Origin of the sequence: Bacillus sp. LNXM12-1 (genome assembly GCF_003004375.1) — a bacterium.
In the GTDB taxonomy this organism is placed as follows: domain Bacteria; phylum Bacillota; class Bacilli; order Bacillales; family Bacillaceae; genus Bacillus.
The window spans coordinates 115343-230685 of the sequence record NZ_PVWX01000001.1; the positions used below are offsets into that span (position 1 = coordinate 115343).

115 protein-coding genes and 1 riboswitch (2 of these 116 running past the window's edge) are annotated in these 115343 nt (G+C 42.5%); of the genes, 110 read left to right on the forward strand and 5 right to left on the reverse strand.

Features of this window, described 5'->3' with window-relative positions:
- Positions 1 to 473, forward strand: partial view of a 16S rRNA (guanine(966)-N(2))-methyltransferase RsmD gene (gene rsmD, locus C6Y07_RS00615; protein ID WP_258182064.1) — the 3' portion only. Its footprint begins 115 nt before the window's first position; 473 of the gene's 588 nt are visible here — the last part of the coding sequence; its start codon lies off the left edge, out of view; the stop codon is at positions 471 to 473.
- A 3-nt stretch (positions 474 to 476) separates the two neighbouring features.
- The gene (gene coaD, locus C6Y07_RS00620; RefSeq protein WP_060596183.1) at positions 477 to 959 is read left to right on the forward strand and encodes a pantetheine-phosphate adenylyltransferase; all 483 of its coding nucleotides are present in this window, start codon (positions 477 to 479) and stop codon (positions 957 to 959) included.
- Positions 960 to 977: 18 nt separating this feature from the next.
- Here the strand turns inward: coaD and ylbJ are convergent, their stop codons facing one another.
- The gene (gene ylbJ / locus C6Y07_RS00625; protein ID WP_060596184.1) at positions 978 to 2186 is read right to left on the reverse strand and encodes a sporulation integral membrane protein YlbJ; all 1209 of its coding nucleotides are present in this window, start codon (positions 2184 to 2186) and stop codon (positions 978 to 980) included.
- Between the two features lie 158 nt (positions 2187 to 2344).
- Between ylbJ and C6Y07_RS00630 the strand changes: the two genes are divergently transcribed.
- Positions 2345 to 3124, forward strand: a complete 780-nt coding sequence (locus C6Y07_RS00630; protein WP_106156131.1) for a patatin-like phospholipase family protein — start codon at positions 2345 to 2347, stop codon at positions 3122 to 3124.
- 4 nt (positions 3125 to 3128) lie between these two features.
- Positions 3129 to 4157 carry a SepM family pheromone-processing serine protease gene (locus C6Y07_RS00635; protein WP_066030950.1) on the forward strand — a complete coding sequence of 343 codons (1029 nt, stop codon included), beginning with the start codon at positions 3129 to 3131 and terminating at the stop codon, positions 4155 to 4157.
- Between the two features lie 38 nt (positions 4158 to 4195).
- Here the strand turns inward: C6Y07_RS00635 and C6Y07_RS00640 are convergent, their stop codons facing one another.
- The gene (locus C6Y07_RS00640) at positions 4196 to 5440 is read right to left on the reverse strand and encodes a nucleotidyltransferase (protein WP_060596400.1); all 1245 of its coding nucleotides are present in this window, start codon (positions 5438 to 5440) and stop codon (positions 4196 to 4198) included.
- 206 nt (positions 5441 to 5646) lie between these two features.
- Here C6Y07_RS00640 and C6Y07_RS00645 point away from each other — a divergent pair, with 206 nt between their 5' ends.
- The 3 genes from C6Y07_RS00645 to gerR all read left to right on the forward strand — a co-directional run bounded on the left by C6Y07_RS00645 (position 5647) and on the right by gerR (position 7043).
- Positions 5647 to 6165, forward strand: coding sequence for a YceD family protein (locus C6Y07_RS00645; protein ID WP_034662575.1), 519 nt, complete (start codon positions 5647 to 5649; stop codon positions 6163 to 6165).
- Positions 6166 to 6191: 26 nt separating this feature from the next.
- Entirely contained in the window at positions 6192 to 6365 is a 174-nt protein-coding gene (gene rpmF, locus C6Y07_RS00650; RefSeq protein ID WP_008354700.1) for a 50S ribosomal protein L32, read from the forward strand.
- 138 nt (positions 6366 to 6503) lie between these two features.
- Positions 6504 to 7043, forward strand: a complete 540-nt coding sequence (gerR, locus tag C6Y07_RS00655) for a sporulation-specific transcriptional regulator GerR (RefSeq protein WP_060596186.1) — start codon at positions 6504 to 6506, stop codon at positions 7041 to 7043.
- A 46-nt stretch (positions 7044 to 7089) separates the two neighbouring features.
- On the opposite strand, the gene C6Y07_RS00660 is transcribed toward gerR, so the two are convergent.
- Positions 7090 to 7569, reverse strand: coding sequence for an N-acetyltransferase (locus C6Y07_RS00660; RefSeq protein WP_003211702.1), 480 nt, complete (start codon positions 7567 to 7569; stop codon positions 7090 to 7092).
- Between the two features lie 210 nt (positions 7570 to 7779).
- On the opposite strand from C6Y07_RS00660, the gene C6Y07_RS00665 reads away from it, so the two are divergent.
- The 59 genes from C6Y07_RS00665 to C6Y07_RS00960 all read left to right on the forward strand — a co-directional run bounded on the left by C6Y07_RS00665 (position 7780) and on the right by C6Y07_RS00960 (position 69547).
- The gene (locus C6Y07_RS00665; RefSeq protein ID WP_060596187.1) at positions 7780 to 8679 is read left to right on the forward strand and encodes a 2-dehydropantoate 2-reductase; all 900 of its coding nucleotides are present in this window, start codon (positions 7780 to 7782) and stop codon (positions 8677 to 8679) included.
- A 65-nt stretch (positions 8680 to 8744) separates the two neighbouring features.
- The gene (gene bshC, locus C6Y07_RS00670; protein ID WP_060596188.1) at positions 8745 to 10364 is read left to right on the forward strand and encodes a bacillithiol biosynthesis cysteine-adding enzyme BshC; all 1620 of its coding nucleotides are present in this window, start codon (positions 8745 to 8747) and stop codon (positions 10362 to 10364) included.
- 128 nt (positions 10365 to 10492) lie between these two features.
- The gene (gene mraZ / locus C6Y07_RS00675) at positions 10493 to 10924 is read left to right on the forward strand and encodes a division/cell wall cluster transcriptional repressor MraZ (RefSeq protein WP_060596189.1); all 432 of its coding nucleotides are present in this window, start codon (positions 10493 to 10495) and stop codon (positions 10922 to 10924) included.
- Positions 10925 to 10990: 66 nt separating this feature from the next.
- Positions 10991 to 11923 carry a 16S rRNA (cytosine(1402)-N(4))-methyltransferase RsmH gene (gene rsmH / locus C6Y07_RS00680; protein ID WP_034662564.1) on the forward strand — a complete coding sequence of 311 codons (933 nt, stop codon included), beginning with the start codon at positions 10991 to 10993 and terminating at the stop codon, positions 11921 to 11923.
- A gap of 37 nt (positions 11924 to 11960) precedes the next feature.
- Positions 11961 to 12308, forward strand: a complete 348-nt coding sequence (ftsL, locus tag C6Y07_RS00685; protein WP_012009864.1) for a cell division protein FtsL — start codon at positions 11961 to 11963, stop codon at positions 12306 to 12308.
- 7 nt (positions 12309 to 12315) lie between these two features.
- Positions 12316 to 14466: a penicillin-binding protein gene (locus tag C6Y07_RS00690; RefSeq protein WP_223254134.1), complete on the forward strand. Its 2151-nt coding sequence runs from the start codon at positions 12316 to 12318 to the stop codon at positions 14464 to 14466.
- Between the two features lie 125 nt (positions 14467 to 14591).
- Positions 14592 to 16511, forward strand: coding sequence for a stage V sporulation protein D (locus C6Y07_RS00700; RefSeq protein WP_106036772.1), 1920 nt, complete (start codon positions 14592 to 14594; stop codon positions 16509 to 16511).
- Positions 16512 to 16723: 212 nt separating this feature from the next.
- The gene (locus C6Y07_RS00705; RefSeq protein WP_106156484.1) at positions 16724 to 18199 is read left to right on the forward strand and encodes a UDP-N-acetylmuramoyl-L-alanyl-D-glutamate--2,6-diaminopimelate ligase; all 1476 of its coding nucleotides are present in this window, start codon (positions 16724 to 16726) and stop codon (positions 18197 to 18199) included.
- 135 nt (positions 18200 to 18334) lie between these two features.
- Positions 18335 to 19309, forward strand: coding sequence for a phospho-N-acetylmuramoyl-pentapeptide-transferase (gene mraY / locus C6Y07_RS00710; protein ID WP_003211854.1), 975 nt, complete (start codon positions 18335 to 18337; stop codon positions 19307 to 19309).
- A 9-nt stretch (positions 19310 to 19318) separates the two neighbouring features.
- A complete protein-coding gene (gene murD / locus C6Y07_RS00715) occupies positions 19319 to 20665 on the forward strand; it encodes a UDP-N-acetylmuramoyl-L-alanine--D-glutamate ligase (protein WP_374955731.1) in 1347 nt (448 codons plus the stop codon).
- A gap of 59 nt (positions 20666 to 20724) precedes the next feature.
- Complete coding sequence (gene spoVE, locus C6Y07_RS00720; protein ID WP_003212197.1) at positions 20725 to 21825, forward strand: stage V sporulation protein E; 1101 nt, start codon at positions 20725 to 20727, stop codon at positions 21823 to 21825.
- Positions 21826 to 22022: 197 nt separating this feature from the next.
- Positions 22023 to 23117, forward strand: a complete 1095-nt coding sequence (gene murG / locus C6Y07_RS00725) for an undecaprenyldiphospho-muramoylpentapeptide beta-N-acetylglucosaminyltransferase (protein WP_066030946.1) — start codon at positions 22023 to 22025, stop codon at positions 23115 to 23117.
- Positions 23118 to 23148: 31 nt separating this feature from the next.
- Positions 23149 to 24060 (forward strand): UDP-N-acetylmuramate dehydrogenase, encoded by a 912-nt coding sequence (gene murB, locus C6Y07_RS00730; RefSeq protein ID WP_034662552.1) that lies wholly within the window; start codon positions 23149 to 23151, stop codon positions 24058 to 24060.
- A 127-nt stretch (positions 24061 to 24187) separates the two neighbouring features.
- A complete protein-coding gene (locus C6Y07_RS00735) occupies positions 24188 to 24967 on the forward strand; it encodes a cell division protein FtsQ/DivIB (protein ID WP_060596191.1) in 780 nt (259 codons plus the stop codon).
- Positions 24964 to 25653, forward strand: coding sequence for a DUF881 domain-containing protein (locus C6Y07_RS00740; protein ID WP_106036774.1), 690 nt, complete (start codon positions 24964 to 24966; stop codon positions 25651 to 25653). The genes C6Y07_RS00735 and C6Y07_RS00740 overlap by 4 nt, the downstream gene beginning before the upstream one ends.
- Before the next feature lie 20 nt (positions 25654 to 25673).
- Positions 25674 to 26399: a DUF881 domain-containing protein gene (locus C6Y07_RS00745; protein ID WP_066030945.1), complete on the forward strand. Its 726-nt coding sequence runs from the start codon at positions 25674 to 25676 to the stop codon at positions 26397 to 26399.
- The gene (locus C6Y07_RS00750) at positions 26399 to 26767 is read left to right on the forward strand and encodes a small basic family protein (RefSeq protein ID WP_003210988.1); all 369 of its coding nucleotides are present in this window, start codon (positions 26399 to 26401) and stop codon (positions 26765 to 26767) included. Before C6Y07_RS00745 ends, C6Y07_RS00750 begins: the two co-directional genes overlap by 1 nt.
- Before the next feature lie 159 nt (positions 26768 to 26926).
- Positions 26927 to 28249: a cell division protein FtsA gene (ftsA, locus tag C6Y07_RS00755; RefSeq protein ID WP_034662541.1), complete on the forward strand. Its 1323-nt coding sequence runs from the start codon at positions 26927 to 26929 to the stop codon at positions 28247 to 28249.
- A 33-nt stretch (positions 28250 to 28282) separates the two neighbouring features.
- Positions 28283 to 29428 (forward strand): cell division protein FtsZ, encoded by a 1146-nt coding sequence (ftsZ, locus tag C6Y07_RS00760; RefSeq protein WP_024424252.1) that lies wholly within the window; start codon positions 28283 to 28285, stop codon positions 29426 to 29428.
- 292 nt (positions 29429 to 29720) lie between these two features.
- Positions 29721 to 33227 (forward strand): S8 family peptidase, encoded by a 3507-nt coding sequence (locus C6Y07_RS00765; protein ID WP_106156135.1) that lies wholly within the window; start codon positions 29721 to 29723, stop codon positions 33225 to 33227.
- Between the two features lie 248 nt (positions 33228 to 33475).
- The gene (spoIIGA, locus tag C6Y07_RS00770; RefSeq protein ID WP_060596194.1) at positions 33476 to 34405 is read left to right on the forward strand and encodes a sigma-E processing peptidase SpoIIGA; all 930 of its coding nucleotides are present in this window, start codon (positions 33476 to 33478) and stop codon (positions 34403 to 34405) included.
- 58 nt (positions 34406 to 34463) lie between these two features.
- Positions 34464 to 35183, forward strand: coding sequence for an RNA polymerase sporulation sigma factor SigE (gene sigE / locus C6Y07_RS00775; protein ID WP_007499746.1), 720 nt, complete (start codon positions 34464 to 34466; stop codon positions 35181 to 35183).
- 142 nt (positions 35184 to 35325) lie between these two features.
- Entirely contained in the window at positions 35326 to 36105 is a 780-nt protein-coding gene (gene sigG, locus C6Y07_RS00780) for an RNA polymerase sporulation sigma factor SigG (protein WP_003211879.1), read from the forward strand.
- Between the two features lie 151 nt (positions 36106 to 36256).
- Positions 36257 to 37195, forward strand: a complete 939-nt coding sequence (locus C6Y07_RS00785) for a sugar-binding transcriptional regulator (RefSeq protein ID WP_060596195.1) — start codon at positions 36257 to 36259, stop codon at positions 37193 to 37195.
- Between the two features lie 445 nt (positions 37196 to 37640).
- Positions 37641 to 38885, forward strand: coding sequence for an NAD(P)H-dependent oxidoreductase (locus C6Y07_RS00790; RefSeq protein ID WP_034662533.1), 1245 nt, complete (start codon positions 37641 to 37643; stop codon positions 38883 to 38885).
- A gap of 12 nt (positions 38886 to 38897) precedes the next feature.
- Positions 38898 to 39329: a transcriptional regulator GutM gene (locus C6Y07_RS00795; RefSeq protein WP_034662530.1), complete on the forward strand. Its 432-nt coding sequence runs from the start codon at positions 38898 to 38900 to the stop codon at positions 39327 to 39329.
- An 18-nt stretch (positions 39330 to 39347) separates the two neighbouring features.
- Positions 39348 to 39878: a PTS glucitol/sorbitol transporter subunit IIC gene (gene srlA / locus C6Y07_RS00800; RefSeq protein ID WP_003210918.1), complete on the forward strand. Its 531-nt coding sequence runs from the start codon at positions 39348 to 39350 to the stop codon at positions 39876 to 39878.
- 13 nt (positions 39879 to 39891) lie between these two features.
- On the forward strand, positions 39892 to 40902 hold the full coding sequence (gene srlE, locus C6Y07_RS00805) for a PTS glucitol/sorbitol transporter subunit IIB (RefSeq protein WP_060596196.1): 1011 nt from the start codon (positions 39892 to 39894) through the stop codon (positions 40900 to 40902).
- A 26-nt stretch (positions 40903 to 40928) separates the two neighbouring features.
- The gene (locus tag C6Y07_RS00810; RefSeq protein ID WP_106033186.1) at positions 40929 to 41285 is read left to right on the forward strand and encodes a PTS glucitol/sorbitol transporter subunit IIA; all 357 of its coding nucleotides are present in this window, start codon (positions 40929 to 40931) and stop codon (positions 41283 to 41285) included.
- Between the two features lie 127 nt (positions 41286 to 41412).
- Positions 41413 to 42192 carry an ABC transporter ATP-binding protein gene (locus tag C6Y07_RS00815; protein ID WP_106036777.1) on the forward strand — a complete coding sequence of 260 codons (780 nt, stop codon included), beginning with the start codon at positions 41413 to 41415 and terminating at the stop codon, positions 42190 to 42192.
- Between the two features lie 79 nt (positions 42193 to 42271).
- On the forward strand, positions 42272 to 42508 hold the full coding sequence (locus tag C6Y07_RS00820) for a YlmC/YmxH family sporulation protein (RefSeq protein WP_008344958.1): 237 nt from the start codon (positions 42272 to 42274) through the stop codon (positions 42506 to 42508).
- 237 nt (positions 42509 to 42745) lie between these two features.
- The gene (gene pgeF / locus C6Y07_RS00825) at positions 42746 to 43585 is read left to right on the forward strand and encodes a peptidoglycan editing factor PgeF (RefSeq protein WP_080869533.1); all 840 of its coding nucleotides are present in this window, start codon (positions 42746 to 42748) and stop codon (positions 43583 to 43585) included.
- A gap of 6 nt (positions 43586 to 43591) precedes the next feature.
- Positions 43592 to 44281 (forward strand): YggS family pyridoxal phosphate-dependent enzyme, encoded by a 690-nt coding sequence (locus tag C6Y07_RS00830; protein ID WP_066031761.1) that lies wholly within the window; start codon positions 43592 to 43594, stop codon positions 44279 to 44281.
- 1 nt (position 44282) lies between these two features.
- The gene (locus C6Y07_RS00835) at positions 44283 to 44741 is read left to right on the forward strand and encodes a cell division protein SepF (RefSeq protein ID WP_034662521.1); all 459 of its coding nucleotides are present in this window, start codon (positions 44283 to 44285) and stop codon (positions 44739 to 44741) included.
- Between the two features lie 6 nt (positions 44742 to 44747).
- Entirely contained in the window at positions 44748 to 45029 is a 282-nt protein-coding gene (locus C6Y07_RS00840) for a YggT family protein (RefSeq protein ID WP_060596198.1), read from the forward strand.
- A 53-nt stretch (positions 45030 to 45082) separates the two neighbouring features.
- Positions 45083 to 45859, forward strand: coding sequence for a YlmH family RNA-binding protein (locus C6Y07_RS00845; RefSeq protein WP_034662515.1), 777 nt, complete (start codon positions 45083 to 45085; stop codon positions 45857 to 45859).
- Between the two features lie 26 nt (positions 45860 to 45885).
- The gene (locus C6Y07_RS00850) at positions 45886 to 46380 is read left to right on the forward strand and encodes a DivIVA domain-containing protein (RefSeq protein ID WP_003211323.1); all 495 of its coding nucleotides are present in this window, start codon (positions 45886 to 45888) and stop codon (positions 46378 to 46380) included.
- 355 nt (positions 46381 to 46735) lie between these two features.
- On the forward strand, positions 46736 to 49501 hold the full coding sequence (gene ileS / locus C6Y07_RS00855) for an isoleucine--tRNA ligase (protein WP_060596200.1): 2766 nt from the start codon (positions 46736 to 46738) through the stop codon (positions 49499 to 49501).
- 160 nt (positions 49502 to 49661) lie between these two features.
- Positions 49662 to 50036 carry a TraR/DksA family transcriptional regulator gene (locus tag C6Y07_RS00860; RefSeq protein ID WP_066030940.1) on the forward strand — a complete coding sequence of 125 codons (375 nt, stop codon included), beginning with the start codon at positions 49662 to 49664 and terminating at the stop codon, positions 50034 to 50036.
- A gap of 94 nt (positions 50037 to 50130) precedes the next feature.
- Positions 50131 to 50598 carry a signal peptidase II gene (gene lspA, locus C6Y07_RS00865; RefSeq protein WP_012009890.1) on the forward strand — a complete coding sequence of 156 codons (468 nt, stop codon included), beginning with the start codon at positions 50131 to 50133 and terminating at the stop codon, positions 50596 to 50598.
- Positions 50595 to 51509 (forward strand): RluA family pseudouridine synthase, encoded by a 915-nt coding sequence (locus tag C6Y07_RS00870; protein WP_066030939.1) that lies wholly within the window; start codon positions 50595 to 50597, stop codon positions 51507 to 51509. The genes lspA and C6Y07_RS00870 overlap by 4 nt, the downstream gene beginning before the upstream one ends.
- A gap of 170 nt (positions 51510 to 51679) precedes the next feature.
- The gene (pyrR, locus tag C6Y07_RS00875; RefSeq protein ID WP_024424234.1) at positions 51680 to 52222 is read left to right on the forward strand and encodes a bifunctional pyr operon transcriptional regulator/uracil phosphoribosyltransferase PyrR; all 543 of its coding nucleotides are present in this window, start codon (positions 51680 to 51682) and stop codon (positions 52220 to 52222) included.
- A 155-nt stretch (positions 52223 to 52377) separates the two neighbouring features.
- Positions 52378 to 53706, forward strand: a complete 1329-nt coding sequence (locus C6Y07_RS00880) for a solute carrier family 23 protein (protein ID WP_060596204.1) — start codon at positions 52378 to 52380, stop codon at positions 53704 to 53706.
- Positions 53707 to 53836: 130 nt separating this feature from the next.
- Positions 53837 to 54760 carry an aspartate carbamoyltransferase catalytic subunit gene (locus tag C6Y07_RS00885; protein WP_106072246.1) on the forward strand — a complete coding sequence of 308 codons (924 nt, stop codon included), beginning with the start codon at positions 53837 to 53839 and terminating at the stop codon, positions 54758 to 54760.
- Positions 54744 to 56030, forward strand: a complete 1287-nt coding sequence (locus C6Y07_RS00890) for a dihydroorotase (protein ID WP_060596206.1) — start codon at positions 54744 to 54746, stop codon at positions 56028 to 56030. The genes C6Y07_RS00885 and C6Y07_RS00890 overlap by 17 nt, the downstream gene beginning before the upstream one ends.
- A complete protein-coding gene (locus C6Y07_RS00895; protein WP_034662495.1) occupies positions 56027 to 57121 on the forward strand; it encodes a carbamoyl phosphate synthase small subunit in 1095 nt (364 codons plus the stop codon). Before C6Y07_RS00890 ends, C6Y07_RS00895 begins: the two co-directional genes overlap by 4 nt.
- A complete protein-coding gene (carB, locus tag C6Y07_RS00900; RefSeq protein WP_066030936.1) occupies positions 57106 to 60321 on the forward strand; it encodes a carbamoyl-phosphate synthase (glutamine-hydrolyzing) large subunit in 3216 nt (1071 codons plus the stop codon). Before C6Y07_RS00895 ends, carB begins: the two co-directional genes overlap by 16 nt.
- On the forward strand, positions 60318 to 61094 hold the full coding sequence (locus C6Y07_RS00905; protein WP_060596209.1) for a dihydroorotate dehydrogenase electron transfer subunit: 777 nt from the start codon (positions 60318 to 60320) through the stop codon (positions 61092 to 61094). Before carB ends, C6Y07_RS00905 begins: the two co-directional genes overlap by 4 nt.
- Positions 61088 to 62020, forward strand: coding sequence for a dihydroorotate dehydrogenase (locus C6Y07_RS00910; protein WP_060596210.1), 933 nt, complete (start codon positions 61088 to 61090; stop codon positions 62018 to 62020). Before C6Y07_RS00905 ends, C6Y07_RS00910 begins: the two co-directional genes overlap by 7 nt.
- Complete coding sequence (pyrF, locus tag C6Y07_RS00915; RefSeq protein WP_066030934.1) at positions 61992 to 62696, forward strand: orotidine-5'-phosphate decarboxylase; 705 nt, start codon at positions 61992 to 61994, stop codon at positions 62694 to 62696. The genes C6Y07_RS00910 and pyrF overlap by 29 nt, the downstream gene beginning before the upstream one ends.
- Before the next feature lie 7 nt (positions 62697 to 62703).
- Positions 62704 to 63342, forward strand: coding sequence for an orotate phosphoribosyltransferase (pyrE, locus tag C6Y07_RS00920; RefSeq protein WP_106072245.1), 639 nt, complete (start codon positions 62704 to 62706; stop codon positions 63340 to 63342).
- 139 nt (positions 63343 to 63481) lie between these two features.
- Positions 63482 to 63584: riboswitch (SAM riboswitch) on the forward strand.
- Between the two features lie 157 nt (positions 63585 to 63741).
- Positions 63742 to 63801: a DUF2292 domain-containing protein gene (locus tag C6Y07_RS19170; RefSeq protein WP_262982267.1), complete on the forward strand. Its 60-nt coding sequence runs from the start codon at positions 63742 to 63744 to the stop codon at positions 63799 to 63801.
- 36 nt (positions 63802 to 63837) lie between these two features.
- On the forward strand, positions 63838 to 64539 hold the full coding sequence (locus C6Y07_RS00930) for a phosphoadenylyl-sulfate reductase (RefSeq protein WP_034662479.1): 702 nt from the start codon (positions 63838 to 63840) through the stop codon (positions 64537 to 64539).
- A 13-nt stretch (positions 64540 to 64552) separates the two neighbouring features.
- The gene (gene cysP, locus C6Y07_RS00935; RefSeq protein ID WP_066030931.1) at positions 64553 to 65617 is read left to right on the forward strand and encodes a sulfate permease; all 1065 of its coding nucleotides are present in this window, start codon (positions 64553 to 64555) and stop codon (positions 65615 to 65617) included.
- Between the two features lie 57 nt (positions 65618 to 65674).
- Positions 65675 to 66811 (forward strand): sulfate adenylyltransferase, encoded by a 1137-nt coding sequence (sat, locus tag C6Y07_RS00940; protein ID WP_066030930.1) that lies wholly within the window; start codon positions 65675 to 65677, stop codon positions 66809 to 66811.
- A 14-nt stretch (positions 66812 to 66825) separates the two neighbouring features.
- Positions 66826 to 67419, forward strand: coding sequence for an adenylyl-sulfate kinase (cysC, locus tag C6Y07_RS00945; RefSeq protein ID WP_034662471.1), 594 nt, complete (start codon positions 66826 to 66828; stop codon positions 67417 to 67419).
- 29 nt (positions 67420 to 67448) lie between these two features.
- Positions 67449 to 68204, forward strand: coding sequence for a uroporphyrinogen-III C-methyltransferase (gene cobA, locus C6Y07_RS00950; RefSeq protein WP_034662468.1), 756 nt, complete (start codon positions 67449 to 67451; stop codon positions 68202 to 68204).
- Positions 68205 to 68277: 73 nt separating this feature from the next.
- Positions 68278 to 69063: a sirohydrochlorin chelatase gene (locus C6Y07_RS00955; RefSeq protein WP_106030823.1), complete on the forward strand. Its 786-nt coding sequence runs from the start codon at positions 68278 to 68280 to the stop codon at positions 69061 to 69063.
- Positions 69044 to 69547 (forward strand): precorrin-2 dehydrogenase/sirohydrochlorin ferrochelatase family protein, encoded by a 504-nt coding sequence (locus C6Y07_RS00960; protein WP_060596216.1) that lies wholly within the window; start codon positions 69044 to 69046, stop codon positions 69545 to 69547. The genes C6Y07_RS00955 and C6Y07_RS00960 overlap by 20 nt, the downstream gene beginning before the upstream one ends.
- A gap of 30 nt (positions 69548 to 69577) precedes the next feature.
- Here the strand turns inward: C6Y07_RS00960 and C6Y07_RS00965 are convergent, their stop codons facing one another.
- Positions 69578 to 71287 carry an Rqc2 family fibronectin-binding protein gene (locus C6Y07_RS00965; protein WP_106072244.1) on the reverse strand — a complete coding sequence of 570 codons (1710 nt, stop codon included), beginning with the start codon at positions 71285 to 71287 and terminating at the stop codon, positions 69578 to 69580.
- A 164-nt stretch (positions 71288 to 71451) separates the two neighbouring features.
- Here C6Y07_RS00965 and C6Y07_RS00970 point away from each other — a divergent pair, with 164 nt between their 5' ends.
- From C6Y07_RS00970 to spoVM, 17 genes are all read left to right on the forward strand, one after another.
- Entirely contained in the window at positions 71452 to 74127 is a 2676-nt protein-coding gene (locus C6Y07_RS00970; RefSeq protein ID WP_106047779.1) for a calcium-translocating P-type ATPase, SERCA-type, read from the forward strand.
- Positions 74128 to 74210: 83 nt separating this feature from the next.
- Positions 74211 to 75086, forward strand: a complete 876-nt coding sequence (locus C6Y07_RS00975) for a YicC/YloC family endoribonuclease (protein ID WP_106156137.1) — start codon at positions 74211 to 74213, stop codon at positions 75084 to 75086.
- A gap of 76 nt (positions 75087 to 75162) precedes the next feature.
- Positions 75163 to 75432 carry an extracellular matrix/biofilm regulator RemA gene (remA, locus tag C6Y07_RS00980; protein WP_008344898.1) on the forward strand — a complete coding sequence of 90 codons (270 nt, stop codon included), beginning with the start codon at positions 75163 to 75165 and terminating at the stop codon, positions 75430 to 75432.
- A 9-nt stretch (positions 75433 to 75441) separates the two neighbouring features.
- Positions 75442 to 76056: a guanylate kinase gene (gene gmk / locus C6Y07_RS00985; protein ID WP_003212381.1), complete on the forward strand. Its 615-nt coding sequence runs from the start codon at positions 75442 to 75444 to the stop codon at positions 76054 to 76056.
- Between the two features lie 3 nt (positions 76057 to 76059).
- Positions 76060 to 76263 (forward strand): DNA-directed RNA polymerase subunit omega, encoded by a 204-nt coding sequence (rpoZ, locus tag C6Y07_RS00990; RefSeq protein ID WP_003211647.1) that lies wholly within the window; start codon positions 76060 to 76062, stop codon positions 76261 to 76263.
- 117 nt (positions 76264 to 76380) lie between these two features.
- Positions 76381 to 77598, forward strand: a complete 1218-nt coding sequence (gene coaBC / locus C6Y07_RS00995) for a bifunctional phosphopantothenoylcysteine decarboxylase/phosphopantothenate--cysteine ligase CoaBC (RefSeq protein ID WP_060596219.1) — start codon at positions 76381 to 76383, stop codon at positions 77596 to 77598.
- Positions 77595 to 80003, forward strand: coding sequence for a primosomal protein N' (gene priA / locus C6Y07_RS01000; protein ID WP_060596220.1), 2409 nt, complete (start codon positions 77595 to 77597; stop codon positions 80001 to 80003). Before coaBC ends, priA begins: the two co-directional genes overlap by 4 nt.
- A 15-nt stretch (positions 80004 to 80018) precedes the next feature.
- On the forward strand, positions 80019 to 80501 hold the full coding sequence (gene def / locus C6Y07_RS01005) for a peptide deformylase (RefSeq protein WP_034662448.1): 483 nt from the start codon (positions 80019 to 80021) through the stop codon (positions 80499 to 80501).
- Positions 80502 to 80506: 5 nt separating this feature from the next.
- Positions 80507 to 81460: a methionyl-tRNA formyltransferase gene (fmt, locus tag C6Y07_RS01010; RefSeq protein WP_060596221.1), complete on the forward strand. Its 954-nt coding sequence runs from the start codon at positions 80507 to 80509 to the stop codon at positions 81458 to 81460.
- On the forward strand, positions 81447 to 82790 hold the full coding sequence (gene rsmB / locus C6Y07_RS01015; RefSeq protein WP_060596222.1) for a 16S rRNA (cytosine(967)-C(5))-methyltransferase RsmB: 1344 nt from the start codon (positions 81447 to 81449) through the stop codon (positions 82788 to 82790). Before fmt ends, rsmB begins: the two co-directional genes overlap by 14 nt.
- A gap of 3 nt (positions 82791 to 82793) precedes the next feature.
- Positions 82794 to 83876 carry a dual-specificity RNA methyltransferase RlmN gene (gene rlmN / locus C6Y07_RS01020; RefSeq protein ID WP_034662441.1) on the forward strand — a complete coding sequence of 361 codons (1083 nt, stop codon included), beginning with the start codon at positions 82794 to 82796 and terminating at the stop codon, positions 83874 to 83876.
- Between the two features lie 3 nt (positions 83877 to 83879).
- Positions 83880 to 84650, forward strand: coding sequence for a Stp1/IreP family PP2C-type Ser/Thr phosphatase (locus tag C6Y07_RS01025; RefSeq protein WP_034662439.1), 771 nt, complete (start codon positions 83880 to 83882; stop codon positions 84648 to 84650).
- Positions 84644 to 86599 carry a Stk1 family PASTA domain-containing Ser/Thr kinase gene (gene pknB / locus C6Y07_RS01030; RefSeq protein WP_106156139.1) on the forward strand — a complete coding sequence of 652 codons (1956 nt, stop codon included), beginning with the start codon at positions 84644 to 84646 and terminating at the stop codon, positions 86597 to 86599. Before C6Y07_RS01025 ends, pknB begins: the two co-directional genes overlap by 7 nt.
- 12 nt (positions 86600 to 86611) lie before the next feature.
- A complete protein-coding gene (rsgA, locus tag C6Y07_RS01035) occupies positions 86612 to 87508 on the forward strand; it encodes a ribosome small subunit-dependent GTPase A (RefSeq protein ID WP_106156141.1) in 897 nt (298 codons plus the stop codon).
- Between the two features lie 3 nt (positions 87509 to 87511).
- Entirely contained in the window at positions 87512 to 88162 is a 651-nt protein-coding gene (gene rpe, locus C6Y07_RS01040) for a ribulose-phosphate 3-epimerase (RefSeq protein WP_106038753.1), read from the forward strand.
- Positions 88163 to 88222: 60 nt separating this feature from the next.
- Positions 88223 to 88867: a thiamine diphosphokinase gene (locus C6Y07_RS01045; protein WP_106047784.1), complete on the forward strand. Its 645-nt coding sequence runs from the start codon at positions 88223 to 88225 to the stop codon at positions 88865 to 88867.
- A 71-nt stretch (positions 88868 to 88938) separates the two neighbouring features.
- Entirely contained in the window at positions 88939 to 89019 is an 81-nt protein-coding gene (gene spoVM / locus C6Y07_RS01050) for a stage V sporulation protein SpoVM (protein ID WP_008354550.1), read from the forward strand.
- Between the two features lie 69 nt (positions 89020 to 89088).
- Here spoVM and rpmB read toward each other — a convergent pair whose 3' ends face one another.
- Positions 89089 to 89277, reverse strand: a complete 189-nt coding sequence (gene rpmB / locus C6Y07_RS01055; protein ID WP_003212514.1) for a 50S ribosomal protein L28 — start codon at positions 89275 to 89277, stop codon at positions 89089 to 89091.
- A 271-nt stretch (positions 89278 to 89548) separates the two neighbouring features.
- Here rpmB and C6Y07_RS01060 point away from each other — a divergent pair, with 271 nt between their 5' ends.
- From C6Y07_RS01060 to sucD, 27 genes are all read left to right on the forward strand, one after another.
- Positions 89549 to 89911 (forward strand): Asp23/Gls24 family envelope stress response protein, encoded by a 363-nt coding sequence (locus C6Y07_RS01060; protein ID WP_003211680.1) that lies wholly within the window; start codon positions 89549 to 89551, stop codon positions 89909 to 89911.
- 15 nt (positions 89912 to 89926) lie between these two features.
- Entirely contained in the window at positions 89927 to 91600 is a 1674-nt protein-coding gene (locus C6Y07_RS01065; RefSeq protein ID WP_060596227.1) for a DAK2 domain-containing protein, read from the forward strand.
- Positions 91601 to 91749: 149 nt separating this feature from the next.
- Entirely contained in the window at positions 91750 to 92412 is a 663-nt protein-coding gene (sdaAB, locus tag C6Y07_RS01070) for an L-serine ammonia-lyase, iron-sulfur-dependent subunit beta (RefSeq protein WP_034662425.1), read from the forward strand.
- Between the two features lie 20 nt (positions 92413 to 92432).
- On the forward strand, positions 92433 to 93335 hold the full coding sequence (gene sdaAA, locus C6Y07_RS01075; protein WP_034663849.1) for an L-serine ammonia-lyase, iron-sulfur-dependent, subunit alpha: 903 nt from the start codon (positions 92433 to 92435) through the stop codon (positions 93333 to 93335).
- A complete protein-coding gene (gene recG / locus C6Y07_RS01080; RefSeq protein ID WP_106156143.1) occupies positions 93313 to 95361 on the forward strand; it encodes an ATP-dependent DNA helicase RecG in 2049 nt (682 codons plus the stop codon). Before sdaAA ends, recG begins: the two co-directional genes overlap by 23 nt.
- A gap of 112 nt (positions 95362 to 95473) precedes the next feature.
- The gene (gene fapR, locus C6Y07_RS01085; RefSeq protein ID WP_024424199.1) at positions 95474 to 96040 is read left to right on the forward strand and encodes a transcription factor FapR; all 567 of its coding nucleotides are present in this window, start codon (positions 95474 to 95476) and stop codon (positions 96038 to 96040) included.
- A 15-nt stretch (positions 96041 to 96055) separates the two neighbouring features.
- Positions 96056 to 97054, forward strand: a complete 999-nt coding sequence (plsX, locus tag C6Y07_RS01090) for a phosphate acyltransferase PlsX (RefSeq protein WP_106047786.1) — start codon at positions 96056 to 96058, stop codon at positions 97052 to 97054.
- A gap of 15 nt (positions 97055 to 97069) precedes the next feature.
- A complete protein-coding gene (fabD, locus tag C6Y07_RS01095; protein ID WP_106156145.1) occupies positions 97070 to 98014 on the forward strand; it encodes an ACP S-malonyltransferase in 945 nt (314 codons plus the stop codon).
- Positions 98014 to 98757 carry a 3-oxoacyl-[acyl-carrier-protein] reductase gene (gene fabG / locus C6Y07_RS01100; RefSeq protein WP_106047789.1) on the forward strand — a complete coding sequence of 248 codons (744 nt, stop codon included), beginning with the start codon at positions 98014 to 98016 and terminating at the stop codon, positions 98755 to 98757. The genes fabD and fabG overlap by 1 nt, the downstream gene beginning before the upstream one ends.
- A gap of 81 nt (positions 98758 to 98838) precedes the next feature.
- Positions 98839 to 99072, forward strand: a complete 234-nt coding sequence (gene acpP, locus C6Y07_RS01105; RefSeq protein ID WP_003212028.1) for an acyl carrier protein — start codon at positions 98839 to 98841, stop codon at positions 99070 to 99072.
- A gap of 184 nt (positions 99073 to 99256) precedes the next feature.
- Entirely contained in the window at positions 99257 to 100000 is a 744-nt protein-coding gene (gene rnc, locus C6Y07_RS01110) for a ribonuclease III (RefSeq protein WP_060596236.1), read from the forward strand.
- A 105-nt stretch (positions 100001 to 100105) separates the two neighbouring features.
- The gene (gene smc / locus C6Y07_RS01115) at positions 100106 to 103666 is read left to right on the forward strand and encodes a chromosome segregation protein SMC (protein ID WP_060596237.1); all 3561 of its coding nucleotides are present in this window, start codon (positions 100106 to 100108) and stop codon (positions 103664 to 103666) included.
- A gap of 22 nt (positions 103667 to 103688) precedes the next feature.
- Complete coding sequence (ftsY, locus tag C6Y07_RS01120; protein WP_034662411.1) at positions 103689 to 104675, forward strand: signal recognition particle-docking protein FtsY; 987 nt, start codon at positions 103689 to 103691, stop codon at positions 104673 to 104675.
- Between the two features lie 141 nt (positions 104676 to 104816).
- Entirely contained in the window at positions 104817 to 105149 is a 333-nt protein-coding gene (locus C6Y07_RS01125; protein ID WP_012009935.1) for a putative DNA-binding protein, read from the forward strand.
- A gap of 13 nt (positions 105150 to 105162) precedes the next feature.
- Entirely contained in the window at positions 105163 to 106503 is a 1341-nt protein-coding gene (gene ffh, locus C6Y07_RS01130) for a signal recognition particle protein (protein ID WP_060596240.1), read from the forward strand.
- Positions 106504 to 106608: 105 nt separating this feature from the next.
- Entirely contained in the window at positions 106609 to 106881 is a 273-nt protein-coding gene (gene rpsP, locus C6Y07_RS01135; protein WP_003212139.1) for a 30S ribosomal protein S16, read from the forward strand.
- On the forward strand, positions 106881 to 107126 hold the full coding sequence (locus C6Y07_RS01140) for a KH domain-containing protein (RefSeq protein WP_012009937.1): 246 nt from the start codon (positions 106881 to 106883) through the stop codon (positions 107124 to 107126). The genes rpsP and C6Y07_RS01140 overlap by 1 nt, the downstream gene beginning before the upstream one ends.
- Before the next feature lie 103 nt (positions 107127 to 107229).
- Positions 107230 to 107616, forward strand: a complete 387-nt coding sequence (locus C6Y07_RS01145) for a YlqD family protein (protein ID WP_050945054.1) — start codon at positions 107230 to 107232, stop codon at positions 107614 to 107616.
- An 8-nt stretch (positions 107617 to 107624) separates the two neighbouring features.
- A complete protein-coding gene (gene rimM / locus C6Y07_RS01150; RefSeq protein ID WP_060596242.1) occupies positions 107625 to 108149 on the forward strand; it encodes a ribosome maturation factor RimM in 525 nt (174 codons plus the stop codon).
- Positions 108146 to 108880, forward strand: a complete 735-nt coding sequence (gene trmD, locus C6Y07_RS01155; protein WP_012009939.1) for a tRNA (guanosine(37)-N1)-methyltransferase TrmD — start codon at positions 108146 to 108148, stop codon at positions 108878 to 108880. Before rimM ends, trmD begins: the two co-directional genes overlap by 4 nt.
- Before the next feature lie 137 nt (positions 108881 to 109017).
- Positions 109018 to 109365, forward strand: coding sequence for a 50S ribosomal protein L19 (gene rplS / locus C6Y07_RS01160; RefSeq protein WP_003212364.1), 348 nt, complete (start codon positions 109018 to 109020; stop codon positions 109363 to 109365).
- A gap of 88 nt (positions 109366 to 109453) precedes the next feature.
- Positions 109454 to 110302 carry a ribosome biogenesis GTPase YlqF gene (gene ylqF, locus C6Y07_RS01165; RefSeq protein WP_060596244.1) on the forward strand — a complete coding sequence of 283 codons (849 nt, stop codon included), beginning with the start codon at positions 109454 to 109456 and terminating at the stop codon, positions 110300 to 110302.
- Positions 110303 to 110378: 76 nt separating this feature from the next.
- Positions 110379 to 111143, forward strand: coding sequence for a ribonuclease HII (locus C6Y07_RS01170; protein WP_060596246.1), 765 nt, complete (start codon positions 110379 to 110381; stop codon positions 111141 to 111143).
- A 27-nt stretch (positions 111144 to 111170) separates the two neighbouring features.
- Positions 111171 to 112907, forward strand: a complete 1737-nt coding sequence (locus tag C6Y07_RS01175; protein WP_060596248.1) for a hypothetical protein — start codon at positions 111171 to 111173, stop codon at positions 112905 to 112907.
- Positions 112904 to 113179, forward strand: coding sequence for a FlhB-like flagellar biosynthesis protein (locus C6Y07_RS01180; RefSeq protein WP_003211418.1), 276 nt, complete (start codon positions 112904 to 112906; stop codon positions 113177 to 113179). Before C6Y07_RS01175 ends, C6Y07_RS01180 begins: the two co-directional genes overlap by 4 nt.
- Before the next feature lie 176 nt (positions 113180 to 113355).
- Positions 113356 to 114516, forward strand: a complete 1161-nt coding sequence (gene sucC, locus C6Y07_RS01185) for an ADP-forming succinate--CoA ligase subunit beta (RefSeq protein ID WP_012009945.1) — start codon at positions 113356 to 113358, stop codon at positions 114514 to 114516.
- Positions 114517 to 114538: 22 nt separating this feature from the next.
- A protein-coding gene (sucD, locus tag C6Y07_RS01190) for a succinate--CoA ligase subunit alpha (protein ID WP_003212080.1) crosses the window boundary here: on the forward strand, positions 114539 to 115343 show its 5' portion. The gene runs 98 nt beyond the window's last position; only the first 805 of its 903 coding nucleotides appear in the window; its start codon is at positions 114539 to 114541; its stop codon lies beyond the right edge, outside the window.

Sequence of the window (115343 nt, forward strand, 5' to 3'; positions counted from 1 at the left end):
AAGAATCTATATTTAATATGATCGGCCCGTATTTTGATGGCGGATGGGCCCTTGATTTATTTGCGGGAAGCGGTGGTTTAGGAATTGAAGCGCTTTCCAGAGGATTCGATCATTGCATTTTCGTTGATCGAGATATGAAGGCAATTCAGACGATTAAAGGAAACCTCAACCAATTGTCGCTGCTCGATCAAAGTGAAGTGTTTCGAAACGAGGCAAAGCGTGCACTCTCAGCCGTTGTGAAACGAGAGGAATCCTTTCAAGCGATCTTTCTTGATCCGCCTTATAAAGATCAACAGCTGAAAGCACTTCTTGAAATGATTGACGAGCATGCCTTATTAACAGATGACGGCGTGATCGTGTGTGAGCATGATAAGGACGTCACACTGCCAGAGGAAGCTGGACAGCTTTACATATCAAGACAGGAACTGTACGGGTTGACTGGTATTACGATCTATAGAAAGCGGGGAAATTAAAGCATGGGAAACATAGCCGTTTGTCCGGGTAGCTTTGATCCAGTCACATTGGGCCATTTGGATATCATCAAAAGAGGTGCAAAGATCTTTGATGAAGTGTATGTATGTGTACTAAATAACTCATCCAAACAACCGTTATTTACCGTTGAAGAACGGTGTGAGCTCATTCGCCAGGCGACGAAGGATCTGCCAAATATCAAAGTTGAATCCTTTCACGGTCTGCTTATTGATTATGCGAAACAAAAAGAAGCCAAAGTCATTTTACGCGGATTAAGAGCTGTGACGGACTTTGAATATGAAATGCAAGGCACATCAATGAATAAAGTGTTAAACGATGAAATTGAAACGTTTTTCATGATGACCAACAATCAATATTCCTTCTTAAGTTCCAGCATTGTCAAAGAAGTAGCGAAATATCATGGATTAGTCAAAGATCTTGTCCCAAAAGAGGTAGAAGCAGCGCTGAAAGAAAAATTTAAAGGATGAGTGCACCGCACCGTGCACTCATCCTTTTTTTAATTTCTGATAGTATAGCGCGATATACAAGATCAAGCTGCATAGCGTGATCAATGGGCCAGCTGTCACAAGCTGATTCCAAAGCACACTGCTGTACACGACGACCTGCTGGCTTGCTTCAAAGGCACCTGCTGGGAGAGCCATGTCAGATCGAGAGACATAAAGAGGCTTGAACAATAAAAAGGCAAAAACAGCTGCATAAATTCCGTGAAGCAAACGAGCGAAGAAAAACGGTTTAAAGCGTATATCTGTTGCCGCCAGAATGCCAGCGACCTGAGCTTGAACAGAAAACCCGCTGAATCCTAATATAAAGCTGACGACAATCGTTTTAGCAAGAAGGGTGACTTCCTGTGACCCTGTCAGCTGACTTCCTAATGTGATTTCAAATAAACCGGCAATCATCGCAAGATCTAATTCTGGCGGAAGATGCATCGTTTGCAGCATATATCCGATCCCTATGGATAAGAGGTCCGTCACATGAACAACTGACAGCATTTTACTAAATACAGAAAATAAGATAATAAAGCCGCCAATCATAAAGAGAGTTTGGACTGATGACATCACCGCATCACTTAAAATTTGGCCGAGCGGTCTTTTCTCTGCGAGTCTTGCTGTATGAAGAGCGCTGAATGCCTCTTGAAACGGTGGGAATAAAAATCGCTTACGGCTTCTCAGATGTGCATCATGCCGCGCTTTATATCCCCGCATCGTCACACCAACAGCGAGATTCCCTAAATAATGTGCGCATGCCAAAACAATCCCTAAAGCTGGATGATGAAAAAAACCAACAGCCACCGCACCGAAAATAAACAATGGATTCGATGAATTTGTAAAAGAAACGAGGCGCTCTGCTTCGATTTGTGTCAGTTGTCCTTCCTGCCTGAGTCTTGTGGTTAATTTCGCACCAGAAGGGAAGCCTGATGCCATTCCCATTGCTAGGACAAATCCCCCTACACCAGGCACTCGAAAGATGGGGCGCATAAATGGCTCTAATAATACCCCGACAAATCTGACAATCCCGAAACTAATTAATAGCTCGGACAAAATAAAAAAAGGAAGCAATGATGGAAATACTACCTCCCACCACATTGCAAGTCCATTTTTAGACGCTTGCAAAGAGGCTTGTGGATGTGTAATCACAGTGGCTGTTAAAAAGATAAAAAAAGCAGCGATGAACAGAGTGTTCCATTTTTTCATGGAGATTTCGCCCCTTGCTGTTATGATCTATTGGCGAGCTCGTGATCAAAAAAGAAAGACACTAGCCGAGCCTGTCTTCTATTACTATACGAGCAGAAGGGGCATGTTTAGACCAATAGATTCGTATATATGCATAGAAAAGAGGAGGGTGGATTTTCATGAGGCGACCAGTCATTGGACTTGCGTTAGGCTCCGGGGGTGCGAGGGGAATGGCGCATATCGGAGTTTTATCTAGTCTTGAGAAACAAGGAATTCAGGTAGATATGATCGCTGGCAGCAGTATTGGCGCACTTGTTGGGAGCTTTTATGCGGCAGGACAAGACGTAGAAAAAATGAAAAAACTTGCACTTGTCTTCAGAAGAAAGTATTATGCTGACTATACACTGCCAAAAATCGGTCTTTTAAAAGGGAATCGAATGTTGCAGCTGATTCACACGTTTACATATGGGAAGAAATTTGAAGAATTAAGAATGCCCCTTGCGGTGGTTGCCTGTGACCTCGAGACAGGGGAGAAGGTCGTGTTTAAAAAAGGGTCTGTTTCACAAGCAGTCAGAGCAAGCATCAGCATTCCGGGCGTGTTTGTTCCTCATGAAATGGGAGGCAGACAGCTAGTCGATGGAGCGGTTGTTGACCGCATTCCTGTGTCTGTTTTAAAAGAAATGGGCGCGGACCTCATTATCGCCTCTGATGTATCAAGGGTGAAAAAAACAGAAAAGGCGACGAGATTATCGGATGTGATTATGCAGAGTTTGGACATCCTTCAAAATGAATTGGTCCGTCATCAAACCATTCACGCTGATGTCATGATCCGGCCGAGGCTTGAAGCATTTAGCTCGAGTGCATTTACACAGGTACAGGAGATGATTGAAGCAGGTGAGCTCGCCGCAGATCAACTAACAGGTAAACTGAAAGATGTCATTGATAAATGGGAGTGTTAATCGAATGAAAAAATTGAATATTCGCTGGCTCAGCTTTTTTGTCGTTATCCTTGTATTATTTGGCTTAACCTTTGTCAAACTGCCATATTACGTGACAAAGCCGGGTGATGCAACCGAGATTGCTCCCCACATTCAAGTAGACGGCGGATATGACGAGAAGGGCAGCTTCTCACTTATGACGATAAAAGTAGGTCCAGCCAATCCGTATACGTATTTGCTTGCGAAAATGAATAAATATGACGAGATCGTCCCGGAAGAAAATATTAAAGCGGACGGGGAGTCGGATGAAGATTATATGAAAAGGCAGCTTCAGCTGATGAAAAGCTCTCAAGAAAATGCCATGATTGCAGCGTATACAAAAGCAGGCAAAAAAGTAGATTATACGTTTAACGGGGTATATGCTAGCTACGTGATGAAAGGAATGCCTGCTTACGGCAAAATTGAAGTGGGCGACCGAATCAAAAGCGTTGATGGCAAGACCTATGATTCTGCTGATAAAATGGTTTCGTATATCAGCAGCAAAAAAGCAGGTACATCTGTCCGTTTTGTCCTTGAACGAAATGGCAAAGACATCACGGAGAAAGTGACGTTAAAACCATTTAAAGAAGAGCCGAATCGAGTTGGAATCGGTGTATCATTATTTACAGATCGAAATGTGAAAGTCTCGCCTTCCATTAAGGTGGATATTGAAAATATCGGCGGCCCATCAGCAGGTCTCATGATGTCACTTGAAATTTATAACCAGCTCACAAAAGAAGACGAAACACATGGCTATGCGATTGCGGGAACGGGGACGATTGACGCCGATGGAACGGTCGGTCCAATTGGCGGAATCGATCAAAAGGTCGTGGCGGCAGATAAAGCCGGAAAAGATATATTCTTTGCACCAAACGATAAAGGTGATTCAAATTCAGACTACCGACATGCTGTCAAAACAGCGAAAGATATTAAAAGTGATATGAAAATTGTGCCTGTAGATACGATGCAAGATGCCCTGAACTATTTAAACAAATTAAAAGAGAAAGCATCTTAATCAAAGAAGAGCAGCCTTCATCAAGGCTGCTCTTTTTGTTAAGACTGGAAGAGACCAGTCTCTTCATCATATCGGATCGGTGAGGTTTTAAACTCCGCTTCCGTTAAGTCCGTTTGCATTGGCTCACTAACGGGCAGGCTGAAGACGCGGGACGCGCGAATATCAAGATCAAGTGCGGGATGTGAAAAGGCAGACAGCTTGCTTATGAGCGGCACGTCCAATTCTTTTTTCACAAGAGATAAGTATTGCTGCCCTTTCTTTGACATACCAAGTAAACGAATGTAAGGCGCTTCTCTCTCTTTCAGCAGCTCATGCATGGCACTCTTTTTCACCCTCATTAAGAGATGTGTATTCATCCGCTGCAGCCTTGTCCACGTATATCGTTTTGTTTTCACAAGAGATAGATATTCCTCGTAGGAGGACGCATGTGAAATCGCCTTTTGCATGCGGTGTTCGATGCCTTCTTCGATTTCATAGATGCCTTCTAGTTCTGCTGTATCCATTGTGTGAAAGACTTGTTTTAAGAAGCTAAAGTAGGCTTCTTGCGTATGTAAAAGACCATAAGAAGAATGATAGTCATGTAATTGCTTGAGCGTAGCTTCTGGGAGATATGGGGCGACTGTTTCAAATGTGCCGTGATCTTTTAAGGCTTTTCGTATACTTGTTGCGCTTGCGATTTTCTGATTTTTAGGAAGTTCTTCATCATGATAACCAGATGAAATCCTTTGAGAGGTAAAGGGCTGCATGTGAGGGGATCTCTCCAAGATGGCTTTGACATAATGGAAACCTAAAATGTTATTTGGCTTGGACAGATCCAGTAAGTGCTTAGGATCAATCACCTCTTGAAACGCAGCTGCTGCAGCTGCTGGATAACTAAGGCCTTCTTTCACCTTTTCTTTTGTGAAAAGGTCAATTTCTCCTTTTTTCTCAAGCCAAGCATGAGCCGTTCGCTCAAATGCTTTAATGTCACCATCCTCGCTGCCGAAAAAAAGGGAGCGGCATTTTAAAGCATCTAGAATCGCCACAGCACCGTTTGCAAAGGTTTCTGCCTTTTGCACTGCGTATATGTATGGAAGCTCACACACAATGTCTACACCGTTTTGCAGCGCCATTTTTGTCCGCGCCCATTTTGAGACGATGGCAGGCTCACCACGCTGGAGGAAGGAACCGCTCATGACGGCAATGGCAACATCTGAGGAGGTATGTGTTTTCGCCTGACGAACATGATAGGCATGTCCATAATGAAATGGATTATACTCGACAACGACTCCTGTTGCTTTCAATAGATGTTCCGCCTTTCTTGCTATGGTTAAATGGTCTATGCTAAAGTAGCATAAGGGAAAAATGAAGCCCATTTTTTTCAGTGTAGGCATTCCGCGAACTGATGTCAAACAACCCTCTGACATCACAAAGGACTGTAAAGAAAAAATATTGACAAATAACATGATGAAAGCTATAATCATGTTTGTTGCTCTTAGAGGTGATACAATTGAAATGGACAGTTTATCAGTTACATCAAAAAGCTAAAAACAGCTTCGATTTTCATGAGACGGTTGACTTAAATGAACTTACTAGCCTTCATTCAGATATACGTCGCATTTCACCGGTAGAGGTGAAAGGGACTGGAGTGATCGAATCAAAGCAAGTCGCATTTGATTTAACCATCACAGGTGAAATGACATTGCCTTGTTCAAGAACGCTTGTTGATGTAAATTATCCATTTGCGATTTCAACGAAAGAACTATTTGTACTTCATAAGACAGACGATATAGAAGATGAAGACGTTTCTATTGTAGAAGACGACATCATCGACTTAACGCCTATAGTCAAGGAAGAAATTCTTCTTGAAGTGCCGATGCAAATCTTTTGCGACCAAACGGATGTAAAAGGTGCTGCACCACAAGAAGGGAATGACTGGGCGGTCATTTCGGAAGATGCACATCAAAACCGAATTGATCCGCGTCTGGAAGGCTTGAAGAAGCTCTTAGAAGAAAATAATGAATCTTAACTTAACTCTTTAAGGAGGTGGGAATAATGGCTGTACCTTTTAGAAGAACTTCTAAAATGAAAAAAAGATTGCGTCGTACGCATTTCAAACTACAAGTACCTGGTATGGTAGCTTGCCCAGAATGCGGTGAAATGAAAATTTCTCATCGTGTCTGCAAATCTTGCGGAACATACAAAGGCAAAGACGTAAAAAGTAACTAATGCTTGATAAAAAAACGTGAGGGAATCTTCCCTTGCGTTTTTTTATTTGTCTATTTTTTAGGTTTCTCTCCTGCAAATAGTCTATCTACTCTAGTAGGCGCATATGATGTGGTATTCAGATTCAGGGGGGATGATCAATTGACGATTACAAGGCAGGACGCATGGACACAAGATGAAGATTTACTTTTAGCAGAAGTCGTCTTAAGGCACATTCGAGATGGAGGAACGCAGCTTTCCGCATTTGAGGAAGTCGGGAAAGCATTGTCAAGAACAGCTGCAGCATGTGGTTTCAGGTGGAACTCATACGTTAGAAAACAATATCAGGCAGGCATAGAGCTGGCGAAAAAACAGCGGAAAGAACTGCGTAAAAAAATCGGTATTCATTCCTCTGGTTTACCACAGCATGCGTTAACCATAGAAGAGAAGACATCTTCAATTCAGGCTGAATTGACCCTTCGAGAAGTGATTCAGTTTTTAGAGCAGCTTGAAAAAGAACCTGATGGACCTGCTCATTTACGCGAGGAACTGGCAGATGCACAGCATCAATTGAAGTCACTTACAGAAGAAAATGAACACTTAAAGCGGCAATTAAAAATGACAGAAGAAGATTACCGGGCACTCATAGGTATTGTTGAAAGAGTCAAACAGAATATCAGCTTAAAAGAATATGCTAAATAAAGAGACGCCCCTCACAGAGAAAGGAGGGGCGTTTTGTGATCAGTCTTTAAGCGGATTCACCTGTATTTTTTTGAATATGAGCGGGCTCCCAGATGAGTGGATTTTCACCCTTATCGCGCTCCATATCATATTTTACTGCTTCAAAGCCCATTTTATCCCAAAAACCGGCTGATTTGACGCGCGGATTGGTCCGAATTGGCAATCCGAACGATTTGGCGAATTCAACAAGTGCTTCGCCGTACCCTTTGCGCTGATACCCAGGAAGCACTTCCAGCTTCCACAGCTCTAAATAATCATGATTGTGGTTAAAATACGTTGTCGTTGAGCCGTCCACTTGATAAAGGCTCATACGTGCCACTAGCTTATCTCCAAAATAAATTCCGTAAAATGGAGAGTTGCTGTCATTTTCAATCATATTGCTTTCAAGGTCTTCAAGCATGGATAGCTCTTGTATGCCGTATTCCTTAAATTGTTTAAATTCCTCTAAAGTTTTGTAATTAATTAGAAGTCGTTTTACTTGTGCCATATGATCTTCCCCCTTACACACATAATGTCGACAGTGATGTCATTGAAGGCGTTTTCATCCCATCCGCCTCGAAAAGTTTTTACACTTATTATTATAGTTTTTAAATTAAAAAAATTCAATCATAGCGCGCCATCTGCTTTTTGCATCACGACATGAACCTGTTACAATAATTGATATAATGAAGTAAACAGAAAAAGGGAAGTGCGGCAGTTGAACATTGGAATCATTGGCGGCGGTGCGATTGGTCTGCTTTGTGCTAGTTATTTATCACAGCATCATGACATCACGGTCTTTACAAGAAGAAAAGAGCAGGCAGAAGAGATTCGAGCATCAGGCATTCAGCGAACAGTAAAAGGAGAAACATGTCAGGCGGCTGTTCATGCACAGACAGGAATAACAGGAGTATTTGATTTGCTCATCGTGACGGTGAAATATCATCATTTGCAAGATGTGCTCGATGAATTATCGACATTACCTCGTCAGCGTATCTTATTTTTACAGAACGGAATGGCTCACTTATTAGATTTGGAGAATTGGAAAACGGCACATTCATTATATATAGGTGTGGTAGAACACGGGGCTATGAAGATGTCAGATCATGCAGTGAACCATACAGGTATTGGTGTCATCAAGTGGGGGGCATTTCAGCATGAGGAAGCAGCTGATATAAAAAATGCATTGAATGAGACATCATCTCATTTTCAGATGATCTATACGGATGAATGGAAAAAGGTGCTGGAGGAAAAACTGCTTGTCAATGTCTGTATTAATCCGCTGACGGCTTTGCTGCATGTGAGAAACGGGGAATTGATCGCAAACCCCTCATATGAATACATGATGAAATGTGCATTTGATGAAGCGGTATCCATCTTGGGATTGTCTGAAAAAGAGCGGCTCTGGCCTTATGTCATCTCTGTTTGTGAGAAAACGGCTGCGAATCAGTCGTCTATGCTTCAAGATATTGTGAAAGGCCGCCAAACCGAAAGAAAAGCCATCGTTGGCTATCTTTTAAAAAAGGCTCAAGTTCAAGGTGTTGCGGCGCCACATCTCACTTTCTTTTATCGAAGCTTGGAAGTATTGGAAAAAAAGCAAACAAAATCTTTTGAGTGAGATCATTTACATGCTATACTTTTTTCGGGAAACTAACTATTTATTGAAGAAAGGAAGTTCTAAACATGCAATTGACTGAACTTTCCATCCGAAGTCAGAATTTATTCATACGTGATTATATAGAAGAAAAAAAAGAGATGACGACTTTTTTTGATTATGATATACATTCTGAGCACACATGGAAAAAGAGATACGACGATCTCATGGAAATGAGCTTCCCGCGCGAGGCTTTAGCGGATTATATGAGCGCATACCATGCAAAGTTTGAATCGGCAGCGATGCGTCAGAACATTGAAAAGATCCGTGATGAACGGAGTGTCATGGTGGTTGGAGGACAGCAGGCTGGTCTATTAACAGGACCGCTTTATACCATACATAAAATCATATCCATCATTCAGTTTGCAAAAGAAAAAGAATCAGAGCTTGGAGTCCCAGTGATTCCGGTCTTTTGGGTAGCCGGTGAGGATCATGACGTAGATGAAATTAATTTTGTGTACACGTCTGGCGAAAAAGAACCAGTGAAACAAAAGCTGCCATTACATAACGTCAAAAAAGCGGCTGCGAAAAGAATCCCGCTTGATCAAGAAAAAACCGAGAAATGGCTCCGTGATGTGTTTTCAACATATGAAGAATCTGCGTACACCAATGACTTGCTCGATCAGCTTCTTCGATGTTTACGCAAATCACAAACCTTTACTGATTTCTTTGAATGGATTGTAAGTGACCTCTTTGAAGAAGATGGACTGCTTTTATTTAATTCAGGTGACTTAGGTGTCAAACCACTTGAGCGTGCGTTATTCAAGCACATTGTTGAGACAAATGATGCAGTCACTGCTCGCTTAAAAGACACGCAGGCCGCCATGAAACGAGCAGGATATCAGCCGATCATTGAAGCTGGTGACAGTCAGGCAAACCTATTTTACGAATATGATGAGGAACGTTTCCTAATTGAGAAAGAGAACGGCCGGTTTTCTATATCAGAAGTGGGGCTTACATGGACAAAGGAAGAGCTTCTGCAGGAAGTTGAGGAGCACCCAGAACGGTTTAGCAACAATGTGGTGACGCGTCCCTTGATGCAGGAAAGCCTTCTCCCAACACTTGCTTTTATGGCAGGACACGGTGAGGTTAACTATTGGGGAGAACTGAAAGGAATCTTTGAGCATTTTAAATTAAAAATGGCGCCTGTTCTTCCAAGACTGCATGTGACCATTCTTGAAAGGCACATCGACAAGAAACTGCCGGTTAGAGAACTGTCGGTAGAAGAAGTGCTGACAAGCGGAGTGAATGAAAAGAAAGAATCGCACTTTGAACAAAGTCTTCCAGACAGCTTTGTTCAAGCAGTTCAACAGGCCAAACGTGAATTAGCGAATGCTCATGGTGTGATGAGACAAGAAGCACTGGAGATTGAACCAAACTTCGAGCAGCTGCTAGATAAAAATGCCAAATTTATCGAAGACCAGCTTCAATTTGTTTATCAAAAGGTGGCGCAGCGTGTGGAAGAGAAGGAAGGATATATCCTTCGGGACTTTGAACGGATTGAAAATAGTTTAAAACCACTGGACGCCCCGCAAGAAAGAATTTGGAATATCATGTATTTTTTAAACAAATATGGACCAGAATTCTTCAAAACGTTCAAAAATCTGCCATTTTCATTTCAAAACAAGCAACAAATTGTCAAACTTTGAAATAAAGTTTTAATGAACCCTGACTAGTTCAGGGTTTTTTTTTATGTAGAAACAGTGTAGAATAAGTTTTGTGGAGAGAAGTGGTGGATAGTGGAGAGTAAGGGTGAGAAAGTGGGGCTCTGATTATCATGTTCATGGGTGAATACCAGCATACGATTGATTCAAAAGGGCGCATGATCATCCCTGCTAAATTTAGAGACGGTCTCGGAGAACAGTTTGTGCTGACGAGAGGGCTTGATCAATGTTTATTTGGCTACCCTATGAGTGAGTGGAAACTAATCGAAGAGAAACTCAAAGCACTACCGCTAACGAAAAAAGATGCACGTGCGTTTACCCGGTTCTTCTTCTCTGGCGCAGTCGAATGCGATCTGGACAAGCAGGGGCGTATAAACATCGCATCAAACCTACTCCAATATGCAAAACTCGAAAAAGAATGTGTGGTCATCGGCGTTTCAAATCGAATTGAGTTGTGGAGTAAGTCGATCTGGGAACAATATACAGAAGAGCAAGAAGATTCTTTTGCTGAAATTGCTGAAAACATGATTGGATTTGATATATAATAATCCCTTGTGCAGCAAGCTTTCTACACATTCATTTCTATTTGAAAAAGGTGGGACCATAACATCATGTTTCAACATGAGACAGTATTATTAAAAGAAACAGTTGACGGTTTAAACGTAAAAGAAGACGGTACATATGTGGACTGCACGCTGGGCGGAGCAGGTCATAGCTCATATTTACTATCTCAATTATCAGAAAAAGGAACATTGATTGGATTTGACCAAGACGATGCTGCACTGGATCATGCACGAGAGAAGCTCGCGGATGCTAAAGCGAACATTCTTTTCATAAAAAGCAACTTCCGATATTTAAAAGAACGTCTGAATGAACAAGGTATTACAAGCGTAGACGGTGTGATTTTTGATCTTGGGGTTTCATCTCCTCAGCTCGACACACCAGAGAGAGGCTTTAGTTATCACCATGATGCACCTCTTGACATGCGAATGGATCAATCAGCCGCATTGTCGGCAAAAAAAGTGGTGAATGAATGGCCATTTGAAGATCTAGTTCGGATTTTCTACAAATATGGGGAAGAAAAATTCAGCAAGCAAATCGCACGCAAAATTGAAGAAGCAAGAAAAAAAGCGCCAATTGAAACAACGGGTGAGCTTGTCGACATTATCAAAGAAGGAATTCCGGCACCTGCAAGACGAACTGGCGGACATCCAGCGAAAAGAGTGTTTCAAGCGATTCGAATTGCCGTAAATGATGAATTGAAAGTATTTGAAGAAGCACTAGAACAAGCAATAGAGTTACTCAATCCGAAGGGGAGAATTTCTGTCATTACATTCCATTCACTTGAAGACCGGATTTGTAAAAGTACATTTAGAGAAATGTCTTCTCTTCCAGAACTTCCGCACGGACTACCAGTGATTCCAGAAGGACTTGAACCAAAGCTGAAGCTGATCACGAGAAAACCGATCGTTGCATCAGAACAAGAGCTGGAACATAACAACCGTGCCCGTTCAGCGAAGCTCCGAATTGCAGAAAAAAAGTAAAACGACACCATAGATGATGATAAAAAGGAGGTTTCTTATGAGTAATTTGGCTTATCAAAGAGAAGTGAAGCAACATCAAACAGAGCAGCAAGGCCAATCGGTTGTCATTAAAAGAAGAGGTTCTATCACACTTGGTGAAAAAATCTTACTTGTCATGTTTGTCATGGCTCTTATGTGCAGCTCCATTCTCATCATTTCTAAAGCCTTTGCTGTCTATCACGCCAATATTGAAGTGCAGAAATTAGAACAGCAAGTATCTTTAGAATCGAAGAAGATCACTGAGCTTCAAAAGGAAAAAGACTTGCTGAGTGAACCAGAAAGAATCATCGAAGCCGCGAAAAAAGCAGGCTTAAGCATATCGAAAGATGTTAAGAAGGTCGATTAACATGGCGATGCCTAAAAAGAATAAAATGATGAACAGAGGCGCGGCAATTGCAAGTATTTGCTTCGCCCTGTTTTTCTTTATCATCCTAGCACGTTTTATCTATATTCAGATTACAGGAACGGTTGATGGACAAGTGTTAGCCGCCAAGGCTAATGAACAATATCAATCGAAGAAAACACTTGAAGCCAAAAGAGGGTCTATTTTAGACCGGAATGGAAATGTGATTGCTGAGGATACATCTGTGTATAAGCTCATTGCGGTCATGAGCAAGAAAATGACAGTGGACCCTAAGCATCCAATGCATGTCGTCGATAAAGAAAAGACGGCAAAAGAGCTCTCAAAAGTCATCGACATGAGTGAAAATGAAATTTTAAAGCGTCTCAATACAAAAGATGCATTCCAAGTTGAGTTTGGTAAAGCGGGGAAAGATATTAGTTTTTCAACGAAGGAAAAAATTGAAAAGCTAAAGCTTCCAGGGGTCGCATTTGAAAAAGACACGAAGCGATATTATCCAAACGGCATGTTTGCTTCTAACCTGATCGGTTATGCCAGATTAGATGAGGCGACAAAGGACATGTCAGGTGCAATGGGACTTGAGAAGGCACTGAACAAATATTTAAAAGAGAAAGACGGCTATGTGACATATAACAGTGACAGAAGCGGATGGGCCTTGCCGAATAGTAAAGAAGACATTGTTGCCCCGAAAGACGGGAAAAACGTCACGCTGACCATCGATCAGAAAATTCAAGCGTTTCTTGAAGAAAGTATGACGCAGGTTGCCAAAAAGTATAAGCCGAAGAAAATCATTGCCACAGTCGTTGATCCGAAAACTGGAAAGGTTCTCGCGATGGGGCAGCGGCCAAGCTTTAATTTAAATGAACTAGACATTACGAATTATAACAATGATGTCATTTCATATGCGTTTGAACCAGGTTCAACGATGAAGATCTTTACCCTCGCTGCGGCGATCCAAGAAGGGGTCTACCAAGGCAGTGACAAATATCAATCTGGTACTTATAAAGTAGGCGGCGGCCTTGTGAGAGACCACAACAACGGAAATGGCTGGGGGAAAATTGACTTTCATCAAGGGGTTCTTCGCTCATCAAACGTGGCCTTTGCAAAGCTGGCGAAAGAAAAACTAGGCTTCACACGATACGAACAATATTTGCAGAAGTTCCATTTCTATGACAAAACGGGGATTGACTTGCCGAACGAAGCGTCTAGCAAAATCAATTATAGATACGAATATGACAAAGCATCGACGGCTTATGGTCAAGCGTCAGCCATCACACCGATTCAACAAATCGAAGCAGCCACAGCGATAGCAAACGGCGGAATAATGATGAAGCCATATGTCATTGACCATATTACAGACCCGAATACAAACAAAACGATTTTGCAGCACGAACCAACAGCAGCAGGAAAACCGATTTCATCTGATACAGCGAAGCAAGTTCGCGACATTTTAGGTGAGGTTGTTTCCTCAAAAATTGGAACAGGTCAGCCTTACCAAATCAAAGGCTTCGACGTTGCTGGAAAAACAGGAACGGGACAAATTGGCGGTGCCGGCGGTTACCTCCAAGGAAGAAACGATTACGTCTTTTCATTTATGGGAATGGCGCCAAAAGATGATCCGAAGCTGCTTGTTTATGTAGCTGTACAGCAGCCGCAGCTGTCTGAAACAGAAACAGGGTCTGCCCCGGTTTCTCAAATCTTTAACCCTGTGATGAAAAATAGTCTGCTATATTTAAATATTGCACCAACAAAAACAGACGATAAAAAATCAGGCGCAGAAAAAGTGAAACAAGAAACGATGCCTTCATTCCTGGATTTAGAAGTGAAGCAGGCGGAAACAGAAGCCAAAAATAAACACTTAGCGCCTGTTGTCATTGGAGACGGCCTCTCCATTAAACGCCAGTGGCCGAGTGCGGGCTCTGAATTCTCTGAAAGCCAGAAAGTCTTCTTGAAAACAGCAGGGAAAACCATTAAGATGCCTGATATGACAGGCTGGTCCAGAAGGGAAGTCCTTCAATATGCTTCGATTTCCGGTGTGCATATAGAAACAAATGGACAAGGATATGCTGTAAAACAAAGTGTCAAAAGTGGAGCGGAGATTTCAGACAAAGTCGTCACTGTGACATTTAAAAGCCCAAATTAACTTTAAACCTAGCAAACCGCTTGCTAGGTTTTTTCTTTTGCTCCAGCTGAATATCACGTAGCGTTCTACAAAAGGACGGGCCTGCATATGATGAAAACAAGCCATATGTAAGGAGTGAACCGGGCGTGCGAGTGTCAAGTGTAACAGTGAGAAAACGATTGCTTTTCGTGCTGCTGTTTGGGGTGATCATTTTTTTCATCATAGATACTAGATTAGGATATGTGCAGTTTATTATGGGCGAGAAGCTGACAAGCTTAGCAAAAGATTCATGGAGCCGAAACCTTCCATTCGAACCGGAACGGGGAGATATTTTGGACCGGAATGGAGTAGAGCTTGCGACGAACAAAAGTGCCCCATCTATATTGGTCGTCCCTCGGCAAATTAAAGATCCTGCAGAAACAAGCAAGAAATTGGCAGCAGTACTGAATATGTCTGAAGAGAAAGCGTACAAGCATGTCACGAAGAAAACATCAATTGAACGAATTTCTCCTGAGGGCAGAAAGGTATCTCATGAAAAAGCAAAAGAAGTAAGAGAGCTTGATTTAGAAGGCGTGTATGTAGCAGAAGACAGCATCAGACATTATCCGTTTGGCAGCTTTCTTTCACATGTACTGGGCTTTGCTGGAATCGATAATCAAGGTTTACTTGGACTGGAAGCCTACTATGACGATGATCTAAAAGGCGAAAAAGGTTCTGTGAAGTTTTATTCCGATGCAAAAGGGCAGAAAATGCCAGATGAAGCAGACGATTATACACCGCCTAAAGATGGTCTTGATATGAAATTAACAGTCGATTCAAAAGTACAAACCATCATAGAACGGGAATTAGACAATGCGCAGGCAAAGTATAATCCAGATGGTATGATTGCGATTGCGATGAATCCGAAAAATGGTGAAGTGCTGGGAATGTCAAGCAGACCAGATTTTGATCCAGCTGACTATCAATCAGTTGACCCAAAAGTGTTTAACCGAAATCTTCCGGTGTGGAGCACATATGAGCCGGGTTCGACGTTTAAAATTATTACACTTGCAGCAGCATTAGAAGAAAAGAAAGTAAATTTAAAGCGCGATTCATTTTTTGACAGCGGATCTGTGACAGTTGATGGTGCAAGACTTAGGTGCTGGAAAAAAGGCGGGCACGGATCACAGTCATTCTTGGAAGTGGTTCAAAATTCCTGTAACCCCGGCTTTGTAGAGCTAGGAGACCGTCTTGGGAAAGATAAATTATTTTCCTATATTAAAAATTTCGGATTTGGTCAAAAAACAGGAATCGACCTTCAAGGGGAAGGGCGGGGGATTTTGTTCCCGCTTGATCGTGTAGGTCCTGTAGAGCAGGCGACCACGGCCTTTGGGCAAGGTGTATCTGTTACGCCGATTCAGCAAGTAGCTGCAGTAGCAGCTGCGGTAAATGGCGGGACACTTTACACGCCTTATATTGCAAAAGAATGGATAGATCCAATCACAAAAGAGGTCGTGAAAAAGCAATCACCGATTGCCAAAAAGAAAGTGATTTCAGCAGAGACATCTAAAGAAATCAGGTTTGCACTTGAAAGTGTAGTCGCCCAAGGAACTGGCCGAAATGCATTTGTTGAAGGGTATCGGGTCGGCGGAAAAACAGGAACAGCACAGAAGGTAAAGGACGGAAAGTATATGGAGAATAACCACATTGTGTCGTTTATCGGATTTGCGCCTGCAGATGACCCAAGTATTGTAGTCTATGTGGCTGTGGATAACCCAAAAGGCACCATTCAATTTGGTGGTACCGTGGCCGCACCAATTGTTGGTCATATTATGCGGGACAGCCTGCCTGAGATGGGTGTGAAAAAAAGAAAAGGCCAAATTGAAAAGAAGTATCAGTGGCTGGACACAAAAACCATTGAAGTACCGAATCTTGTAGGGGGATCTGTTTCAGATCTTGAATCCCTCTTGATCAACCTAAAGATCGATGCCTCAGGAACTGGCAGTAAAGTAGTGAAGCAATCACCTGCTGCTGGGACAAAGGTCAAAGAAGGCTCCACGATCAGATTATACTTAAACGATGAATAATAAAGAATGAACAGAGGGTAGCCGCACTCATTCGGCTGCCTCTTTTTGTTGAAAGAGAAGGACCGTTTGAAAAAAAGAGTCCAAAGTGTGTTTTTTCCAACAGAAACTTAATGAATACGCTGGATGTATCCTTTTTTTTACGATAAAATATAGACTGTGTGTTTTTTTCACAAGACATGCACGTGAACGAATTTGAGAGGTTTGATATGAAAATGAAATTACAAGAACTGCTTACATACTTTAAAAGTGAAAACAACGAATTGATAAACGAAAATCCTGATATCACTTCCATTGAAATGGATTCAAGAGAGGTGAAAAAGGGAAGCCTTTTTGTCTGTATAAAAGGCTATACAGTAGATGGACACGATTATGCTGAAAAAGCGGTGAAAAGCGGGGCTGTAGCAATTGTAGCGGAACACCCTCTTAACATAACAGATGTACCAGTCATTATTGTGAAACACTCTCAAAGAGCACTTGCAAGAATAGCTGATGCGTTTTATGGACAGCCAACTCATAAGCTGAATCTCATCGGGATCACAGGCACAAACGGAAAAACCTCAACAACACACATGATCGAACAAATGATGAGAAAAGCCGAGAAGAAAACAGGCTTAATCGGTACGATGTATATGAAGGTAAATGATGACATTCTCGACGTGAAAAACACCACACCTGAAAGTGTCACACTTCAGAAAACGTTTAAACAGATGCTTGATCAAGATGTAGATACAGCCATTATGGAAGTATCATCACATGCACTCCATCTTGGCAGGGTGCATGGATGTGATTATGATATTGCTGTTTTCACAAACCTTACACAGGATCATCTTGACTACCACAACACAATGGAAGAATATAAACACGCGAAAAGCTTGCTATTTTCTCAGCTCGGAAGCGCCTTTCATCACAATAAACCCAAGCATGCGATTTTAAATGCAGATGATGAGGCTTCGAGTTATTTTGAAAAAGTCACAGCTGCTGAAGTCATGACGTATGCCTTAGAGCAAAAAGCAGATGTCATGGCAAAAAATATTCAAATCATGCCGAAGGGAACTCAATTTGATTTGGTCACTCCAATTGGCACCAAGAATGTGACGGTTGCCCTCGTCGGAAAGTTCAATGTGTATAATATCCTGGCAGCTGTATCAGTCGGGATCGTATCTGGCTTAACGTTTGAGTCGATCGTTAGTGCGATTGAAGAGTTGGAGGGAGTCAAAGGCAGATTTGAACTTGTAAACTGCGATCAAGATTTCCCTGTCATTGTCGATTACGCGCATACAACTGACAGTTTAGAAAATGTCCTCACAACGTGTAGAGAATTAACAGAGGGCAAAATTTTCTGTGTGATTGGCTGCGGCGGCGACCGTGATAAAACAAAGCGTCCTCAAATGGCCCAAATCGCTGTGAAATATGCAGATGAACCTGTATTTACATCAGACAACCCAAGAAGCGAAGATCCTTCAGCCATTTTAAAAGATATGGAAAATGGGGTGCCAGACGCATATTATCATAGCTTTGTGAATCGGAAACAAGCCATCTTCTTTGCCATTGCCAATGCGAAAAAAGGCGATACAGTCTTAATAGCGGGTAAAGGCCATGAGACATATCAAATCATTGGCGATCAAGTCTATGACTTTGATGATGCAAAGGTTGCAGTTGACGCTATTTTAGATCTAAACAAATCTTAAAATGATGAAAAGAGTGTAATGAAATGAAGCATTTTGTACAAAAACAACATACGAAGAACGCGAATGAATACCATAATAATGAATGCAATTTTCTGATGGAAAACGGCTTTGGAAATTCGGAAGGAGTAAAGAACGATGCTTGAACAGGTGATATTGTTTACAATCATAATGGGATTTTTAATCAGTGTTCTTTTATCCCCGATTTTTATACCGTTTTTAAGAAGACTTAAATTTGGTCAAAGTATTAGAGAAGAAGGCCCGCAGTCTCACCAAAAGAAATCTGGTACTCCGACAATGGGCGGAATTATGATTATCTTTTCTATCACCATTACAACGATTGTGATGATCAACAAATTCTCTGAGATTAGTCCAGAAATGTTTTTACTGTTATTTGTCACACTTGGTTACGGCCTATTAGGATTTTTAGATGATTATATTAAAGTAGCGATGAAACGAAATCTTGGATTAACATCGAAACAGAAATTAATCGGTCAAATTGTGATCGCAGTGATCTTTTATGCAGTTTTCCATTATTATCAGTTTGCAACGACGATTCGCATTCCAGGAACAGACGTCAGCTTTGATTTAGGATGGGCTTACTTTATCCTTGTCGTTTTCATGCTTGTCGGAGGTTCTAATGCCGTGAACTTAACGGATGGACTGGATGGTCTCTTATCTGGAACCGCTGCTATTGCTTTCGGAGCTTTTGCCATACTGGCTTGGAATCAATCCCAGTATGATGTAGCGATCTTTTCAGTAGCTGTTGCAGGAGCCGTCCTTGGTTTCCTTGTGTTTAACGCACATCCTGCAAAAGTATTTATGGGTGATACAGGTTCTCTAGCATTAGGCGGAGCCATTGTAGCAATTGCGATTTTAACGAAGCTTGAAATTTTACTTGTCATTATTGGTGGAGTATTTGTTGTTGAGACGCTATCCGTTATTCTTCAAGTGATCTCCTTTAAAACAACCGGCAAAAGAATCTTTAAGATGAGTCCGCTTCACCACCACTATGAGTTAGTTGGCTGGTCAGAGTGGAGAGTAGTTGTCACCTTCTGGACAGCTGGTTTATTACTTGCTGTTTTAGGAATTTACATCGAGGTGTGGTTATAATTGAATAAGATGCAAATGTTAAAAAACGAACATGTACTAGTATTAGGTCTTGCAAAAAGCGGATATGCGGCAGCTTCAATTCTTCATGAACATGGAGTAAATGTGACGGTAAATGATCAAAAACCGTTTGAAGAAAACGAACCTGCTCAGCTACTTTCTGAAAAGGGGATTGATGTCGTTTGTGGCAGTCATCCTCTTCGTATATTCGAAGATAAAGAAATTACGATTTTAATTAAAAATCCAGGAATTCCATATGAAAATGTGATGGTTCAAGAAGCGCTTCGCCGCCAAATTCCAGTTTGGACGGAAATAGAATTAGCGTATCATTTAACCTCATCCTCTTTTATTGGGATTACTGGATCGAATGGAAAAACCACTACCACGACTTTGATTTATGAAATGCTGAAAAAAGACAGCCAAAAAACATTAGTGGCGGGTAATATTGGAACAGTTGCCAGCGAAGTCGCTGCAAATGCAGCTGGCGATGAGTGGATCGTAACGGAACTCTCTTCTTTTCAGTTAATGGGAACAGTTGAGTTTAGACCTAAAATCAGCTTAATATTAAATATTTTTGATGCACATTTAGACTATCACCACACTCGTGATGAGTATGAAAAAGCAAAGCAGAAAGTATTCGCACATCAACATGAAGATGATATCGCTGTAATTAACCTAGATGATCCATCGGTCGTAAAACTGGCAGAAGGTTCAAAAGCAAAAAAAGTGTTTTTCTCAGTGAAAGAGCCAGTAGAACATGGTGCGTTTATTCAACATGGTGCAATTTATTACATGAATGAACATATCATTGATGTAAAGGATGTTGTCCTTCCTGGTGAGCATAACCAAGAAAACATTCTGGCAGCTATTTGTGTTGTGAAAAATGCAGGCTGCTCAAATGAAGCAATCGTACACGTTCTCACGACATTTAGTGGAGTGAAGCATCGTCTGCAGTTTGTAGATACAATTCAAAGTCGGAAATTTTATAACGATAGTAAAGCAACCAATATTTTGGCAACAAGTAAAGCATTGTCAGCCTTCGAACAACCGACCATTTTATTAGCAGGTGGACTTGATCGCGGCAATGAATTTGATGAATTGAAACCTTTCATGAAAAATGTAAAAGGAATTATCACATTTGGTGAGACTGCACCTAAGTTTGTGAAGCTTGGTGAAGAGCTTGGAATACATCACGTAAAACATGTCGATAATGTTGAACAAGCAGTACCTGCGGCGTTTAACATATCTGAAGAAGAAGACGTGATTTTATTATCTCCGGCTTGTGCAAGCTGGGATCAACATAAAACATTTGAAGAACGTGGAGACATGTTTGTAAACGCCGTGCATATGCTTAAATAAGGGCTTGTCTCTCATATGACTGACAGCCCAAATGAAATTATGCTTGGGGTGTCGGTCTCTTGACGAATAAGAAAACTTCTCCGGATTTTTTGCTTGTTGTCATTACGTTACTTTTATTGACGATTGGTTTAATTATGGTGTACAGCGCTAGTGCTGTGTGGGCATCGTATAAATTTGATGATTCGTTTTATTTTGCAAAAAGACAGCTTTTGTTTGCCGGAATCGGAGTTATCGCAATGTTTTTCATTATGCGAGTCGATTATTGGACGTGGCGGACTTGGTCAAAGATATTGATTGCTGTTTGTTTTCTCCTTTTGCTGCTTGTACTCATTCCTGGTATCGGTATGGAGAGAAATGGATCAAGAAGCTGGATCGGTGTCGGTGCGTTTAGTATTCAGCCCTCTGAATTTATGAAGCTTGCGATGATTGCGTTTCTTGCAAAATTCTTATCTGAAAAACAAAAAAATATCACATCCTTTCGCAAAGGTTTTGCCCCAGCTTTAGGCATTGTATTTTCTGCATTTGCCATCATTATGCTTCAGCCGGATCTGGGAACAGGAACGGTGATGGTTGGAACCTGTATTATTATGATATTTGTTTCAGGTGCGAGAATTGCTCACTTTATATTTCTCGGTCTTATAGGACTCAGCGGGTTTGCTGCACTTGTCTTATCAGCACCCTACCGAATAAAACGAATTACATCGTACTTAAATCCTTGGGAAGATCCGCTAGGCAGTGGGTTTCAAATTATTCAATCCTTATACGCTGTTGGTCCAGGTGGTCTTTTCGGAATGGGACTTGGTCAAAGTAGACAAAAATTCTTCTATTTACCTGAGCCCCAAACGGACTTCATCTTTGCGATATTGTCTGAAGAGCTTGGCTTTATAGGGGGATCACTCATTTTACTCCTCTTTAGTGTTCTATTATGGAGAGGCATACGAATAGCACTTGGAGCCCCAGATTTATATGGAAGTTTCCTGGCAGTTGGTATTATTTCAATGGTGGCCATTCAAGTAATGATTAACATCGCAGTTGTCACTGGACTTATTCCTGTGACAGGTATCACGCTCCCATTCCTTAGTTATGGCGGCTCATCACTGACATTAATGCTGATGGCGATTGGCGTACTTTTGAATGTAAGCAGGTACGCAAGATATTAACGTGCTGAAGCTCATGAAACCATGTTGACGTTTATTTTGCAAAAGTACAAAAAAATGATTTGAAGAGTGAAAATGACAGTTTTTGTTTCGAAAACGTGTTTTTTGACTCTTCTTTACAGGTTTTAACGGAGCCCTGTTGTTTAAAACAGGGTTTATACTTTGTTCAGAGCAGAAAAAAATTGAGGGGAAATGGTATAATGCGTATAGTAATCAGTGGAGGCGGAACAGGCGGACATATTTATCCGGCCTTAGCCTTTATTAAAGAAGTGAAAAGACTGCATCCTGATGTGGAATTTTTATATATCGGTACTGAAAATGGACTTGAAAAGAAAATTGTAGAAAGAGAAAATATCCCTTTCAAGGCGATAGAAATTTCAGGTTTTAAACGAAAGCTTTCCTTTGATAACGTCAAAACGGTGATGAGATTTTTGAAAGGCGTTCAAAAAAGCAAATCTTACTTAAAAGAATTCAAACCTGATGCGGTCATTGGAACAGGCGGTTATGTGTGTGGGCCTGTGGTTTATGCGGCTTCTAAGCTGAAGATCCCGACTATTATACACGAACAAAACAGCCTGCCTGGTATTACAAATAAGTTCCTAGCGAGATATGTTAATAAAGTAGCCATCTGCTTTGACGAAGCAAAGGCACATTTTCCTTCTGAAAAGGTTGTATTTACGGGAAACCCTAGAGCCTCTGAAGTCGTCTCTATAAAAGAGGGGAAATCTCTTAAAGAATTTGGGCTCGATGAACAGAAAAAAACGGTTCTTATTTTCGGCGGGAGCCGAGGTGCTGCTCCTATCAATAGAGCAGTGATCGAAATGCAAGATGATTTAAAGGCTAAAAACTACCAGCTTTTATATATCACAGGTGAGGTTCATTATGAAAAAGTGTTGAATGAGCTAAAGGAAAAAGGTGCAGCACCTAATATGATCACAAAACCTTTCTTACATCAAATGCCGGAGTACCTGAAATCGATCGATGTGATTGTTGCAAGAGCGGGAGCTACAACAATTGCTGAAGTAACGGCTCTTGGAATCCCAACCATTTTTATTCCGAGCCCATACGTGACGGCAAATCATCAGGAAATCAATGCAAGATCACTTGAAAAACATGATGCTGCGATTGTTTTAAGAGAATCAGAGCTTTCAGGGGATCGTCTGCTGCATGCAATTGATGAAATTGCCGGTAATGAAGAAAAACTCAACCAAATGAGCCGTTTAACGAAAGAACTCGGAGTACCAGATGCGGCTGCACGTTTATATAATGTGTTAAAAGATATTACGACTACATGATGGAATGATATTAGGTAAGGCGGAGGGTAATATGGAGAACTTGAAGAATGAATTATTAGAAGCGCAAGTTGGTAAAGTACTTGAAAATGAGCCGCTTGCTAATCATACAACAATGAAAATAGGCGGACCAGCAGATCTTTTGATCATCCCAAAAGATATCGATGCAGTTAAAACGATCATGGATCAGGTGAAAAAACACCATACGAATTGGACGGTCATTGGAAGAGGATCGAATTTACTTGTACTTGATAAGGGAATTCGTGGAGTTGTTCTCAAGCTAGGTGCTGGACTGGATCACCTAACTGTAAATGATGAAGAAATTACAGTTGGCGGCGGCTATTCTGTCGTAAGGCTCGCGACATCTCTTAGTAAGCAGGGTCTTTCAGGGTTGGAATTCGCAGCTGGTATTCCAGGGTCTATTGGAGGCGCTGTTTATATGAACGCAGGTGCACATGGATCTGATATCAGTAAGATTCTTGTGAAAGCTAGAATCTTATTTGAAGATGGAAGCATCGAGTGGCTCACAAATGAACAGATGAATTTCAGCTATCGAACATCAGTCCTTCAAAAAGAACGACCTGGCATTGTTCTCGAAGCCGTGTTTAAGCTCAAACAGGATGATCGCGAAAAAATCACAAAGAAAATGCAGCAAAATAAAGATTATCGTAAAGAAACCCAGCCTTATAACCGGCCATGTGCTGGCAGTATTTTTCGAAATCCGCTGCCTGAATATGCAGGACAGCTTGTAGAAAAAGCGAATTTAAAAGGATACCAAATCGGCGGAGCTAGAATTTCCGATATGCACGGCAACTTTATAGTCAACGCTGGTGGAGCTACTGCTCAAGACGTGCTGGACCTAATTCAGTACATCCAAAAGAAAATTAAAGAAGACTACAACGTAGATATGCATACAGAGGTAGAAATTATCGGTGAAGAAAATTAACAGCTAGTTTTTATGAATGATGGCATCACAGGAAAACAAACGGCATGAAAGAATGCCGTTTGTTTTCTCATCAAAATGATGACCCAAAGATGTGGACAAGCAGCTTTGAATGAGGTGAAGAGTATATATGCGGCCTGATCATGAAAATGAAAAGATCGTCAATATAGAAGAGCGAATTCCTAAAATTAAAGAACAAAGGAAGCAAAAAGCGAATCGTAGACTGATCTCTTTTATACTACTGTTTTTTATCATGGTTTTAATTATTATTTATTTGCAAACACCAATCAGCAAAATTTCTTCTTTAACCATCACAGGTAACGAGCATGTCTCTACAAAACAGCTTGTTAAACTTTCACAAATTAAAGAAGGCGAAACAGAGTTTTGGAATTTAAATAAAGATATAACAGCAGATCATATTAAACAAAATAAACTGATTAAAAGCGTTAGGATCAAAAAGCATTTCCCAAATAAGGTCAGTATTGCTGTCAAAGAATATGCAAATATTGCGTATCTTCAAAAGGGAAATCTATATTATGAGCTTCTTGAAAATGGGACCGCTTTACCAGAAGAAGTTACACCGAGTCATGCAGGACCTATTTTTGTCGATTGGGACAACAAGGAGAAGCTGAAGCAAACCGTTAGATCTTTAAATCAGCTGCCAGCCTCTATTCAGGAACTCATCTCAGAAGTATATTATGTGCCGACAAATTCAAACCAGTGGCTAGTTAAATTTTATATGAATGACGGAAACACTGTGATTGCATCAATTAAAACATTCGGTGATAAAATGAAAACCTATCCAGCCATTGTAAAAGAACTTTCGTCTTCTGAAAAAGGCACAATCCATATGGAAGTCGCTACGTATTTTGAAGCGTTTAAATCTAAGAAAAAGGAAGATGAGCGTTGAGAGGCAAAACAGTTATATTCTCAATTGTCATGCTTGTTCTTGGTTTTCTGATTTCTTTTTCATACCAATATACAAAGCAGCATCAGGCAGATGTCATTCGAACAGAGCAATGGAAAAAAGAATACTCTCTGAAAAGTCAGCTCACAAAGCAAGAAAAGGCGAATCAGAAACTCGAAAAAGAATTATATAGTCTTCAATCAAAGGTTCAAGCGACAGAGTCCAATTTGAAAAATGAAAAAGAGCAGTATTTTAATGTACTGGAAGATGTTGAGAAATACAGAATGTTTACAGGAGAGATTGGTGTAAAAGGAAAAGGGGTCAATGTATCTCTTGAAGATGCATCTTATATCCCGAGTGGACAAAATGTCAATAATTACATTGTGCATGAGAGCCACATTTTTCATGTGATAAACGAACTATTTATATCAGGGGCTTCTGCTGTATCTATTAATGGGCAAAGAATCACACACCAATCATACATACATTGTAATGGTCCAGTTGTCACTGTTGATGGTGTTCAGCATCCAGCACCATTTGTCATTTCTGGTATTGGAGATCCAGCTGTGTTAATACCTGCTTTAAATATTGCAGGAGGAGTGGTCGATCAGCTGACAAGTGATCACATTTCAATGACGATTGAGAAAACGGATATTCGTATGAACCCTCTTTTAAGAAACAAAGATTAAAAGTGAAAAGGTGAGTGGTGTTGAGGAAAAAGAAGCCTTTACTTAGTTTAACAGCTTTAATGATCATATTTGGCATCATGGTCTCCATCCAGTTTAATTCTTTACAAAAGCCCAAAGTTCGTGATACTCGTGATGTTTGGGAACTGAGAGAGGATTTATCTGCATCTAAAAGTAAGGAATTGGATTTGCTCAAAGAAATTGATAAATACGACGAGATGCTAAAAAAATATGGTCATCAAGGAGATCAATCAAAAGAAGCACAATTAACAAAAACGTTAAAAGATTTAAAAGAAAAGGCTGGTTTTACAGAAGTGGAAGGGGAGGGGATTGAAATTGAAATTTCTCAGCTTTTTTCAAAGGACCTTACCGGAGAAGAAGTGAAAAATATCCCGCCTGATCTTCTGAAAAAGTTAATTAATGAAGCCAATATGTTTGGGGCAAAACATATTTCCATCAATGATCGCCGTGTAATTAATACAAGTGTGATTCGAGATATTAATGGCACGACAAAAATAGATGGTTACAGCTTAGATAGTGATGAAGTCAACATTAAAATGATTAGTGAGCAGGCCGACAAATTATACAGCCGTTTAAATGTATCAGATATTGGTGATTTGTTTGCTCAGGAAAACTTCAGCTTGAGTATGAGCCAGCCGAAGAAAAAAATCCATTTAAAAGCATATGACGGTGCAATTCAAGTAAACGAATTGAAGCCTCTTGAAGATGTAAAGGAGGGAAAATCTTAATGTGGCTTCCTGTACTTGGCTTAATCATAGGAGTTGCGATCGGTTTCTTAACAAATTTTACGATACCGAATGAGTATTCTAACTATCTTTCCCTCGCTGTACTTGCTGCGCTTGATACATTGATTGGTGGAATCCGAGCACATCTGCAAGGGGCATACGATGAACTAGTGTTTGTATCAGGCTTCTTCTTTAATATTATACTCGCAATAAGTTTAGCTTTTCTGGGCGTCCATCTTGGTGTAGACTTGTACTTAGTCGGAATGTTTGCATTCGGCGTTAGATTGTTTCAAAATATAGCAGTTATCAGAAGAATTCTACTAACAAAATGGACAATTTCAAGAGAAAAAAAGAAAAAAAGTGAGTCATAAAAAAGGATATACATATGATGTAACGAATATTTTCAGTAATCCTAATAAAAAATGTTGATTTTTTAAGTTTTGTTACACACTTGTAAAAACACATTCATTGTATTGTTGTTCAGCAAATAATAGAATAGAAAGTATTGATATGTGAGGAGGTGCCATAGAATGAACAACAATGAAATTTACGTCAGCCTTGACATCGGTACATCCAATATAAAAGTCATCGTCGGAGAAATGGCGGATGATTCGCTTAACATTATAGGTGTTGGAAATGTCCCTTCAGAGGGGTTAAAAAAAGGATCGATTGTTGATATAGATGAGACAGTTCATTCTATTAGACAAGCATTTGAACAGGCTGAGAGAATGGTAGGATTTCCTTTACAAAAGGCGATTGTCGGAATTAACGGAAACCACATTCATATTCAGAATACGAGCGGCGTGGTCGCAGTATCTAGTGAAAACAAAGAAATACATGCTGAAGATGTGAGACGTGTCTTAGATGCAGCACAAGTAGTATCTATTCCTCAAGAACATCTCGTCGTAGACGTGATTCCGAGACAATTTATCGTCGACGGAAGAGATGAGATCACAGATCCGAAAAAAATGCTTGGTGTTCGGCTAGAGGTGGAAGGATCGTTAATTACAGGTTCTAAAACGATTCTACATAACTGGCTCCGATGTGTAGAAAGAGCTGGAATTGAAATTATGGATATTTGCTTGCAGCCAATCGCATCGGGCTCAGCAGCATTATCGAAAGATGAAAAAAATCTCGGGGTAGCTCTTGTCGATATTGGCGGCGGATCTACAACGATTTCCGTATTTGAAAACGGGCATCTCTATTCTACTCACAGTATCCCTTTGGGCGGAGAGAACATTACAAAAGATTTGTCTATAGGACTTAGAACTTCCACTGAAGAAGCTGAACGAATCAAAAAACAATTTGGGCATGCGTTTTATGATGAGGCATCGACTGAGGAGACATTTGAAGTTTCTGTGATCGGTACCGATCAAAAACAAACGTATACACAACTTGATGCGGCTAACATTATTGAAGCGCGGCTGGAGGAAATCCTGCTCTTTGTGGCAGAGGAATTAAGAAATATGGGTGTCCATGATTTGCCTGGTGGATTCGTTCTAACAGGTGGACAGGCAGCCATACCAGGTATCCTTTCTCTTGCACAAACGGTCTTGCAAAACAATGTCAGGATTGCAAGTCCTAATTATATCGGGGTGAGAGAGCCTCAATATATGACAGGAGTGGGTCTGATCCACTTTGCTTATCGCAATGCAAAGATTCAGGGCAGACAGGTTGGATTCCAAATGCCAGATGAGGCGTTTCATGAAGTAGGCGCATCCATGGAGCCGGTTTCTTCTGCACCACAAGTGAAAGAAGCGCAGCCAAGACCGAAAGTAAAACAAAAAGCACAACAAGAGACAAATAAAAAACCGGGCAAAATGAAAAAACTATTTAATATGTTCTGGGAATAGAATTAGATTTTCGACGGATTAGGAGGATTCAGCATGTTGGAGTTTGAAACAAATATAGACGGCCTAGCATCAATTAAAGTAATCGGAGTAGGTGGCGGCGGGAATAACGCTGTCAACCGAATGATCGAAAATGACGTACAAGGTGTCGATTTTATTGCAGTCAATACAGATGCACAGGCGTTAAATCTATCAAAAGCAGAAACTAAAATGCAAATCGGTGCTAAGCTGACAAGAGGGCTTGGAGCAGGTGCGAATCCTGAGGTCGGTAAGAAGGCTGCTGAGGAAAGCAAAGAGCAGATTGAAGAAGTACTAAAAGGTGCAGACATGGTCTTCGTTACAGCTGGTATGGGCGGTGGAACTGGTACGGGTGCTGCACCTGTCATTGCAAAAATCGCAAAAGATTCTGGTGCATTGACAGTTGGAGTCGTGACTCGTCCTTTCACATTTGAAGGAAGAAAGCGTCAGCTTCAAGCAGTTGAAGGAATTGCTTCTATGAAAGAAGCAGTGGACACATTAATCGTGATTCCAAACGATCGCTTGCTTGAAATTGTTGATAAAAACACGCCAATGCTGGAAGCATTCCGCGCGGCAGATAACGTGCTTAGACAAGGTGTTCAAGGGATTTCCGATTTAATTGCAACACCAGGTCTGATTAACCTTGACTTTGCTGACGTGAAAACAATCATGTCCAATAAAGGTTCGGCTCTTATGGGTATTGGTGTCGCAACAGGTGAAAACCGTGCTGCTGAAGCAGCGAAGAAAGCCATTTCTTCACCACTTCTAGAAACAGCGATCGATGGTGCTCAAGGCGTCATCATGAACATTACGGGTGGCACAAACCTAAGTCTTTATGAAGTGCAAGAAGCAGCGGATATTGTGGCTTCTGCATCTGACGAAGATGTAAACATGATTTTCGGGTCTGTCATCAATGATAACTTGAAGGATGAAATTGTGGTGACTGTGATCGCAACTGGATTTATTGAGCAAGAGCCAGAAGTGACAAAACCACAAAGAAATCCACTAGGACAAGGATTAAAGCAAAATCAATCCATTCCTCAAAAACGTGAAGTAAAACGTGAGGAACATCAGCAGCCATCATCTCAGCCGAGACAAAATACACAATCAAGTGATGATACGCTGGACATTCCAACGTTCTTACGCAACCGCAATAAACGCTAATCGAGTATAGCTTAACCCCTTCCATTGGAAGGGGTTTTTTCATGTCTCAACGTATAAGGGGACTCTAATCAAAAAGTCTTAAATGTGTGAGAGCCACTTCATCTTTCATATGTAATTTGACTTAAGGTGCTTAAGAAAAAAGAATCATTTTTAATCCCTCTTACAAAAAACGACAAGATGATGACCTTTATTTGACTACATTAAAAAGAACACCATGAATCTTGTCATGAACAAAAGAAGGAAAGGAGTGAGACATATACTCTGTTTGGCCATTTGAGGAGGAGGGATTTGATTGAAATTGAAGTTTCGCAAAACCGCCGGCTATCGTTTGATGAGTCTTTTGGTGATAGGTACTTTAACGATGACAAGCTTTGGGATGGTTCAAGCAAAATCGACTTCTACCTCATATCAGGAGGAAGCTGTTTCCTCTAAGACAACAAAAGCAAAGATCTCATCTAGATTAATGAAACAGTTTCAACAGGATGACAAGGTGACCTTTTTAATCAAAATGAAGGAGCAAACAAATACGCAAAAAGTGGCGAAGGAAGCTGTGTCCAGAGCCAAAAAACAGAAATTAACAGCGGCTAAAACGCAGTACACAAAAAGATCAGCCGTCGTATCAGAATTAAGAGCAACGTCTGAGGAGACGCAGCAAGCGCTGCTTACGTATTTACAAAAGGAACAAAAGAAAAAGCAAGTGAAGGAGATTCATTCGTACTATATTGTGAATGGTCTAGCGGTGACGGGAACGAAAGAAGTCATGGAAAAGGTGGCTTCCTTCCCAGAAGTAGATCAAGTGCTGCCGAATGAAACCCGTCAAATTCATCGCCCCGTTGATTTGAAGACGTCTAAGCAGAAAAAACAAATGAAAGCAGTAGATGGAGTCGAGTGGAACATTTCTCAGATTCATGCTCCAGAAGCGTGGGCTTTAGGCTATGACGGTACTGGTACTGTTGTGGCAAGTATTGATACAGGAGTGGAATGGGATCATCCTGCTTTAAAGGAAAAATACCGCGGATTTGATCCAGCACACCCGAATGATCCATCTCATGAATTCAATTGGTACGATGCTACAACAGGATCTGAAGCGCCATACGACGATTTAGAGCATGGTACACATGTGACGGGAACGATGGTTGGCTCTGAGCCAGATGGAAAGAATCAAATCGGAGTCGCACCAGGCGCAAAATGGATTGCGGTGAAAGCTTTCTCAGAAGATGGTGGTTCAGATGCTGATCTGCTTGACGCAGGAGAGTGGATTTTAGCACCAAAAGATGAGGACGGAAACCCACATCCAGAAAAGGCACCAGATGTCGTCAATAATTCTTGGGGCGGTGGGCCTGGTCTTGATGATTGGTATAAAGATGTGGTCAATGCTTGGAGAGCGGCGGACATCTTCCCAGAGTTTTCAGCTGGCAATACCGATTTATTTAACCCTGGTGGTGAGGGATCAATTGCAAATCCTGCGAACTATCAGGAGGCCTTTGCAACGGGTGCAACGGATCAAGACAACAAATTGGGGTCTTTCTCGCTGCAAGGTCCGTCTCCATATGGCGTCATGAAACCAGATATTGCGGCCCCAGGGGTAAACATTCGTTCATCCATTCCAGGGAAAGGGTATGAAGATGGCTGGAATGGGACGTCGATGGCTGGTCCGCATGTTTCAGCTGTTGTGGCTCTTCTTCGCCAAGTACAGTCAGATCTTTCTGTTGAAGAGATTGAACAAATTCTCATTGATACAGCGAAGCCGTTGACTGATCAGCAATTCCCGGAATCCCCTAACAATGGCTATGGGGCAGGTTTAGTTGATGCAAAAGAGGCGATTACGGCATTAACAGATGGAATTGGCACGATTGAAGGACAGGTGACAAACGAAGATGTTAATTCAGGTGATATGAAAATAACAGATCAAGCCCTGCCTCAAAAAGAAAAGGCTGTACATCCACATAAGAAGCCTGCAAAAACAAAAGAATTGAAAAAGGAAAAAAATCTTGATGCTCCGTCCTTCAAAGCTCTTCCTATGAAAGCGGAAATTAGTGTTCTTGAAAGCGGAAAATCAACGTACACAGATGAAGCGACAGGGAGATATCAGCTTACTCACAGTGCAGGGGAATTCACAGTGAAAGCGGAAGCTTACGGGTTTGAATCACGCAAACAAACAGTCAATATTTCTTCAAATGAAACGGCTGAGGCAAATTTCGCCTTACAGCCACTTAAGAAACGAACGATATCCGGTACAATTGTCAATGAAGCAACGGGTGAAAAAGTAAAGGATGCCACGGTTTATCTTGTAGAGGATGCGAAAATTAAGCCGGTGAAAACAGATGAAGCTGGCGAATTTTCTCTAGAGGCATTGAGCGGTGTCTATACCGTCAAAGTATTTGCGAAAGGGTTTAAAGGTTATTCTTTTACAGCAGATGTGACAGAAAAGCCGGTTGAAAAATCCATTCAGCTGGAGCCATTCATCGGCTTTGCTGGTGAAATTGGCTACGATGACGGAACAGCTGAAAATGCGCGAGCCTTCTATGATCCTGGCAATGGCTGGGCTGTGAAGTTTTCATTAGAAAAGGGGAAGAAACAAGCGCAACTCACAGGGGGGCTTTTCCGTTTCTGGTCATCAGAGTGGCCAGCTCCTGGCGGGAATGAATTTGCGGTTGAGGTGTATGATGCTTCTGGGAAGAATGGAGCTCCAGGGGAGAAAATTGCAGGACCTCTAAAAGCGAATGCGCTGCGTAATGGTGAATGGACAAAAGTAGATTTAGAAGATCAAGCCATTACGGTGGATGGAGATTTCTATCTTGTCTATATTCAAACGAAAAAGAATACGGAGTCTCCAGGACTTGCAACGGACGAAGATGGTCCAAATGCTGAAAGAAGCTGGCAGCTGACAAGCGGTGCTTTTTCTCCTTCTCCAAAAGAAGAAGGGAATTATATGATTCGGGCGCTTGTTGACTATGAAGCAGATGTGCCAGAGATTATATCTCCGAAGGCGGGAACCATTTCGAACAAAGGTGAACTGGAGATTGAAGGCAAAGCCTCCCCTGGGCTTGATGTAGCGATTTATCAAAACGATGAAGAGATTGCCAAAGTGAAAGCAGATCAGTCAGGCGCTTTCAAAGAAAAGGTCACAGTTTCAAGTGGAGAGCATGTATTCACAGCTGCGACTGTTACGGATAAAGGCGCAACGAAACGATCAAAACCAGTAAAGGTCATCATTGATCAAACAGCTCCAGCACTCACCATAGATACACCTAAAAAAGGGGGAAAGTCTAATAAAGAATCACTCACTGTAGAAGGAAAGGTCACAGATGATCATCTTGATCAAGTCACTGTAAATGGAAAAAAGGCAACCGTAAAAGATGGAAAATATTCCGCAAGAATACTGCTTGAGAACGGGAAAAATACAATAAAAGTAACAGCGAAAGATGCAGCAGGAAACAAAACGACTAAAAAAGTCAATATCGATGTCCAATACGAGGCACCTGAAATTTCTAAGCTGACTCCAGCAGAGAATGTCCATCTATCATCAGGAGAGTCTGTTAAAATTTCATTTAACAGCAGGGAAAAGCTAGACGCAACGTTTGTTATTCACATGCCGCTGACAAACGCGAGATCAAAGCTTCAAAATACAACAGAGCTGCCGCTTCGCGAAGTATCTAGCGGAACATATGAAGGCTACTGGACAGCTACTTCTACCGCCAAAGCAAAAGGTGCGGTCATTGAAGTAATTGTGCGAGATGATTATGGAAATGTCACAAGACAAAAGGCTTCAGGCACATTAAACATCAATGAAAAGTAACTTAAACAAAAGACACGATTTCCAGGAGCGTGTCTTTTTTTTTCGAGCAATTGTTTGAAAGCTTGTCCAGAAGAACACTCTCTTGCTTCGCGCTCTCATTCCTCGACAAAAACAATAACAATCCACCAAAAGTTCTCTATCATCCCCAACAAGAATTGACAGACTTCCATCTCTTGACTGTTTTATACTGGTACAAACAAGTGCAAGTACTGCTTTTGATTCTTTGTTTCAGATGAAAGGAGCAGAAGGTGGTCATTTATTTAGATGTGATCTGGCTGTTAAACTTTTGTTTTGATCTATTGCTTCTCTTACTCACTGCATTTATTCTCAAACGACAAGTAAAAAAAAGGCGATATATGTTAGGAGCTCTCATTGGATCGAGCATTGTTCTCTTGCTCTTTACACCATTTGCAATGGTTGTGTCACACCCTTTAGGCAAACTATTTTTTTCTGTCTTCATCGTTCTTGCAACCTTTGGTTTTCAAAGATTTCGTTCCTTTTTTCAAAATCTGTTTGCTTTTTACTTTGTAACATTTTTGATGGGAGGAGGCATGATCGGGGTTCATTCGTTTTTGCAAACCAACACAGTGATCCAAGATGGCCTGCTCATTTCACAAAATGATGGCTTTGGTGATCCCATTAGCTGGCTTTTTGTTTTAACCGGCTTTCCTGCGATATGGCTGTTTTCAAAGAAAAGATTAGGAGAGGTTGGTGCGAAAAAAAGACAATATGATGAACAAGTGCTTGTAGAGATACACATTCACGGGGAGACCATCCGCTTAAATGGACTCGTCGATTCTGGCAATCAGCTGTATGATCCTATGACAAAAACACCTGTCATGATCGTCCAGGCCGATCAGCTAACGGCCATTTGCGGAGAGCCATTTATAGAGCTCATGAAACAGTCTCATCCTGTTGAAGTGATGCAAAAGATCGATGATCAATTTCCCCTTCTTGATCGATTAAGACTTGTTCCATATCGAGCAGTCGGTCATGATCACGGTTTTCTATTATGCCTAAAACCAGATACAGTCTTCATTTATTCAAAGACGCTTATGATTCAGCCAGCCAAGTGTTTTGTAGGGTTGAGTCTGAGCGGTTTATCAGCAGATCAGGAATTTCAATCCATCATTCATCCAGATATGTTAGACGGGAAAATCATCCAGGGGGTGTCGTAGTTTTTTGTGATGTCTTTTATCTTACGAGGTCAACTTGACATTTAGAAGGGAGAAGAAGATGAAAAAATTAAAATTTAAACTCACTTACTACTGGTATAAACTCCTCATGAAGCTAGGTCTAAAGAGTGATGAAATTTATTATATTGGTGGAAGTGAAGCGCTGCCGCCTCCATTATCAAAGGATGAAGAGCAGGAACTGCTTGTCAAATTACCAAAAGGTGATCAAACCGCAAGGGCGATTCTGATCGAAAGAAATTTGCGTTTAGTCGTTTACATCGCAAGGAAATTTGAAAACACAGGTATTAATATCGAGGATTTAATTAGTATCGGAACCATTGGCCTGATCAAAGCAGTCAATACATTTAACCCTGAAAAAAAGATCAAGCTGGCAACATATGCTTCGAGATGTATTGAAAATGAGATTCTGATGTACTTGAGGCGAAATAATAAAATCCGTTCAGAAGTCTCGTTTGATGAACCGCTCAACATTGATTGGGACGGAAATGAACTGCTTTTATCAGACGTACTTGGAACAGATGATGATATTATCACGCGGGATATTGAAGCAAATGTAGATAAAAAACTGCTGAAAAAAGCGCTGGAGCAATTAAATGACCGCGAAAAGCAGATCATGGAACTGAGATTTGGCTTGGTCGGCGGTGAGGAAAAAACCCAAAAAGATGTCGCTGACATGCTTGGGATTTCCCAGTCGTATATTTCGAGGCTTGAAAAAAGAATCATTAAACGATTACAAAAAGAATTTAATAAAATGGTCTAAAAAAATTTTTTGAAAGCTCGATCCCTGTACTGCCAAAGGGATAACCATTTTTTCACATGATTCTCGTCATCGCTCGTGCATATTTTTCCATCCCAAGGAGATACTGAACTTTGTACAACAGCTCCTGTAGGGAGGGAAAAAAGTGTCCAGAAATAAAGTGGAAATCTGCGGAGTCGACACCTCCAAACTGCCTGTTCTGAAAAACGACGAGATGAGAAAATTGTTCAGACAGCTGCAAGATGAGGGTGACGATACAGCAAGAGAAAAGCTAGTCAATGGCAATTTACGGTTGGTTTTAAGTGTGATTCAGCGTTTTAACAACAGAGGCGAGTATGTCGATGATCTCTTCCAAGTAGGCTGTATCGGATTAATGAAATCAATTGATAATTTTGATTTAAGCCACAATGTCAGATTTTCAACTTATGCGGTTCCTATGATCATAGGAGAAATCCGTCGATACTTGCGTGATAACAACCCGATTCGGGTGTCTCGTTCACTAAGAGATATTGCCTATAAGGCACTTCAGGTCCGTGAGAGGCTGATTAGTGAGACAAGCAAGGAGCCAACAGCAGAAGACATTGCCAAAGTGCTGGAAGTGCCTCATGAGGAAATTGTCTTTGCCCTAGATGCGATTCAAGATCCTGTATCTTTGTTTGAACCGATCTATAATGACGGAGGAGATCCGATTTATGTGATGGATCAAATTAGTGATGAACGGAACAAAGACACACAATGGGTGGAAGAATTGGCCTTAAAAGAGGGCATGCGCAGATTGAACGACAGGGAAAAAATGATTCTTCGTAAACGCTTTTTCCAGGGCAAAACGCAAATGGAAGTCGCTGAAGAGATCGGGATTTCTCAAGCACAAGTCTCAAGGCTTGAAAAAGCAGCCATCAAACAAATGAATAAAAACATCTTTTAAAGCCGCCGCTTGATGTGCGGCTTTTTTCATTCTTGTTAGAGAACACGCCTCTAGTATTGACTCGGTTATTTTTTTCATTTAATCTGTTTTTAACAAATGTTATTTTAGATATCATTTGTTAGGGAACACTTAAGCGGAAAGAAGGGTTATTATGACATTCCATGATGAAAGAAGGCTGCTCATTAAGGTTGCGCATATGTATTATGAAGAAGGCGCCACTCAATCTAACATTGCAGAAGCTGTTGGGGTTAGCCGTTCGCTCATATCGAAATATTTGGCAAAAGCACGTGAAGCAGGAATCGTGGAAATCATTATTCATGATGAAGTCAATCAACAGTATGGATCGTTAGAAAGAAAAATAGAACGCAAATATGGGCTGCGAGAAGTCGTCTGTGTGGAAACGCTTAGCAAAGACACAACCAAAAGCCGAATCGGTGCGGCGGCGGCGGGCTTTTTATTAAAAGTGATGAAGGATGGACAAGTTATCGGCTTTTCCTCAGGGACAACGCTGCATGAAATGGCGAAAGCGCTTACGTCTGTTCAGTACTATCCATCCGTGACATTTGTTCCGCTTGTCGGAGGTGTGGGAAATGAAGACGTCGATATCCACGCCAACTATATTATTGCGAGATGCACAGAGGCACTCAAATCTAAATGTGAGTTTTTACATGTACCCGTCATGCTTGATACGAAAGAAGCGAAGGAAGTACTGATTAGACAGCCGTCGATCAAAAAAGTGATTGAACTAGGAGAATCATCAAATATCGCGGTTGTCGGAATTGGCGGTGTTCCGCAGCATTCAACGATGGTGAAATCTTATATGACAAGCGGCGAAGAGGACATCCTTCAAGCGAAGGATGTAGCAGGTGACATTTGCTATAACTTTATTGATCATCAAGGGGAAGTATATCCCCACCCATGGAACGACCGGGTGATGGGCATAAGCCCGCAAAAGCTGAAAGAAATTCCGCTGGTCATAGGTGTCGCCGGAGGCGAAGAAAAAATTGAAGCGATCCGGGCGGCATTAGCAGGTGGATTAATTCATGTATTAATTACCGATGAACGAACAGGAGATGCCTTATTAAAGTAACTACCTAATATCATTAGGTAGTCAGCGTGTAGACAAACCCTCGCATTCGGTGTCAGTCCTGCGTGCCGGTGCTCACGAATGTCAAATTCGCTCCGCTCCGATACTCGTCCTTCCTAGACTGCAAAGGTTTTCTATCACGCTGAAAAGAAGACAAAAGGCTAAAATGAAGATCATTTTAGCCCTTTGTCAACAATCTGTAACTACCTAAATATCATTAGGTAGTTTTTTTTGAGTCTAAAGACTCAAAAAGATTGAAAATTTTATCGATTTTAGCTTGACACAAAGTTGACACATCATATAAACTAAGTTCATAACAAATGATAAATAAAATAACAAATGTTACAATAAGCAGATCTTTGTTAATTTTTATAACATTTGTTAAAAGTTTCAGATTATATTTCTAGCAATCTATTGAGAAGCAAGAAAACCTGAAAGGATGATTTAGATGTCAATCTATCAACAGTTGTTAGCTCGAGAACGCAGTGGAGATCCAATCAAAGTAGGGATTATTGGAGCAGGCCAAATGGGCTTTGGACTCATTTCACAAATTTCTAAAATTCCAGGCATGATTGTCGCTGGTGTTTGTGATATTCACCTTAGTGCAGCAGAGAAGGCAGCAAATTTCTACAAGCAGCATGCGAAGCCGCATCAAATGGTTGTCACAAATGATTACAGAGAAGTGATTCAATCAGATTTCGTGGAAGTTGTAGTAGATGCAACAGGTGTCCCAGAGGTCGGAGCAAACATTTCTTTGGAAGCGCTTAATTCGAAAAAACATCTCGTTCTTTTAAATGTAGAAGTTGATATTACTATCGGTTTGGTCATGCATAAGTTATTCACAAATGCAGGGCTTGTTTACTCAGGATCAGCTGGAGACGAACCAGCAGCAACACTAGAATTATATGAATTTGCGAAAACAATGGGTCTTGAGGTGCTCGTTGCCGGGAAAGGAAAGAACAACCCATTCTTCCCAGAAGCAAATCCAGATACGTGTAAAGCAGAAGCAGATAGTAAACATATGAGTGCACATATGCTGGCTGCATTCCAGGACGGCACAAAAACAATGGCCGAAATGAACTTATTAAGTAATGCGACAGGGCTTCTGCCTGATAAAGTCGGTATGCACGGAGTCGAAGCGAATTTAGAGAATGTAGCAGATAAATTGAATCAAAAACAGCAAGGCGGCGTGCTGGATAACTTCGGAGTCGTTGAATATGTAAATGGACTTGCACCAGGCGTATTTGTCATCGTCAAGAGTGATCTTGAGCCAGTGGATGAAGAACTGCGCTACTTAAAAGTTGGAAAAGGTCCGCACTATACACTTTACCGTCCTTTCCACTTAGCGAGTCTTGAAACACCTGTCACCATCGCAAAAGCGGTCTTACAGCATGATTCATCCATCCACCCAATTGGTGTACCAGTGTCAGAAACAGTAGCTGTTGCGAAAAGAGAGATTAAAGCAGGGGAATCACTTGACGGAATTGGCGGGTACTCCGTAAGAGGTGTACTTGAAACACATCAAGACATGAAAACGAACGGCCACATTCCAATTGGCTTAATCAGCGGAAAAGTCGTAGCGAAAAAAGACATCAAATTAGGACAATTCCTGACTCATGATGATGTAGAACTTGATTCAAACACAACGGTCTGGAAGCTGCGTTCATTACAAGATCATTTATTTCAATCATAAGGACGTGAAGCTATGGAAAAATTAGCAATCGTACTTTGTATCATTCTCATTGTGCAGTATGGGTTATCTTTTATTCAAATCAAGTACTACCGCAAGAGCATGGATTCACTTATTGATGACTACAAAGGGAAGCAAGGCTATCACTTGTTTTCGGGAATGGAACGGCGCAAAGTTGGCCCTGGAGCCATAGCGCTCATCATTGTGGATGAATCTTATATCATTCAAAAATGCCATGTGCTTGGCGGTGTGTCGATCTTATCTAAATTTAAAGAAGTTCCTTCATATGAAGGAAAGCATGTTGGTGCAGTGCTAGACGAGCACCATATGATGAAGCAGACATTGAAAAAACGCAAAAAGGGGCCAGCTGTCATGCACGCACTTTCCATGGCGGCTGAACAAGCACTTGTCTCGATTTCGAAAAAAAATATAACAAATGTGAACTAAAGAAAGGGGAGATGAAACATGGAATGGATTCAATGGTTTGGAGAGCACTTTATCGGAATGTTTGAAGCCGGTGGAAAGCAATTCATGGGTCTTGTTACAGGCATCGTTCCAACGCTTGTTGTGTTACTTACTTTCACTTATGCTGTCATGAAGTTTATTGGAGAAGAGCGAGTGAATAGAGCGATCCAGTTTGCAGCGAAATATACGATTTTGCGCTACACGTTAATGCCGATCTTATCTGTTCTTATTTTGACAAACCCAATGGCTTATACGTTTGGCCGCTTCTTACCTGAAAAACAAAAACCAGCATTCTATGATTCAGCTGTTTCATTTGTTCATCCGGTGACATCACTGTTCCCGTATGCCAACGCAGGAGAACTGTTTGTCTACTTAGGGATTGCAAACGGGATTAAAGAAGCAGGATATTCAATGTCAGAACTTGCTGTTCGTTACTTCTTAGTCGGGATCGTCGTCATTTTACTTCGCGGTATTATTACTGAATGGATTACAAAATACTTAGCAGGAAAAATGAAAGCGAATTCACAATAGGGGAGGGTTAGACATGACAAACCACAAAGTATTTGTTGCAAAAGGTGCTGGCGGATGGGGAAAAGGCTTGGAGCTTGAACCGACTGGTAAAAGAAGAAAGGTTGTTTCCATTACAGGGGGAGGCATTCACCCAGTTGCACGTAAAATTGCAGAAATGACAGGGACAGAAGCATGTGACGGCTTTAAAAACTCGATACCAGAAGATGAAATGATGTGTGTTGTCATTGACTGCGGTGGAACTGCGCGAATCGGACTGTATCCAATGAAGCGCATTCCAACTGTAGACGTTTTGGCATCCTCTCCTTCTGGACCGCTTGCAAAACATATTACAGAGGATATCTTCGTATCAGGCGTAACAGAAAAGGATATTTCCTTTGCGGAAGCATCTGATGGTGAGTCGAAAGTAGAAGGTCAGGAAAACAGTGAGCCGATTGACAAGGAGAATTTCAAAGAAACCTATTCAAAACTGAAAGAGGAAAATATCGAGCGTCAGGAAAAAGGTAATTTCCTCATGAGATTCTCAAGAGGAATCGGGAAAGTCACCGGTACGTTCTATCAGGCTGGCCGTGATTCCGTTGATATGCTTTTGAAAAACATTATTCCATTCATGGCATTTGTCAGTATGTTAATTGGAATTATCAATTATACAAAAATCGGTGACTTGATTGCTCATTTTCTATCGCCACTGGCAGGATCTATATGGGGGCTCTTACTGCTCGTCGTGGTCTGTACATTGCCGTTCCTATCGCCTGTCTTAGGACCTGGAGCAGTCATTGCACAAGTCATCGGTGTTCTCATTGGTAGTCAAATTGCACTAGGGAATATCCCGCCTCAATTTGCACTCCCTGCACTATTTGCCATCAACGGTCAAGTAGGGTGTGATTTCATTCCAGTTGGTCTGTCACTTGGTGAAGCGAAGCCGGAAACGGTACAATATGGGGTACCAGCTGTTTTGTATAGCCGTCTCATTACAGGGGTTCTATCTGTTGTGATCGCATACGTTGCCAGCTTCGGTATGTATTAAACGTATTAAAGGAGGAATCGAGATACATGGTAACACAATCTGTCGTAAAAGAAATTGGGATCTTAGTCCCGCAATTTAAAGAAGATAAGCTGATTGTTTTATTTGGACCCGCAGCGCCGCAGGAATTAAGAGATATGTCCGTCATTCATGAGTTCGAACATTTAGAAGAAGAGCCGCTGAAGCTGGGCGGTACCATTCAAGTGGGCGATCAAACGTACACGATCACAGCCCTCGGCAATAAAGCAAATGACAACTTTAAAGAGCTCGGCCATATTTCGATCTACTTCCAAGAGCCGTTTGATGATGTATTACCGGGAGCTGTCTTTGCATTCCCGCACACGTTTCCTGATATAAAAGAAGGCGTACGAATTGAAATTTCGTAACGATAAAGAAAAGCTGTTCCGTAAAAGGAGCAGCTTTTTTTATGTGAGGTTTACCAGAAAGAGCAATTGCGATATGCTGTAAACATTCATTGTTTGTTTATTCAGAATTTTTACTCAGGGGGAAATGATGGTGTCACTTGAATTGAAGGATGTTTCTTTAAAACGAAATGGGAAATGGCTGCTGCAATCTGTTGACTGGCAGGTGAACAAAGAGGAGCACTGGGTGCTTTACGGTTTAAATGGTGCGGGAAAAACCGCTTTATTAAATATGCTCTGCTCATATTACTTCCCCACGTCAGGTGAGATGACCGTGCTGGGACATGTCTTTGGCAAGGAGGCGCTTGGCGAAAAGCTCAGGAAGAAAATTGGCCTCATTTCTGCGGGACTTGAAAAGAAACTGCACAGAGACGACAATGCATTTGAAATAGTTCTCAGCGGAGCATTTGCTTCGATCGGGCTTTATGAAACCCCGACAGATGAGATAAGAGAGAAAGCCATTGATCTATTAAAAGCATTTGGTTCATTCAAATATGCGAACCGGACATATGAAACACTCTCACAAGGAGAAAAGCAAAAAGTCCTGATTGCGAGGGCTTTAATGAATGATCCCAAGCTTCTGATTTTAGATGAGCCTGTGACGGGTCTTGATTTTTTAGCAAGAGAACAGGTGCTGGAGACCATCTCATTCATTGCTTCAAAGCCTGATGCGCCTACTTTACTTTATACGACCCATCATGCAGAAGAGATTTTGCCTGTTTTTCAGCACACCTTATTATTAAAAGATGGGACTGTTTTTGATCAAGGAGAAACAAAAGAGATGATGACAAGCGATTTGCTTTCTTCCTTCTTTGAATGTCCGGTAGATGTGATGTGGAGAAATGGCCGTCCTCACTTAAGTAAATTGTAGATGAAAGAAACTATTGGTCTGTATCCCTGCTTTTCCATCATACATATTATAGTAGAAAACGAAAGGCGGGGAAGGACAGATGATCAGTATTTCTGAATTCCAAATCAAGGATGTCGTCGATGTGTCGAGCGGAAAAAAACTAGGCACCATTGGGGACATTGATATTAATGTCACGAGCGGTAAAATACAAGCGATCATTATCGGCGGCACAGGTAAAATGATGGGATTTTTCGGAAAAGAAGAGGAAATGATTGTGCCGTGGCGAAATATAGTAAAAATTGGCGAAGATGTGATACTTGTCCGATTGTCTTCTTAAAATTCGTATAACTCCTCAATGAATTATTCAATGATCCTTAAAATAAGCTCTCCATTCTTAGCAAACAATGTCTTTTTCGGGTAAAAAGATTACGTTTTCATATCAATTTGAAAAAAAACCTGTAGAAAGGGCACATTTGAGTGTAATATTTAATGAATCCCACTAACTGTCTACGCATGTCTTGTGGTAAAATAGGAGCGAAATAAAGAGAGATGAATGAAAGGTGGGAGGGCAGCTTTGACACACAAATATGACCCCTTTCAGCAGAAATCACCTTATGCAATGACCATTCATGATTGGACGAACATGACATGTTCTGGTAAAGAGGTATTGGCCGGATTTACGACAAAAAATGGCGGCTTCAGCCTTTCTCCATATCAATCATTGAACACTGGACTCCATGTAGGAGATGATGCTTCTAGTGTCCAAATGAATCGTCAAGTCATAGCAGATGCTACTGCTGTGCCGCTCTCTGATTGGGTGTTTGCAGACCAAACACACGATGACCGCATCAAGAAAGTCACCAAGGAGCAAAGAGGAAGAGGAAGTCTTCATTATCATGAGGCACTGCCTGGAACAGACGGCTTATATACGTCTGAACCGAACATGATGCTCGCTCTTTGTTTCGCCGATTGTGTTCCGCTTTATTTTCTAGCTCCGCAAAATGGACTCATCGGAACAGCCCATGCCGGATGGAAAGGAACCGTCAAGCAAATTGGTGCAAAGATGGTAGATCTATGGGTCAACCAAGAAGGTGCCAAGACCGATCAAATACAAGTCGTCATTGGACCATCCATTGGCAGCTGCTGCTACATAGTCGATGACGTGGTCATGGATCAAGTGAAACAGCTTCCCTTTTCAACAGAGGATGTGTATTCCGAGATTTCACAAGGACAATATAAATTAGACTTAAAAACATTAAACAAAAACGTATTGCTTCATGCAGGGATGAAAGAAGAAAACATACATGTCAGTTCGATGTGCACAAGCTGCAGTGATCAGCTTTTCTTCTCACACCGCCGTGATCAAGGGAAAACAGGACGTATGATGTCTTTTGTCGGGTTTAAGGAGGCATAAGTGCAATTGAATGTACGAGAGAATCTCAGACAAATAAATGAACAAATAAACGAAGCATGTAAAAGAGCTGGCCGGAACCCAGCGGATGTATCGGTCGTCGCTGTCACAAAGTATGTCTCGATTGAGCGAGCACAAGAAGCCAAGGAAGCAGGAATTTTGCACTTTGGAGAAAATCGTGACCAAGGGTTACTTGAAAAACAAGCGGCCATAACCGATGAAAGCATTAGCTGGCACTTCATCGGCAGTTTACAAACACGAAAAGTAAAATCTGTCATTCAAACAATTGACTACTTACATTCGCTCGACAGGATGTCTCTTGCGAATGAAATTGAAAAAAGAGCGGATCACACGGTTCGCTGTTTTGTACAGGTAAACACATCGCTGGAGGAGTCAAAACACGGCTTACAAAGTGAAGACGTGATTCCATTTGTGAAGCAGCTCGCTGATTTCAAAAAGATTGAAATTGCTGGACTGATGACGATGGCTCCATTTACAGATGATCACACTGTGATACGAAACTGCTTTCAAACATTAAAAAATCTTCAAGAAGAAGTAAAACATCTTAACCAAGTAAATGCACCTTGTCAGCATTTATCGATGGGCATGTCAAATGATTTTGAAATCGCAATTGAAGAAGGTGCGACATTCGTTCGGATTGGCTCTTCACTTGTTGGAAATGAAACAGGAGGTGCGTGACATGAGCATAAAAAATAAGTTTAAAAGCTTTTTCACTCTCGACGATGAAGAGTATGAGTACGAATATATTGATGAAGAAAGAGAACCAGTCCAAGAAGAAAAAGGAACGAAGGACAAAGCGGCATTTCAAGAGCGTCCGCAGACTGGAAAACAAAATGTCGTCAGCTTGCAAAGCTTGCAGAAATCCTCTAAAGTGGTGTTAAGTGAGCCGCGTGTTTATGCAGAAGCGCAAGAGATTGCAGACCATATTAAAAACAGACGTGCAGTCGTCGTGAATTTGCAGCGCATTCAGCACGATCAAGCAAAGCGAATCATTGACTTCTTAAGCGGAACTGTTTATGCAATCGGTGGAGACATCCAGCGCATTGGCTCGAATATATTCCTCTGCACACCTGATAATGTGGATGTATCTGGCACAATATCAGAACTTTTGACAGAGGAAGAACCTCAGAGGTGGTAAATCATAGTGATTCTAAATTTCATTTTTAATATTTTAGGAACGGTATTAACGATTTACTCATTCGCGATTATTATTTACATCTTTATGTCATGGGTGCCATCTGCAAGAGAAACATCGATTGGGCGTTTTCTGACAAATATTTGCGAACCGTATTTAGAACCATTTCGTAAAATTATTCCGCCAATTGGCATGATTGACATCTCGCCAATTGTGGCATTGCTTGTGATTCGTTTTGCATCATCATATGGACTAACTGGTCTTTACAATATGATTGTACGCTTCATGTAGACAGGCTGCCGGGCTTGGCGCTGCCAGGCTCTTTTACATAAGAGGGGAACAAAATGAGCGATATTTATCAACATTTTAGAAAAGACGAACAGCCATTTGTCGACCAAGTGTTAGGCTGGAAAAAAATCGCACTCGACCAGTATCGAATGAAATTAACAGACTTTCTTGATCCGCGTGAGCAGTTTATTACCGAGTCCGTCATCCAGCATGCTGATGAGCTTGGGATCATGTTTTTTGGCGGGTATGAAGGAGCGGAGCGCAAAAGAGCTCTCATTTATCCTGAATATTTAGAACCGGCTACTCAGGATGTTGAGCTGTCTTATTTTCAGGTGAACTATGCGAAAAAGTTTATTTCGTTAGAACACCCGAAGCTTCTCGGTTCACTGATTGGGACAGGCTTGAAGCGTCAAAAATTCGGAGATCTGTTATTTTCAGAGGAAGATGTGCAGTTTATTTGTACAAGTGATGTCGCCGATTTTGTGCGGGCGCAGCTGACACATGTCGGCAGAGCCTCCGTTTCATTAGAGGAAATCACGCAGGCAGATTTAAAGCCGGTTATGAGCAAGACTGACATCAAAGAAGATACCATTTCTTCACTGAGGCTTGATGCGGTATGTGCTGCAATCAGCCGTCAGTCTCGGCAAAAGGCACAGCTTTTGGTCAAAAATGGGCTTGTCAAAGTTAATTGGAAAGTCACTGAGGACCCTTCCTTTACAATCGGCGAAGGCGATCAGCTCTCTGTACGGGGATTTGGCCGATTTAGCTTGAAAACGATTGATGGGAAGACCAAAAAAGATAAATTTAAAGTAACATTTGAGCTTCTGACATAACGAACTTGAATCTGGAGGTGGCGAGGTTGCCATTAACACCTAATGATATTCATAATAAAACGTTCACAAAAAGCTTTCGCGGCTATGACGAAGATGAAGTAAACGAGTTTTTAAGCCAAGTACGTAAAGATTACGAAATCGTGCTTCGCAAAAAGAACGAACTTGAAGAAAAAGTAAACGAACTTGACGAAAGACTTGGTCATTTTGCGACAATTGAAGAGACATTAAACAAATCAATACTTGTGGCGCAGGAAGCAGCAGAAGACGTCAAACGTCATTCTGATAAAGAAGCGAAATTGATTATTCGTGAAGCAGAGAAAAATGCAGATCGTATTATCAACGAAGCGCTATCAAAATCAAGAAAGATTGCGATGGAAATCGAAGAGCTGAAGAAACAGTCGAAGGTCTTTAGAACTCGTTTCCAAATGCTCATCGAAGCTCAGCTTGATCTTCTAAAAAATGACGATTGGGATCATTTACTGGAATATGAAGTTGACGCTGTCTTTGACGAAAAAGAATAAGCGCGTCATCTTGACATGACGTGCACATGTTGCATATAATACCATCATAAATTAACAAGAGATAAACGTTTGAAAGGGACACTCGCAGTTGTCATATGCGTAATAAAGCGAATCAGGGATGGTGGAAGCCTGACATTACGAGACGCTGCAATGAGATCACCCCTTTAGTTCCTTTTCTGAAATGAATGAGTAAGAAAAGGCGTCTGATCACGTTACGATTTTAGAGTGGATAAGCGGCTGTTTCATAGCGCTGTCTAAAAGGGTGGTACCGCGAGACAAGCCTTCTCGTCCCTTATGGGATGAGAGGGCTTTTTTTATTGTTTTTTAATCAGAATTTGCATATGGAGGAATGGGTATGAACTACAAAGACACCTTATTAATGCCGAAAACAGAATTCCCAATGAGAGGGAACTTGCCGAACAAAGAGCCTGAAATCCAAGAGGAGTGGGCAGAAAAAGACATCTATCAAATGGTTTTAGAGCGGACAAAAGGACGCCCGACCTTTATTTTGCATGATGGACCTCCATATGCGAATGGTGACATTCATATGGGGCACGCACTCAATAAAATCCTAAAAGATTTTATTGTCCGTTTTAAATCAATGAATGGGTTCCACGCACCGTACGTACCGGGCTGGGATACACACGGCTTGCCAATTGAAACAGCACTCACTAAAAATAAAAAAGTCAAACGTAAAGAAATGTCGACAGCTGAATTCCGTAAATTATGTGAAGAGTATGCTTGGAAGCAAATCGAGGGTCAGCGCAATCAATTTAAGCGATTAGGCGTAAGAGCAGACTGGGACAATCCATATGTCACGTTAAAGCCTGAGTACGAAGCGCAGCAAATTCTTGTCTTTGGAGAAATGGCGAAGAGAGGCTATATTTACAAAGGGCTAAAGCCTGTTAACTGGTCTCCTTCAAGTGAGTCAGCACTTGCTGAAGCGGAAATTGAATATAAAGACAAACGTTCACCATCCATTTACGTTTCATTTAAAGTGAAAGATGGCAAAGGCGTACTTGAAAACGGCGAACAATTCATCATCTGGACAACAACCCCTTGGACACTTCCTGCAAACCTTGGGATTTGTGTTCATCCAAACCTAGAGTACAGCGTTCTTCAAGTGGGTGCTGAGCGATATGTTGTCGCATCTGAGTTAGTTGAACAAGTGGCAAAAACACTTGGCTTTGAAGAGTATGAAGTCGTGAAAACATTAAAAGGAAAAGAATTAGATACCATCGTTGCAGAGCATCCGATCTATGGTAGAGACTCTCTTGTGATGCTTGGCGACCACGTGACAACGGATGCAGGAACAGGCTGTGTTCATACAGCACCAGGTCACGGGGAAGATGACTTTATTGTCAGTATGAAATACGGTCTTGATGTGCTATGTCCAGTAGACGAAAAAGGTGTGATGACAGAAGAAGCGCCTGGTTTTGAAGGATTATTCTACGAGGATGCCAATAAAGCGATCACAGAACAGCTTGAAGCAAAAGGCGCACTGAAAAAGCTCGACTTTATCACGCACTCTTACCCGCATGACTGGAGAACGAAAAAACCAACCATTTATCGTGCGACAGCTCAGTGGTTTGCATCGATTAAAGACTTCAGAGAAGCACTATTAGACAATATTAAAGAAACGAAATGGGTTCCAGCATGGGGCGAAACACGCCTATTCAACATGGTGCGAGACAGAGGCGACTGGTGCATTTCAAGACAGCGTGTATGGGGCGTTCCAATTCCGGTCTTTTATGCGGAAAATGGCGAGCCGATCATCACAGATGAAACGATTCAGCATGTCTCTCAATTATTTAGAGAACATGGCTCTAATATTTGGTTTGAAAAAGAAGCGAAAGAACTATTGCCAGAAGGCTTTACACATCCAGGAAGCCCGAACGGTGAATTCACAAAAGAGCAGGACATCATGGATGTATGGTTTGATTCAGGTTCTTCTCACCAGGCCGTTTTAGAAGAAAGAGATGACCTTGTCCGTCCGGCAGACCTTTACCTAGAAGGCTCTGACCAATATCGCGGCTGGTTTAACTCTTCCTTATCAACAGCAGTTGCTGTTACTGGAAAAGCACCGTATAAAGGTGTTCTAAGCCACGGCTTTACGCTTGATAAAGAAGGACGCAAGATGAGTAAATCATTAGGCAATACGATTGACCCAACAAAGGTAGCGAAGCAGCTTGGGGCGGAGATTCTTAGACTTTGGGTATCTTCTGTCAACTATCAAGCCGATCACCCAGTGTCTGATGATATCTTGAAACAAGTAGCAGAGGTCTATCGTAAAATCCGTAACACGTTCCGATTCCTGCATGGAAACCTATTTGACTTTAACCCAGCAGTCAATGCGGTGCCGGTAGAAGAGCTTCGCGAAGTGGATCAATATATCTTGATCAAATTAAACAAATTGATTGATAAAGTGAAAAAGGCCTATGATGATTACGAATTTGCGGTCGTATATCATGCGATTCACAATTTCTGTACGATTGAGCTAAGCTCTTTCTATCTCGATTTTGCAAAGGATGTCGTGTACATTGAGCATGCAGATCATCCAGACCGCCGCAGCATGCAAACGGTCTTCTACGAAACATTAATGGCATTAGTGAAGCTGACTGCACCAATTCTTCCGCATACAGCAGATGAATTATGGAGCCACTTAAGCTTTGTTGAAGAGCCAAGTGTTCAGTTAACAGATATGCCAGAAGGTGTGACTGTTCCTCAAGCGGAAGCGACAGAAGTGAAGTTTGACCGCTTTATGGAAGTGCGTGACGATGTGCTAAAAGCGCTCGAAATTGCGCGTAATGAGAAAGTCATCGGACGTTCACTTGAAGCAAATGTGACTCTTTATGCGACAGAAGAAGTGAAAAATCTTCTTGCATCCATTAAAGAAGATGTGAAGCAGCTCTTTATCATCTCTGAATTAACGGTAGAAGATGAGCAAAATGCTGACGCATCAGCACCTGGATACACATCAGGACGGATTCTGGTTCAAAAAGCAGAAGGAGAACTGTGCGAACGTTCCCGCATTATTTCAAAAGATGTTGGTGCAAATCCGAAATACCCAACATTGTCACTGAAAAATGCTGAAATCGTGGAAAAATATTACCAGAATTAACAGTGTGATATGACCAACTAGCGCCCCGCCATATGCGGGGCGTTTTCTTTTTTGCGAAAATGACAGCGTTTAGAACGAAAGGAAAAATCTTATGGCTTTAAAGTGAGCAGCCGGGGCAACAATATGATTATCACGACAGGGCAGGAGTTGAAATAGCGACATGAATGGCGATCTAGAGACGATTTACACGGAACTCCTTCAAATGAAAGAAGAGCTGCAATCTAAACTGTTTGAATACGCATCATTTCGTTCACCCGCTGAGCATGTCAAAATGAACGAGGTCCAAACGACCACGCTTCTTTATCACATCAAAGAAGAGCTGCAAGATGTGTCTCTTGCTATTGCAAAAATTGAGCAGGGAACCTATGGTATATGTGAGGCGACAGGTGAGGTCATTCCGCTTGAACAAATGAGTATTCTTCCTACCGCCCGCACGGCTGACGACTTTCTATATCATAAGCAATACGAGAAAAAAGCCTTCACTCCTTATCCTCACGAATCAGATGATTCTCATTTTGAAGCCTTCCACATGTAGGGAGGTTTTTGTCTGTCAACTAAAGTTTCTTTACTCCTTCCTGTTTTCTTGATAAAATGCTTAAAGATCAAAGTATGAAGATGGAGGAACGTGTGTGTTCTATTACATAATCGCATTCGTGATGATTTGTTTAGATCAATTAACAAAATGGCTCATTGTCAAAAATATGATGCTCGGAGATTCTTATCCAGTGATTGATGGCTTCTTTTATATCACGTCTCACCGAAATTCAGGAGCCGCATGGGGAATTCTCCAAGGACAAATGTGGTTTTTCTATGTGATCACACTCGTTGTTATTGCGGGAATTGTTTATTATTTGCAAAAGCATGGGCAAAAGGACAAGCTGCTTGGAGTAGCGCTGGCCTTAATGCTTGGCGGAGCGATTGGAAACTTTATCGACCGCGTTTTCCGTCAGGAAGTGGTAGATTTTGCTCATTTCGTCTTTGGGAATTATCACTACCCAATTTTTAATATTGCAGATTCTTCTCTATGTGTAGGGGTTATTCTGCTCTTCATTCAAATGCTTTTAGATGGAAAGAAAACGAAGGAGTCAACTACATGAATCAAGTAAATATTGCCGTTTCAGAAGATCAAACGAGTGAACGGCTTGATAAATTTCTAAGCACGACAGAACCAGAATGGTCAAGAACCCAAGTCCAGCAGTGGGTAAAGGATGGGCTGATCGAAGTAAACGGGAAACAAGTGAAAGCCAATTACAAAGTACAAGCTGGAGATGAGATTAAAGTCGAGATTCCAGACCCAGAAGTACTAGATGTAGAAGCAGAACCAATGGATCTTGATATTTATTATGAGGATGCAGATGTGCTAGTGGTGAATAAACCACGAGGAATGGTTGTTCATCCAGCGCCAGGTCACGTCTCTGGAACACTTGTAAATGGACTGATGGCACATTGCACGGACTTATCAGGCATTAATGGTGTGATGCGTCCTGGAATTGTCCACCGAATTGATAAAGACACGTCTGGACTGTTAATGGTCGCGAAAAACGATATGGCGCATGAATCACTCGTCAATCAGCTCGTGGCTAAGACCGTCACAAGGAAATATACGGCCGTTGTACATGGCATTATCCAGCATGATACAGGCACAATTGATGCCCCAATTGGCAGAGACAAAAAAGACCGCCAAAGCATGACGGTTACAAAAGAAAGTGCAAAACAAGCAGTCACTCACTTTGATGTGATTGAACGCTTTCAGGACTTCACGGTTGTGGAGTGCCGTCTTGAAACAGGAAGAACACACCAAATTCGTGTTCATATGAAATATATCGGCTATCCGCTTGCAGGAGATCCGAAATATGGACCGAGAAAGACAGTCGATTTTAATGGACAGCTGCTTCATGCAGGTGTTCTAGGATTTGATCATCCTAGAACAGGAGAATATATCGAGTTCACAGCACCGATTCCTGCTGATATGCAAGCTTTTATCGATTCATTAAGAAATAACGATTGACAGGCAGTTCTTTTTTTGAAATAATAAACGAAGAAATGAAGATTCTTTAAAACAGTCCAGAGAGGCTGAGAAGGATAACGGATCAATTTGTGCACGTGTATGCACAAATGAACGCCCCTCTCTGCCCTTTGCAGAAGGGGCTTTTTATTTGTCAAAAAGAGGTGTAAAAGATGGAACAAAAAGCAGTCATTCTTGATGAACAAGCGATCAGACGAGCGCTTACCCGAATTGCACATGAAATGATTGAGCGCAATAAAGGGATGAAAGATGTCATCCTTGCGGGGATCAAGACAAGAGGCATTCATCTTGCAAAGCGCCTTGCAGAGCGCATCGAGCAAATTGAAGGAAATCCAGTCACAGTGGGTGAACTTGATATTACGCTATACCGTGATGACCTGACAAAAAAGACAGACAACCAAGACCCGCTTGTAAAGGGTGCAGACATCCCAGCTGACATTAATGACAAAACACTGATCGTCGTTGACGATGTCCTGTTTACAGGCAGAACCGTCAGAGCGGCCATGGATGCCCTTGTGGATGTAGGAAGACCATCTTCCATTCAGCTTGCTGTTCTCGTCGACCGGGGACACCGGGAGCTGCCGATTCGAGCGGATTATATCGGGAAGAACATTCCGACATCAAAAGCAGAGACCGTCATGGTTCAGCTGAATGAAGTAGATCAAAACGACCTTGTCGCTATATATGAAAAATAACCTTTTTAAATGCATTCCAGAGAGTTTGCAAAGAGGGCAATAACAGAGACACCGAGCACACGGCTTAAGTGACGTGTACGGTTTTTCTAGGCCTCTTTGCGCATACTCGCAAAGAGGCTTTTTTAATGAAAAAGGACACATCTAGGAGGAAAATCATGAGTCAGCAAAAAGCCAATTTAGGCATTCGAGATATCCCAAAACCGTTCACATGGCTGTCACTTAGCCTTCAGCATTTGTTTGCCATGTTTGGTGCGACCATTCTTGTACCAAAAATCATTGATATGAGTCCGGCCGTCGCGCTCATCTCAAGTGGTGTTGGAACCATTGTTTACTTAATCATTACAAGAGGACAAATTCCGGCATATCTTGGATCGTCCTTTGCCTTTATCGCCCCCATACTGAATGTCAAAGCAACAGGCGGCCCTGGAGCCGCAATGGTTGGTGCCTTCATGGCGGGTGTCGCTTATGCACTCATTGCACTATTTATTAAATGGCTCGGCACAGGCTGGCTGATGAAACTTCTGCCGCCGGTCGTCGTAGGGCCAGTCATTATGGTCATCGGACTCGGACTCGCTGGAACAGCTGTCAACATGGCGATGTATGTTGATCCGAATGCAACCGAGCTTGTTTACAGCCTTAAGCACCTAATGGTTGCCGGCTTCACACTGGCTGTCACGATTATCAGCATGATCTTCCTAAGAGGATTCCTAAGCTTGATCCCAGTATTAATCGGAATTATTAGCGGCTATCTCTTTGCTTTAACACAAGGCATTGTGAACTTCCAGCCGGTCATTGACGCGAAATGGTTTGCTGTACCAGACTTCGTCGTACCATTTGTCGACTACACACCTGCTGTGACTTTAAGCATTCTCACAGTGATGGTGCCGGTTGCCTTTGTGACAATGTCTGAGCACATCGGCCATCAAGTGGTGTTAAGTAAAGTTGTAGGGCAAGATTTTATTAAAAAACCTGGTCTTCACCGCTCCATTTTAGGAGACAGTGCAGCGACGATCTTCGCTTCACTCATTGGCGGACCGCCAACAACAACGTATGGAGAGAACATCGGGGTCCTTGCCATCACAAGAGTGTTCAGTATCTTCGTCATCGGCGGAGCAGCAGTCTTTGCGATCTGCTTCGGCTTTGTCGGAAAAATTTCAGCATTAATCAGTACAGTGCCGTCCGCGGTCATGGGAGGCGTTTCGTTCCTGCTCTTTGGGATCATTGCCTCAAGCGGTCTGAGAATCCTGATTGATCATAAAGTGAATTTTGAAGAAAAGCGTAATCTCATTATCGCATCAGTCATCTTAGTCATTGGAATTGGCGGGGCATTCATTGAGGTGAAACAAATCAACCTCACACTATCTGGAATGGCACTTGCTGCCATCACGGGTGTCCTGTTAAACCTGATCCTGCCGCAGCAAAAAGCGGAGGATGACGAGTCAAATGAATCGAATACAGAAAACCTTTTAAAAGAAGTCCAGTGAGGCTGACAAGGGTTCTAAAATGAGCAGAATGCACGAAAGTGCCGCTGCTTCTTTTGGAGAACCCTAAGCTGCCGAGGCTTAGGGTTTTTTTGAACCTGAAAGTGATGAAAAACTAGAGGGGGAAGAAAAAATGAATGATCTATCGACAATGAGCAGCTTGTCTAAAGAAGAGATTTTACAGCTGATTGAAGAAGCAACGGCTCTCAAAAAGGGGAAGCAAGAACTTGGCTTAGCGGGAGAATTTGTAGCAAACCTCTTCTTTGAACCAAGCACAAGAACACGATTTAGCTTCGAAGTTGCCGAAAAGAAACTGGGGATGAATGTACTGAGCTTAGATGCAGCAAGCACCTCCGTTCAAAAGGGCGAAACACTTTACGATACGGTAAAAACGCTCGAATCCATCGGCGTGAAAGCATGTGTGATCAGAGACAGCACCGATGAATATTACAATGAGCTGATCGGGAAGGTTGGGATTCCCATCATCAATGCTGGAGATGGCTGCGGGCAGCATCCGACCCAATCACTGCTTGACCTAATGACCATCTATGAAGAGTTTGACGGCTTTGAGGGCTTAACGATTTCGATTCATGGAGACATCAAACACAGCAGGGTGGCAAGGTCGAATGCTGAGGTTCTTTCAAGGCTGGGAGCAACAGTCCTTTTTTCAGGGCCTGCTTCCTTCCAAGATGAGCAAAACCCTCACGGAACGTATGTCCAAGTAGATGAAGCCATTAGACAATCTGATGTGGTGATGCTGCTCAGAATTCAGCATGAACGACATGCTGAAAAAATGGGCAGCGAAGATTACTTATCGACTTATGGATTAACAGTAAACAGGGCAAACAACATGAAAGAACGAGCCATTATAATGCATCCAGCACCAGTAAACAGAGGTGTGGAGATAGATGATTCTTTAGTGGAATCAAAGCAGTCACGAATTTTCAAGCAAATGGAAAATGGCGTTTATGTCCGAATGGCGGTATTAAAAAGAGCTTTTCAAAATAGCAGACTACATCAAAAAGGGAGAGATTCTGTCTATGTCGTATCTCATTAAAAACGGTTTTATCTTAACAAGCACAGGTGAAAAAGTGCAGCAGGATATTAGGGTAGAAGGAGAAGTGATTCAAGCGATTGGTCACTTAGAAAGAGAAGACGGAGAAGAGGTCATCGATGCTAAAGGGCTATTTGTTTCACCAGGCTTGATTGATCTGCATGTACATTTAAGAGAGCCAGGCGGAGAGAAAAAGGAAACGATTGAAACAGGCTCTAAAGCAGCCGCAAGAGGCGGATATACGACGATTGCAGCTATGCCGAATACACGCCCAGTTCCAGATACAAAAGAGCAAATGGAATGGCTCATGGATCGAATCGAAGAGACCTCTTCTGTCAGAGTACTGCCATACGCCTCCATTACAACTAGACAGATTGGGGAAGAAATGACGGACTTTGCAGCACTAAAAGAAGCAGGCGCCTTCGCTTTTACAGATGACGGAGTCGGCATCCAAACAGCAGGCATGATGTACGAAGCCATGAAAAAGGCAGCAAGTCTTGATCAAGCGATTGTGGCACACTGTGAAGATAACTCGCTCATTTACGGAGGATGCGTTCATGAAGGAGAATTTTCAAAAGCAAATGAATTAAACGGTATACCGTCCATTTGTGAATCGGTGCATATTGCAAGAGATGTTCTTTTAGCAGAAGCAGCGAACTGCCATTATCATGTATGTCATATCAGTACGAAAGAATCTGTGCGAGTCGTTCGCGATGCAAAAAAAGCAGGCATCCGTGTGACAGCTGAGGTGTCACCGCATCACCTGCTGTTATGTGATGCGGACATCCCTGGTCTTGATACAAACTATAAAATGAACCCGCCGCTCAGAGGAAAAGAGGATCGCGAGGCACTGATCGAGGGACTTTTAGATGGAACGATTGATTTCATCGCAACAGACCATGCGCCGCATACTGAAGAAGAAAAGAACGAAACGATGCAGCGTGCACCTTTTGGAATTGTCGGGCTTGAAACAGCGTTCCCGCTTCTGTATACACGATTTGTCAAAACAGGCGAATGGACATTAAAAGAACTCGTTGATTATATGACAATCAAGCCAGCAGAAGCCTTCTCTCTTCCATATGGAAAGCTGGAAGAAGGACAAACAGCTGATATCACACTCATTGATTTAAACAAAGAAATGGCAATCGATAAAAAAAGCTTCTTATCAAAAGGGCAAAATACACCGTTTGACAAATTGACTGTATCAGGATGGCCGGTCATGACACTTGCATCTGGGAAAGTCGTGTATGAAGAGGGGAGACTAGTAAAATGAAGAGACGCTTAGTGCTAGAAAACGGAACAGTATTCGAAGGAACAGGCTTTGGCAGCTTAGAATCGTCAGTCGGAGAAGTCGTCTTTAATACAGGGATGACGGGCTATCAAGAAATTTTGTCTGATCCATCATACTGCGGACAAATTGTCACACTCACTTATCCGCTCATCGGCAACTATGGCATTAACCGTGATGATTTTGAATCGATCACACCGTTTGTAAAAGGGCTGATTGTGAAGGAGCTTTGTGAAAAGCCCTCAAACTGGCGCTCTTCATACTCACTAGATGAATACTTAAAAATGAAAAACATTCCAGGTCTTAGCGGAATCGATACACGGAAGCTGACGAGAATGATTCGAAGTGCAGGGACTTTAAGAGGGGCGTTTGCAGGACCGGAAGAACAAGTGGAAGACGTAGTCCGCCGCCTTCAAACAATGCAGCTGCCGACTGATCAAGTGAGTCAAGTATCTGTGAAAAATGCGTATCCAAGCCCGGGAAGAGGAAAAAGAATTGTCCTTGTCGATTTCGGCATGAAGCATGGCATTTTGCGCGAGCTCAATAAACGTGACTGTGATGTCATCGTGGTGCCGTACAATATCACGGCAGATGAAGTGCTGCAGTTAAAGCCTGATGGGATCATGCTTTCAAACGGCCCTGGAGACCCTGTTGATGTACCAGAAGCAGTCGAGATGATTCAGCAATTGATTGGAAAGGTTCCGCTCTTTGGCATTTGCCTTGGACATCAATTATTCGCTCTTGCGTGCGGCGCAAGTACTGAAAAAATGAAATTCGGACACAGAGGCTCGAATCACCCAGTCAAAGAACTAGCCACCGGCAAGGTGACACTGACATCTCAAAACCACGGCTACACAGTTAGTGCAATTAACGAGGACGTGCTCGAAGTCACACATATCGCCCTAAACGACAATACGATTGAAGGGTTAAAACATAAAGAAGCACCAGCATTCACTGTCCAGTACCACCCAGAAGCGTCACCAGGTCCAGAAGATGCGAACTACTTATTCGACCAGTTCATGGACATGATTCATACAACTGAGAAAGAAGGGGAAGAAGTATGCCAAAACGCGTAGACATCAAAAAGATTTTAGTCATCGGTTCAGGTCCAATCATCATCGGACAGGCAGCGGAGTTTGACTATGCAGGCACACAGGCTTGCTTAGCACTGAAAGAAGAGGGCTATGAAGTCGTTCTTGTGAATTCCAATCCAGCGACCATCATGACAGATACAGAAATGGCCGATAAGGTATACATCGAACCACTGACACCAGAATTCTTAACACGAATCATTCGAAAAGAACGTCCTGATGCGATCTTGCCAACACTTGGCGGACAAACTGGACTTAACCTTGCTGTTGAACTATCAGACCTTGGCGTATTAGCTGAATGCGGTGTTGAAGTATTAGGAACAAAGCTGTCAGCTATTCAAAAAGCAGAGGACAGAGATTTATTCCGTAATCTGATGAATGAACTAAATGAGCCTGTACCAGAAAGTGAAATCATCCATAACCTTGAAGAAGCGATAGCGTTTACGAATCAAATCGGTTTCCCTGTCATTGTGAGACCAGCTTATACATTAGGCGGAACAGGCGGCGGAATTTGTACAAACGAGCAAGAGCTGAAGGAAATCGTCGAAAACGGCCTGAAGTTAAGCCCAGTCACACAATGCTTACTTGAAAAAAGCATTGCAGGTTTTAAAGAAATTGAATATGAAGTCATGCGTGATAGCGGTGATCATGCGATCGTTGTTTGTAACATGGAAAACTTTGATCCTGTCGGTATCCACACAGGTGACAGTATCGTTGTGGCGCCAAGCCAAACATTAAGTGACCGTGAATATCAGCTGCTTCGCAATGTGTCGCTCAAGCTGATCCGGGCACTTGGCATTGAAGGCGGCTGTAACGTACAGCTGGCGATTGACCCAGACAGCTTTCAATACTATATCATCGAAGTAAACCCGCGCGTCAGTCGTTCTTCTGCACTTGCGTCGAAAGCAACTGGTTATCCAATTGCCAAACTTGCAGCGAAAATTGCTGTCGGCTTAACGCTTGATGAAATGATGAATCCAGTCACAGGGAAAACCTATGCTGCCTTCGAACCGGCACTTGACTATATTGTGTCTAAAATCCCGCGCTGGCCGTTTGATAAATTCGAATCTGCTAACAGACGTCTTGGGACGCAAATGAAAGCAACTGGTGAAGTGATGGCGATCGGACGTACATTAGAAGAGTCCCTTCTAAAGGCTGTCCGTTCACTTGAAGCTGATGTGCATCACATTGAATTAAAAGATGAAGCAGATATCACAAACGAAGTGCTTGAAAAGCGGATTATCAAGGCGGGAGACGAACGATTATTCTATATCGCCGAGGCGCTTAGAAGAGGCTATACGGTTGAACAAATACATGAATTCTCAAAAATTGATTACTTCTTCCTTCATAAGCTGGAAGGCATCATCGCATTTGAAAAGACATTAAAAGAAAACAAAGGCAATACAGACGTATTAAAAGATGCGAAAGATAAAGGTTTCTCAGACATCTATATTAGCCGCGAGTGGAATATGAATGAAGCGGATGTCTACAAGCTAAGACAAGAAGCAGGAATCGTACCTGTCTACAAAATGGTAGATACTTGTGCGGCTGAATTTGAATCCGAGACGCCATATTTCTATAGCACGTATGAAGATGAAAATGAATCAGAACGCACAGACAAGAAAAGCGTCATCGTATTAGGCTCAGGTCCTATCAGAATCGGTCAAGGAGTTGAATTTGATTATGCGACGGTTCATTCTGTGTGGGCAATTAAACAAGCAGGCTATGAAGCAATCATTATTAACAACAACCCTGAAACGGTCTCAACAGACTTTAGTATTTCAGATAAGCTCTACTTTGAACCACTCACTGTAGAAGATGTGATGCACATCATTGATCTTGAGCAGCCTGAAGGAGTCGTCGTCCAGTTCGGCGGACAAACGGCGATCAACCTAGCAGATGAATTATCAAATAGAGGGGTGAAGATTCTCGGCACTTCTCTTGAAGACCTAGACCGCGCCGAAAACCGAGACAAGTTTGAACAAACATTAGAAGCACTCGGCGTGCCGCAGCCTAAAGGGAAAACAGCTACGTCTGTGCCTGAAGCTGTAGCGATTGCAAATCAGATCGGCTACCCAGTCCTTGTCCGTCCTTCCTATGTATTAGGCGGTCGTGCGATGGAAATCGTTTATCAAGAAGAAGAGCTTCTTCACTACATGGAGAATGCGGTGAGAGTCAATCCGCAGCACCCAGTGTTAATTGACAAATATTTGACGGGAAAAGAAATTGAAGTAGATGCCGTATCTGATGGGGAAACTGTCGTGATCCCAGGCATTATGGAACATATTGAAAGAGCCGGGGTCCACTCCGGTGACTCGATTGCGGTTTACCCGCCGCAAACATTGTCTGATGAGATCAAAGCGAAGATCGCAGAATACACGATCAAGCTTGCAAAAGGCCTCAATATTATTGGGCTGCTAAACATTCAATTTGTTCTCTCGAAAGGTGAAGTGTACGTACTTGAAGTGAATCCTCGTTCAAGCCGGACAGTTCCTTTCTTAAGTAAAATTACAGGCATCCCGATGGCAAATCTAGCGACAAAAGTCATTTTAGGTGACAAGCTTAAAAACTATGGCTACGAAGAAGGACTTCACACAGAGCAAGAAGGGGTGTACGTCAAAGTTCCAGTCTTCTCTTTTGCAAAACTAAGAAGAGTGGATATTACACTCGGGCCTGAAATGAAATCTACAGGTGAGGTCATGGGGAAAGATGTCACAATTGAAAAAGCCCTCTACAAAGGATTAATTGCATCAGGCATTCAAATTCCTAAAGACGGAACAGTTCTTCTAACAGTTGCTGATAAGGATAAAGAAGAAGGACTTGAGATTGCAAGAAGATTCCATTCGATCGGCTATCATATTTTAGCGACAGAAGGCACAGCGAATTACTTAAAACAAGCCTCCATCCCATCAAGTGTTGTCGGCAAAATAGGAGAAGAAGGCAAAAACCTTCTCGATGTCATTCGAAACGGGGAAGCCCAATTTGTCATCAACACTCTGACAAAAGGAAAACAACCGGCAAGAGACGGCTTTAGAATCAGACGTGAAGCTGTTGAAAATGGCGTAGCTTGCTTAACATCTCTAGATACAGCAGAAGCCATTTTAAGAGTGCTGGAAAGCATGACATTTAGAGCGGACGAAATGCCAGTAGTGAAAACGAATGCTGAGGTGACAGTAACGATATGAAAAAAGCATACTTGACGGTCGTCTCAAACCGAGAGATCGCTGATCATATTTACGAAATGACATTAAAAGGTGACCTTGTGGACTCCTTTCAAACGGCTGGACAATTTCTTCATATCAAGGTCAGCGAGTCCATGACACCGCTGCTGAGAAGACCGATCAGTATTGCCAATATTCATGCCGAGAAACAAGAAGCAACCATCATCTACCGCGCAGAGGGAGAGGGCACAAAGCTCCTTTCCCAAAAGCGGGATGGGGAATCCATCGATGTATTAGGACCGCTTGGCAACGGGTACGATCCTTCAGTTGTTCAGCCAGGTCAGACAGCCTTACTAGTCGGCGGTGGAATTGGTGTACCGCCTTTATATGAACTGTCCAAGCGTTTAACGAAAAAAGGTGTCATCGTCAAGCATGTCCTTGGCTTTCAATCGAAAAAGGATGTATTTTACGAGGAGAAATTCCAAGCACTCGGAGATACGTTTATCGCGACAGTTGATGGGACATATGGTTCAAAGGGCTTCGTGACAGGTGTCATTGAAGAGAATGATTTGAGCTTTGATGTCATGCTTTCCTGCGGACCGACACCTATGTTAAAAGCACTAAAAGACTCTTATCCCGATAAGCCTGTCTATATTTCAATGGAAGAACGAATGGGCTGCGGAATTGGTGCTTGCTTTGCATGTGTCTGTCATACCGACCAGCACGAAAAACCTTACGTCAAAGTCTGTCTGGATGGACCTGTATTTAAAGCAGAGGAGGTGGCATTGTCATGCTAAACGTTGAGTTACCCGGCTTATCTTTAAAGAATCCGATTATCCCTGCATCAGGCTGCTTTGGATTCGGAAGGGAATTTGCTTCATTATATGACTTATCAGTGCTGGGCGGTATCATGATCAAGGCCACAACCCTTGAACCGAGATTTGGCAATCCGACACCAAGGGTAGCGGAGACAGGTGCCGGTATGCTCAATGCAATCGGTCTTCAAAATCCAGGCCTAAAAGGCGTGCTGGAAAATGAATTGCCTTGGCTTGAGCAGTTTGATACGCCGATCATTGCAAACGTCGCTGGCTCACAGGTCGATGATTATGTCGAAGTAGCCAAGCAAATCAGCCAAGCAAAAAATGTCCATGCCCTTGAACTGAATATCTCGTGCCCGAATGTCAAAACAGGCGGAATTGCCTTTGGTACAGATCCTCAAATGGCAGCAGCATTGACAAAAGCGGTGAAGGACGTTTCTTCCGTTCCTGTCTATGTCAAACTGTCTCCTAACGTAGCCAATATTGTGGAGATTGCTCAAGCGATTGAATCTGCTGGAGCGGATGGACTCACGATGATTAACACGTTAATCGGTATGCGTTTAGATTTAAAAACGGGGAAACCGATCCTTGCCAATAAAACAGGCGGATTATCAGGACCTGCTGTCAAACCTGTCGCTGTGCGCATGGTACATGAGGTCAGTCAAGCAGTGTCTATCCCGATTATCGGAATGGGCGGGGTACAAAATGCTGAAGACGTACTTGAATTTTTACTAGCAGGTGCAAGTGCAGTAGCTGTTGGCACAGCCAATTTTGTAAACCCGTTTATTTGCCCAGAAATCATTGAAGAACTGCCAAGAGTGTTAGCAGCATATGGCTATTCATCTGTAGAGGAATGTATCGGAAGGAGCTGGAAACATGAAGCACTTGCCCATCATCGCGCTTGATTTTCCGGTAGCGCAGGAAGCGCTCGCCTTTTTAGAACCCTTTGAAGGGACGCCATTATTTGTGAAGGTCGGCATGGAGCTGTTTTACCAAGAAGGACCTGCTATCCTTGACGAGCTCAAAGAAAAAAATTGCCGCATTTTCCTCGATCTCAAATTACATGACATTCCAACAACGGTGCAAAAAGCAATGAACCGGCTTGCCGCACTTGGTGTTGATTTGGTCAATGTGCATGCTGCTGGCGGGAAACATATGATGCAAGCTGCGTTAGAAGGGCTTGAAAGCGGGACGCCTGCTGGACAAAAACGTCCAGGCATTATTGCAGTGACACAGCTGACGAGTACGTCAGAAGACATGATGAGGAGCGAATTACTCATAGACCGTCCGCTGCAAGAGACTGTCATCCGGTACGGGCAATTGGCATATGAAAGTGGACTAGACGGTGTTGTTTGCTCTGTTCATGAATCCAAAGCCCTTCATGAGCACATCTCACCTGCCTTTCTCACTGTCACGCCGGGGATTCGCTTACAAAATGATCAAACCGATGACCAAAAGCGTGTGGCGACTCCTGCCTATGCAAAAGAGCAAGGTGTATCACAAATTGTTGTCGGAAGGTCAATCACAAAAGCTGAAAAACCATTGGAAGCCTATCATCAAATTTTAAAAGAGTGGGAGTGACTGCCAGATGAAAACAAAAATCGCTAAACACCTATTACAAATCAAAGCGGTCTCATTAAAACCAGACGAACCGTTTACATGGGCAAGCGGTATCAAATCACCGATCTATTGTGACAACCGTCTTACCTTGTCCTACCCAGAAGTAAGACACGACATTGCTGAAGGTCTTAAAGAGTTGATTCTCACTCATTTTGAAAGAGCGGAGGTTGTTGCTGGTACTGCAACAGCAGGCATCCCGCATGCGGCATTAGCGGCAGACCGTCTGAACGTGCCGATGTGTTATGTGAGAAGTAAGCCAAAAGCACATGGAAAAGGGAATCAAATTGAAGGAGCCGTATCAAAAGGTCAAAAGGTGGTCGTCGTAGAAGACTTGATTTCAACAGGAGGCAGTGTGCTTGAAGTGGTCGCTGCTCTTCAAGAAGCGGGCTGTGACGTACTAGGCGTTGCCGCGATCTTCACATACGGACTGCCAAAAGCTGCAGCAGCTTTTCAAGAGAAAAACATTCCATATGTCACCCTAACAGACTATGACACACTGACAGACGTGGCACTTAAGCTGAAAGCGATCGAGCCTTCTGCTATGAATAAACTAAAACGCTGGAGACAAGATCCTTCCTCTGAATCTTGGATGGAAGAAACCGTCTAAAAAGCTGTGCGTACCCGCACAGCTTTTTTATTTGGTTAAAAATAGTAAAATAGACTCAAATTCAAATAAAAACTAATCCTATCAATAAAGTCGGGTTGACTTTTGTTTGAATTGTGTTAATATTTAAGACAAATTAAAACACTTATCCAGAGAGGTGGAGGGACTGGCCCGATGAAGCCCGGCAACCTGCGATTTGCAAGGTGCTACTTCCTGCAAAATGATTCTATTTTGAAAGATAAGGAAATGAGCTTCCTCATCTTTCTTTCGGACTGAAAGGAAGTTTTTTTATTTTAACGGTGAGGAGGAAGACGAGATGGAAGTGAAGCGAAATCAGGATGAAGACTTATTGAAGCATATGCAGAAACTGATTGGGGATATGAATTCGGTTCAGTTACGCTGATTGTTCAGGACGGTCAAGTGATTCAAGTGGAAGAAAACAGAAAAATTCGGTTGACGTAGTGCGGAGAGTAGTGATACTCCGGAAGGGGAGAAACAATGTTAACTTATGAAAATTGGCAAGAGCCGTCCATTACATTTCAAGAGGATGATTTGTATAAAGGGGCCTTATCTGTGCTGAAATGGGCATACGGTCATTATGGTGATCAGCTCGTTTATGCATGCAGCTTTGGTATTGAAGGCATCGTCCTCATTGATCTTATTGCGAAAGTAAAAAAGGATGCAAGAATTGTCTTTTTAGATACAGGTCTGCATTTTAAGGAAACGTACGACACAATTGATGCGGTAAAGGAAAGATACCCAGGTTTAGATATTGTGCTGAAAACCCCTGAGCTGACGGTTGAGGAGCAAAACGAGCAGCATGGTGATCAGCTATGGAAAACGGACCCTCAAAGCTGCTGCCATATGCGTAAGGTCATTCCTTTGCAAGAAGCGCTATCCGGCTATCCGGCATGGCTTTCTGGCTTAAGAAGAGAGCAGTCACCCAAGCGAGCAGGGACGAACTTTTTAAATCAGGATGAAAAATTCAAATCAGTGAAAGTATGTCCTCTTATCCACTGGACGTGGAAGGACATATGGAGATATGCATCTAGAGAGGAACTTACTTATAATCCGCTGCATGATCAGGGATATCCAAGTATCGGTTGTGCCCCGTGTACACAGCCGGCATTTACTGCCGAGGATCTTCGTTCTGGCAGATGGTCAGGCACAGCTAAGACTGAGTGCGGATTACATGAGTAAGGGAGCATAATGTATGGAAATCGCCGCAATTTTATTTAGTTTATTTTTCGCTCTAAACATTGGCGCGAGTGGTGCAGCTGCTTCGATGGGCATCGCGTACGGGTCAGGTGCTATTCAAAAGCCTATCTATGCACTTAGCGTATGTGCAGTTGGGATTTTAGCAGGTTCAGTCATTGGCGGCGGTGAGGTCGTCAAAACGATTAGCTCTGGAATTATGCCTGAATCTGTCATTACACTTGAAATTGTTTGTATTATTATTGGTTCTGCTGCATTATCACTCTTTATAGCGAATCTGATGGCCATCCCTTTATCAACAAGTGAGGTCACAGTAGGTGCTGTCGTTGGAGTTGCAGTAGCGTATAAAGTATTGTATGTGAAATCCATTTTAGTCATTGTGTCATTTTGGGTCATCATTCCTATTGTTGCTTTTCTTTTTACATTCGTTGTAGTCAAAATCATCAGAATGTTCCCGAAACGAACTTTGTCAAAAAAAGGCACCATGATTTTATCGATCGTTTTGATCATCAGTGGATTTCTAGAAGCGTTTTCTGCTGGGATGAACAATGTCGCAAATGCTGTAGGCCCCCTTGTTGCTTCAGGCATTTTATCCGTTGGGCAAGGAACGCTTTACGGCGGACTTTTCGTTGCACTGGGTGCCCTTTTATTAGGAAGAAGAGTGCTTGAAACAAACGGAAAGAAAATCACCCGCTATCAAACAGGTGAAGGGATTTTGCTTTCGAGTACCGGTGCTGGACTTGTCATCGTCAGCTCTATTTTTGGGCTGCCAGTTCCACTTACCCAAATCACCTCCTCGTCTATCATTGGGCTTGGAATGGCAAAAGGCGGACCAAATATTTTTCATAAACATGTGGTGAAAAAAATGCTGAAAGTGTGGGTAGTGTCACCGTTTTTATCACTTAGCCTATCGTATTTGCTGGTGAGCCTTTTCTTAAAAGGAGACTATTATTCTATCTTTATCATGATGAGTGTACTGCTTGCCTCACTTGGTGCGCTGAGTCTGATGAAGGCAGTCAAAAATGAAAGCAGCTCGATTCATGAACAGGGCGGCGGGATTTAACGGCAAATCCGACTATTTACATCTAATAAATATGAACATTGAGAGGAAGATGAACAAATGAGTTTAACACCACATGGTGGCGTATTAATTAATCGAGTAAATGAAGAGTATGATCTCAGCACGGCTGCAAAGGAAATTGAACTAGATGCTATCTCCTTTGCAGACCTTGAACTCATAGCAATTGGCGGGTATAGTCCAATTGAAGGGTTTTTAACAAAAGCTGATTATGAAGCCGTTGTGAGCAGTATGCGGTTAGCAAGTGGTGTTGTTTGGTCTCTTCCTATTACACTGCCAGTGACAAAGGAAAAGGCAGCGGAGATCCATCAAGGTGATATTGTGCGTCTATCGTATAATGGAACTGTATATGGGGTGATTGAAGTAGAGGATCAATACACACCAGATAAGGAAAAAGAAGCGGTGAATGTATATAAAACTGATGACCGCAATCATCCAGGCGTGAAAAAATTATTTGAACGCGGTGACACTTACATTGGTGGTAAAATTACACTGACGAAACGCAGTGAAAAACCATTCCCTCAATTTACGTATGAGCCAGAAGAAACAAGACGGCATTTCAAAGAAAACGGCTGGAAAACCATTGTTGGTTTCCAAACGAGAAACCCTGTTCACCGTGCCCATGAATATATTCAAAAGACAGCACTTGAAACAGTCGATGGTTTGTTTTTAAATCCACTTGTCGGTGAAACAAAATCAGACGATATTCCGGCAGACGTGAGAATGAAAAGCTATCAAGTGTTATTGAACGGTTATTATCCAAAGGATCGCGTCTTTTTAGGTGTTTTTCCTGCGGCAATGCGTTATGCTGGACCAAAGGAAGCAATCTTTCACGCGCTTGTTCGAAAAAATTACGGCTGCACTCATTTTATTGTGGGAAGAGATCATGCGGGTGTTGGTGATTATTACGGCACATACGAGGCGCAGGAGTTATTTGAACAATTTACAAGTGAAGAAATTGGCATTACCCCGTTAAAATTTGAACATAGCTTCTACTGTAATACATGTGAAGCAATGGCAACACCAAAAACATGTCCTCACGATAAAAGCGAGCATGTCATTCTTTCAGGTACAAAGGTTCGAACGATGCTGAGAAACGGTGAATTACCGCCAAGCACGTTCAGCCGAAAAGAAGTTATTGAAACATTAATCGAAGGATTAAAAACGACGGTATCTTAATGGGAGGGTATGACATGAGCAATGAACATATCGTGTGGCATGATTCATCTATTACAAAAAAAGAATATCAACAGAAAAACAATCATACGAGCGGCATTATTTGGCTCACGGGTCTAAGTGGGTCAGGTAAATCAACGATCGCAAATGCAGCGGCCAGAGAGCTGTTTGAACAAGGCTATCAAGTCACCGTTCTTGATGGCGATAATGTAAGGCATGGACTGAATAAAGATTTAGGGTTTTCAGATGATGACAGAAAAGAGAACATTCGCCGCATCGGAGAAGTGGCAAAGTTATTTGTTGAACAAGGAACGATTGTCATCACGGCTTTTATTTCTCCATTTCAAGAAGACCGCCGCATTGTCAGACAGTTAGTTGAAGCGGGAGAATTTCACGAAGTGTTTGTGAAATGTGATCTGAACGTATGCGAAGAGCGTGATCCAAAGGGGTTATATAAAAAAGCCAGAAATGGCGAAATTCCATTCTTTACCGGAATTGATTCACCGTATGAAGAACCAGCTGCGCCTGAGCTCGTACTAGATACAGGTGAATTATCTCGTGAAGAGTCCAAACAGCGTCTTGTTGATTATGTAAAGGGAAGAGCGAAATAATCGCCTGATGGCAGGGGGAGAAAAGCACGATGGGGAAAGTATACATTGTGGGGGCTGGACCTGGGGATCCAGACTTAATTACATTAAAAGCCCATAAGGCAATACAGCAGGCAGATGTCATTTTATATGATCGCCTTGTCAATCAAGAAATACTCGCCCACGCCAAACCCGAGGCGGAATTAATCTATTGCGGCAAGCTGCCAAATCATCATACGATGAGACAGGAAGCCATCAATGAAGCCCTTGTGGCCCATGCAAAGGAAGGGAACGTTGTCGTTCGGCTGAAAGGCGGCGACCCCTTTGTATTCGGCCGAGGCGGTGAAGAAATCGAATGCTTAGCTGAGCACGGAATTCCGTATGAAGTCGTCCCTGGAATTACCTCTGGTATTGCAGCGGCCGCTTATGCAGGCATTCCCGTGACGCATCGTGAATTCAGCTCAAATGTCGCTTTTGTCACGGGTCACTATCAAAAGGATGAGCATTTTGAAGAAAAGTGGGAAGCGCTGGCTACAGGGATTGATACCCTTGTGATTTACATGGGCGTCAAAAACGTGAAAAGAGTGCAGCAGCTTCTTTTAAAAAATGGACGCGATCCTGAAACGCCAGCAGCGTTTATACACTGGGGAACCACGACGAGGCAAAAGACGACTTGCTGCACTGTGGCGACACTGTCTGAAACAGTTGAAAAAGAAGGCATCGAGCATCCAAGTTTAATTGTAGTTGGAGATGTCGTTCATTTTCACCAAAAACTGAGCTGGTTTGAACCCGCCTTAATCGAGAAATGAGAATGATAAAGAAAAGACACGTACATCGATCGTGTCTTTTCGTCTGATCAAAACAAGTAGAGGGAGGAGCCACATGAAACAAGCTGTACTTTATGTTGGGCATGGAAGCAGAGTAAAAGAAGCACAAGATAAAGCCATTTCTTTTATGAAAAGCTGTATGCCGTTAGTAGAAGCAGATATACAAGAAATTTGTTTTTTAGAACTGACAGCCCCTTCCATAGAAGAAGGATTTGAAGCCTGTGTGAAAAAAGGAGCTACACACATTGCGATCGTCCCGCTCCTCCTTTTAACTGCCATGCATGCCAAATCAGATATTCCAGTCGAGATTGAGAAAGTACAAAAGCGATATCCGCAAGTGAAGGTCACATACGGAAAACCAATCGGGGTCAATCAAGAAGTGACAAAAGCGGTTGCTGCAAGAATTGAAGAGGCAGGATATCAAGGCGGGAAAGCACGGATTCTTTTAATTGGCCGCGGAAGCTCTGACCCCGATGTGAAGCGGGATGTGTTTGGCATTGCGGACGATGTCAGGCGCCTGCTCCCTCTCGCAGAGGTCTTGCCATGTTTTATTACGGCATGTGAGCCAAATTACCGAGATGTTCTTGCGCAATTAACAGCAGATGATGATGCGCCTGTTTATCTCGTTCCTTACTTGTTGTTTACGGGTATTTTAATGAAAGAGATTGAAAATGAAGCGGCTCAGGCGAGAAAGAGGCTGAAAGATGTCCGGGTATGCCGGTATATTGGCTTTCATCCGCATGTAAAAGCGGCTTATATTGAACGCGTGCAAGAAACCATTTTAAACAAAGACGATGCGTTTCATTTCCAAGGAGAAAGCCATGCTTCCAGTCCATCTTGATTTAACCGATCAACAAGTGCTCATCGCCGGCGGTGGACGAATAGCCGCAAGAAGGGCAGAGGCGCTATGCATGGAGCCTTGCCATATAACCGTCGTGAGTCCTGACATTTCTAAAGAGATGGCACGTCTCATTGATACATACAACCTGAATTGGAAGGAAAAGAAAGTGGACGTGGAAGATTTAGAGGGTGCATTTTTCATTGTAGCTGCTACAAACGATCCAGCGGTAAATGAATGGATTGCACAAACAGCCCGGCCTCACCAGCTAGTGAATTGTGTGAGCCAATCAGAGCTTGGCAATGTGATCGTGCCAAAGGTGGTCAAAGCAGGGAAAGTGACGATTTCAGTCTCTACAAGCGGTGCGAGCCCAGCCCGGACAAAACAACTGGCTGCGGAAATTGAGGCGTTGCTAGAACAAGAGGATGTAGATGCACTTGACGCTCTCTATATCGAAAGAAAAAAACAACAAAGAAAAAGCCGATAAAATCTCTTTAAGGGATTTTATCGGCTTTTATTATTTTCGCAGCTTTAGGACCACATCTTCGTCAGGCGTGACAAATAATGTTTGCTGCTGATCATACGTCACAAATCCCGGCTTTGCTCCATTTGGTTTTTTCACATGCCGGATTTTCGTATAATCGACAGGAACGGAGCTCGACTCCTTTGCTTTCGAGAAGTAGGCAGCGATTTGAGCCGCTTCACGCAGCGTCTCTTCATCAGGTGCTTGATGACGGATGACGACATGTGATCCAGGAATATCCTTCGTGTGCAGCCAAATGTCGTCACGGGCAGCAGCCTTTGTGGTTAAATACTCGTTTTGTTTGTTGTTTTTTCCGACTAAAATCGGAATACCTTGAGACGATTCATACGTTTCAAGCTGAATGGCCGCCTGTTTTTTCTTTTTGGCGTTGCGCTTTTGTTTGGCGCGTAAATATTTTCCTTCAACAAGTTCTTCTCTCATTTCCTCTAAATCCTTCGGTGAGGCAGAGGATAGCTGCTGAATCAACTCTTCAAAATAAGCAATCTCTTCATGCGTCCGCTCAATTTGTTCATTGACCGCTTCTACTGCATTTTTTGCCTTTTGATATTTTGTGAAATACCCTTGCGCATTTTCAGAAGGGGTTTTGTTTGTTTTGAGCGGGATCGTGATCTCTCCGCCATCTTCATCGTAATAATTGATGACAGTCGCTTCTTTATCCCCTTTTTTGATGGCATATAAATTGGCTGTTAACAATTCGCCATAGAGCTGATATTTATGTGCATGTTGAGATTCTTCAAGAGTTCTTTTCAGTTTTTTGAGCTTGTTTTCATTTTTCTTTTTTTCATTTACGACAAACCGTTCAAGGTCAGACGCCTGCTGTTTAACTCTGTCTCTCTCAGCTTTTCCGAAATAAAAGCGGTCAAGCAGCTGGCTGAGAGAGTCGAATGTCTTCATCTCGCCATGGACATGCTGAAGTTCTAATAAATAGAAATATTCTTTCCCGTCTTTTCTTGTGAGCTGCGGGGTAAAGGAGTGCATGCGAATAAGCTGGAACATGTCGAGCAGTGTATTTGGAATCGTTTCCTGATTGACAAGACCGGCCCTGTGTACAGCTTCCTTTGCAAACAGCGGAGAAACCCCAGAGAATGTATCGACAATTTGATTTGCGATCTTTCCTTCTTGAAAGCGTAAATGCTTTAAAATATCATCCTTCGTCACTTCAAACGGATTCAATTTTTGCTGCGCAGGCGGCAGAAGGTATTCGTGACCAGGAAGTACCGTTCGATAGCTGTTCACAGATGGAGAAAGATGCTTTAGGCCATCGATGATCTGCTGCGTGTCATCTTCTACAAGAATCAAATTACTATGCCTTCCCATGATTTCAATGTAGAGCTTTCGAGTCTGTTCGTCGCCAATTTCATTGCGGCTTCGTACATGAAGTACGATCACCCGGTCAAATCCAATCTGTTCAAAACGTTCAATGAATCCGCCCTCAAGATGCTTTCTGAGGAGCATACAAAACATTGGAGGTTCGCTTGGATTGTCATATTGATGCTCTGTGAGCTGAATTCTAGCGTAGCTCGGATGAGCGGATAAAAGGAGCTTATGATTTTTTCCGTTTGCCCGGATATGAAAAATCAGCTCGTGCTTATATGGCTGATGAATTTTTGAAATTCTTCCGCCAGTTAATGTCTCTTGCAATTCATTTGTCATACCATATGTAAAAATGCCGTCAAATGACATGTTGGATACACCCTCTTCTTTCACACAAATCTACTGAAAGAACCTTCCGTTTCTCGTTCTTTAGGCAGTCTTATTATTATAGCATGATTTAGGACGAGTCTGAATAAACTGGCTTATAGAACACTGCATATGAGAGAGAACAAAAGAGGAGTGGACGAGGTCAAATGAATTGGCATGAACTGAACCAAACCGATTTATTAAAAACAATGAATACATCGATAGGTGACGGACTGTCAGAAAAAGATGTACAAAAACGGCTTGAAAAACACGGGCCAAATGAATTGCAGGAAGGGAAAAAGGCGTCGGCTCTGATCATTTTTTTAGCGCAATTTAAAGATTTTATGGTGTTAATTTTGCTTGCGGCAACGATCATTTCTGCTTTTTTAGGCGAATACATTGATGCTGTAGCAATTGTAGCCATTGTTCTGATTAATGGAGTGCTCGGCTTTTATCAAGAACGCCGCGCGGAAAAATCTCTTCAAGCGCTAAAGGAATTATCAACCCCGCATGTGTATGCTAGGAGAAATAATGAATGGGTCAAGATCCCGTCTAAACATCTCGTGCCAGGGGATATTGTGAAATTTTCGAGTGGAGACCGGATTGGGGCAGACATTAGATTACTAGAAACCAAAAGTTTAGAAATTGAAGAGTCCGCTCTCACTGGCGAGTCCATCCCTGCGGTCAAACACGCAAGTCCGCTTTCACGAGACCATGTCTCGCTTGGAGATTTGACGAACATGGCCTTTATGGGGACGCTTGTCACTAGAGGAAGCGGCGTGGGCGTTGTCATTGGTACAGGGATGAATACAGCGATGGGACAAATTGCCGGCATGCTGGATGCAGCAGGGAATATGGAAACACCGCTGCAAAGACGTCTCGAACAGCTGGGGAAAATCCTAATTGTTGCTGCTTTATTTTTAACGGTTCTCGTTGTTGTTCTTGGCGTTGTGCAAGGACATGATTTGTATCATATGTTCCTGGCGGGAGTATCTCTTGCGGTTGCTGCCATTCCTGAAGGACTGCCGGCGATTGTCACCGTCGCACTTTCCTTAGGAGTGCAGCGGATGATCAAACAAAAATCGATTGTCAGAAAGCTCCCGGCGGTGGAAACACTTGGCTGCGCGTCGATCATTTGCTCAGATAAAACAGGGACAATGACGCAAAATAAAATGACTGTGACACATGTATGGGCAGAGGGCAAAACGTGGAATATTTCTGGTACGGGCTATGAGCCATCTGGTGATTTCACCTTAAACGGAGAACTTGTCCATGTAGACAAACATCCAAGTCTGCAAAAGGTGTTATTATACGGGGCGCTTTGTAATACATCAACCATCGTTGAAAAAGATGGCGAAATGAGGCTTGATGGAGATCCGACAGAGGGGGCGCTTCTCACCGCAGCACGTAAAGCAGGGTTTACTGAGCAATTCATCGAAGCCGGATTTCACGTTGTAGAGGAGTTTCCTTTTGATTCAGAAAGAAAGATGATGTCAGTCGTCGTCGAAACGAATCAAAAAGAGCGGTATGTCATTGCAAAAGGTGCGCCGGATGTCCTGATGAACCGTTCAAGTCATATCATGCACGGCGGCCGCACAGCTTCTTTTTCAACCACTCACAGGCAAGAAACAGAGGCTGCGATTCAAGGCTTAGCAAGACAAGCGCTGAGAACGATTGCCATTGCGTATAAAAAAGTCGGTCTGACAGAAAAAATCAACTCTGTCCAGCAGGCTGAAACCGATTTGACATTTATCGGGTTAGAGGGCATGATCGATCCACCTCGTCCTGAAGTCAGACGAGCGGTTAAAGAGTGCAGGGATGCTGGCATAAAAACAGTCATGATTACAGGGGATCACGTGGAAACAGCCAAAGCGATTGCCAAAGACTTGAGCCTTTTACCAAAGCAAGGAAAGGTGCTCGACGGAAAAGCGCTGGATCAGATGAGTGACAAAGAGCTTGAGCAAACGGCTGAAAATGTATACGTCTTTGCACGGGTATCACCTGAGCATAAGCTGAGAATTGTGAAGGCCTATCAAAAAAATGGACATATTGTGGCGATGACAGGTGACGGGGTCAATGATGCGCCTGCGATTAAGCAAGCAGATATCGGCATCTCCATGGGCATCACTGGAACAGACGTAGCCAAAGAAGCATCTTCTCTTATTTTACTTGATGACAACTTTGCGACCATTAAATCCGCCATTAAAGAAGGCCGGAATATTTATGAAAACATTCGGAAGTTTGTCCGGTATTTGCTGGCATCCAATGTGGGAGAAATTTTGGTTATGCTGTTCGCGATGCTCCTAGCACTTCCGCTTCCTCTCGTTCCTATTCAAATTTTATGGGTCAACCTTGTCACAGATGGTCTTCCAGCGATGGCACTTGGCATGGATAAGCCAGAAGGCGATGTCATGAAGCGAAAGCCGAGGAACATGAAAGAGGGCATTTTTGCTAGAGGGCTCGGCTGGAAGGTTGTATCTAGAGGATTCCTCATCGGGCTTGCGACCCTTTTAGCATTTATGTTTGTGTATCACCGCGATCCAAACAACCTGCAATATGCACAGACTGTTGCATTTAGTACGCTTGTTTTGGCGCAGCTCATTCATGTATTTGACTGCCGCAGTGAACGGTCCATCTTTGAACGCAATCCATTCGGGAATCTTTACTTGATCGGTGCGGTTTTGTCATCACTTTTACTTATGTTTGTGGTCATTTATTATCCGCCGCTTCAGCCGATTTTCAAAACGGTGGCCATTGCACCAATTGATTGGCTGCTGATCATCGGTATGTCTGCACTGCCAACTTTTTTACTGGCAGGATCACTTTTGACAAGAAAAAAATAATTCGTTATGGTATAATTTTGAGGTAATAGTGTCTGCTATTACCTTTTTCATTTTATTAATATGAAAGAATTGGGTGTTTTGACATGATACGCAGTATGACGGGATTCGGCCAAGCGAGTAAAACGGATGGAGAACTGACAGTGTCAGTTGAGCTAAAATCGGTCAATCACCGTTTTAAAGAGGTTCATGCCCGTTTGCCGAGGCCGCTTTTATATTTCGAAGACACATTAAAAAAAATCATTCTTCGTCACGTGCAGCGCGGTAGAATTGAGCTGTTTGTCACGATTGAAGGCGGTAAACTAGCAAGCCGGTCCTTGCAGATCGACTGGCCGCTGCTTGATGAATACATGAAAGCCGCAAAAGACCTCGAGAAGCGCTATCACATTTCAGGCATTCAGCATGCACATGACTTACTGGGGCTGGAGCATGCCGTTCAAGTAGAAGAGTCGGCCAGCCGAAATGAGCAGTTAGAGCAATTGCTGATGGATGCTTGTGAAACGGCTGTCAAGGAGCTTTGCTTCATGAGAGAGCAGGAGGGGACATCACTTCAAAAAGACTGTGAGCTGAGGCTTTCTGAATTAGAGGCCTATACAGAAGAAATCAAAGTCTTTGCACCAGAGGTTGTGACTCAGTATAAAGACAGGCTCAATCAGCGATTGCAAGAATGGATCGGAGAGGCGCTTGACGAAAGCAGATTTACAACAGAGGCTGCCATCTTTGCTGACCGCTGTGACATTACAGAAGAGATTACGAGATTGAAAAGTCACTTTCAGCAGTTCCGGCAAATCTTGATACAAGGCGGTGCTGCCGGCAGAAAACTTGATTTTCTTGTACAGGAGCTCAACCGTGAAGTGAACACCATTGGCTCAAAAGCGAACCATCATCATTTAACAAAGCTGGTGGTTGAAATGAAAAGTGCTATTGAAAAAATAAAAGAACAAGTGCAAAATATAGAATAGTCATTGTGTATGCTGTTTACAGTACGTCTCTTTCGGCGAGACTAGAGACGTTTATATTACAGGGGGACGTTAGAAGATGACCATAAAGTTGATCAATATCGGATTTGGAAACATCATTTCAGCGAATCGGATGATTTCGATCGTCAGTCCAGAATCAGCACCGATTAAACGAATGATACAAGACGCAAGAGATCGAGGCATGCTCATAGATGCTACATACGGAAGAAGAACCCGTGCTGTTGTCATTATGGACAGTGACCATGTCATCTTATCTGCCGTTCAGCCTGAGACTGTCGCGCAAAGACTTTCTGTAAAAGAAGAAATCATAGATGAAGGGCAGGGGTAATACGCCATTATGAAAGAAAGAGGACTTTTAATCGTTCTCTCTGGACCTTCGGGAGTTGGAAAAGGAACGGTCAGACAAGCCATTTTCTCCCAGGAAGATACGAAATTTGAATACTCTATTTCTGTGACGACACGTAAACCGCGTGAAGGTGAAAGAAATGGTGTCGATTATTTCTTTAAATCCAGGGAAGAATTTGAACATATGATTGAAAACAAAAAGCTGTTAGAATGGGCAGAGTATGTCGGGAATTACTACGGCACGCCTGTTGACTATGTAGAACAGACATTAAGCGAAGGAAAAGATGTTTTCCTTGAAATCGAAGTGCAAGGTGCACTTCAAGTAAGAGAAGCATTCCCAGAAGGTCTTTTTATTTTCCTTGCACCGCCTAGTCTTTCGGAACTTCAAAACCGCATCATTACACGTGGTACAGAGTCTGAGGAGCTCATTCGCAATCGAATGGCTGCTGCAAAAGAAGAGATTGAAATGATGGATGCTTACGACTATGTCGTGGAAAACGATGATGTCGAGCTTGCTTGTGAAAGAATCAAAGCGATCGTCCTTGCAGAACACCTGCGCAGAGACAGAGTCGCACCAAGATATAAAAAAATGCTGGGGGTAGAATAAACTATGTTAGATCCTTCAATTGACTCATTGATGAACAAACTTGATTCAAAATATACACTTGTGACAGTGTCTGCACGCCGTGCACGTGAAATGCAGATCCACCAAGATCAGCAAATCGAAAATACAAAGTCTTACAAATTCGTAGGCAAAGCACTGGAAGAAATCGATGCCGGTCTTTTGACATTTGAAAAAGAGGATCAAGAATAACACATCGCTTCTGCTATGCAGATACGATACGTTCAAAAAAGTCAAAACTATGATTGGTTTTGACTTTTTTGAATTGTAGACGAATTTGTGAAAAAGGCCGTTAAGGGGGACAAACAAATGTTACAGTCAAAAAATATTTTGCTCGGCGTCAGCGGAGGAATCGCCGTATATAAAGCAGCTGCTCTTACTAGTAAACTCGTACAGGCGGGCGCAAATGTAAGAGTGATTATGACGGAATCTGCCCGTGAGTTTGTGTCTCCGCTTACCTTCCAAGCTCTGTCTCGACATGAGGTGTATGTGGATACATTTAAAGAAAACAATCCAAAAGTCATTGCGCATATTGACGTAGCTGACTGGGCCGATCTCATTCTTGTTGCCCCTGCAACAGCACATACGATTGGTAAAATGGCGGCAGGGCTTGCAGATGATATGCTCACGACGACCTTACTTGCTTCAACCGCTCCTGTATGGATCGCACCAGCAATGAATGTGCATATGTATGATCACCCGGCTGTAAAGCGGAACATTCGCACATTATATGAGGACGGCTACCGGTTTATTGAGCCGAGTGAAGGTTATTTAGCCTGCGGCTACATTGGAAAAGGGCGGTTAGAGGAGCCTGAAAAAATTGTTGAGCACATCCGTGCATTTTTTGAAGAGCCAAAAAGCTTACCGCTTTCAGGTAAAAAAGTCGTGGTGACAGCAGGTCCTACACGAGAAGTCATCGATCCTGTGCGTTTCTTTACAAATCGATCGTCAGGAAAAATGGGCTATGCGATTGCAGAGGCTGCGCAGCAAATGGGGGCTGATGTCACGCTCATTTCAGGACCTGTTTCTTTAACGGCACCTGACCATGTACATGTGGTGCACGTTGAATCGGCAGAGGACATGTATCAAGCCGTATTAGATGTGTACGAGGAAGCGGACCTTGTCATTAAATCAGCAGCGGTCGCCGACTATACCCCTGTGACATCATATCCTCATAAAATGAAAAAACAGGACGGCGCCTTAGAGATTGAATTCACCCGGACAAAAGATATTTTAAAAGAGCTGGGGAAAAGAAAAGAGCATCAAGTGCTTGTCGGTTTTGCAGCTGAAACGCAGGATGTAGAATATTACGCGAAAAAGAAAATCGAATCCAAGCATTTAGATATGATTGTGGCCAACAACGTCACAAAAGAAGGTGCAGGCTTTGGCACAGACACAAATGTAGCAGCAATCATCAAAGCAGATGGTACAACAAAAGAGCTGCCGATGATGAGCAAAAAAGACCTCGCTTTTGAAATCTTAAAGGAGGCAAAACAGCTGTTGCCAAAAGAGCGTGATCGAGCATGATTGCTGAAGTCATCGTGGATGTCACAACGAAAGCCATTGACCGGCCATTCGATTACCGTGTACCAGATCGATTCAAAGATCTCGTCAAAGCGGGAATGAGGGTGGTCGTTCCCTTTGGCCCAAGGAAGATTCAAGGGTTTGTGACAAAAGTCAAAGACGAAACAGACATAAAGACAGGAAACATCAAGGACATTGTCGATTTATTTGATTTATCACCTGTTCTGACAGATGAGCTATTGGAGCTTTCCCACTGGCTGACGGAAAAAACATTGTCCTATCACATTACGGCACTTCAATCGATGCTGCCTGCAGCCATGAAGGCGAAGTATGAAAAAGAAATTCAGGTGCTGTCAGATGAAGAACTTCCGCAGTCATTGAAAGAGCTTTTCGGTCAGCGAGATAGCATCCTTTACGCTGACATCCCGGCCGAACAACTAAAACAGATTCAAAAGCATGTCCAAAAAGGTCATCTAGAGGTAAGGTATCACGTCTCGCAAAAATCTGGAAAGAAAAAGGTGCGCATGCTCCATCTAGCTGTATCGAAAGATAAGCTTGAAGAAAAACAACAGCAGCTTAAGAAAAATGCGGTGAAACAAAAGGCACTGCTCTCCTTTTTGCTTCAAGCGAGTGAGACGACCTTTTTAGCGAAAGACTTGCAGCAGCAAACAGGCGCGAGTTCTCAAACGCTTAAAACCTTTATTCAAGAAGGGCTGCTAACAGAAAGCTATGAAGAGGTCTATCGTGATCCTTATCGTGACCGGGCGTTTACACCATCTGCTTCACTTGATCTCATGCCAGAACAAGCAGAAGCGGCAAAACATATTCATCAAGCAGTCAGTGATGACCGGCATGAAACCTTTCTGCTGCACGGGGTGACAGGAAGCGGTAAAACGGAAATATACTTGCAGACGATTGATCATGCCCTTCAAAAAGGAAAAGAAGCGATCGTCCTCGTTCCTGAAATCTCGTTAACCCCTCAAATGGTTCAGCGGTTTAAAGAACGGTTCGGCTCAAATGTGGCTGTACTTCACAGCGGCTTATCGACAGGGGAAAAATATGATGAATGGCGGAAAATCCACCGCAAGGAAGTCAAGCTTGTCGTGGGCGCGAGATCTGCTGTTTTCGCTCCATTTGAAAATCTAGGCATGATTATCATAGATGAAGAGCATGAATCTTCTTATAAACAAGAAGAAATGCCTCGTTATCATGCCAAGGATGTCGCCATTGAACGAGCCAGAAGGCATCGATGCCCAGTCGTTTTAGGCAGTGCAACCCCTTCACTTGAAACCTACGCGCGTGCGAAAAAAGGCGTGTTTACATTGCTGACGCTTAAACATCGCGTCAACCAGCAGCAGCTGCCGCACGTTTCGTTAATTGATATGAGAGAAGAATTGAGAAATGGCAACAGGTCCATGTTTTCAGAAGAATTAATGCTCAGATTAAAGGAAGTGCTTGAAAGAAAAGAACAAGCCGTCTTATTTCTGAATAAAAGGGGCTATTCATCCTTTGTGATGTGCCGTGATTGCGGATATGTGGAGCAATGTCCTCATTGCGAAATTTCTCTCACCTATCACCGCTATCAAAAACGGCTGAAATGCCATTATTGTGGGCACGAAGCACCGGTGCCTGCTGAATGTCCAGAATGCCATAGTGAGCATATTCGCTATTTTGGGACGGGTACGCAGCGTGTAGAAGAAGAGCTTACAAAAGTACTGCCTGAGGCAAGAGTGATCCGAATGGATGTAGATACAACGTCTCGTAAAGGTGCTCACGAAAAGCTCCTCACGTCTTTTGGCAATAAAGAAGCGGACATTTTGCTCGGGACGCAAATGATAGCAAAAGGGCTAGATTTCCCAGATGTCACACTTGTTGGTGTTCTCAGTGCGGATACGTCTCTTCATATTCCTGATTTTCGTTCAAGTGAAAAAACATTTCAGCTTCTCACGCAGGTCAGCGGCAGGGCAGGACGTCATGAAAAAGCGGGTTCTGTGATCATTCAATCGTATACGCCTTCTCACTATAGTATTGAATTAACGAAGCAGCATGACTATGAAGCCTTTTATGAACAGGAGATGCTGCATCGCCGCCACCAGTCCTATCCGCCGTATTACTATTTGGCAATGGTGACGGTATCACACGAGGAAGTGACGAAGGCAGCGCATGTCACTGATCAAATTGTCCAGTTCCTAAAAATGAACTGTGCACCGAATACAAGAATCCTTGGTCCGGCTGCATCACCAATCGCTAAGATCAAAGATAGATATCGATATCAATGCGTGATAAAATACAAAAGGGAAAATGAACTGGCAAGTTTACTACGGAAAATACAAGATCATTATCAAAAGGAAATGGAACAAAAACAATTGATGATTTCAATAGATATGAATCCATATATGATGATGTAAAACGGAGGGCTTTAAGTGGCAGTAAAACCAATAGTCATACATCCGGCAGAAGTACTTGAACAAAAGGCAGAGCCTGTTGATACGTTCGATAAAAAGCTCAAAAAACTGCTTGATGATATGTATGATACAATGCTTGAGCTAGATGGAGTCGGACTAGCAGCACCACAAATCGGCATTTCACAAAGAATGGCTGTTGTCGATATCGGAGAGGAACCTGGCAGAATTGATTTAGTGAATCCCGAGGTTCTTGAAGTGAAAGGAAGTCAAACAGATATTGAAGGCTGCCTGAGCTTTCCATCTTTATACGGCACAGTAGAAAGACCGAGCTATGTGAAGGTAAAAGCCTTTGATAAGAAAGGCAAACCATTTACAATAGAAGCAGAAGGATTTTTAGCAAGAGCCTTATTGCACGAAATTGATCATTTAGACGGTATATTATTCACGTCGAAAATCATTCAAACCTATACAGAAAAAGAACTTGCGGAAATGGAAGGGTGAAGAAAATGGCACGTATTGTATTTATGGGAACCCCTGATTTCTCAGTACCTGTGCTGCAAACACTCATAACAGAAGGATACGAAGTTGTCGGGGTCGTCACGCAGCCAGATCGCCCAAAAGGCAGAAAACGAGTACTCACACCGCCTCCTGTGAAAGTAGAAGCCTTAAAGCACGGCATTCCTGTACTGCAGCCTGAAAAGGTGCGTCTTGATGAAGAAATTGATAAAGTGCTTTCATTAAAGCCCGATTTAATTGTAACGGCGGCATTTGGACAAATTCTACCAAAACGATTACTGGATGAACCTCAGTTTGGCTGTATCAATGTTCATGCCTCACTGCTGCCAGAACTAAGAGGCGGCGCGCCGATCCATTATGCGATCCTTCAAGGTAAAAAGAAAACAGGCGTCACCATCATGTACATGGTGGAACGACTCGATGCAGGGGACATGATCAGTAAAGTAGAAGTAGAAATCGACGAATTAGACAATGTCGGTACATTACATGACAAATTAAGTGTAGCAGGCGCCGCATTGCTGAAAGATACTGTGCCAAATGTTCTGAGCGGATCTATTTCTCCAATTCCGCAAAATGAAGAAGCGGCAACGTACGCACCTAATATAAAGCGAGAGCAAGAAAGGTTAGACTGGACAAAGACCGGAGAAGAGCTTTACAACCAAGTTCGCGGCTTAAATCCATGGCCAGTTGCCTATACTGAATGGAACGGGGCTCATCTAAAAGTATGGGAAGCGAAAAAAGTTCCACTTCAAGTGCAAGAAGAACCTGGGAAAGTGATTGAGCTTCAAAAAGAAGGTCCGGTCATTGGAACTGGGAATAAGCAAGGCCTTTTATTAACAGGTGTGCAGCCAGCTGGTAAGAAAAAAATGAGCGGCGAAGACTTCTTAAGAGGCGCAAATATCGAAATTGGACAGAAATTAGGGTTAATGAATGAAGAAAAGTAATGTGAGAGAAGTAGCGCTGGACGCTTTAATCAAACTTGAACAAAACCAAGCTTACAGTAATTTGCTTTTGCAGTCAGTCATGAAAGACAAAGACTTGGCAGATCAGGACAAACCGCTCTTAACAGAGCTTGTGTACGGTACACTGCAAAATAAGCTGGCATTAGATTATATGCTGGCACCATTTGTGAAAAAACCGCAAAAGGTGGCTCCATGGGTCATGCAGCTTTTGCGAATGTCTCTTTATCAAATGGTCTACCTTGAAAAGATTCCAGACCGTGCAGCCATCCATGAAGCAGTTGAGCTAACGAAAAAGAGAGGGCACAAGGGCATTTCTTCACTTGTGAACGGCGTTCTTCGTTCCGTGCAAAGAGAAGGTGTTCCGGCTTTTGATGACATCAAAGATCCGGTCAAGCGGCTTTCAATTGAGACAAGCCACCCATTATGGCTTGTGCAGGAATGGGTTCAGTCGTACGGATTTGAAGCGGCAGAAAGCATGTGCCGCATTCATTTAGTACCGCCAAAGCAAACCCTCCGTGTCAATCGAATGAAAACCGGCCGCGCGGCATTGCAGCAAGAACTGCTGGATGCCGGAATCGAAACGGAGCTCGGCGACTTATCTGAAGATGCACTCAAGCTGATGAAAGGGTCCATCGTTTCAACCCCTTCTTTTCAAGAAGGCTATGTGACCATTCAAGATGAAAGCTCAATGCTTGTCGCAAGAGCACTAGACCCTCAGCCGGGAGAAACAGTGCTTGACGCCTGTGCGGCTCCAGGCGGAAAATCAACACATATCGCAGAGCGTATGAACGACGAAGGACAAATTGTTTCACTTGATTTACATGAACACAAAGTGAAACTCATCAAACAAGCAGCAAAACGCCTGAACCTTACTCAGATTGAGGCAAAAGCGCTTGATGCGAGGAAAGCGAAAGACTATTACAGCGAAGCTTCATTTGACCGTATTCTGATTGATGCGCCGTGTTCTGGTTTTGGCGTCATCAGACGAAAACCAGATATGAAATATACTAAGTCTCCAGAAGACTCAGCAAGGCTTGCTGCTATTCAGCAGGCAATCTTAAAAGAAGCAGCTCCGCTTTTAAAGCCTGGCGGATCCCTTGTATATAGTACATGTACAATGGACCCAACAGAAAATCAACAAGTGATTCATGCGTTTTTACAAGAACACCAAGACTTCGAACCCGATCTATCTCTTAATGAACGGCTGCCTGAGCAGGTTGCTCCGTTTGTTCAAAACGGAAGTGTACAAATTCTTCCTCATTATTTCGGAACAGATGGTTTCTTTATTTGCAGCATGAGAAAGAAGGGATAAAAAATGACAGAACAAAAAGTAAGAAAAGAACTGAAAACAGATATGCCGTCGATTTATTCATTTGAGCTTCACGAAATGAAAGAATGGTTAAAAGAACAAGACGAAAAGCCTTTCCGCGCAGCTCAAATTTTTGAGTGGCTTTATGAGAAACGTGTGACATCCTTTGATGAAATGTCTAACCTCTCCAAAGATTTAAGAGAAAAATTAAAAGATCAATTTACAATCACAACTTTAAAAACCGTGATCAAACAAACGTCTCAGGACGGAACGATCAAGTTTTTATTTGAACTGCATGATGGCTATACAATTGAAACAGTGCTTATGCGTCACGAATATGGAAACTCTGTCTGTGTCACGACTCAGGTTGGCTGTAGAATTGGCTGTACATTCTGTGCATCTACACTTGGCGGTTTAAAACGAAACCTTGAAGCGGGAGAAATCGTTGCACAAGTATTAAAAGTGCAGCAGGCACTTGACGAAACAGATGAGAGAGTCAGCTCTGTTGTCATCATGGGAATTGGCGAACCGTTTGATAACTTTGAAGAAATGCTTGCCTTCCTTAAAATCATCAACCATGACAACGGCTTAAATATTGGTGCACGTCATATTACAGTTTCGACAAGCGGAATCATTCCAAAGATTTATCAATTCGCTGATGAGCAAATGCAAATCAACTTTGCTGTATCTCTGCACGCACCGAACACAGAGATCAGAAGCCGCCTGATGCCGATCAATAAGGCATATAAGCTGCCAAAATTAATGGAAGCCATTGAATACTACATTCAAAAGACGGGTAGACGTGTCAGCTTTGAATACGGCCTGTTTGGCGGAGTAAATGATCAAGTTCACCATGCGGAAGAACTTGCAGACCTTTTAAAAGGAATCAAGTGCCACGTAAACCTCATTCCGGTGAACTATGTACCAGAGAGAGATTATGTGAGAACACCTAGAGAACAAATCTTCCTATTTGAAAAAACGCTGAAAGAACGCGGCGTAAACGTAACGATTAGACGAGAGCAAGGCCATGACATTGATGCTGCTTGCGGTCAGCTAAGAGCGAAGGAGCGTCAGGAAGAGACGAGGTGACGAATGTTGATAAGGGCAGCCTTTCTAACCGATACAGGAAAAGTCCGTCAGCATAATGAAGATGATGCAGGTATTTTTGAAGCAAAAGAAGACTCACTTCTCGCTGTTGTAGCAGACGGCATGGGAGGTCATCTTGCTGGTGATGTCGCCAGCAAGATGGCAGTCTCTTCTTTGAAAGAATACTGGGAAAAAACATCTTCAATTCCAGAAAAGCCAGCCGATCAAGAAAGCTGGTTAATCTCAAAAATCAGTGACATTAATGACCAAGTATATGAACATGCGAAAAACAATGAGGAGTGCCAAGGAATGGGGACGACCATTGTGTGTGCGCTCGTTCATTTGCAAACGGTCACAATTGCGCATATTGGAGACAGCCGCTGCTACCTGCTAAGAGAAGGAGCGCTGACCCAATTAACGGATGATCATTCACTTGTGAATGAACTTGTGAAAACAGGTGAAATTTCAAAAGCGGATGCAGAATATCATCCAAGAAAAAATGTGCTCACGAAAGCATTAGGAACAGATAAACGTGTTCAAATTGATGCACGCACCTTTGAAGTGGACCCAGGAGATCAAATCCTGCTTTGCTCAGATGGTCTATCGAATAAAGTAGAAGAAGAGAATTTGATTCATATTTTAACGCAAACGAACGCACCAGAGGAAAAAGTAACAGAGTTAATTCAAACAGCGAATGACAACGGCGGTGAAGATAACATTACAGCAGTACTGTTAGAAATCTCCTCCCAGCCAGAGGAGGGTGACAGCAAGTGTTGATCGGAAAAAGGATCAGCGGCCGTTATCAGATTCTTCGCGTCATAGGCGGAGGCGGAATGGCAAACGTCTATTTGGCGGAGGATATGATTTTAGATCGCGAAGTAGCGATTAAAATTTTGCGGTTTGACTTTGCGAGCGATGATGATTTTATTAGACGATTCCGACGGGAAGCGCAATCAGCTGCAAGCTTAGATCATTCGAATATTGTCAGCATCTACGATGTAGGGGAAGAAGATGATATTTATTATATTGTGATGGAATATGTCGAGGGGATGACGCTGAAAGAATACATACACGCCAATGGCCCGCTTCATCCGAAAGAAGCCGTTCGCATCATGGAGCAAGTCGTTGCGGCGATGGAAGAAGCCCATGCGAAACAGCTCGTCCACCGTGACATTAAGCCTCACAATATATTAATAGACAATATGGGGAATATCAAAGTCACTGATTTTGGGATTGCCATGGCACTCAGCTCAGCGACCATTACCCATACAAATTCTGTCCTAGGCTCCGTGCACTATTTGTCTCCAGAACAAGCACGCGGAGGTCTTGCAACGAAAAAGTCAGACATCTATTCGCTTGGGATTGTGCTTTATGAACTCATCTCAGGACGCATGCCATTTGAAGGGGAATCGGCTGTCAGTGTCGCACTGAAGCATTTGCAATCAGAGCCTCCATCTGTGAGGAGATGGAATCCTTCTGTTCCACAAAGCGTGGAAAACATCATTTTAAAGGCGATGGCCAAAGATCCATTTTATCGATATGAAGATGCATCTGAAATGCAAAAAGACTTAAAAACCGCTTTCGATCCAGCCAGATTAAAAGAAAAACGCTTTGTCATTGAAGAAGACCATGAAGCAACGAAAGCGATCCCAATCATTCAAGATCATCTAATCGATCAAGACAATGAAAAAACAGCTGTCCACCCGGCTCAAAAACCGAAGAAAAAAGAGAAACAAAAGCCGAAAAAGAAACGAAAAAAATGGCCATGGATTGTGGCATCCATCTTATTTATTTTGACCGCTGCGACGATTTTAGCCATCACTGTGTTTCCAGGGCTGCTTTTTCCAAAAGATGTTGAGGTCACGGATGTATCTGGCATGACGGTTGAAAAAGCAGAAGATACCTTGAAGAAAGCTGGGTTCACCGTCGCTTCGGAACCAATTGAGATCGCTGATGAGAAAATTGAAAAAGGGCTTGTCGTCAAAACAGATCCGAAAATCGGCACAAAGGTAAAAGAAGGGACAGAAATTCAGCTTTACGAAAGTACTGGCAAGGAAAAGACCGAATTACCTGATGTTACAGGCGAAAAGGCCGATAAAGCAAAAGAATTATTAGAGAAAAAAGGGTTTAAACAGGTCGTTGTGGAGGAAGTGAATGATAATGACACCGAATCTGGGATTGTCATGGAACAGAATCCTTCAGCGAATACAGAGCTTGTAGCAGCAGATGAAGAAGTCACGTTGACTGTCAGCATAGGTCCTGCCGATATTACATTACGTGATTTAACGACGTATAGTAAGCAGGCGGCATCGAATTATTTAGAGGATAACGGATTAAAGCTTGATGAAAAAGAAGCGCATTCTGACGAAGTACCAAAAGGCGAGGTCATGAAGCAGGAACCAGGAGCAGGAACTGCTGTTAAACCAGGTGATACGGTCAAGATTACATTCTCTCTTGGACCGAAGGAAAAACCAGCCAAAACGGTGACTGAAAAGATTGCGATCCCTTATGAACCAGAAACGGAAGGGCAGGAGATGAATGTCCAAATTTCCATTGATGATGCGGAGCATAGCATCTCTGATTCATATGAAAGCTTTAAAATCACTGCGCCGACTGAGCGGACCATTAAGTTTAAGATTGAACCAGGTCAAAAAGGATATTATCAAGTGACGGTTGATGATAAAGTCGTAAGCTCTAAAACGATCGAATACCCTGATGATGAATAAAGGAGGGACTTTATGCCTGAGGGCAAAATTATTAAAGCATTAAGTGGATTCTACTATGTGCTGGATGAGTCACAAGAAAGTGGAAAAGTGGTTCAGTGCAGAGCAAGAGGCATTTTTCGAAAAAACAAAATCACACCTCTTGTTGGAGATTATGTCGTGTATCAAGCAGACAACGATAAAGAAGGCTACTTATTAGAAGTAAAAGAACGGACAAACGAACTTGTTCGTCCCCCTATTAGTAACGTCGATCAAGCGGTACTTGTTTTCTCAGCAGCAGAACCAACCTTTAGCACATCACTCTTAGACAGATTTTTAGTGCTTGTTGAAGCCAATCATATTGAGCCGATTATCTGCATCACTAAAATGGACTTATTGAAAACAGATCAAGAGCGTGAAACTATCGAGGCATATGCAGACGACTATCGGCAAATGGGCTATGATGTTCATTTAACCTCTACGATGGAGGGAGACGGAATTGAGAAGCTGACCCCGCATTTTCACAATAAAATTACGGTATTTGCCGGTCAGTCTGGTGTAGGCAAGTCCTCCCTTTTAAATGCGATGAGTCCTGAATTGGCGCTGAAAACAAATGATATCTCATCCCATCTCGGACGAGGAAAGCATACGACAAGGCATGTTGAACTTATTCGAACAGCAGACGGGCTCATTGCAGATACTCCTGGCTTTAGCTCGCTCGAATTTACTGGCATCGAAGCAGAAGATCTAGGTCTATACTTTTTAGACATCAGAGAGCGGAGTGCAGATTGTAAATTTAGAGGCTGCCTGCACGTGAAAGAGCCTGGCTGTGCGATAAAAGATGCGGTCGAGCATGATCAAATCAGAGAGTATCGCTATCAGCATTATTTAGAGTTTTTAACTGAAATCAAAGACAGAAAGCCGAGGTACTAAATCATGGTTTATATTGCCCCTTCCATTTTATCAGCAGATTTTGCCAATTTGGAGAAAGATATCCGTGATGTGGAACAAGGCGGTGCGGATTACATTCATATCGATGTCATGGACGGTCATTTTGTACCGAATATGACATTTGGGCCGAATGTTGTCGAAGCGATCAGACCGCATACGCGTCTTCCGCTTGATGTTCACTTAATGATTGAGCAGCCAGACCGGTATATTCCTGCATTCGCAAAAGCAGGCGCTGATATTATTTCTGTTCATGTGGAAGCTTGTCCGCACTTACACCGAACAATACAGCACATTAAAGAACAAGGTGTAAAAGCAGGGGTCGTCTTGAATCCTCACACACCTGTTTCTCACATTGAGCATGTATTAGAGGATGTGGACCTTGTGTTATTCATGACGGTAAATCCTGGTTTTGGGGGACAAGCATTTATTCCATCTGTTCTCACGAAGGTAAAAGAAGTAAAAGCACTGAGTGAACAAAAGGGCTTAACCGATTTACTGATAGAAATAGACGGTGGTGTCAATGTAGAAACTGCAAAGGATTGCAAAGAAGCAGGCGCTAATTTACTTGTAGCGGGCTCAGCGGTATACAGTAAAGACAACCGCGCAGCAGCGATCCAGGCAATTCGAGAAGCGTAAAGAAAGGAACCAAAGTCATTGTGATCTTTGGTTCTTTTTATATAGAGAGGAGCGTATATCATGCACATACATATCGTAGCCGGCGGTCCTTTTGGATACATTCCGCCACTTGAACATGAAGCATCACAGAAGGATATTCTCTGGATTGGCGTAGACCGTGGAACCCTCTTCTTACTAGAGCAAGGCATCATCCCTGCCAAAGCCTTTGGTGATTTTGACAGTGTGACAGAAGAAGAGCTTCGGGAGCTGAAAGAAAAATTGCCTGCCCTGAATGTATTTCAAGCTGAAAAGGATGAAACCGATTTAGAGCTTGCACTGAACTGGGCATTGAGTCAGCATCCAGCACATATTTACATCTACGGTATTACGGGAGGAAGGGCTGATCATTTTCTAGGAAATATCCATCTTCTTTACAAAGGGATTCAGCACAAGCAGAATATCACCCTTGTAGACAAACAAAATATCATTCAAATGTTTGAACCTGGTACATACGAAATAAAAGAAGATCAGGATAAAAAATATGTGTCGTTTCTACCCTTTGGAACACCGGTTGAAAAGCTGACATTAAAAGGTTTCAAATATCCACTGAAAAATTGTCATATTGAGCCTGGTTCCACACTATGTATTAGTAACGAACTCATCCACTCAAATGGTACTTTTTCTTTTCATGAAGGCATATTAATAATGGTAAGAAGCAAAGATTGACCAACCTATCAATGTGGATGGCTGATTAAGCTCAATTGTGCTGCAAGCGGTACTTTTAGGAGGGGGACAAAATGAAATTTTATACAATCAAACTGCCTAGATTTCTTGGCGGCATTGTCCGTGCGATGCTTGGTTCATTTAAGAAAGATTAATGAGTAATCTCCTTTATTTCCACATAAAAACGCCTGCTACAATTAATTGTAGCAGGCGTTTACTCTTGCTTATACACGCTCAACTTTACCAGATTTCAAAGCTCGAGCTGATACATATACTCTTTTAGGCTTACCGTCCACTAGAATACGAACTTTTTGAAGGTTCGCGCCCCATGTACGTTTTGTAGAGTTCATTGCGTGAGAACGGTTGTTCCCAGCTTTTGTTTTTCTGCCTGTAATAACGCATTTACGTGCCATTTGTTTCCCTCCTAACTGCGAAAACATCATCATATTCTTCATATACGTACTTAGAGATGCCTCAAGATACTTTAATAATTTACCACAGCTTCAAGGGGTTTGCAAGGATTGTTTACTCCTCTTTCAAGAAAAATACCTTGACATCTTGATAAAAAATCAAGGCTATAGTATAAGTAGGATTGGGTCGGATTGAATGATTTCTTTTAAAAAGAAGGGTCTTATAGTAAAATAGTGATAACTCAGGGCAATTTCTCAAAAAGGGGGAACCAATGTGTCCATTGAACTTAGAACGAAATACGGACAAATTGATATATCAAATGAAGTCATTGCAATGGTGGCAGGAGGCGCTGCGATCGATTGCTATGGTATTGTTGGGATGGCGTCCAAAAATCAAATCAAGGACGGCTTGACGGATATTCTCCGCAAAGAGAACTTCAGCCGGGGTGTTCTTGTGCGTCAAAAAGAAGACCGCATTCATATTGATATGTACATCATCGTCAGCTACGGTACAAAAATATCAGAAGTCGCACATAATGTTCAAACGAAAGTCAAATATACGATTTCTCACACAGTTGGACTTTCTGTTGATTCGGTCAACATTTATGTACAAGGAGTAAGAGTTACGAACCCGTAGTAAGGAGGAAATATATTGTCTATTAGAAATCTTGATGGCCGCTCATTTGCAAAAATGATTCTTGCAGGTGCTCACCATCTTTCTCAAAACGCACAAATTGTTGATGCGTTAAATGTTTTTCCAGTGCCAGACGGAGACACGGGGACAAATATGAATTTGTCGATGACTTCAGGGGCAAAAGCAGTTGAAGAAACAAATACCGATCATATTGGGAAGGTCGGCGTGGCCCTGTCAAAAGGGCTGTTGATGGGCGCAAGAGGAAACTCAGGCGTGATCCTTTCACAGCTCTTTAGAGGTTTCAGTAAACATATTGAACAAAAAGAAACGATTGATGCAAAAGAATTTGCCCTTGCCTTACAGGCAGGTGTTGATACAGCATATAAAGCCGTGATGAAACCGATTGAAGGGACCATCTTAACGGTTGCAAAGGATGCAGCAAAGAAAGCGGTTGCTGTTTCAGCAGCAGAAAATGACATTGACCGCGTTCTTGAGTTAACGATTGAGGAAGCGAGAGCATCACTTGATCGAACGCCAGATCTGCTTCCTGTTTTAAAAGAAGTGGGCGTTGTCGATAGTGGGGGTAAAGGACTTCTGTGCGTATATGAAGGTTTCCTTGCTTCATTAAGAGGAGAGGACCTCCATCTGAAAGCGGCCTCTTTGCCAACGTTAAAAGAACTTGTCAGTGCAGAGCATCATAAAAGTGCACAAAGCCATATGAACACTGAAGATATCGAATTTGGTTATTGTACTGAATTTATGGTGAAATTTGAAGAAGACAAACAGTCCTTTGATGAGAATGCCTTCAGAGAAGACTTAAGCGAATTCGGAGATTCACTTCTTGTAGTGTCTGATGAAACGCTGGCGAAAGTTCATATTCATGCAGAGCAGCCTGGAGATGTCTTATCCTATGCACAGCGCTACGGCAGCCTGATCAATATGAAAATTGAAAATATGAGAGAGCAGCATAGCTCGATTGTGAACGAAGAAAGAGAACACGCGCCCGCTGCACCAAAGGCACCTGCTGCTGAAAAACAGCGCTTTGGAGTAGTCAGTGTCGCAATGGGAGAAGGAATTGCTGACTTGTTTAAAAGTATCGGAGCTTCCGTCGTCATTGAAGGCGGACAGACGATGAACCCGAGCACAGAAGACATTGTCACAGCAATTGAAAGCGTACATGCCGAAACCGTCTTTATCTTACCTAATAATTCTAATATTGTCATGGCAGCGAAACAGGCGGCAACTGTCTCAAGTCGTGAGGTCGTTGTCATTCCGACGAAGACCGTTCCCCAAGGAATGTCGGCACTTCTTTCTCTAAATGAAGCAGCTTCAAATGAAGACAACGAAGCAGCGATGCTAGAAGCGATTGACCACGTGAAAAGCGGCCAAATTACCTTTGCAGTGAGAGATACCCAAATTGATGGTATTGATATTGCCAAAGGCGATTATATGGGTCTCTTTAACGGGAAAATTACCTTAACCGCGAAAAATCAATTAGATGCAGCAAAAGAGCTTTTGACCAAAATGGTGACAGAAGATGATGAGATTGTCACGATCATTAAAGGGGAAGATGCATCATCTGAAGAGATGGATGCGTTAGAAGCCTTTATTGAAGAAACATTTGAAGAGGTAGAAGTTGAAGTCCACGATGGAAAACAGCCGCTTTATTCATATATTTTGGCTGTTGAATAACGAAAGAAGGGCAAATAAAGCCCTTCTTCTTCTTTTGCAATTTTTTACTAGTGATTCAACGGTGAAATGAGTTGCGGGAAACGAATGAATCCATTAGTCTAAAGAAAGAACCAAACCAATATGTGAGTGGTTATGAGAGGGGAAGACCTATGAAATTTAGAAGTGTGTTTGATATTATTGGACCCGTCATGATTGGTCCATCAAGTTCGCACACAGCGGGTGCGGCTCGTATAGGAAGAGTGGCTCGCAGCTTATTTGGAAGAGAACCGAAACAAATTGTCGTTTCATTTTATGGCTCTTTTAAAGATACGTATAAAGGACACGGTACAGATGTCGCCATTATCGGCGGTGTTCTTGACTTTGATACATTTGATGAACGCATCAAAACAGCGATTGATATTGCAAAAAGCAAAGAGATCGACATTGAATTTAAAGAAGAAGATGCGGTGCCAGCGCATCCGAATACAGCAAAAGTAGAGATATCAGATGCAAATGGAAAGCTTGAATTAATCGGGATTTCCATCGGCGGTGGTAAAATTGAAATCACTGAACTGAATGGCTTTGAGCTCAGGCTTTCAGGAAATCATCCTGCCATTCTTGTGGTTCATAACGATCGCTACGGCACGATTGCAGCAGTGGCCAATGTGTTAGCGAAATTCGCCATCAACATCGGTCATATGGAAGTGGCACGTAAAGATGTCGGGCAAGAGGCTCTGATGACCATCGAAGTGGATCAAAATATTGACCCAGCTGTCCTATCAGAGCTTGAAACGCTGCCAAACATTATTCAAGTCACACAAATTGCAGAGTAACAACAAGGAGGTTATGAATGATGTTTAAAAACGTCAAAGAACTCGTGCAGCTAACAGAAGAACGGAATACCTCCATTTCAGAAATAATGATCGCGCAAGAAATGGAAGTGACAGGGAAGTCACGTGAAGATATTTTCTCCCAGATGTACCGCAACCTAGAAGTGATGGAACAGGCCGTAGAAAACGGGCTGAAAGGTGTGAAATCATTATCAGGTTTAACAGGCGGAGATGCGGTCAAGCTTCAAGCATATATCGCATCAGGCAAAACGCTGTCTGGACATACAATATTAGATGCTGTCAGTAAGGCAGTGGCAACGAATGAAGTCAATGCCGCAATGGGGACGATTTGTGCAACGCCTACAGCAGGCTCAGCAGGTGTTGTGCCGGGTACGTTATTTGCAGTAAAAGAAACATTAAAGCCAACTAAGGAACAAATGGTCAGGTTCCTATTCACCTCTGGCGCATTTGGCTTTGTTGTGGCCAATAATGCGAGCATCTCTGGTGCAGCAGGCGGCTGTCAGGCAGAGGTAGGTTCAGCATCAGGTATGGCGGCAGCAGCCATTGTCGAAATGGCAGGCGGTACACCTCAGCAATCTGCTGAAGCGATGGCGATTACACTGAAAAATATGCTTGGACTTGTTTGTGACCCAGTAGCTGGACTTGTCGAGGTACCGTGCGTAAAACGAAACGCAATGGGTGCATCAAATGCGATGATCGCAGCAGATATGGCACTTGCCGGCATCACAAGCCGTATTCCATGTGATGAAGTCATTGATGCGATGTATAAAATCGGTCAAACCATGCCAACGGCACTTCGTGAAACAGCACAAGGCGGACTTGCTGCAACACCGACAGCAAGAGAGCTTGAAAAGAAGATTTTCGGAGGTGTGACCTCATCTCGTGATACAGAAACTGCAAGATAATGTCTCTGTCCTCAAAGGGATTGGAGAAGAAACCGAAAAAACACTCAATGAACTTGGAATCTATACAGTAGCCGATTTGCTTGGCTACTTTCCTTATCGATATGACGACTATGAGCTTCGTAATTTAGAAGAAGTTAAGCATGATGAACGTGTCACAGTTGAAGGGAAAGTGCACAGTGAGCCCGTCCTCACCTATTATGGAAAAAAACGAAGCAGGCTGACATTCAGGCTGCTTGTCGGGCGTTTTCTCATCACAGCGATTTGCTTCAATCGCCCTTATTTAAAACGAAGCCTTGTTTTAGGTGATACAGTATCCGTCACTGGGAAATGGAATAAAAACCGTCAATCCATCATGGTGCAGGAATTTAAAAAAGGGACGCACGAGCAAGATGGCAGTATAGAGCCTGTTTATTCAGTAAAAGAAAATGTAACCGTGAAGATGATGAGACGCTTTGTGAAACAGGCCCTGTCACTTTATGTAGACAAAGCTGAAGATCCACTGCCAAAGCAGCTTGTCTCTACCTATAAACTCATGTCCTATCAGGAAGCATTAAAAACCATTCACCTGCCAGAAACAAGAGACTCGCTCAAGCAAGCAAGACGCCGCTTTGTGTACGAGGAATTTCTCATCTTTCAGTTGAAGATGCAGGCAATCAGAAAGAAAGAGCGAGAAAAAACATCAGGCATCCAGCATCCGTTTTCCAAAGAGGCTGTTTTTGAGTTTGTTCACAGCCTGCCATTTCCGCTGACGAAGGCACAATCAAGAGTGCTTGATGAAATTATGTCTGATATGGCATCCCCGTACCGGATGAACCGTCTGCTTCAAGGGGATGTAGGCTCAGGGAAAACAGCTGTTGCAGCCATTGCACTTTATGCCGCTCATTTATCCGGCTATCAAGGTGCATTAATGGTCCCAACAGAGATTTTGGCAGAACAGCATGCAGATTCACTTTACCAGCTGTTTGAAAAATGGGGACTGAATATCGCCCTTCTGACAAGCTCTGTGAAAGGAAAGCGCCGCAGAGAATTGCTGGAACGTCTAAAAGAGGGCGAGATTGATATATTAGTCGGTACGCATGCGCTCATTCAAGACGAAGTCGAATTTCAGCAGCTCGGTCTTGTTATCACAGATGAGCAGCACCGGTTTGGCGTAGAACAGCGAAAAAAACTAAGAAGTAAAGGGCAGGACCCAGATGTCTTGTTTATGACTGCCACACCTATTCCGCGAACACTTGCAATCACTGTTTTTGGAGAAATGGACGTATCCGTCATTGATGAATTACCAGCCGGCAGAAAACAGATCGAAACGTATTGGGTCAAGCATGACATGCTTGAGAGGATTCTTGCATTTGTGGATAAAGAGCTGAGAAAAGGAAGACAGGCGTATATTATTTGTCCGCTCATAGAAGAATCAGACAAGCTGGATGTGCAAAATGCGATCGATGTCCACAGTATGCTGACAGAGGCTTACCGCGGTAAGTGGTCGATCGGCTTAATGCACGGTAAACTGGCGAGTGACGAAAAAGATCAGGTGATGAGAGACTTTACAGCAAATGAAGTACAAATTCTCGTTTCAACCACAGTCGTTGAAGTCGGGGTCAACGTACCGAATGCGACTATCATGGTCATTTATGATGCAGACCGCTTCGGACTGTCTCAGCTTCATCAGCTCAGAGGCCGGGTTGGACGCGGAGAGCATCAATCATTTTGTGTTTTAATGGCGGATCCAAAATCAGAAACGGGGAAAGAGCGGATGCGGATCATGTCCGAAACAACCGACGGTTTTGAGCTGTCTGAAAAGGACTTAGAACTAAGAGGACCCGGCGATTTCTTCGGTAAAAAACAAAGCGGAATGCCTGAATTTAAAGTAGCAGATATGGTTCATGACTACAGAGCGCTGGAAACCGCTAGAAAAGATGCGGCAGAACTTGTGCAATCAGACGCATTTTGGACAGACCCCGAATACAAAGAACTTCGGCAAACACTTGTAGACAGCGGGGTGCTGGGCGGAGATAAATTAAGCTGATCAAGCGCTGGAGGAATTTTCTTGTCTTTTTGAAACAAGGATTGATTTATCATCTATGAGATTATATACTACTATTAGTACCTAGTCATAAATGTACGGATGGTGTCTGCATATGAAACTAAATAAAAAAGAACGTCAAAAGCTTCTCCAGCAAACGATCAGCTCGACTCCGTTCATTACTGATGAAGAATTGGCAAGTAAATTCGGTGTAAGCATTCAAACGGTTCGTCTTGATCGTTTGGAACTGTCGATTCCTGAATTACGCGAAAGAATTAAGCATGTGGCCGAAAAGACATTAGAGGATGAAGTGAAGTCACTTCCGCTGGATGAAGTGATTGGAGAAATGATTGATGTAGAGCTTGATGACCAAGCCATTTCCATTTTAGAAGTGAGAAAAGAGCATGTATTTAGCCGAAATCAAATTGCCAGGGGACATCATCTCTTCGCCCAGGCTAATTCGCTCGCAGTAGCCGTCATCGACGATGAACTGGCGCTGACAGCAAAAGCGAATATCAGATTTACAAGGCAGGTTAAACAAGGCGAACGAGTCGTCTCAAAAGCTAAAGTAGCCTCACATGATAAAGAAAAAGGCAGAACTGTAGTTGAAGTAAACAGCTATGTCGGTGAGGAAGTTGTCTTCTCAGGTGACTTCGTCATGTATCGCTCAAAACAAAAGTAAAAGGTGGCACGTAATATGAGAATTGCAGTCGATGCAATGGGGGGAGACCATGCCCCTAAAGCCATTATTGACGGTGTGCAAAAAAGCTTAACGGCATTTTCAGATATCGAGATTACACTTGTCGGCGATGAAAACAAAATCAAACCATACATAACAAATAACGAGCGCATCACGATTTTAGATGCAAAAGAAGTCATTGAACCGACAGATGAACCAGTGCGTGCAGTTAGACGTAAAAAGGATTCATCTATGGTGAAAATGGCGCAGGAAGTATCCGAGGGACGTGCAGATGCCTGCATCTCAGCAGGAAATACTGGAGCTCTCATGACAGCAGGATTGTTTATCGTAGGCAGAATCGACGGCATAGACAGACCGGCACTTGCTCCAACACTGCCAACACTTGATGGCAGCGGGTTTTTATTACTGGATGTCGGCGCAAACGTTGATGCCAAACCAGAACACCTAATGCAATATGCCATGATGGGATCAATCTACGCAGAGCGTGTCTTTCCAAAGAGCAATCCGCGCGTTGGATTGTTAAATGTAGGAACAGAAGATAAAAAAGGTAACGATCTCACGAAAAAAACCTTTGAATTATTAAAAGCATCAGACTTGAATTTCGTAGGGAATGTGGAGTCTCGTGATTTACTAGAAGGTGTTGCTGATGTTGTTGTCACAGATGGTTTCACAGGAAATATCGCCTTGAAAACGATTGAAGGCACAGCCCTTTCTGTATTTAAAATGCTGAAAGAAACATTAACATCCAGCTTCACAGCAAAAATAGCAGCTGGCATGATGAAGCCGAAATTGATGCAGATGAAGTCTAAAATGGATTACTCCGAATATGGCGGTGCCGCTTTATTTGGTTTAAAGGCACCTGTCATTAAAGCACACGGCTCCTCTGATGAAAACGCCATTTTTCATGCAATTCGTCAGGCACGTGATATCGTAGAAAAAGACGTTTCAGCCATCATTCATCAAGAAGTCCAAAAAGAAACCACGAACGAGTTTTAATGGAGGTAAAGCAGCATGACTAAAATTGCATTTTTATTCCCTGGCCAAGGCTCTCAAAAAATTGGCATGGGAAAAGATTTATTTGACCAAGAAGCAGTATCTAAAGCTGTATTTGAAGAAGCAGACAAGACCCTCGGTTTTGACTTATCTTCGATGATTTTTGAAGGAGATGCAGAAGAACTGACGCTCACTTATAATGCGCAGCCAGCTCTTTTAACGACAAGTATCGCCATCTTAAAGAAATTTGAAGAGAGCGGAATCAAAGCAGATTACGCAGCAGGACATAGCCTTGGTGAATATACGGCCCTCGTTGCAGCAGGCGCACTTTCGTTTCAAGATGCTGTCTATGCAGTAAGAAAGCGCGGCGAATTAATGAACGAAGCTGTTCCAGCAGGAGAAGGCGCCATGGCAGCGATTCTTGGCTTAGATCAAGCGGCGCTTCTAGAAGTGACAAAAGAAGTGACAGAGAGCGGTCACCTTGTAGAACTCGCTAACCTAAACTGTCCTGGTCAAATCGTCATCTCTGGTACAGCAAAAGGTGTAGAACTAGCTTCAGAGAAAGCGAAAGAAAAAGGCGCAAAACGTGCGATTGCCCTTGAAGTGAGCGGACCTTTCCATTCTGCCTTAATGAAACCAGCCGCTGAAAAATTCACAGATGTTCTGTCAAAGCTAGACATTTCGGATGCCAAAACACCAGTGATCTCAAATGTAACAGCAGACATCGTCACATCTCGTGATGCTATTGAGACAAAGCTCATTGAACAATTGTATTCTCCTGTTCGATTTGAAGAAAGTGTGGAACGCCTCATTGATTTAGGCGTGACAACGTTTATTGAAATTGGTCCGGGCAAAGTACTTTCAGGCATTGTGAAAAAGGTCAATCGCCGCCTGACAACCATTTCTGTTTCAGATCAGGAAACAATTGAAGCAGCTATTCAAACATTGAAGGAGGATTCTTGATGCTGACAAATAAAACAGCCGTTGTAACAGGTGCATCACGCGGGATTGGCCGTTCCATCGCGATCGATTTAGCGAAGAATGGTGCAAATGTTGTCGTCAACTATTCTGGAAACGAAGCAAAAGCAAATGAAGTCGTAGACAAAATCAAAGCACTTGGCCAGCAGGCATTTGCCGTTAAAGCTGATGTTTCAAATGCTGAAGAAGTACAAGCGCTCATGAAACAAGCAATTGACACATTTGGTTCAATTGACATCCTTGTCAATAATGCAGGGATCACAAAGGACAACCTGCTCATGAGAATGAAAGAAAATGAATGGGATGACGTCATTAACATAAACTTAAAAGGGGTCTTTAACTGTACAAAAGCCGTGACACGTCAAATGATGAAACAGCGCAGCGGAAGAATCATCAACTTGGCTTCAGTGGTTGGCGTATGTGGAAACCCTGGACAAGCAAACTATGTTGCAGCAAAAGCTGGCGTCATCGGGTTAACGAAAACAACAGCAAAAGAGCTGGCAACCCGTCATATTACAGTCAATGCAGTAGCACCAGGCTTTATTTCGACAGATATGACAGACAAGCTTGATGAGAATGTGCAGTCTGAAATGCTCAAACAAATCCCGCTTGCACGCTTTGGTGCACCTGAAGATATTAGCAACGTCGTTGTCTTTTTAGCTTCAGAAGGAGCAGGTTATATTACAGGCCAAACCATCCAAGTAGATGGCGGAATGGTTATGTCCTAAGAAATATCAAAATTTCATTAGGTTTTCTCTAGTTTTTTAAAAACGAATCAACTATAATACTTTGAGGGGAGGTGAAAGGCAATGGCAGACGTATTAGAGCGTGTATCAAAAATTATTGTAGACCGCCTTGGCGTTGATGAGGCTGACGTGAAAATGGAAGCTTCATTTAAAGAAGATTTAGGCGCTGATTCCCTTGATGTAGTTGAGCTAGTTATGGAACTTGAAGATGAGTTCGATATGGAAATTTCTGACGAAGATGCTGAAAAAATTGCAACAGTCGGTGACGCTGTGAACTACATAAATAGCCAGCAATAAGCGTAACAAAGTCCCGTCTATTTTCATGACGGGACTTTGAAAATTTATGTTAGTTTCAACACATTCAGCTGATCAATTGTCAGCCTTTTTCAGATGCTAAGGAGCAATGTTTCCTTGCATGTAGAAAGAGAGACTCCATATAATCAGTATCCTTAAAGGCGATTAAGCCTACCTGGAGGTTGCTATGCCAAAACACTATAAAGACAAACAGAAACAGAGCAAAAAACTAGAGCAATTTAGAGAGTTCCAGCAGCGCATTTCTGTACACTTTCAAAATGAAAAACTTCTATATCAAGCCTTTACGCATTCCTCTTATGTGAATGAACACCGGAAAAAGCCATACGAGGATAATGAAAGACTTGAATTTCTAGGAGATGCTGTTTTAGAATTGACGATCTCTCAATTCTTATTTGCGAAATATCCAGCGATGAGCGAGGGAGATTTAACGAAACTGAGAGCGGCAATCGTATGTGAACCGTCACTTGTGTCACTGGCACATGAGCTGTCCTTCGGAGACCTTGTTCTTTTAGGAAAAGGCGAAGAAATGACAGGCGGGAGAAAACGCCCAGCACTCTTAGCGGACGTATTCGAGGCGTTTATCGGAGCACTTTATTTAGATCAGGGGCTGGAGCCAGTGGAACGATTCCTAGTTGCCTATGTCTATCCGAAAATTAACGATGGAGCGTTCTCGCACGTCATGGACTTTAAAAGCCAGCTGCAAGAATTCGTTCAGCGCGATGGAAAAGGTGTACTGGAATACCACATCCTGCATGAAAAAGGACCAGCACATAACCGGGAATTTGAAGCAAATGTATCCCTTCGCGGAGAAGTGCTCGGAATTGGAAATGGCCGCTCTAAAAAAGAAGCAGAACAGCATGCTGCACAGGAAGCACTTGCTAAATTGCAGAAACATCATATGAACCAATAAAATCCCCCTCGTCATTCAGGGGGATTTCACTCTGTTTTCCATCATCTTTTTTCACTTCATATGGTAAGATGATAGTACTTTAAATACATAAGGAGGATCACTCTCATGTTCCTCAAACGTTTAGACGTGATAGGATTCAAATCTTTTGCACAGCGAGTGACCGTGGACTTTGTCAAAGGGGTCACAGCTGTTGTTGGACCAAACGGAAGCGGCAAAAGTAATATTACCGATGCCATCCGCTGGGTACTTGGAGAACAATCAGCGAAAAGCCTCCGCGGAGGAAAAATGGAAGACATCATTTTTGCAGGAAGCGACTCAAGAAAAAGAGTCAATCTAGCAGAGGTGACTTTAACATTAGATAACGAAGATCACTTTTTACCGATCGATTTTCACGAAGTCAGTGTGACAAGAAGAGTCTATCGTTCAGGAGAAAGTGAATTTCTCATAAACAATCAATCTGTCCGCTTGAAGGATATTATTGATCTTTTCATGGATTCAGGTCTTGGAAAAGAAGCTTTTTCGATCATCAGCCAAGGAAAGGTAGAGGAAATTCTATCAAGCAAGGCAGAAGAGAGAAGAAGCATCTTTGAAGAAGCGGCTGGTGTTTTGAAATATAAAACAAGAAAGAAAAAAGCCGAGAATAAACTGTTTGAAACGCAGGACAACTTAAACCGAGTAGAAGATATTCTGCATGAACTAGAAGATCAAGTAGAACCATTAAGAATGCAGGCATCTATTGCAAAGGACTATTTGCAAAAAAAAGAAGAGCTTGAAAATGTCGAAATTGCCTTAACTGTCCATGACATCGAAGCACTTCATGAAAAATGGACAACACTTGGTGAAGCTGTCGAGCGCTTCAAACAAGATGAAATGAAGCAGTCCACAGATATTCAAGCAAAAGAAGCCAAAATTGAAGAGTCAAGAGACCGCATTCAAGCGCTTGACGAATCAATTAATGACCTGCAAGAAGTTCTTCTTTTCACAAGTGAGGAATTAGAAAAGCTTGAAGGAAAAAAAGAAGTATTAAAAGAACGGAAAAAAAATGCAGCTGCAAACCAAGGACAGCTAGAAGAAACGCTCATTCGCTTAACTGAAAAGCAGACGCAGTTAACCGAAAAGATTCAGCAGCAGAAAATCACGCGGGACAGCCTTCAAAAAGAAGTGCAGCAGCTAAAAGATGAAGTGAAAACAAAGCAGCATCAACTGTCGCTCCATAGTGAAGATGTGGAAGGTCAAATTGAACAGCTGAAAAGCGATTATTTTGATCTGCTTAATGAACAGGCTACCATCCGCAATGAACGTAAATTACTAGAAGAACAGCAGCGCCAAGCGGCCATGCAGCTGGAGCGGCTCACGCAAAACAACCAAAAACACATCGAAGAACGTGTGTCTGTCAAAGAAAAGAAAATAGAAGCTGAGCAGCAGCTTTCCGCACTAGAAGAAGACATACTGGGTCAGGTCAAGCGCTTTAGGGAAGCGGAACAAAAGCTTGAGCAAATGAAACGTCAATACGAGAAAAAAGAAACGGCTCTTTACCAAGCCTATCAATATGTGCAGCAGGCAAGATCAAAAAAAGAGATGCTAGAATCCATGCAGGAAGACTTTTCAGGCTTTTTCCAAGGAGTGAAAGAGGTCTTAAAGGCAAAAGAGCGTTTAGGCGGTATTCACGGTGCCATTGCAGAGCTGATTCAAACAGATCAGCAGCATGAGACAGCGATTGAAATCGCGCTAGGCGCAGCAACGCAGCACGTAGTCACAGAAAATGAAGCAGCTGCGAGACAAGCAATTGCATACTTAAAGCAGCACTCCTTTGGACGTGCGACCTTCCTGCCAATGAATGTGATCAAAGAACGAACCATTCAGCATAGGGACGTCCAAACAGCTGAGCAGCATGCTGCATTTATCGGTGTAGCAAGTCACCTTGTTTCCTTTGATGAAAAGTATCAAAAAGTCATACAGAACTTGCTTGGAACGGTACTTATCGTTAGAGACTTAAAAGGCGCCAATGAACTGGCAAAAATGCTTGGTCATCGTTATCGCATCGTGACCCTTGATGGAGATGTCGTGAACCCCGGCGGTTCAATGACCGGTGGCGGTGTAAAGAAAAAGAACAACTCCCTTCTTTCAAGAAACCGGGAGATCGAAACATTAACAAAGCAGCTCGTTGAAATGGAAGAAAAAACAACGATCCTTGAAAAAGAAACAAAAGAAACGAAGCAATTGATTGCAGCAAACGAAAGCCAATTAAACGAACTGCGTCAACGCGGAGAAACCCTTCGAGAAAAGCAGCAAGAGCTCAAAGGGAAGCTATACGAACTGCAAGTAGCCGAAAAAAATATTAATGCTCACCTTGAACTCTATGATCAAGAAAAAGAAGAATTGCAGCAGCGTTCTACTGAACTTACAGATAAGGACAAAACGCAGGCAGCCCTTGAAGTTTCAATAGGGGAGAAACTGACCACGCTTGATCAAGAGATCAATACATTAACAAAGCGTAAGCAGACTCAAAGCTCAACGAAAGAAACCATTTCTGCCGAATTAACAGAGCTGAAAATCTCGCTGGCCAAAAAAGAGCAGTCCTTAGCGAATGAACAAGAAAAGCTTTCGAGCTTAATGGCCGAATTAGAAGAGGCTGAACAAACGCTGATGGAAACAAAAGAAGACCTGTCACTCTTAACAAGTGAAATGACGTCTAGCTCAAGCGGAGCAGAACAGCTGGAAGAAGCGGCGAAAGAGAAACTGGAAAATAAAAACAAAACAACCGCACTTATTTCAGAGCGTCGTAAACAGCGCCTGGCTCTTTCTGAAACGTTAGAATTTGCTGAACGTGAACTGAAAGAGCAAAAGCGCCTTTACAAGCAGCTCACCACAAGCTTAAAAGATGAAGAGATTAAGCTTGGCCGTATGGAAGTTGAGCTCGACAACCTCATCGCTTATTTGAACGAAGAGTATGCCCTTTCGTTTGAAGGGGCAAAAGAGATGTATCATCTGACGTTATCACCAGATGAAGCAAGAAAACGAGTGAAGCTGATCAAATTAGCCATTGAAGAGCTAGGAACAGTGAACTTAGGCAGCATTGATGAGTATGAACGAGTAAATGAACGCTATCTCTTCTTAACAGAACAGCGAAACGATCTGACAGAAGCGAAAAATACATTATTCCAAGTGATCGAAGAAATGGATCAAGAGATGACAAAGCGCTTCTCTGAAACATTCTCGCAAATTCGCGGGCATTTTGAATCAGTTTTCCAAGCGTTATTTGGCGGCGGAAGAGCAGATCTTAAGCTGACAGATCCAAACGATTTACTAAACTCTGGCGTTGATATTGTCGCGCAGCCGCCAGGGAAAAAACTGCAAAACTTAAGCCTGCTTTCAGGCGGAGAGAGAGCATTAACAGCGATTGCTTTACTATTCTCTATTTTAAAAGTCAGACCTGTTCCATTCTGCGTGTTAGATGAGGTCGAAGCGGCGCTTGATGAAGCAAATGTTTTCCGCTTTGCGCAATATTTAAAGAAATACAGCCAGGAAACACAGTTCATTGTCATTACGCACCGTAAAGGAACAATGGAAGAAGCAGATGTGCTCTACGGCGTTACTATGCAGGAGTCAGGTGTTTCTAAGCTTGTATCCGTCAAACTAGAAGAAACGAAAGAGCTTGTCCAGTAATTAAAGGAGGTTTTTGAACCAAATGAGCTTTTTTAAGAAATTAAAAGAAAAATTTACGCAGCAAACCGATTCAGTATCAGAAAAGTTTAAAGATGGACTTGAAAAAACGAGAAACTCCTTTCAAGGAAGAGTAAACGAACTAATTTCACGCTACCGTAAAGTCGATGAAGACTTTTTTGAAGAATTAGAAGAAGTTCTGATCGGAGCAGATGTCGGTTTCACAACGGTGATGGAACTGATTGATGAGCTGAAAAAAGAAGTGAAATTAAGAAACATTCAAGACCCAAGTGAAGTACAATCGGTCATCTCTGAAAAACTGGTTGAAATCTACAATAGCGGAGAGGAACAAATCTCTGCGCTGAACATCGAAGACGGCCGATTAAATATCATTTTATTTGTAGGTGTCAATGGCGTTGGGAAAACAACGACTATCGGCAAACTTGCGAATAAGCTGAAAAATGAAGGGAAATCCGTCATTTTAGCAGCAGGTGATACGTTCCGTGCCGGTGCGATTGAGCAGCTTGAAGTATGGGGAGAGCGTTCAGGTGTCCCTGTTGTCAAACAGACGGCTGGCTCTGACCCTGCAGCGGTGATCTATGATGCCGTTCAATCAGCAAAAGCGAAAAATGCGGATGTCCTTATCTGTGATACAGCAGGAAGACTGCAAAACAAAGTGAACTTGATGAAAGAGCTAGAGAAGGTCAAGAGAGTCATTGAACGCGAGGTTCCAGATGCACCGCATGAAGTACTGCTCGCTCTTGATGCAACAACCGGTCAAAATGCGATGGCACAAGCGAAGGAATTTTCTAAAGCGACGAATGTGACAGGAATTGCTTTAACAAAGCTTGACGGGACTGCAAAAGGCGGGATTGTCCTTGCAATTCGAAATGAGCTGAACATCCCCGTGAAGCTTGTCGGTTTAGGTGAAAAGGTAGACGATCTGCAAGAATTCGATGCAGAATCGTATGTGTATGGATTATTCTCAGACGTGATTGATCAAGAGGACTAACAAAAATGCCGGCAAAACTGCTGGCATTTTTATTTATACGCCGCTTTATGGAGTGACAAGATAAAAACTTGACACACAGTAGAGAACCGTGTAAACTTAGTTGATGTAAAGGGAATGAACTTAACAAAGGGGAGAGAGCCCATGACGCTTGAAAAAACAACGAGAATGAACTACTTGTTTGACTTCTATCAATCGTTGTTAACCGCAAAGCAAAAGAGCTACATGTCGCTTTACTACCTAGACGATTTTTCCCTCGGTGAAATTGCGGATGAATATGAAGTATCAAGACAGGCTGTTTATGATAATATTAAACGGACTGAAGCGATGCTTGAACAATATGAAGAAAAGCTGCTCTTGTTTAAGAAATTTAAAGAGCGTAAAGAACTTCTCAAAAAAATGAGAGAGCTCGTAGCAGATTCCGCTCAGACGGAAGAAGCAGAAGCTTTAATTGAATCGCTTGAGAAATTAGATTAGGAGGCGGCACAGTATGGCATTTGAAGGATTAGCCGACCGACTGCAGCAGACGATTTCAAAAATCCGCGGCAAAGGAAAAGTGTCAGAGCAAGATGTAAAAGAAATGATGCGCGAGGTACGCCTTGCCCTTCTTGAAGCTGACGTCAATTTTAAAGTAGTCAAAGACTTTGTGAAAAAAGTAAGCGAGCGGGCAGTTGGACAAGAGGTGATGAAAAGCCTTACCCCTGGACAACAGGTCATTAAAGTTGTAAAAGAAGAACTCACTGAATTAATGGGTGGGGAAGAGAGTAAAATCGCTGTAGCGAAAAAATCTCCGACAGTCATTATGATGGTTGGTCTTCAAGGGGCAGGTAAAACAACCACAACTGGGAAGCTTGCCAATTTACTTCGCAAAAAACATAATCGCAAGCCGATGATGGTGGCTGCAGATATTTACAGACCAGCAGCGATCCAGCAGCTTCAAACGCTGGGGAAACAGCTTGATATGCCTGTGTTTTCATTAGGTGATCAAGTCAGCCCTGTCGACATTGCCAAACAGGCAATCGAAAAAGCGAAAGAAGAACACCACGATTATGTCATTTTAGATACAGCAGGACGCCTTCATATCGATGAAGAATTGATGGATGAACTTCAGAAAGTAAAAGAAGTAGCGAGTCCAGAAGAAATTTTCCTTGTTGTTGACTCTATGACAGGTCAAGATGCTGTCAATGTAGCAAAAAGCTTTAATGAACAGCTTGGTTTAACAGGTGTCGTTCTAACGAAACTAGACGGGGATACACGAGGCGGGGCAGCACTTTCCATTCGAGCTGTCACCAATACGCCGATTAAATTCGCCGCACTAGGAGAAAAGCTGGATGCGATTGAACCATTCCACCCGGAGCGGATGGCATCAAGAATTCTTGGCATGGGAGATGTGCTTACACTTATTGAAAAAGCACAGGCAAACGTTGACCAAGATAAAGCGAAAGAGCTTGAACAAAAAATGCGGACCATGAGCTTTACGCTCGATGATTTCCTCGAGCAGCTTGGGCAAGTTCGTAATATGGGTCCACTTGATGATTTGATCCAAATGATGCCGGGAGCCGGTAAAATGAAAGGGCTCAAAAACGTCCAAGTAGACGAAAAGCAGCTCAATCACATCGAAGCGATCATTAAATCAATGACGACCGAGGAAAAAGAACAGCCAGAGGTCATCAATGCAAGCCGAAGAAAACGGATTGCAAAAGGAAGCGGAACATCTGTACAGGAAGTCAATCGCCTTTTAAAGCAATTTGACGAAATGAAAAAGATGATGAAGCAAATGACCAACATGTCCAAAGGGAAGAAAAAAGGCTTTAAATTACCATTTATGTAATTGGTTATACATGATAAAACCGTTGTTAAGAAAAAACACTTTACAAACCCTTTTATCATTGTTAATATACTATCTTGTTGAAATATTTTCGGAGGTGCTAGTAAAATGGCAGTAAAAATTCGTTTAAAACGTATGGGATCAAAAAGATCTCCTTTCTATCGTATTGTAGTAGCAGATTCTCGTTCACCACGTGACGGTCGTTTCATCGAAACAGTTGGAACATACAATCCAGTGTTATCACCAGCTGAGGTGAAAATCAACGAAGAATTAGCTCTTAAATGGCTTCAAAATGGTGCGAAACCATCTGATACAGTTCGTAACCTTTTCTCAAGCCAAGGAATTCTTGAAAAATTTCATAATGCGAAAAACAGCAAATAATGAATGAGCTGTCCTTGGAAGAATTGATTGTGTCCATCGTCGAGCCACTTGTTGATTTCCCTGAAGATATTCATGTATCTTCATTAGAAAAAGATGAGCAAGTGATTTACACACTGTCTGTCAATGCTGAAGATACCGGAAAGGTCATCGGAAAGCAGGGGCGTACAGCAAAAGCGATACGAACAGTCATGTTTGCAGCAAGTGCAGAGTCTTCTAAGAAAGTTCAACTTGAGATTGCTGACTAAAAAGGGAGAGGGCTTAGGACCTCCCCTTTTTTTACACGTTTAAATCTATTTTTCGTTATACTGTAGAGGACAAATGCCTTCGGATAGGGGGACAAAAAGGAAGATGCAGATCATTCAACATGTCACCGTCATGCAAGTATTAACTGAAAGCAGTAAGGACAAACTGTTAACGACTTTTTTGGAGAAAAAAGAAAGACTAGAACGTGAGTGCAATCAACTATATTTTCAACTGAAAAAACATGAAAAAGAACCACATCAGCAAGAAGCCATCCCTCAATTTCAAAAAGCCATCGATAAACGGCAGGAGAAGATCCAGCAAATTGACTTTCAAGTAGAGCAGCTGCATATTTTGCCGCTTGGGAGTGAAATGAAAGAGACAGAAGTGGATGCGCTGGTTGAAGTGAAAATAGGTGATAAATGGGATGACAAGATGCAAGATAATGTCATCGTCGTGAAAGACGGCACCATTGTGGAAATACGTCAGGGGTGATTGAGAACATGGAACAAGAATGGTTAAATGTTGGAAAGATTGTTAATACACACGGAGTTCGCGGAGAAGTACGCGTCGTGTCAAAGACAGATTTCCCAGAAGAGCGTTACAAAAAAGGAAGCGTCCTCTATATTTTTAAGCAAGGTCAAGGGGAGCCGCTGAAAGTCACTGTCGCATCACATAGGCAGCACAAACAGTTTGATTTGCTCACATTTGAAGAAATTAGCTCATTAAATGAAGCAGAGCTATTGAAAGAATCAATCTTAAAAGTAGAAAAAGAACATCTCGGCTCTTTAGATGAAGGAGAGTTTTATTTCCACCAAATCATTGGCTGTGAAGTATACGATGAAGATGATCAGCTTGTCGGTCAAATCAAAGAGATTTTAACACCAGGGGCAAATGATGTCTGGGTTGTCGGAAGAAAAGGTAAAAAAGATGCCTTGATTCCTTATATCCCATCTGTCGTCAAAAAGATCGATATCTCATCCAAAACCATACACATTGAAGTGATGGAAGGACTCATTGACGAATGAAAATCGACTTCTTAACACTTTTTCCTGAAATGTTCGAAGGTGTGCTCCACTCATCGATCTTAAAAAAGGCACAGGAGAAAGAAGCTGTCTCATTCAATGTTGTCAATTTTAGAGAGTATTCGGATCATAAGCATAAAACAGTAGATGACTATCCGTATGGCGGCGGTGCTGGTATGGTACTGAAAGCACAGCCCGTATTCGATGCGGTAGAAGATTTGACGAACAAAGCAAGCAAGAAGCCCCGAATTATTCTTGTCTGTCCTCAAGGAGAAAGATATACGCAAAAGAAGGCAGAGGAACTTGCAAAAGAAGAACACCTTATGTTCATTTGTGGCCATTATGAAGGCTACGATGAGCGCATCAGGGAGCATCTTGTCACAGATGAAATCTCAATCGGAGATTTCGTTCTCACAGGCGGAGAGCTGCCAGCGATGATGATTGCAGACAGTGTGGTCAGGCTTTTGCCTCATGTGCTTGGAAAAGAAGCGTCTCACATTGAAGATTCATTTAGTACAGGTCTGCTAGAGCATCCTCACTATACAAGACCAGCCGATTATAAAGGACTAAAAGTGCCGGATGTGCTCCTTTCTGGAAATCATGCCAAAATAGAAGAGTGGCGGCGCAAAGAATCTTTGAAGCGAACTTATACAAGACGGCCAGATTTGATCGATTCTTGCAAAACGTTAACAGAAGAAGAAAAAAGATGGCTTTGGCAGCTTCATAATGACTAGATTGTATTGCACACTGCATATAGGTATGGTATGATACTACTTGTGACTTGGACGGCTTGCCGATTCAAGTTTGAAAACGATGTTCCGCTGCAATGAAGAAAGAGGACATGAGCATCTGTTGGAAGGAGTTGAAAACGATGCAACATTTGATTGAAGAAATCACAAAAGAACAATTACGCACTGATCTTCCTGCGTTCCGTCCTGGTGACACTTTACGTGTACACGTTAAAGTTGTCGAGGGTACTCGTGAGCGTATCCAGATCTTTGAAGGTGTTGTAATTAAGCGTCGTGGTGGTGGAATCAGCGAAACTTTCACAGTTCGTAAGATTTCTTACGGTGTAGGCGTTGAGCGTACATTCCCTGTACACACACCAAAAATCGCTAACATCGAAGTTGTACGTCACGGTAAGGTACGTCGTGCGAAACTTTACTACCTACGTGAACTTCGCGGTAAAGCGGCTCGTATCAAAGAAATCAGACGATAATGATATCAAAAGAAAGAGCTTGTTACCTGTAACAGGCTCTTTTTTTGTACAATGTATAGAGATAATCGATAGAAGAGAAGGTGCACATATGACGATTCAATGGTTTCCAGGCCATATGGCAAAAGCAAGACGTGAAGTCACAGAAAAATTAAAGCTCATCGACATCGTATTTGAATTAACCGATGCTAGAATTCCGATGTCCTCTAGAAACCCAATGATCGAAGAAATCCTTCAGAACAAACCCAAAATCATGCTATTAAACAAAGCAGATAAAGCGGATCCTCGTGTGACAAAGGAGTGGCAGGCGCACTTTGAGCAGCAAGGTGTTCGGTCACTTGCTATTAACTCTGTCGATGGACAAGGGTTAAATCAGATCATCACAACTTCAAAAGAAATCTTAAAAGAAAAATTCGACCGCATGAAAGCAAAAGGTGTCAAACCGCGTGCAATCCGGGCGCTGATTATCGGAATTCCCAACGTCGGGAAATCGACCTTAATCAATCGTTTAGCGAAAAAGAACATTGCCAAAACAGGAGACCGGCCTGGTATTACCACCTCACAGCAATGGGTGAAGGTAGGTAAAGAACTTGAACTGCTTGATACACCTGGAATCCTCTGGCCTAAGTTTGAAGATGAGCAAGTAGGACTCAGGCTAGCGGTGACTGGAGCGATCAAAGATTCTATCATCAACTTACAGGATGTCGCTGTGTATGGACTTCGCTTTCTAGAAGAGAACTATCCAGAGCGATTAAAAAAACGCTATGACCTGGCGGAGATCCCTGAAGATACGGTTGAGCTGTTTGATGCAATAGGTACAAAGCGCGGCTGTCTCATGAGCGGTGGATTTATTAATTACGACAAAACCACCGAAATCATTATTCGGGATATTCGAACAGAAAAATTTGGTCCCCTCACTTTTGAGAAGCCTGAAAGCTAAAAGACACGCAGCTCATGCGGGTCTTTATTTTTTGCGGAAAACTGCCGATATAAAGAAGGAGGCTGACGAAAAGCTGATGTACACGGTGAAACAAATAAAAGAACTGATAGAAAAGCATTCGCAAGACGAGTCATACATTCGTGAGCTTGTAAAAGATGATACGAGAAAAAGTGTCCAAAAACTGATAGAGAAGTGGCACAAAGAGAGAGAAAAGCAGCAGCAACTTCGTGCAGCATGGAATGAAATGCTGCAATTTGAAAACAAAGCTAAGGCGCAGGGATACACATGTATTGCTGGAATAGATGAAGCAGGAAGAGGACCGCTGGCAGGCCCCGTTGTCGCAGCAGCTGTCATATTAAAGGAAGACACAGTCCTGCTCGGTTTAAACGACTCAAAGCAATTATCTGAGAAAAAAAGATTGGCGTATTATGACCTGATCCAAAAAGAAGCACTTGATATCGGAATCGGCATTGTTGATGCGGCTACGATTGATGAAATCAATATTTACGAGGCATCAAGACTGGCGATGGTGAGAGCGGTGGAGCAGTTAACTCATACACCTGATTATCTACTCATAGATGCCATGACGCTCCCGCTTCCTATTCACCAAGAGAATATCATCAAAGGAGATGCAAAAAGTGCGTCCATCGCAGCTGGTGCATGTATTGCAAAAGTGACAAGGGATCAGATGATGGAAGAATACGGGCGTAAGTACCCTGAGTATCAATTTGAAAAACATAAAGGGTACGGAACAAAAGAGCATCTGGCTGCCATTCAAACACATGGAGCTGCCCCAATCCATCGATTATCGTTTGCGCCAGTGAAATCCGTTATATCATAAATTTTTGACCTAAGGAGGCTGCCTGTGATGACAAGAGTTGAGGACATACATACAGCACTGAATAGCCGGTTAAGTGCGGCAGAATCTGTTACATTAAACACCGAAGGAAAGGAAAATGTGCATCGGCTGATTCTCGGTAAAGTACTGAAAATGCTTGGAGATGATACAGCCCTTGTTCAAATAGGCTCAACAAAAATAAAAGCACAGCTAGCGGCTCAGCTCAAAGCAGACGCATTTTATTGGTTCCAATTTGAACAAGAGGGTGGAGGCAGCCTCAATAAACTAAGGCCAGTACAGCAATTTGATCAAGACCCTAAGACATTAAAGGATGCAGCTGCCAAACTATTAGAAGGTCTCTCACTTAAAAACGGACTTGAAAACATCCTAACAGCCACAGCTTTTTTAAAAGAAAAATCCGTTATCAACGAAGCAGAGTTAAAAACGGCAGTGAAGTGGATCGAACAGCTTCAAGGAGCTGATGTGAAAAAAAGTCTTCAGGCACTCCTATTTGCTTTAAAAAAAGACTTGCCGATCCAGGAAGGAGTGCTTCAATCAATTTTAGCCGTGAAATCATCCTCTGCTCTTCATCAGGATATGACAGCGCTGCTAGAACGATTAACACAGCTCCCGAAGCACTCAGACGCCACACAGGCCCTTACACAAGCCATTCGATCAGTCATAGATGCTGAGACGACCGTCCATGCAGAAAAGCTCTTATCGGTCCTTCTAGCAGCGAGAGAAGGGGCGGCGAAGCAAGGAGGCAGTCTACCTGTAACGCCTCAGCCCAATCTGTCTCAGCCAAAAGAAAATAGCCAAACTCCAATCGCTCAAGAGCGTCAGACGACCCAAGTTCTTCAAACTAACGTGCAGCAGTCAACAAGTCCAAAAGAGCTGCAAATCCCGCTTCAGCAAATTGAGCGGATAATGGCAAGTTTGACGAAGCAAGGTGCAGACGGGCAGCAAGAGCCTAGCTTAAAACAGCTCACGTCATTGCTGCAAGGGCTTCAGCAGGCAGGATCTCAGCCTGACGCAAAAGCATCCGTGCTTCAAAAAGAATTTCCGTTCCTGTCAAAAACAGAGGCGAAAGCATTGGCTCAGGTGGTGCAGCAGACGGAACCCGCATTAAGCAATAAAACCGATGTGCTCGATTTACTCATGACGATGAAAAAGGCAATAGGTGTACGAGATGAAATCGGTATGCTGAAACTACTCGAAAAAGGCAGCCAGGATGTAAAAAGTCAGGAGCTTCACCAATTAAAGCTCGTCTTAAATGATGTGAGGCAGGCTGATTTACCAGAGCCCGTAAAAAAAGAAGTCGATCAATTGTTTCATAGATTGAACGGCCAGTTATTTGTGCAGCAGGAGAACCAAACCATCAGCCAAATGATGGTCTCTTATCCGCTCTTTTCAAAACATAGTGTTCAAGATTTAACCTTTATTCTAAAAGGACATAAGAAAAAAGATGGCTCTATTGATATTTCTCAGTGCCGTCTCATGTTTTACTTAAACATGGAAAACCTCGAAGAGACATTAATCGACTGTACGATTCAGCAAAAGGTCATGTCAATTACAGTTGAAACCGGTCATGAACTTCAAGGAACCATTAATCCGATGATTCCAGCTGTTCGGGAGAATTTAAATGCCTTAGGATACAGTCTAACGGGAATTACAGCAAAGAAGAGACAAGAGCCAGTAGATCCGTCTCACTTTCTAGATGAACACTTTCATAAAATCAGCGAGAAAGGGCTGGACTTACGAGTATGAAGGATTCAAAACCGCTTAGAAGGGCGGTCGCTCTACATTATGATGAAGAAAAACAAAAGGCGCCAAAAGTCGTCGCAACAGGGAGCGGCTATGTGGCAGACCATATTATTGAAGAAGCAAAAAAGTCGGGAGTTCCTATCCAAGAAGACCGTAATTTAGTCGAACTCATGCGCCATTTAACACTTGATGAGGAGATCCCTGAAGCGTTATACGATACTGTAGCAGAAATATTTTCGTTTATCTATAGGTTAGATCAAAAAATGAAAAAATAAGGAAAAATAAGTGATTTGGCTGAAAAATTTATATTTTTAATAAAATAAAAGTTTGAATGTTTAGAAGGATTTTACGATTTTACATAGAACCCTAGACATTCTCTTTTTTATTCTTTAAAATGAAAGCGCAGTCTATTTTATAATTTTTGTTTCTACATATGTTGGGAGGATGGGAAATGAATATCCATGAGTACCAAGGAAAAGAAATCCTAAGAAAATATGGGGTTTCAGTTCCAAATGGTAAAGTAGCATTTACACCTGATGAAGCAGTGAAAGCATCAGAAGAGCTAGAAAGCTCTGTATATGTCGTAAAAGCACAGATTCATGCAGGCGGCCGTGGTAAAGCAGGCGGGGTAAAAATTGCAAAAACAAAAGATGAAGTGAAAGGGTTTGCAGAGGAATTGCTCGGTAAAACACTTGTCACACATCAAACTGGGCCTGAAGGGCGCGAAATAAAACGCTTACTTATTGAAGAAGGCTGCGATATTCAAAAGGAGTACTACGTTGGACTTGTTTTGGACAGAGCGACATCAAGAATTGTATTGATGGCTTCTGAAGAAGGCGGTACTGAAATTGAAGAAGTAGCAGAAAAAACGCCAGAGAAAATCGTCAAAGTGGTCATCGACCCAGCGATTGGCTTGCAAGGCTATCAGGCAAGAGAAGTAGCGTTTAAAATTAATATTCCAACAAAATTAGTTGGCCAAGCTGTTAAGTTTATGACAAGTCTTTACAATGCGTTTATTGAAAAAGATTGTTCAATTGCTGAGATTAATCCACTTGTTGTAACAGGCGATGGAAAAGTCATGGCACTTGATGCGAAATTAAACTTTGATAGCAATGCTTTATATAGACAAAAAGATATATTAGAATACCGTGACCTTGATGAAGAGGATCCAAAAGAAATTGAAGCATCTAAATATGATCTAAGCTACATTTCTCTAGATGGAAATATTGGCTGTATGGTCAATGGTGCAGGTCTTGCGATGTCTACAATGGATATCATCAAGCATTACGGCGGGGACCCTGCAAACTTCCTGGATGTTGGGGGCGGTGCAACAGCTGAAAAAGTAACGGAAGCATTTAAAATCATCTTATCTGATCAAAATGTAAAAGGGATTTTCGTGAACATTTTTGGCGGTATCATGAAATGTGATGTCATTGCAGAAGGTGTCGTTGAAGCGACGAAACAAGTCGGCTTAACATTACCACTCGTTGTACGTCTTGAAGGAACAAACGTTGAATTAGGGAAGAAAATCCTGAGTGATTCAGGCTTAAATATCACTTCTGCTGAGTCTATGGCTGACGGGGCAGAAAAGATTGTATCTTTAGTCAAGTAGAGCAGAAAGGCAGGGAACCTAAATGAGTGTATTTATTAATAAAAATACGAGAGTAATTGTTCAGGGGATTACCGGTTCAACCGCATTGTTCCATACAAAACAAATGATTGAGTACGGAACAAATATTGTTGGCGGTGTCACACCTGGAAAAGGTGGAACTGAAGTAGAAGGAGTTCCTGTATTTAATACAGTATCTGAAGCTGTTCAAACAACTGGAGCAAATGCTTCTGTTATCTATGTACCAGCACCATTTGCAGCAGATGCCATTTTAGAGGCTGTTGATGCAGAAGTCGATCTAGTCATTTGTATCACAGAACATATTCCAGTGCTTGACATGGTCAAAGTGAAACGGTATATGGAAGGGAAAAAGACAAGACTTGTTGGCCCTAACTGCCCAGGTGTCATTACACCTGAAGAATGTAAGATTGGGATCATGCCTGGCTACATTCATAAAAAAGGTCATGTGGGTGTTGTTTCTCGTTCTGGAACGCTTACATATGAAGCGGTACATCAGCTTTCAGAAGCTGGCGTTGGTCAATCGACAGCTGTAGGAATCGGCGGAGACCCTGTCAATGGGACGAACTTTATTGATGTATTAAAAGCATTCAATGAAGACCCTGATACACATGCTGTGATTATGATCGGTGAAATCGGCGGTACGGCTGAAGAAGAAGCAGCTGAATGGGTAAAAGCAAATATGACAAAGCCAGTCGTTGGCTTTATTGGCGGTAAAACGGCGCCTCCAGGAAAACGCATGGGACATGCTGGTGCCATTATTTCTGGTGGTAAAGGAACAGCTGATGAAAAAGTAAAAACAATGCGTGAAT

Bases quoted from the DNA above. Each gene is read 5' to 3' on its own strand.
- ftsA (WP_034662541.1), top strand. From the start codon at position 26,927: ATGAACAACAATGAAATTTACGTCAGCCTTGACATCGGTACATCCAAT.
- mraY (WP_003211854.1), top strand. From the start codon at position 18,335: ATGCTTGAACAGGTGATATTGTTTACAATCATAATGGGATTTTTAATC.
- srlE (WP_060596196.1), top strand. From the start codon at position 39,892: ATGACAAACCACAAAGTATTTGTTGCAAAAGGTGCTGGCGGATGGGGA.
- coaBC (WP_060596219.1), top strand. From the start codon at position 76,381: ATGTTACAGTCAAAAAATATTTTGCTCGGCGTCAGCGGAGGAATCGCC.
- carB (WP_066030936.1), top strand. From the start codon at position 57,106: ATGCCAAAACGCGTAGACATCAAAAAGATTTTAGTCATCGGTTCAGGT.
- C6Y07_RS00905 (WP_060596209.1), top strand. From the start codon at position 60,318: ATGAAAAAAGCATACTTGACGGTCGTCTCAAACCGAGAGATCGCTGAT.
- ylbJ (WP_060596184.1), bottom strand. From the start codon at position 2,186: ATGAAAAAATGGAACACTCTGTTCATCGCTGCTTTTTTTATCTTTTTA.
- bshC (WP_060596188.1), top strand. From the start codon at position 8,745: ATGCAATTGACTGAACTTTCCATCCGAAGTCAGAATTTATTCATACGT.
- priA (WP_060596220.1), top strand. From the start codon at position 77,595: ATGATTGCTGAAGTCATCGTGGATGTCACAACGAAAGCCATTGACCGG.
- ylqF (WP_060596244.1), top strand. From the start codon at position 109,454: ATGACGATTCAATGGTTTCCAGGCCATATGGCAAAAGCAAGACGTGAA.
- C6Y07_RS00960 (WP_060596216.1), top strand. From the start codon at position 69,044: ATGCTTCCAGTCCATCTTGATTTAACCGATCAACAAGTGCTCATCGCC.
- C6Y07_RS00885 (WP_106072246.1), top strand. From the start codon at position 53,837: ATGAATGATCTATCGACAATGAGCAGCTTGTCTAAAGAAGAGATTTTA.
- murD (WP_374955731.1), top strand. From the start codon at position 19,319: ATGCAAATGTTAAAAAACGAACATGTACTAGTATTAGGTCTTGCAAAA.
- pyrR (WP_024424234.1), top strand. From the start codon at position 51,680: ATGGAACAAAAAGCAGTCATTCTTGATGAACAAGCGATCAGACGAGCG.
- ftsY (WP_034662411.1), top strand. From the start codon at position 103,689: ATGAGCTTTTTTAAGAAATTAAAAGAAAAATTTACGCAGCAAACCGAT.
- spoVM (WP_008354550.1), top strand. From the start codon at position 88,939: ATGAAATTTTATACAATCAAACTGCCTAGATTTCTTGGCGGCATTGTC.
- C6Y07_RS00790 (WP_034662533.1), top strand. From the start codon at position 37,641: ATGTCAATCTATCAACAGTTGTTAGCTCGAGAACGCAGTGGAGATCCA.
- C6Y07_RS00870 (WP_066030939.1), top strand. From the start codon at position 50,595: ATGAATCAAGTAAATATTGCCGTTTCAGAAGATCAAACGAGTGAACGG.
- C6Y07_RS00705 (WP_106156484.1), top strand. From the start codon at position 16,724: ATGAAATTACAAGAACTGCTTACATACTTTAAAAGTGAAAACAACGAA.
- C6Y07_RS00910 (WP_060596210.1), top strand. From the start codon at position 61,088: ATGCTAAACGTTGAGTTACCCGGCTTATCTTTAAAGAATCCGATTATC.
- cysP (WP_066030931.1), top strand. From the start codon at position 64,553: ATGGAAATCGCCGCAATTTTATTTAGTTTATTTTTCGCTCTAAACATT.
- sucC (WP_012009945.1), top strand. From the start codon at position 113,356: ATGAATATCCATGAGTACCAAGGAAAAGAAATCCTAAGAAAATATGGG.
- rpe (WP_106038753.1), top strand. From the start codon at position 87,512: ATGGTTTATATTGCCCCTTCCATTTTATCAGCAGATTTTGCCAATTTG.
- C6Y07_RS00660 (WP_003211702.1), bottom strand. From the start codon at position 7,569: ATGGCACAAGTAAAACGACTTCTAATTAATTACAAAACTTTAGAGGAA.
- rplS (WP_003212364.1), top strand. From the start codon at position 109,018: ATGCAACATTTGATTGAAGAAATCACAAAAGAACAATTACGCACTGAT.
- murG (WP_066030946.1), top strand. From the start codon at position 22,023: ATGCGTATAGTAATCAGTGGAGGCGGAACAGGCGGACATATTTATCCG.
- C6Y07_RS00890 (WP_060596206.1), top strand. From the start codon at position 54,744: ATGTCGTATCTCATTAAAAACGGTTTTATCTTAACAAGCACAGGTGAA.
- C6Y07_RS01025 (WP_034662439.1), top strand. From the start codon at position 83,880: ATGTTGATAAGGGCAGCCTTTCTAACCGATACAGGAAAAGTCCGTCAG.
- ftsL (WP_012009864.1), top strand. From the start codon at position 11,961: ATGAGTAATTTGGCTTATCAAAGAGAAGTGAAGCAACATCAAACAGAG.
- gmk (WP_003212381.1), top strand. From the start codon at position 75,442: ATGAAAGAAAGAGGACTTTTAATCGTTCTCTCTGGACCTTCGGGAGTT.
- fapR (WP_024424199.1), top strand. From the start codon at position 95,474: ATGAAACTAAATAAAAAAGAACGTCAAAAGCTTCTCCAGCAAACGATC.
- C6Y07_RS00635 (WP_066030950.1), top strand. From the start codon at position 3,129: ATGAAAAAATTGAATATTCGCTGGCTCAGCTTTTTTGTCGTTATCCTT.
- C6Y07_RS00750 (WP_003210988.1), top strand. From the start codon at position 26,399: ATGTGGCTTCCTGTACTTGGCTTAATCATAGGAGTTGCGATCGGTTTC.
- pyrF (WP_066030934.1), top strand. From the start codon at position 61,992: ATGAAGCACTTGCCCATCATCGCGCTTGATTTTCCGGTAGCGCAGGAA.
- C6Y07_RS00860 (WP_066030940.1), top strand. From the start codon at position 49,662: ATGAATGGCGATCTAGAGACGATTTACACGGAACTCCTTCAAATGAAA.
- C6Y07_RS01045 (WP_106047784.1), top strand. From the start codon at position 88,223: ATGCACATACATATCGTAGCCGGCGGTCCTTTTGGATACATTCCGCCA.
- sdaAB (WP_034662425.1), top strand. From the start codon at position 91,750: ATGAAATTTAGAAGTGTGTTTGATATTATTGGACCCGTCATGATTGGT.
- rpmB (WP_003212514.1), bottom strand. From the start codon at position 89,277: ATGGCACGTAAATGCGTTATTACAGGCAGAAAAACAAAAGCTGGGAAC.
- C6Y07_RS00970 (WP_106047779.1), top strand. From the start codon at position 71,452: ATGAATTGGCATGAACTGAACCAAACCGATTTATTAAAAACAATGAAT.
- C6Y07_RS00795 (WP_034662530.1), top strand. From the start codon at position 38,898: ATGGAAAAATTAGCAATCGTACTTTGTATCATTCTCATTGTGCAGTAT.
- srlA (WP_003210918.1), top strand. From the start codon at position 39,348: ATGGAATGGATTCAATGGTTTGGAGAGCACTTTATCGGAATGTTTGAA.
- sigE (WP_007499746.1), top strand. From the start codon at position 34,464: ATGAAAAAATTAAAATTTAAACTCACTTACTACTGGTATAAACTCCTC.
- murB (WP_034662552.1), top strand. From the start codon at position 23,149: ATGGAGAACTTGAAGAATGAATTATTAGAAGCGCAAGTTGGTAAAGTA.
- acpP (WP_003212028.1), top strand. From the start codon at position 98,839: ATGGCAGACGTATTAGAGCGTGTATCAAAAATTATTGTAGACCGCCTT.
- sat (WP_066030930.1), top strand. From the start codon at position 65,675: ATGAGTTTAACACCACATGGTGGCGTATTAATTAATCGAGTAAATGAA.
- pyrE (WP_106072245.1), top strand. From the start codon at position 62,704: ATGAAAACAAAAATCGCTAAACACCTATTACAAATCAAAGCGGTCTCA.
- cysC (WP_034662471.1), top strand. From the start codon at position 66,826: ATGAGCAATGAACATATCGTGTGGCATGATTCATCTATTACAAAAAAA.
- rsgA (WP_106156141.1), top strand. From the start codon at position 86,612: ATGCCTGAGGGCAAAATTATTAAAGCATTAAGTGGATTCTACTATGTG.
- mraZ (WP_060596189.1), top strand. From the start codon at position 10,493: ATGTTCATGGGTGAATACCAGCATACGATTGATTCAAAAGGGCGCATG.
- C6Y07_RS00810 (WP_106033186.1), top strand. From the start codon at position 40,929: ATGGTAACACAATCTGTCGTAAAAGAAATTGGGATCTTAGTCCCGCAA.
- C6Y07_RS00630 (WP_106156131.1), top strand. From the start codon at position 2,345: ATGAGGCGACCAGTCATTGGACTTGCGTTAGGCTCCGGGGGTGCGAGG.
- smc (WP_060596237.1), top strand. From the start codon at position 100,106: ATGTTCCTCAAACGTTTAGACGTGATAGGATTCAAATCTTTTGCACAG.
- C6Y07_RS00690 (WP_223254134.1), top strand. From the start codon at position 12,316: ATGCCTAAAAAGAATAAAATGATGAACAGAGGCGCGGCAATTGCAAGT.
- C6Y07_RS01175 (WP_060596248.1), top strand. From the start codon at position 111,171: ATGACAAGAGTTGAGGACATACATACAGCACTGAATAGCCGGTTAAGT.
- rpsP (WP_003212139.1), top strand. From the start codon at position 106,609: ATGGCAGTAAAAATTCGTTTAAAACGTATGGGATCAAAAAGATCTCCT.
- C6Y07_RS00735 (WP_060596191.1), top strand. From the start codon at position 24,188: ATGCGGCCTGATCATGAAAATGAAAAGATCGTCAATATAGAAGAGCGA.
- fabD (WP_106156145.1), top strand. From the start codon at position 97,070: ATGACTAAAATTGCATTTTTATTCCCTGGCCAAGGCTCTCAAAAAATT.
- rlmN (WP_034662441.1), top strand. From the start codon at position 82,794: ATGACAGAACAAAAAGTAAGAAAAGAACTGAAAACAGATATGCCGTCG.
- C6Y07_RS00845 (WP_034662515.1), top strand. From the start codon at position 45,083: ATGAGCGATATTTATCAACATTTTAGAAAAGACGAACAGCCATTTGTC.
- C6Y07_RS01140 (WP_012009937.1), top strand. From the start codon at position 106,881: ATGAATGAGCTGTCCTTGGAAGAATTGATTGTGTCCATCGTCGAGCCA.
- C6Y07_RS00955 (WP_106030823.1), top strand. From the start codon at position 68,278: ATGAAACAAGCTGTACTTTATGTTGGGCATGGAAGCAGAGTAAAAGAA.
- cobA (WP_034662468.1), top strand. From the start codon at position 67,449: ATGGGGAAAGTATACATTGTGGGGGCTGGACCTGGGGATCCAGACTTA.
- C6Y07_RS00785 (WP_060596195.1), top strand. From the start codon at position 36,257: ATGACATTCCATGATGAAAGAAGGCTGCTCATTAAGGTTGCGCATATG.
- fabG (WP_106047789.1), top strand. From the start codon at position 98,014: ATGCTGACAAATAAAACAGCCGTTGTAACAGGTGCATCACGCGGGATT.
- C6Y07_RS01170 (WP_060596246.1), top strand. From the start codon at position 110,379: ATGTACACGGTGAAACAAATAAAAGAACTGATAGAAAAGCATTCGCAA.
- rpoZ (WP_003211647.1), top strand. From the start codon at position 76,060: ATGTTAGATCCTTCAATTGACTCATTGATGAACAAACTTGATTCAAAA.
- C6Y07_RS00815 (WP_106036777.1), top strand. From the start codon at position 41,413: ATGGTGTCACTTGAATTGAAGGATGTTTCTTTAAAACGAAATGGGAAA.
- C6Y07_RS00975 (WP_106156137.1), top strand. From the start codon at position 74,211: ATGATACGCAGTATGACGGGATTCGGCCAAGCGAGTAAAACGGATGGA.
- C6Y07_RS01145 (WP_050945054.1), top strand. From the start codon at position 107,230: ATGCAGATCATTCAACATGTCACCGTCATGCAAGTATTAACTGAAAGC.
- rnc (WP_060596236.1), top strand. From the start codon at position 99,257: ATGCCAAAACACTATAAAGACAAACAGAAACAGAGCAAAAAACTAGAG.
- ffh (WP_060596240.1), top strand. From the start codon at position 105,163: ATGGCATTTGAAGGATTAGCCGACCGACTGCAGCAGACGATTTCAAAA.
- plsX (WP_106047786.1), top strand. From the start codon at position 96,056: ATGAGAATTGCAGTCGATGCAATGGGGGGAGACCATGCCCCTAAAGCC.
- C6Y07_RS01125 (WP_012009935.1), top strand. From the start codon at position 104,817: ATGACGCTTGAAAAAACAACGAGAATGAACTACTTGTTTGACTTCTAT.
- rsmH (WP_034662564.1), top strand. From the start codon at position 10,991: ATGTTTCAACATGAGACAGTATTATTAAAAGAAACAGTTGACGGTTTA.
- C6Y07_RS00965 (WP_106072244.1), bottom strand. From the start codon at position 71,287: ATGTCATTTGACGGCATTTTTACATATGGTATGACAAATGAATTGCAA.
- ileS (WP_060596200.1), top strand. From the start codon at position 46,736: ATGAACTACAAAGACACCTTATTAATGCCGAAAACAGAATTCCCAATG.
- C6Y07_RS00820 (WP_008344958.1), top strand. From the start codon at position 42,272: ATGATCAGTATTTCTGAATTCCAAATCAAGGATGTCGTCGATGTGTCG.
- C6Y07_RS00930 (WP_034662479.1), top strand. From the start codon at position 63,838: ATGTTAACTTATGAAAATTGGCAAGAGCCGTCCATTACATTTCAAGAG.
- rsmB (WP_060596222.1), top strand. From the start codon at position 81,447: ATGAAGAAAAGTAATGTGAGAGAAGTAGCGCTGGACGCTTTAATCAAA.
- ftsZ (WP_024424252.1), top strand. From the start codon at position 28,283: ATGTTGGAGTTTGAAACAAATATAGACGGCCTAGCATCAATTAAAGTA.
- sdaAA (WP_034663849.1), top strand. From the start codon at position 92,433: ATGTTTAAAAACGTCAAAGAACTCGTGCAGCTAACAGAAGAACGGAAT.
- C6Y07_RS00895 (WP_034662495.1), top strand. From the start codon at position 56,027: ATGAAGAGACGCTTAGTGCTAGAAAACGGAACAGTATTCGAAGGAACA.
- remA (WP_008344898.1), top strand. From the start codon at position 75,163: ATGACCATAAAGTTGATCAATATCGGATTTGGAAACATCATTTCAGCG.
- coaD (WP_060596183.1), top strand. From the start codon at position 477: ATGGGAAACATAGCCGTTTGTCCGGGTAGCTTTGATCCAGTCACATTG.
- rpmF (WP_008354700.1), top strand. From the start codon at position 6,192: ATGGCTGTACCTTTTAGAAGAACTTCTAAAATGAAAAAAAGATTGCGT.
- C6Y07_RS00835 (WP_034662521.1), top strand. From the start codon at position 44,283: ATGAGCATAAAAAATAAGTTTAAAAGCTTTTTCACTCTCGACGATGAA.
- rimM (WP_060596242.1), top strand. From the start codon at position 107,625: ATGGAACAAGAATGGTTAAATGTTGGAAAGATTGTTAATACACACGGA.
- C6Y07_RS00880 (WP_060596204.1), top strand. From the start codon at position 52,378: ATGAGTCAGCAAAAAGCCAATTTAGGCATTCGAGATATCCCAAAACCG.
- trmD (WP_012009939.1), top strand. From the start codon at position 108,146: ATGAAAATCGACTTCTTAACACTTTTTCCTGAAATGTTCGAAGGTGTG.
- fmt (WP_060596221.1), top strand. From the start codon at position 80,507: ATGGCACGTATTGTATTTATGGGAACCCCTGATTTCTCAGTACCTGTG.
- C6Y07_RS01180 (WP_003211418.1), top strand. From the start codon at position 112,904: ATGAAGGATTCAAAACCGCTTAGAAGGGCGGTCGCTCTACATTATGAT.